The sequence below is a fragment of the Streptomyces sp. NPDC059788 genome (assembly GCF_042732265.1).
In the GTDB taxonomy this organism is placed as follows: Bacteria; Actinomycetota; Actinomycetes; order Streptomycetales; family Streptomycetaceae; genus Streptomyces.
Map to the genome: position 1 here is coordinate 56,432 of NZ_JBHWHY010000010.1, position 112,612 is coordinate 169,043.

Annotated in this window: 102 protein-coding genes, 5 tRNA genes and 7 pseudogenes (2 of these 114 cut by a window edge); 64 read left to right on the forward strand and 50 right to left on the reverse strand. The window is 72.2% G+C overall.

The genetic code is table 11. The features are described 5' to 3' along the window. The 10 genes from ACFV57_RS11195 to ACFV57_RS11240 form a co-directional block, all read left to right on the forward strand. A protein-coding gene (locus tag ACFV57_RS11195) for a hypothetical protein (protein WP_385228703.1) crosses the window boundary here: on the forward strand, window positions 1-649 show its 3' portion. It extends 164 nt beyond the left edge of the window; 649 of the gene's 813 nt are visible here — the last part of the coding sequence; the start codon falls outside the window, past its left edge; its stop codon occupies window positions 647-649. 55 nt (window positions 650-704) lie between these two features. Beyond that, window positions 705-2,075 carry a hypothetical protein gene (locus ACFV57_RS11200; protein ID WP_385228705.1) on the forward strand — a complete coding sequence of 457 codons (1,371 nt, stop codon included), beginning with the start codon at window positions 705-707 and terminating at the stop codon, window positions 2,073-2,075. A gap of 165 nt (window positions 2,076-2,240) precedes the next feature. Continuing rightward, complete coding sequence (rpmF, locus tag ACFV57_RS11205; protein WP_030018017.1) at window positions 2,241-2,411, forward strand: 50S ribosomal protein L32; 171 nt, start codon at window positions 2,241-2,243, stop codon at window positions 2,409-2,411. 6 nt (window positions 2,412-2,417) lie between these two features. Beyond that, window positions 2,418-3,665 carry a GTP-binding protein gene (locus ACFV57_RS11210; protein WP_385228707.1) on the forward strand — a complete coding sequence of 416 codons (1,248 nt, stop codon included), beginning with the start codon at window positions 2,418-2,420 and terminating at the stop codon, window positions 3,663-3,665. After that, a complete protein-coding gene (locus ACFV57_RS11215) occupies window positions 3,650-4,045 on the forward strand; it encodes a Fur family transcriptional regulator (protein ID WP_385228709.1) in 396 nt (131 codons plus the stop codon). Before ACFV57_RS11210 ends, ACFV57_RS11215 begins: the two co-directional genes overlap by 16 nt. A gap of 175 nt (window positions 4,046-4,220) precedes the next feature. Further along, entirely contained in the window at window positions 4,221-4,757 is a 537-nt protein-coding gene (locus tag ACFV57_RS11220; RefSeq protein ID WP_385228711.1) for an LPXTG cell wall anchor domain-containing protein, read from the forward strand. A 39-nt stretch (window positions 4,758-4,796) separates the two neighbouring features. Then, window positions 4,797-5,513 carry an RNA polymerase sigma factor gene (locus ACFV57_RS11225; RefSeq protein ID WP_385228714.1) on the forward strand — a complete coding sequence of 239 codons (717 nt, stop codon included), beginning with the start codon at window positions 4,797-4,799 and terminating at the stop codon, window positions 5,511-5,513. Next, window positions 5,510-6,178, forward strand: coding sequence for a hypothetical protein (locus ACFV57_RS11230; RefSeq protein WP_385228717.1), 669 nt, complete (start codon window positions 5,510-5,512; stop codon window positions 6,176-6,178). Before ACFV57_RS11225 ends, ACFV57_RS11230 begins: the two co-directional genes overlap by 4 nt. Window positions 6,179-6,624: 446 nt before the next feature. After that, entirely contained in the window at window positions 6,625-6,921 is a 297-nt protein-coding gene (locus ACFV57_RS11235; protein ID WP_003986294.1) for a type II toxin-antitoxin system VapB family antitoxin, read from the forward strand. A 133-nt stretch (window positions 6,922-7,054) separates the two neighbouring features. Continuing rightward, window positions 7,055-7,711 (forward strand): LytR C-terminal domain-containing protein, encoded by a 657-nt coding sequence (locus ACFV57_RS11240; protein WP_385228721.1) that lies wholly within the window; start codon window positions 7,055-7,057, stop codon window positions 7,709-7,711. Window positions 7,712-7,816: 105 nt separating this feature from the next. Here ACFV57_RS11240 and upp read toward each other — a convergent pair whose 3' ends face one another. Next, window positions 7,817-8,452, reverse strand: a complete 636-nt coding sequence (gene upp / locus ACFV57_RS11245) for a uracil phosphoribosyltransferase (protein ID WP_385228724.1) — start codon at window positions 8,450-8,452, stop codon at window positions 7,817-7,819. Between the two features lie 810 nt (window positions 8,453-9,262). Here upp and ACFV57_RS11250 point away from each other — a divergent pair. The 3 genes from ACFV57_RS11250 to ACFV57_RS11260 all read left to right on the forward strand — a co-directional run bounded on the left by ACFV57_RS11250 (window position 9,263) and on the right by ACFV57_RS11260 (window position 10,580). Further along, a complete protein-coding gene (locus ACFV57_RS11250; RefSeq protein WP_385229053.1) occupies window positions 9,263-9,805 on the forward strand; it encodes a hypothetical protein in 543 nt (180 codons plus the stop codon). Window positions 9,806-9,829: 24 nt separating this feature from the next. Continuing rightward, window positions 9,830-10,426, forward strand: coding sequence for a nucleoside deaminase (locus tag ACFV57_RS11255; RefSeq protein ID WP_385228727.1), 597 nt, complete (start codon window positions 9,830-9,832; stop codon window positions 10,424-10,426). 67 nt (window positions 10,427-10,493) lie between these two features. Continuing rightward, a tRNA-Ser gene (locus tag ACFV57_RS11260) sits at window positions 10,494-10,580 on the forward strand. A 477-nt stretch (window positions 10,581-11,057) separates the two neighbouring features. Here ACFV57_RS11260 and ACFV57_RS11265 read toward each other — a convergent pair. Both ACFV57_RS11265 and ACFV57_RS11270 read right to left on the reverse strand, forming a co-directional pair. Then, a complete protein-coding gene (locus ACFV57_RS11265) occupies window positions 11,058-11,753 on the reverse strand; it encodes a TMEM175 family protein (protein ID WP_385228730.1) in 696 nt (231 codons plus the stop codon). A 165-nt stretch (window positions 11,754-11,918) separates the two neighbouring features. Further along, on the reverse strand, window positions 11,919-12,425 hold the full coding sequence (locus ACFV57_RS11270; RefSeq protein ID WP_385228733.1) for a hypothetical protein: 507 nt from the start codon (window positions 12,423-12,425) through the stop codon (window positions 11,919-11,921). A gap of 184 nt (window positions 12,426-12,609) precedes the next feature. Between ACFV57_RS11270 and ACFV57_RS11275 the strand changes: the two genes are divergently transcribed. Continuing rightward, the gene (locus tag ACFV57_RS11275; protein WP_385228736.1) at window positions 12,610-13,842 is read left to right on the forward strand and encodes a sensor histidine kinase; all 1,233 of its coding nucleotides are present in this window, start codon (window positions 12,610-12,612) and stop codon (window positions 13,840-13,842) included. Beyond that, window positions 13,839-14,534, forward strand: a complete 696-nt coding sequence (locus tag ACFV57_RS11280) for a response regulator (RefSeq protein ID WP_385228739.1) — start codon at window positions 13,839-13,841, stop codon at window positions 14,532-14,534. Before ACFV57_RS11275 ends, ACFV57_RS11280 begins: the two co-directional genes overlap by 4 nt. Before the next feature lie 239 nt (window positions 14,535-14,773). On the opposite strand, the gene ACFV57_RS11285 is transcribed toward ACFV57_RS11280, so the two are convergent. Then, on the reverse strand, window positions 14,774-15,139 hold the full coding sequence (locus tag ACFV57_RS11285) for a hypothetical protein (RefSeq protein WP_385228742.1): 366 nt from the start codon (window positions 15,137-15,139) through the stop codon (window positions 14,774-14,776). Between ACFV57_RS11285 and ACFV57_RS11290 the strand changes: the two genes are divergently transcribed. Together ACFV57_RS11290 and ACFV57_RS11295 are read left to right on the forward strand one after the other, a co-directional pair. Continuing rightward, on the forward strand, window positions 15,138-15,281 hold the full coding sequence (locus ACFV57_RS11290; protein ID WP_385228745.1) for a hypothetical protein: 144 nt from the start codon (window positions 15,138-15,140) through the stop codon (window positions 15,279-15,281). The genes ACFV57_RS11285 and ACFV57_RS11290 overlap by 2 nt on opposite strands. Continuing rightward, the gene (locus ACFV57_RS11295; protein WP_385228748.1) at window positions 15,278-15,415 is read left to right on the forward strand and encodes a hypothetical protein; all 138 of its coding nucleotides are present in this window, start codon (window positions 15,278-15,280) and stop codon (window positions 15,413-15,415) included. Before ACFV57_RS11290 ends, ACFV57_RS11295 begins: the two co-directional genes overlap by 4 nt. Before the next feature lie 196 nt (window positions 15,416-15,611). Here the strand turns inward: ACFV57_RS11295 and ACFV57_RS11300 are convergent, their stop codons facing one another. Continuing rightward, complete coding sequence (locus ACFV57_RS11300; RefSeq protein WP_385228751.1) at window positions 15,612-16,463, reverse strand: DUF4231 domain-containing protein; 852 nt, start codon at window positions 16,461-16,463, stop codon at window positions 15,612-15,614. 158 nt (window positions 16,464-16,621) lie between these two features. On the opposite strand from ACFV57_RS11300, the gene ACFV57_RS11305 reads away from it, so the two are divergent. Further along, on the forward strand, window positions 16,622-18,004 hold the full coding sequence (locus ACFV57_RS11305; protein WP_385228754.1) for a hypothetical protein: 1,383 nt from the start codon (window positions 16,622-16,624) through the stop codon (window positions 18,002-18,004). Window positions 18,005-18,099: 95 nt separating this feature from the next. On the opposite strand, the pseudogene ACFV57_RS11310 reads toward ACFV57_RS11305, so the two are convergent. Next, a pseudogene (locus ACFV57_RS11310) lies at window positions 18,100-18,324 on the reverse strand (hypothetical protein); the annotation flags it as partial. Between the two features lie 151 nt (window positions 18,325-18,475). Between ACFV57_RS11310 and ACFV57_RS11315 the strand changes: the two are divergent. Next, window positions 18,476-20,005, forward strand: a complete 1,530-nt coding sequence (locus tag ACFV57_RS11315; RefSeq protein WP_385228757.1) for a GMC family oxidoreductase — start codon at window positions 18,476-18,478, stop codon at window positions 20,003-20,005. Window positions 20,006-20,234: 229 nt separating this feature from the next. On the opposite strand, the pseudogene ACFV57_RS11320 reads toward ACFV57_RS11315, so the two are convergent. From ACFV57_RS11320 to ACFV57_RS11350, 7 genes and pseudogenes are all read right to left on the reverse strand, one after another. Next, window positions 20,235-20,456: pseudogene (locus ACFV57_RS11320) on the reverse strand (transposase); the annotation flags it as partial. A gap of 281 nt (window positions 20,457-20,737) precedes the next feature. Further along, window positions 20,738-22,228, reverse strand: a complete 1,491-nt coding sequence (locus tag ACFV57_RS11325; protein ID WP_385228760.1) for an MFS transporter — start codon at window positions 22,226-22,228, stop codon at window positions 20,738-20,740. Beyond that, a complete protein-coding gene (locus ACFV57_RS11330; protein WP_385228763.1) occupies window positions 22,215-22,859 on the reverse strand; it encodes a TetR/AcrR family transcriptional regulator in 645 nt (214 codons plus the stop codon). The genes ACFV57_RS11325 and ACFV57_RS11330 overlap by 14 nt, the downstream gene beginning before the upstream one ends. 64 nt (window positions 22,860-22,923) lie before the next feature. Continuing rightward, the gene (locus tag ACFV57_RS11335; protein ID WP_385228766.1) at window positions 22,924-23,841 is read right to left on the reverse strand and encodes a cupin domain-containing protein; all 918 of its coding nucleotides are present in this window, start codon (window positions 23,839-23,841) and stop codon (window positions 22,924-22,926) included. 40 nt (window positions 23,842-23,881) lie between these two features. After that, on the reverse strand, window positions 23,882-24,790 hold the full coding sequence (locus ACFV57_RS11340) for a zinc-binding dehydrogenase (RefSeq protein ID WP_385228769.1): 909 nt from the start codon (window positions 24,788-24,790) through the stop codon (window positions 23,882-23,884). Between the two features lie 232 nt (window positions 24,791-25,022). After that, window positions 25,023-25,448: a hypothetical protein gene (locus ACFV57_RS11345; RefSeq protein WP_385228771.1), complete on the reverse strand. Its 426-nt coding sequence runs from the start codon at window positions 25,446-25,448 to the stop codon at window positions 25,023-25,025. A 107-nt stretch (window positions 25,449-25,555) separates the two neighbouring features. Next, complete coding sequence (locus ACFV57_RS11350) at window positions 25,556-26,308, reverse strand: DUF4232 domain-containing protein (protein ID WP_385228774.1); 753 nt, start codon at window positions 26,306-26,308, stop codon at window positions 25,556-25,558. An 843-nt stretch (window positions 26,309-27,151) separates the two neighbouring features. Here ACFV57_RS11350 and ACFV57_RS11355 point away from each other — a divergent pair. Together ACFV57_RS11355 and ACFV57_RS11360 are read left to right on the forward strand one after the other, a co-directional pair. After that, a complete protein-coding gene (locus tag ACFV57_RS11355) occupies window positions 27,152-28,690 on the forward strand; it encodes an FG-GAP-like repeat-containing protein (protein ID WP_385228777.1) in 1,539 nt (512 codons plus the stop codon). 211 nt (window positions 28,691-28,901) lie between these two features. Then, entirely contained in the window at window positions 28,902-29,900 is a 999-nt protein-coding gene (locus ACFV57_RS11360; protein WP_385228780.1) for a pirin family protein, read from the forward strand. 49 nt (window positions 29,901-29,949) lie between these two features. Here ACFV57_RS11360 and ACFV57_RS11365 read toward each other — a convergent pair whose 3' ends face one another. Together ACFV57_RS11365 and tatA are read right to left on the reverse strand one after the other, a co-directional pair. Next, complete coding sequence (locus ACFV57_RS11365) at window positions 29,950-30,396, reverse strand: hypothetical protein (protein ID WP_385228783.1); 447 nt, start codon at window positions 30,394-30,396, stop codon at window positions 29,950-29,952. Between the two features lie 193 nt (window positions 30,397-30,589). Then, on the reverse strand, window positions 30,590-30,826 hold the full coding sequence (gene tatA, locus ACFV57_RS11370; RefSeq protein ID WP_385228785.1) for a Sec-independent protein translocase subunit TatA: 237 nt from the start codon (window positions 30,824-30,826) through the stop codon (window positions 30,590-30,592). 188 nt (window positions 30,827-31,014) lie between these two features. On the opposite strand from tatA, the gene ACFV57_RS11375 reads away from it, so the two are divergent. Then, window positions 31,015-32,580, forward strand: a complete 1,566-nt coding sequence (locus ACFV57_RS11375) for an LCP family protein (RefSeq protein WP_385228788.1) — start codon at window positions 31,015-31,017, stop codon at window positions 32,578-32,580. Here ACFV57_RS11375 and mgtA read toward each other — a convergent pair. Together mgtA and ACFV57_RS11385 are read right to left on the reverse strand one after the other, a co-directional pair. After that, window positions 32,571-35,603 carry a magnesium-translocating P-type ATPase gene (mgtA, locus tag ACFV57_RS11380; protein ID WP_385228791.1) on the reverse strand — a complete coding sequence of 1,011 codons (3,033 nt, stop codon included), beginning with the start codon at window positions 35,601-35,603 and terminating at the stop codon, window positions 32,571-32,573. The two genes, ACFV57_RS11375 and mgtA, sit on opposite strands and share 10 nt — an antisense overlap. Continuing rightward, window positions 35,587-35,955, reverse strand: a complete 369-nt coding sequence (locus ACFV57_RS11385) for an ArsR/SmtB family transcription factor (RefSeq protein ID WP_385228794.1) — start codon at window positions 35,953-35,955, stop codon at window positions 35,587-35,589. The genes mgtA and ACFV57_RS11385 overlap by 17 nt, the downstream gene beginning before the upstream one ends. Window positions 35,956-36,545: 590 nt before the next feature. Here ACFV57_RS11385 and ACFV57_RS11390 point away from each other — a divergent pair. The 8 genes from ACFV57_RS11390 (at window position 36,546) to ACFV57_RS11425 (ending at window position 43,317) form a co-directional block, all read left to right on the forward strand. Then, window positions 36,546-36,710 carry a hypothetical protein gene (locus ACFV57_RS11390; RefSeq protein ID WP_385228797.1) on the forward strand — a complete coding sequence of 55 codons (165 nt, stop codon included), beginning with the start codon at window positions 36,546-36,548 and terminating at the stop codon, window positions 36,708-36,710. Window positions 36,711-36,942: 232 nt separating this feature from the next. Further along, window positions 36,943-37,236, forward strand: coding sequence for a Dabb family protein (locus ACFV57_RS11395; RefSeq protein ID WP_385228800.1), 294 nt, complete (start codon window positions 36,943-36,945; stop codon window positions 37,234-37,236). 297 nt (window positions 37,237-37,533) lie between these two features. Beyond that, complete coding sequence (locus ACFV57_RS11400; RefSeq protein ID WP_073765078.1) at window positions 37,534-38,343, forward strand: RNA polymerase sigma factor SigF; 810 nt, start codon at window positions 37,534-37,536, stop codon at window positions 38,341-38,343. Between the two features lie 190 nt (window positions 38,344-38,533). Beyond that, window positions 38,534-39,367, forward strand: a complete 834-nt coding sequence (locus ACFV57_RS11405) for an RNA polymerase sigma factor SigF (protein ID WP_385228803.1) — start codon at window positions 38,534-38,536, stop codon at window positions 39,365-39,367. A 151-nt stretch (window positions 39,368-39,518) separates the two neighbouring features. After that, on the forward strand, window positions 39,519-40,355 hold the full coding sequence (locus ACFV57_RS11410; protein WP_385228806.1) for a hypothetical protein: 837 nt from the start codon (window positions 39,519-39,521) through the stop codon (window positions 40,353-40,355). Window positions 40,356-40,505: 150 nt separating this feature from the next. After that, window positions 40,506-41,660: a methyltransferase domain-containing protein gene (locus tag ACFV57_RS11415; RefSeq protein WP_385228809.1), complete on the forward strand. Its 1,155-nt coding sequence runs from the start codon at window positions 40,506-40,508 to the stop codon at window positions 41,658-41,660. 323 nt (window positions 41,661-41,983) lie between these two features. Continuing rightward, window positions 41,984-42,889 (forward strand): S1 family peptidase, encoded by a 906-nt coding sequence (locus ACFV57_RS11420; RefSeq protein ID WP_385228812.1) that lies wholly within the window; start codon window positions 41,984-41,986, stop codon window positions 42,887-42,889. Beyond that, entirely contained in the window at window positions 42,886-43,317 is a 432-nt protein-coding gene (locus ACFV57_RS11425; protein WP_385228815.1) for an ankyrin repeat domain-containing protein, read from the forward strand. Before ACFV57_RS11420 ends, ACFV57_RS11425 begins: the two co-directional genes overlap by 4 nt. A 5-nt stretch (window positions 43,318-43,322) precedes the next feature. Here the strand turns inward: ACFV57_RS11425 and ACFV57_RS11430 are convergent, their stop codons facing one another. After that, complete coding sequence (locus ACFV57_RS11430) at window positions 43,323-43,973, reverse strand: CatB-related O-acetyltransferase (RefSeq protein ID WP_385228818.1); 651 nt, start codon at window positions 43,971-43,973, stop codon at window positions 43,323-43,325. Between the two features lie 140 nt (window positions 43,974-44,113). Here ACFV57_RS11430 and ACFV57_RS11435 point away from each other — a divergent pair, with 140 nt between their 5' ends. Continuing rightward, window positions 44,114-44,260, forward strand: a complete 147-nt coding sequence (locus tag ACFV57_RS11435) for a hypothetical protein (protein ID WP_385228821.1) — start codon at window positions 44,114-44,116, stop codon at window positions 44,258-44,260. A 160-nt stretch (window positions 44,261-44,420) separates the two neighbouring features. On the opposite strand, the gene ACFV57_RS11440 is transcribed toward ACFV57_RS11435, so the two are convergent. After that, the gene (locus ACFV57_RS11440) at window positions 44,421-44,792 is read right to left on the reverse strand and encodes a winged helix-turn-helix transcriptional regulator (RefSeq protein WP_385228824.1); all 372 of its coding nucleotides are present in this window, start codon (window positions 44,790-44,792) and stop codon (window positions 44,421-44,423) included. 91 nt (window positions 44,793-44,883) lie between these two features. Here ACFV57_RS11440 and ACFV57_RS11445 point away from each other — a divergent pair, with 91 nt between their 5' ends. Together ACFV57_RS11445 and ACFV57_RS11450 are read left to right on the forward strand one after the other, a co-directional pair. Next, window positions 44,884-45,723, forward strand: a complete 840-nt coding sequence (locus ACFV57_RS11445) for an SDR family oxidoreductase (protein WP_385228827.1) — start codon at window positions 44,884-44,886, stop codon at window positions 45,721-45,723. Window positions 45,724-45,935: 212 nt separating this feature from the next. Then, complete coding sequence (locus tag ACFV57_RS11450) at window positions 45,936-46,493, forward strand: Uma2 family endonuclease (protein ID WP_385228830.1); 558 nt, start codon at window positions 45,936-45,938, stop codon at window positions 46,491-46,493. Between the two features lie 34 nt (window positions 46,494-46,527). Here the strand turns inward: ACFV57_RS11450 and ACFV57_RS11455 are convergent, their stop codons facing one another. Further along, window positions 46,528-46,782 (reverse strand): GntR family transcriptional regulator, encoded by a 255-nt coding sequence (locus tag ACFV57_RS11455; RefSeq protein WP_385228833.1) that lies wholly within the window; start codon window positions 46,780-46,782, stop codon window positions 46,528-46,530. A gap of 287 nt (window positions 46,783-47,069) precedes the next feature. On the opposite strand from ACFV57_RS11455, the gene ACFV57_RS11460 reads away from it, so the two are divergent. Continuing rightward, window positions 47,070-47,216, forward strand: a complete 147-nt coding sequence (locus ACFV57_RS11460; protein WP_385228836.1) for a hypothetical protein — start codon at window positions 47,070-47,072, stop codon at window positions 47,214-47,216. After that, the gene (locus ACFV57_RS11465; RefSeq protein ID WP_385228839.1) at window positions 47,213-47,566 is read left to right on the forward strand and encodes a hypothetical protein; all 354 of its coding nucleotides are present in this window, start codon (window positions 47,213-47,215) and stop codon (window positions 47,564-47,566) included. Before ACFV57_RS11460 ends, ACFV57_RS11465 begins: the two co-directional genes overlap by 4 nt. Before the next feature lie 36 nt (window positions 47,567-47,602). Here ACFV57_RS11465 and ACFV57_RS11470 read toward each other — a convergent pair whose 3' ends face one another. Together ACFV57_RS11470 and ACFV57_RS11475 are read right to left on the reverse strand one after the other, a co-directional pair. Next, a complete protein-coding gene (locus ACFV57_RS11470) occupies window positions 47,603-47,821 on the reverse strand; it encodes a hypothetical protein (protein WP_385228842.1) in 219 nt (72 codons plus the stop codon). Window positions 47,822-47,947: 126 nt separating this feature from the next. Then, window positions 47,948-49,462, reverse strand: coding sequence for a monooxygenase (locus tag ACFV57_RS11475; protein WP_385228845.1), 1,515 nt, complete (start codon window positions 49,460-49,462; stop codon window positions 47,948-47,950). A 64-nt stretch (window positions 49,463-49,526) separates the two neighbouring features. Between ACFV57_RS11475 and ACFV57_RS11480 the strand changes: the two genes are divergently transcribed. Then, the gene (locus ACFV57_RS11480) at window positions 49,527-50,219 is read left to right on the forward strand and encodes a TetR/AcrR family transcriptional regulator (protein WP_385228848.1); all 693 of its coding nucleotides are present in this window, start codon (window positions 49,527-49,529) and stop codon (window positions 50,217-50,219) included. Window positions 50,220-50,236: 17 nt separating this feature from the next. On the opposite strand, the gene tgmC (ACFV57_RS11485) is transcribed toward ACFV57_RS11480, so the two are convergent. Next, window positions 50,237-51,367, reverse strand: a complete 1,131-nt coding sequence (tgmC, locus tag ACFV57_RS11485; protein WP_385228851.1) for an ATP-grasp peptide maturase system methyltransferase — start codon at window positions 51,365-51,367, stop codon at window positions 50,237-50,239. Next, a pseudogene (locus tag ACFV57_RS11490) lies at window positions 51,364-51,837 on the reverse strand (ATP-grasp ribosomal peptide maturase); the annotation flags it as partial. The pseudogene ACFV57_RS11490 and the gene tgmC (ACFV57_RS11485), both read right to left, overlap by 4 nt. Before the next feature lie 214 nt (window positions 51,838-52,051). On the opposite strand from ACFV57_RS11490, the gene ACFV57_RS11495 reads away from it, so the two are divergent. The 3 genes from ACFV57_RS11495 to ACFV57_RS11505 all read left to right on the forward strand — a co-directional run bounded on the left by ACFV57_RS11495 (window position 52,052) and on the right by ACFV57_RS11505 (window position 56,179). Then, window positions 52,052-52,525, forward strand: a complete 474-nt coding sequence (locus tag ACFV57_RS11495) for a MarR family winged helix-turn-helix transcriptional regulator (protein ID WP_385228854.1) — start codon at window positions 52,052-52,054, stop codon at window positions 52,523-52,525. Between the two features lie 11 nt (window positions 52,526-52,536). Next, complete coding sequence (locus ACFV57_RS11500; protein WP_385228857.1) at window positions 52,537-55,110, forward strand: MFS transporter; 2,574 nt, start codon at window positions 52,537-52,539, stop codon at window positions 55,108-55,110. A 211-nt stretch (window positions 55,111-55,321) separates the two neighbouring features. Next, window positions 55,322-56,179 carry a YceI family protein gene (locus tag ACFV57_RS11505; protein ID WP_385228860.1) on the forward strand — a complete coding sequence of 286 codons (858 nt, stop codon included), beginning with the start codon at window positions 55,322-55,324 and terminating at the stop codon, window positions 56,177-56,179. A 93-nt stretch (window positions 56,180-56,272) separates the two neighbouring features. Here the strand turns inward: ACFV57_RS11505 and ACFV57_RS11510 are convergent, their stop codons facing one another. From ACFV57_RS11510 to ACFV57_RS11540, 7 genes are all read right to left on the reverse strand, one after another. Next, window positions 56,273-56,509, reverse strand: coding sequence for a chaplin (locus tag ACFV57_RS11510; protein ID WP_385228863.1), 237 nt, complete (start codon window positions 56,507-56,509; stop codon window positions 56,273-56,275). A gap of 166 nt (window positions 56,510-56,675) precedes the next feature. Further along, window positions 56,676-57,560, reverse strand: coding sequence for a TetR/AcrR family transcriptional regulator (locus tag ACFV57_RS11515; RefSeq protein ID WP_385228866.1), 885 nt, complete (start codon window positions 57,558-57,560; stop codon window positions 56,676-56,678). A gap of 43 nt (window positions 57,561-57,603) precedes the next feature. Then, window positions 57,604-59,229, reverse strand: coding sequence for an MFS transporter (locus tag ACFV57_RS11520; RefSeq protein WP_385228869.1), 1,626 nt, complete (start codon window positions 59,227-59,229; stop codon window positions 57,604-57,606). A gap of 142 nt (window positions 59,230-59,371) precedes the next feature. Continuing rightward, the gene (locus tag ACFV57_RS11525; RefSeq protein WP_385228872.1) at window positions 59,372-61,537 is read right to left on the reverse strand and encodes a glycosyltransferase family 39 protein; all 2,166 of its coding nucleotides are present in this window, start codon (window positions 61,535-61,537) and stop codon (window positions 59,372-59,374) included. After that, window positions 61,534-62,964, reverse strand: a complete 1,431-nt coding sequence (locus ACFV57_RS11530) for a glycosyltransferase (RefSeq protein ID WP_385228875.1) — start codon at window positions 62,962-62,964, stop codon at window positions 61,534-61,536. The genes ACFV57_RS11525 and ACFV57_RS11530 overlap by 4 nt, the downstream gene beginning before the upstream one ends. 26 nt (window positions 62,965-62,990) lie before the next feature. Beyond that, window positions 62,991-64,565, reverse strand: coding sequence for a sensor histidine kinase (locus ACFV57_RS11535; protein ID WP_385228878.1), 1,575 nt, complete (start codon window positions 64,563-64,565; stop codon window positions 62,991-62,993). 437 nt (window positions 64,566-65,002) lie between these two features. After that, on the reverse strand, window positions 65,003-65,752 hold the full coding sequence (locus ACFV57_RS11540) for a response regulator transcription factor (RefSeq protein ID WP_385228881.1): 750 nt from the start codon (window positions 65,750-65,752) through the stop codon (window positions 65,003-65,005). A 281-nt stretch (window positions 65,753-66,033) separates the two neighbouring features. On the opposite strand from ACFV57_RS11540, the gene ACFV57_RS11545 reads away from it, so the two are divergent. Then, entirely contained in the window at window positions 66,034-66,573 is a 540-nt protein-coding gene (locus ACFV57_RS11545) for an NADPH-dependent FMN reductase (protein ID WP_385228884.1), read from the forward strand. A 75-nt stretch (window positions 66,574-66,648) separates the two neighbouring features. Here ACFV57_RS11545 and ACFV57_RS11550 read toward each other — a convergent pair. The 3 genes and pseudogenes from ACFV57_RS11550 to ACFV57_RS11560 all read right to left on the reverse strand — a co-directional run. Further along, window positions 66,649-67,098, reverse strand: a pseudogene (locus ACFV57_RS11550) (amidohydrolase family protein); the annotation flags it as partial. Window positions 67,099-67,101: 3 nt separating this feature from the next. Then, on the reverse strand, window positions 67,102-68,082 hold the full coding sequence (locus tag ACFV57_RS11555; RefSeq protein ID WP_385228887.1) for a DUF2797 domain-containing protein: 981 nt from the start codon (window positions 68,080-68,082) through the stop codon (window positions 67,102-67,104). Next, window positions 68,079-69,146 carry a GlxA family transcriptional regulator gene (locus ACFV57_RS11560; protein ID WP_385228890.1) on the reverse strand — a complete coding sequence of 356 codons (1,068 nt, stop codon included), beginning with the start codon at window positions 69,144-69,146 and terminating at the stop codon, window positions 68,079-68,081. The genes ACFV57_RS11555 and ACFV57_RS11560 overlap by 4 nt, the downstream gene beginning before the upstream one ends. A 94-nt stretch (window positions 69,147-69,240) precedes the next feature. Between ACFV57_RS11560 and ACFV57_RS11565 the strand changes: the two genes are divergently transcribed. Continuing rightward, the gene (locus ACFV57_RS11565; protein ID WP_385229056.1) at window positions 69,241-70,020 is read left to right on the forward strand and encodes an NAD(P)H-dependent oxidoreductase; all 780 of its coding nucleotides are present in this window, start codon (window positions 69,241-69,243) and stop codon (window positions 70,018-70,020) included. Between the two features lie 68 nt (window positions 70,021-70,088). Here ACFV57_RS11565 and ACFV57_RS11570 read toward each other — a convergent pair. The 4 genes from ACFV57_RS11570 to ACFV57_RS11585 form a co-directional block, all read right to left on the reverse strand. Then, window positions 70,089-70,162 (reverse strand) — tRNA-Met (locus ACFV57_RS11570). A 139-nt stretch (window positions 70,163-70,301) separates the two neighbouring features. Then, a tRNA-Arg gene (locus tag ACFV57_RS11575) sits at window positions 70,302-70,374 on the reverse strand. A 133-nt stretch (window positions 70,375-70,507) separates the two neighbouring features. After that, window positions 70,508-71,134 carry an HD domain-containing protein gene (locus ACFV57_RS11580; RefSeq protein ID WP_385229059.1) on the reverse strand — a complete coding sequence of 209 codons (627 nt, stop codon included), beginning with the start codon at window positions 71,132-71,134 and terminating at the stop codon, window positions 70,508-70,510. Window positions 71,135-71,555: 421 nt separating this feature from the next. Then, window positions 71,556-71,646: transfer RNA gene (locus ACFV57_RS11585), tRNA-Ser, on the reverse strand. A 450-nt stretch (window positions 71,647-72,096) separates the two neighbouring features. Between ACFV57_RS11585 and ACFV57_RS11590 the strand changes: the two genes are divergently transcribed. The 3 genes from ACFV57_RS11590 to ACFV57_RS11600 all read left to right on the forward strand — a co-directional run bounded on the left by ACFV57_RS11590 (window position 72,097) and on the right by ACFV57_RS11600 (window position 78,057). Further along, on the forward strand, window positions 72,097-72,579 hold the full coding sequence (locus tag ACFV57_RS11590) for an SSI family serine proteinase inhibitor (RefSeq protein WP_385228893.1): 483 nt from the start codon (window positions 72,097-72,099) through the stop codon (window positions 72,577-72,579). A gap of 193 nt (window positions 72,580-72,772) precedes the next feature. After that, entirely contained in the window at window positions 72,773-77,260 is a 4,488-nt protein-coding gene (locus ACFV57_RS11595) for a PAS domain-containing protein (protein ID WP_385228897.1), read from the forward strand. Between the two features lie 197 nt (window positions 77,261-77,457). Continuing rightward, entirely contained in the window at window positions 77,458-78,057 is a 600-nt protein-coding gene (locus tag ACFV57_RS11600; protein ID WP_385228900.1) for a DUF6886 family protein, read from the forward strand. 16 nt (window positions 78,058-78,073) lie between these two features. Here ACFV57_RS11600 and ACFV57_RS11605 read toward each other — a convergent pair whose 3' ends face one another. Continuing rightward, on the reverse strand, window positions 78,074-79,726 hold the full coding sequence (locus ACFV57_RS11605; RefSeq protein WP_385228903.1) for a long-chain fatty acid--CoA ligase: 1,653 nt from the start codon (window positions 79,724-79,726) through the stop codon (window positions 78,074-78,076). Window positions 79,727-80,160: 434 nt separating this feature from the next. On the opposite strand from ACFV57_RS11605, the gene tgmA (ACFV57_RS11610) reads away from it, so the two are divergent. The 7 genes and pseudogenes from tgmA (ACFV57_RS11610) to ACFV57_RS11640 all read left to right on the forward strand — a co-directional run bounded on the left by tgmA (ACFV57_RS11610) (window position 80,161) and on the right by ACFV57_RS11640 (window position 84,736). Continuing rightward, window positions 80,161-80,463: a putative ATP-grasp-modified RiPP gene (gene tgmA / locus ACFV57_RS11610; RefSeq protein ID WP_385228906.1), complete on the forward strand. Its 303-nt coding sequence runs from the start codon at window positions 80,161-80,163 to the stop codon at window positions 80,461-80,463. Beyond that, window positions 80,460-81,422 carry an ATP-grasp ribosomal peptide maturase gene (gene tgmB / locus ACFV57_RS11615; protein WP_385228909.1) on the forward strand — a complete coding sequence of 321 codons (963 nt, stop codon included), beginning with the start codon at window positions 80,460-80,462 and terminating at the stop codon, window positions 81,420-81,422. Before tgmA (ACFV57_RS11610) ends, tgmB begins: the two co-directional genes overlap by 4 nt. Continuing rightward, window positions 81,412-82,623 carry an ATP-grasp peptide maturase system methyltransferase gene (gene tgmC, locus ACFV57_RS11620; RefSeq protein ID WP_385228912.1) on the forward strand — a complete coding sequence of 404 codons (1,212 nt, stop codon included), beginning with the start codon at window positions 81,412-81,414 and terminating at the stop codon, window positions 82,621-82,623. Before tgmB ends, tgmC (ACFV57_RS11620) begins: the two co-directional genes overlap by 11 nt. Window positions 82,624-83,093: 470 nt before the next feature. After that, window positions 83,094-83,228: a lasso RiPP family leader peptide-containing protein gene (locus tag ACFV57_RS11625; RefSeq protein ID WP_385228915.1), complete on the forward strand. Its 135-nt coding sequence runs from the start codon at window positions 83,094-83,096 to the stop codon at window positions 83,226-83,228. A gap of 160 nt (window positions 83,229-83,388) precedes the next feature. Further along, window positions 83,389-83,607: pseudogene (locus tag ACFV57_RS11630) on the forward strand (IS30 family transposase); the annotation flags it as partial. Window positions 83,608-83,687: 80 nt separating this feature from the next. Then, window positions 83,688-84,287 carry an IS30 family transposase gene (locus tag ACFV57_RS11635; protein ID WP_385228918.1) on the forward strand — a complete coding sequence of 200 codons (600 nt, stop codon included), beginning with the start codon at window positions 83,688-83,690 and terminating at the stop codon, window positions 84,285-84,287. 53 nt (window positions 84,288-84,340) lie between these two features. Further along, window positions 84,341-84,736, forward strand: a complete 396-nt coding sequence (locus ACFV57_RS11640; protein ID WP_385228921.1) for a DUF6188 family protein — start codon at window positions 84,341-84,343, stop codon at window positions 84,734-84,736. A gap of 154 nt (window positions 84,737-84,890) precedes the next feature. Here ACFV57_RS11640 and ACFV57_RS11645 read toward each other — a convergent pair whose 3' ends face one another. Next, on the reverse strand, window positions 84,891-85,244 hold the full coding sequence (locus ACFV57_RS11645; protein ID WP_385228923.1) for an ATP-binding protein: 354 nt from the start codon (window positions 85,242-85,244) through the stop codon (window positions 84,891-84,893). Window positions 85,245-85,597: 353 nt separating this feature from the next. Between ACFV57_RS11645 and ACFV57_RS11650 the strand changes: the two genes are divergently transcribed. The 6 genes from ACFV57_RS11650 (at window position 85,598) to ACFV57_RS11675 (ending at window position 90,582) form a co-directional block, all read left to right on the forward strand. After that, a complete protein-coding gene (locus ACFV57_RS11650) occupies window positions 85,598-86,452 on the forward strand; it encodes a helix-turn-helix domain-containing protein (protein ID WP_385228926.1) in 855 nt (284 codons plus the stop codon). Window positions 86,453-86,463: 11 nt separating this feature from the next. Continuing rightward, window positions 86,464-86,670 carry a DUF397 domain-containing protein gene (locus tag ACFV57_RS11655; RefSeq protein ID WP_385228929.1) on the forward strand — a complete coding sequence of 69 codons (207 nt, stop codon included), beginning with the start codon at window positions 86,464-86,466 and terminating at the stop codon, window positions 86,668-86,670. 522 nt (window positions 86,671-87,192) lie between these two features. Then, window positions 87,193-87,477, forward strand: coding sequence for a putative ATP-grasp-modified RiPP (gene tgmA, locus ACFV57_RS11660; protein WP_385228932.1), 285 nt, complete (start codon window positions 87,193-87,195; stop codon window positions 87,475-87,477). A gap of 6 nt (window positions 87,478-87,483) precedes the next feature. Beyond that, on the forward strand, window positions 87,484-88,494 hold the full coding sequence (locus ACFV57_RS11665; RefSeq protein WP_385228935.1) for an MvdC/MvdD family ATP grasp protein: 1,011 nt from the start codon (window positions 87,484-87,486) through the stop codon (window positions 88,492-88,494). Next, window positions 88,491-89,600 (forward strand): methyltransferase domain-containing protein, encoded by a 1,110-nt coding sequence (locus ACFV57_RS11670; protein ID WP_385228938.1) that lies wholly within the window; start codon window positions 88,491-88,493, stop codon window positions 89,598-89,600. The genes ACFV57_RS11665 and ACFV57_RS11670 overlap by 4 nt, the downstream gene beginning before the upstream one ends. Window positions 89,601-89,742: 142 nt before the next feature. Next, a complete protein-coding gene (locus ACFV57_RS11675) occupies window positions 89,743-90,582 on the forward strand; it encodes an MOSC domain-containing protein (RefSeq protein ID WP_385228941.1) in 840 nt (279 codons plus the stop codon). 97 nt (window positions 90,583-90,679) lie between these two features. On the opposite strand, the gene ACFV57_RS11680 is transcribed toward ACFV57_RS11675, so the two are convergent. The 5 genes and pseudogenes from ACFV57_RS11680 to ACFV57_RS11700 all read right to left on the reverse strand — a co-directional run bounded on the left by ACFV57_RS11680 (window position 90,680) and on the right by ACFV57_RS11700 (window position 95,955). Continuing rightward, window positions 90,680-91,213 (reverse strand): SigE family RNA polymerase sigma factor, encoded by a 534-nt coding sequence (locus ACFV57_RS11680; protein WP_385228944.1) that lies wholly within the window; start codon window positions 91,211-91,213, stop codon window positions 90,680-90,682. Between the two features lie 207 nt (window positions 91,214-91,420). Then, a complete protein-coding gene (locus tag ACFV57_RS11685; protein WP_385228947.1) occupies window positions 91,421-92,281 on the reverse strand; it encodes a DUF1906 domain-containing protein in 861 nt (286 codons plus the stop codon). 324 nt (window positions 92,282-92,605) lie between these two features. Next, complete coding sequence (locus tag ACFV57_RS11690; protein WP_385228950.1) at window positions 92,606-93,772, reverse strand: lipid-transfer protein; 1,167 nt, start codon at window positions 93,770-93,772, stop codon at window positions 92,606-92,608. A 467-nt stretch (window positions 93,773-94,239) separates the two neighbouring features. Beyond that, window positions 94,240-95,205: pseudogene (locus ACFV57_RS11695) on the reverse strand (bifunctional MaoC family dehydratase N-terminal/OB-fold nucleic acid binding domain-containing protein); the annotation flags it as partial. 444 nt (window positions 95,206-95,649) lie between these two features. After that, the gene (locus ACFV57_RS11700) at window positions 95,650-95,955 is read right to left on the reverse strand and encodes a hypothetical protein (RefSeq protein ID WP_385228952.1); all 306 of its coding nucleotides are present in this window, start codon (window positions 95,953-95,955) and stop codon (window positions 95,650-95,652) included. 679 nt (window positions 95,956-96,634) lie between these two features. On the opposite strand from ACFV57_RS11700, the gene ACFV57_RS11705 reads away from it, so the two are divergent. Continuing rightward, entirely contained in the window at window positions 96,635-97,522 is an 888-nt protein-coding gene (locus tag ACFV57_RS11705) for a bifunctional DNA primase/polymerase (protein WP_385228955.1), read from the forward strand. 116 nt (window positions 97,523-97,638) lie between these two features. On the opposite strand, the gene ACFV57_RS11710 is transcribed toward ACFV57_RS11705, so the two are convergent. Then, a complete protein-coding gene (locus ACFV57_RS11710; RefSeq protein ID WP_385228958.1) occupies window positions 97,639-99,888 on the reverse strand; it encodes a D-alanyl-D-alanine carboxypeptidase family protein in 2,250 nt (749 codons plus the stop codon). 185 nt (window positions 99,889-100,073) lie between these two features. On the opposite strand from ACFV57_RS11710, the gene ACFV57_RS11715 reads away from it, so the two are divergent. Then, window positions 100,074-100,889, forward strand: coding sequence for a hypothetical protein (locus ACFV57_RS11715; RefSeq protein WP_385228961.1), 816 nt, complete (start codon window positions 100,074-100,076; stop codon window positions 100,887-100,889). A 188-nt stretch (window positions 100,890-101,077) separates the two neighbouring features. Here the strand turns inward: ACFV57_RS11715 and ACFV57_RS11720 are convergent. Both ACFV57_RS11720 and ACFV57_RS11725 read right to left on the reverse strand, forming a co-directional pair. Then, a tRNA-Ser gene (locus ACFV57_RS11720) sits at window positions 101,078-101,165 on the reverse strand. A 42-nt stretch (window positions 101,166-101,207) separates the two neighbouring features. Further along, a complete protein-coding gene (locus tag ACFV57_RS11725; protein WP_385228964.1) occupies window positions 101,208-102,887 on the reverse strand; it encodes a trypsin-like peptidase domain-containing protein in 1,680 nt (559 codons plus the stop codon). A gap of 288 nt (window positions 102,888-103,175) precedes the next feature. Here ACFV57_RS11725 and ACFV57_RS11730 point away from each other — a divergent pair, with 288 nt between their 5' ends. The 3 genes and pseudogenes from ACFV57_RS11730 (at window position 103,176) to ACFV57_RS11740 (ending at window position 106,447) form a co-directional block, all read left to right on the forward strand. Continuing rightward, window positions 103,176-104,018: a glycerophosphodiester phosphodiesterase gene (locus ACFV57_RS11730; protein WP_385228967.1), complete on the forward strand. Its 843-nt coding sequence runs from the start codon at window positions 103,176-103,178 to the stop codon at window positions 104,016-104,018. A gap of 53 nt (window positions 104,019-104,071) precedes the next feature. After that, window positions 104,072-104,662 (forward strand): annotated as a pseudogene (locus ACFV57_RS11735) (ATP-binding protein); the annotation flags it as partial. A gap of 816 nt (window positions 104,663-105,478) precedes the next feature. Further along, entirely contained in the window at window positions 105,479-106,447 is a 969-nt protein-coding gene (locus ACFV57_RS11740; RefSeq protein WP_385228970.1) for a DUF5926 family protein, read from the forward strand. A 510-nt stretch (window positions 106,448-106,957) separates the two neighbouring features. Here the strand turns inward: ACFV57_RS11740 and ACFV57_RS11745 are convergent. Together ACFV57_RS11745 and ACFV57_RS11750 are read right to left on the reverse strand one after the other, a co-directional pair. Then, a complete protein-coding gene (locus tag ACFV57_RS11745) occupies window positions 106,958-107,293 on the reverse strand; it encodes a hypothetical protein (RefSeq protein WP_385228973.1) in 336 nt (111 codons plus the stop codon). Window positions 107,294-107,933: 640 nt separating this feature from the next. Next, window positions 107,934-108,656: a bifunctional DNA primase/polymerase gene (locus ACFV57_RS11750; RefSeq protein ID WP_385228976.1), complete on the reverse strand. Its 723-nt coding sequence runs from the start codon at window positions 108,654-108,656 to the stop codon at window positions 107,934-107,936. Window positions 108,657-109,338: 682 nt separating this feature from the next. Here ACFV57_RS11750 and ACFV57_RS11755 point away from each other — a divergent pair. Both ACFV57_RS11755 and ACFV57_RS11760 read left to right on the forward strand, forming a co-directional pair. Next, window positions 109,339-111,114 carry a SpoIIE family protein phosphatase gene (locus ACFV57_RS11755; RefSeq protein WP_385228979.1) on the forward strand — a complete coding sequence of 592 codons (1,776 nt, stop codon included), beginning with the start codon at window positions 109,339-109,341 and terminating at the stop codon, window positions 111,112-111,114. A gap of 286 nt (window positions 111,115-111,400) precedes the next feature. Beyond that, window positions 111,401-112,612: the 5' portion of an aminopeptidase P family protein gene (locus ACFV57_RS11760; protein ID WP_385228982.1), read on the forward strand. Its footprint extends 261 nt past the window's final position; the window shows 1,212 of its 1,473 coding nt (coding positions 1-1,212); it begins with the start codon at window positions 111,401-111,403; its stop codon lies off the right edge, out of view.

Sequence of the window (112,612 nt, forward strand, 5' to 3'; positions counted from 1 at the left end):
CTGCGCCGCCGCGGCGTCCGAGTACGAGGCGTACGCACGGCTGCGCACCGACGACGACACCCACCCCGGCACCGGCAGCGACGCCGACGCGGACGCCCGTACGGCCACCGGCTCCGGCGGCGGCCTGCTCCCCGCCCTCGCCGTACTCGTACCGAGCCTGGGAGCGGTGGCCGCGGTCCTCTTCCTCGCGATCGGCTTCGGGATGCGACTCGTCGGCATCCACCGGCAGTTCGCCGACGAACTGGTGTACGCGGGCTGGATCGCCGCGGGCGTCGCGGCGGCGGCGACCGCGGCCGGCCTGGTCTGGCTGCTGGTGACGGCGGCCCGCAACCGCTCGGCGACGCCCGCCCACGGCGACGCGGCCCCGGGCGGCGACTGCGCCGGCCAGGAATCCGAGGCCGCGCGGGCCCGCGCGGCCTGGCAGGTGGCACTGCTGGAGCGCGGCATCCTGCCGTTCCTGCTGCGCCGCATCGACGAGGAGCGGGCGCGCGCCGGCACGGCGGCAGCCCCGGCGCCCCGCTCCCGCCCCGGCTACTCCGCCCCCGAATACGGCAGCCCGGAGTACGGCAGCCCCGAGTACGCCAGTCCCGGCTACGCGGGGCCCGCGTACGGGAGCCCTGCGTACGAAAGCCCCGACCGTCAGGGGTGACCCGGCTTATCCACAGGGCTGGCTGTGAGCCACGCCACACGGGCACTATGGGCGCATGGGGAGGGGCACCAGCTCTGCGCCGACGGGCCCGCCGCAGCCGTCGCCGCGGCGGCGCAACGCCGTGCTCCGGCTGTACGACGCCCCCCTGCACCGGGACTGGGCGTTCTGGCTCACCGTCGGCCTGGCCGCCCTGGAGACCGCCGCCGTCAGCGCGTATCCCGGGCCGTCGAGCGGCCTGCCCCGCTGGCTGGACACGCTGCTCGCGGTGCTCGTCTTCACCCTGCTCTTCGGAGTGCTGCCCGCCTGGCTCCGGCTGGCCGCCCGCAGCTGGCGATGGCGCGGACAGCAGCCCCCGCCGAAGCCGCCACCACCCGACGCCGCACCCCGGCACACCGCCCCACCCCAGGAGGACACCCCGCCCCGCGAGTCCGCCCCGCCCCCGCAACCCGCCCCGCCTCGCGAGTCCGCCCCGATCCGGCAGCCGGCCCCACCACACCGGCCCTCCTCGTTCCGGCAGCCCGCCCGCCCCGAATCCGCATACCCGCCGTCCCCCGACCCCCTGGCCACCGCCCGCCGCGCCCTCCCCCACCCCGTCGCCCGCACCGTCCACGAGATGCAGCGGGCGCACAGCCACAAGGACCGCCACGAGGCGCTGCTCGAAGCCGCCGAGACGCTCGCCGCCACCGTCGCCGTCACCGCGGCGGGGCTGCTGCTGCACGCGGGAACCGGCGCCCGCAACCTCGCGGAGCTGCGCGCCGCCCTCGCCTCCGGCGGCGGCACCACCTTCGGCACCTGGACGGCATGGCTGCACCACCTGTGCCGGGTCGCACAGGACCGTACGGACGTGGTGCCCGGCCTGGCCGAGGCCCTGCGGGACGGGGCCGGCACGACCGCCGGGCCGAGCGGCCCCGGTCTCGCCCGGCTCCTCGACCGCCTCAAGGGTGAGCGCAACCGCACCTCGCACGGCGACAAACCGCGGACCCAGGAAGAGGCCGCGCTGCGCATCGCCGAGCACCAGCTCACCTTCGAACGGGCGCTGGAGCGCGCCCAGTTCCTGGGCGGCCTGCCCTGGCTGCTCACCGTGTCGTGCGCCTACCAGCGCCGCACCGGGACGTTCGAGGTCGTGGCGCACCACCTGATGGGCGACCACCCGGACTTCGACCGGCTGACCTTCCCCTGCCCGGCACCGGTCTCCGACGACACGGTGTACGTGCTCAGCCCGGCGGGCCCGGTCGCCCTGTCGCCGTTCGTCGCCAGCCTGTACTGCGCGCAGTGCGGCCGCCGCGAGCTGTGCCACGCCCACCGCGCGGGCCACCGCAGCCGGCCCGCCGCCTACAAGAGCTTCGGCCGCGGGCACGTCATCCCGCACCCCGGGCTCGACGACGAGTTCGCCGCACTCCCCGGCCCGCGCCCGCCCCACCCGTGACGCCCCCCGAACCTCCGCTGCTCCCGGCCCCCGCCACCCCTAGTTAGAAATGGGACCCATTTTCATATAGCCTCGTCCCGCACCACCGCCACGTGCCCGCGGCACGCCCGTACGGCTCCCGCGCGCCCGTCGGCGCCCCGCGTCCCAGGAGAGGTTTGTCGGACCATGGCCGTTCCCAAGCGGAAGATGTCCCGCAGCAACACCCGCCACCGCCGCGCCCAGTGGAAGGCCCGCACGCCCGCCCTGGTCCCGGTGACCGTCGACGGCTCCGTCTACCAGGTCCCGCGCCGCCTGGTGAAGGCGTACCGGCTCGGCCTGCTGCGCCCGGAGGACTGACCGCCCATGGATCGGCCGACGCACGCCCCGGCGCCCCGAACGGAGCCCGGCCCGCCGCCCGGTGGCCCGCTGCCCGTCACCGTGCTCTCCGGATTCCTCGGCGCCGGCAAGACCACCCTGCTCAACCACGTCCTGCACAACCGGGCGGGCCTGCGCGTCGCGGTGATCGTCAACGACATGAGCGAGGTCAACATCGACGCCGCGCTCGTCCGCGGCGGTGAGGCCGCCCTGTCGCGCACCGAGGAACGGCTGGTCGAGATGACCAACGGATGCATCTGCTGCACCCTGCGCGACGACCTGCTGGAGGAGGTCGCCCGGCTGGCGGGCGAGGGCCGCTTCGACCACCTGCTCATCGAGTCCAGCGGCATTTCCGAGCCGATGCCGGTGGCCGCGACGTTCGCGTTCCCGCGCGACGACGGCGCGACGCTCGGCGACCTGGCCCGGCTGGACACCATGGTCACGGTGGTCGACGCCGCCCGCTTCCACGCCGAACTGGCGGGCGGCGACGGCCTCGCCGAGCGCGGCCTCGCCCCGTACGAGGACGACGAGCGCACCGTCAGCGACCTGCTGATCGACCAGGTCGAGTTCGCCGACGTCCTCGTCGTCAACAAGCTCGACCTGGTGGACGACGAGCAGGCCGCACACCTGCGGGCCGCCCTCGCCCGGCTCAACCCGGCGGCCCGGATCGTCCCCGCCCGGCACGGCCGCGTGGCAGCCTCCGAGGTCATCGGCACCGGCCGCTTCGACCTGGAGCGCGCCCAGCAGGCACCCGGGTGGGTCAGGGAGCTGAACGGCGAACACGTACCGGAGACCGAGGAGTACGGGATCTCCAGCACCGTGTTCCGCGCGGCGCGCCCCTTCCACCCCGGGCGGCTCTGGGAGTTCGTCACGGAGGGCATGGACAGCGGGCGGTACGGGGACATCCTGCGGTCCAAGGGGTTCTTCCGCCTCGCCGGCCGGCCGCGCGTGACCGGCCTGTGGTCGCAGGCGGGCCCGGTCGCCCGCTTCGAGCCGTCGGGGTTCCACGACGCGAGCGGCGTGGACGCCCAGGAACTGGTCTTCATCGGCACCCGGCTGCGCGCCGAAGCCCTGCACACCGCCCTCGGCGGCTGTCTCGTCACGGACGCCGAGGCGTTCGGCGCGGACTACGGCACCGACCCGTTCCCGGCCTGGGACACCTACGGGGCGGACGCCACCTGCGAGCACGAGGACGGGCACGAGGACGAGGACGAACCGGCATGGGCGGCCGGCTGACCCGGCAGCGCGCCTCCGTCCTGCGCGTGCTGGCCGCGTGCCAGGACTTCGTCTCGGCGCAGGAGTTGCACTTACGCCTGGAGACCGCCGACGACCCCGTAGGGCTGTCCACCGTCTACCGCACCCTGCGCGAACTGGAGCGGTCCGGGCAGGTCGACGTCGTACGGGACGAGGCGGGCGAGCGCCTCTACCGGCCGCGGCCCGCCGACGGTCACCGCCACTACCTGATCTGCCGCCGCTGCGGCCGCAGCCGCCCGCTGGACGCCGACGAGGTGGAGCGCTGGGCGGAGCGGGTCGGCGCGGAGAGCGGCTACAGCGCCGTCGAACACACCGTGGAACTGAGCGGCATCTGCGCCGGGTGCACCGGACCGCGCACGTAGCCGGGCCGCACGCAGGATGTACGTACGGGCTGTGCGGGCTTTACGTCCCCGGGCCTGCCCTCGGACTCCACGCGTCGAGAAAATCCCGCCCCATCGGCAACCCCGGCCGCTCCCGCACGTCGTGAGGGGTGAGGGCGCCATCCGGCGCCGTCCCGCCGATCATGGAGCAGCCACCGTGAACGACACTCGCACCGCCGCCTCGTCCCCCGCGCCCGCCGCCTCGTACGCGCCCTCCCGCGACGCCGGGCGCGGGGCCCGCAACCGGGTACGGAGCGCCGTGACCGCCGGGCTGCTGGTGGCCTTCGCCCTGCCGGCGATCGGCCTGGCCGGTACGGCACACGCCGAGGAGCCGGCCGTGAAGGCGCAGTCCCCCAGCGCCGCGCCGAAGGAGCCGGGCGCCCCCGCCACCGACCGCAAGCCGGCCCCGGCGCCCACCAACCCGTCCTCGCACTCGCGGCAGAGCGCCGAGCCCAGCGCCGCCCCCAGCGCCGCACCGAGTTCCGCGCCCGGCCGGGACGGCGCCGCCAAGCCCGCGCCCGCGCACGGCCGGGAAGACGCCGCCAAGCCCGCACCCGCGCCTGCCAAGGACGAACTGGCCAAGACCGGCGCCTCCACGACCACCAACGTGGCGATGGGCGCCGGGGCCGTGCTCCTGATCGCCGGGGGCGGCGGCGCCATGTACGCTGCCCGCCGCCGCAACAGCGCCGGCTGAGCGCCCCCGCCCCTGGACACCCCGACGGCCTAGGAACCGATGGAGTTCACCGCCGCCGCGCCCCTCGCCCCGGTACGCCCCGCCGCGCCGGGGCCTTGGCGCGCCCTGGGCCGGCGCCTGCTCCGGCGCGGCGCCCGCCCCGCTGCCGACACCGCCGCCGAAGCGGGTGCCCGCCGCGCCACGCCGCCGGGGGCCGCCTACGGCCCGCCGCCCGCTTCCCGGGCCGCCCCCACGCACCACGGGGACCGCACCTCCCACACCCCCGGCTCCGGCCTCACCATCACCGACCTCTACCACTCCCACCGGCTGTCCATGGTGCGGCTGGCGGTGCTGCTGGTGGACGACCGGGCCACGGCCGAGGACGTCGTCCAGGACGCGTTCGCGGCCCTCTACAAGCGCCACGGCGAACGGCTCGACGAGGTCGACAACGCCCTCGCGTACCTGCGCACCGCCGTCGTCAACGCGGCCCGCTCGGTACTGCGGCGCCGCCGCACCGCGCGCGACTACACACCCCCGTACGAAGCGGATGCGCCCTCCGCCGAGGAACGCGTCGTCCTGGACGAAGAGCACCGCGAGGTCCTGGCCGCCCTCGGCCGCCTGACCGCCCGCCGCCGCGAGGTCCTCGTCCTGCGTTACTGGGGCGAGCTCAGCGAGGCGCAGATCGCGGCCACGCTCGGCATCAGCCGCGGCTCGGTGAAGTCGATCGCCAGCCGCGCGCTGGACTCCCTGGAAAAGATGCTGGAGGCGCGGTCATGACGAACCACGGCCCCGAGGGCGGGCCCGGCCCCTGGGACCGGCGTGGGGACGGGCGCGACGGACATGGCGGGTGCGACGGAACGGCCCCGGGCGACGCCCCCCATACGCGTCCGGTCGATACGCGTCCGGTCGAGGCACGGCTCCAGGCCGCCTTCGCGGCCCGCGCCGGGCAGATCGACCTGCGCGACCTGCGGCCCGCCGCACCGCCCGGTCCCCGCCCGCGCCGCCGCCCGTTCCTCGGACGGCGGCTGCGCCGCCTCGTCCTGCCCCTGGCAGCGGCGGCCACGGCGACCGCAGCCGCGGTGGGCTACCTGGCCCTCGCCCCCGGCGACCCCACCACGCCGCGCCCCGTACCCGCCGCCACGCCCAGCCCCGTACCGCCCCGCCCCACGCCCACCCCGACGCCCGCTCCGGCCACTCCCACCCCCTCTCAGCACTCCCCCGCCCCCGACCCCTCCGGCACCCCGCCCGGCCCCTCGGCCCGGCCCGGCATCCCTTCCCCGAGCACCCGTCCCAACGTCCCGCCCAAGAACGCCCGGCCGCCCACGGGCGCGCACCGCCGGACGTCCGCGCCGCCTCCGGAAGCCGCGAAGCGCACGGCGACGGCGGTACCCAGCCGGCCGACGTCGGACCGCCCGGCACTGCTCACGAGGACCGATCGCTGAGAGGGAGGATGCGCGCCTCGCGTGCGCACCTCCCCGGCTCCCCGTTTCCCTCGACTACCACCCGCCCCGCCCCGAAGCCGTCCGGCGCGACGGGCCGTACCTCGATCGTGTCGAATTCGCCCTCGCCACACGCTTCACGGACTTTGCGGAATTCGGCCCTCTTTGCCGCCTCGCCCACGTATCCGTCCCGACCGCCGAAACCCTTCGGACACTCATTTCCGGCCGTCCTCGGGAGCGCGTCGCGCCACATTTTTCCGGCCGCGGGCGCCTTTCCCTGGCCGTGGCGATCCTCTCCCCACCGTGGCCGCCGGGGACGCGCACCACCCTCCCCACCCGCCCCCGAAGCCGTCTTCCGCGCAGCACGCTCCGGAATTGCCACCCTTTGTCGTCTTCGCACTCCGACTGCATGGCTGCGCCCGGAGCCGCTGGCCCGGTAGGCTTTCCGTGTGATCTTCAAGCGCATCGGAAATGGGCGGCCGTACCCGGACCACGGCCGGGAAAGCACCCGCCAGTGGGCGGATGTTGCCCCTCGCCCGGTACGCCTTGACCAGTTGGTGACGACCAAGCAGCAGCTCGACCTGGAGACGCTGCTCGCCGAGGACTCCACCTTCTACGGCGACCTCTTCGCGCACGTCGTGAAGTGGCAGGGCGACCTCTACCTGGAAGACGGGCTGCACCGCGCCGTGCGCGCGGCCCTTCAGCAACGGCAGGTGCTCCACGCCCGCGTCCTGGAACTGGGCTGACGGCACCGCCACCCCGCCTGACGCGGCGTCAGTCACCCGGTCGGCGGATCGTATTGGCCCTTTCGGGTGGGGTCTCGCGCCACGCGTTGATCATTTAGTAGGCACGGGACCCGCCCCGCACTACGCTGCGAACATGAGTATGCTGACGCCCCCCGGCATGGGCGGTAAGAAGTACCGCATCACGGGCGACAGATATCCGCGGATGCGCCGCCCCCGGCACCGCCGGCGGATCGCCCTGGTGATCACCGCCGCCGTCTGCGCCCTCGCCCTGGCCGGCTGGGGCACGCTGCAGCTCATCGACGTCTTCGGCGGCAAGGGCGGTACGGCCCAGGCCGCGCAGGACAAGAAGAAGTGCCCCGACCAGGACGGCGCCAAGCAGGCCGGCGCCCTGTCCACCGGTACGGGCAAGCCGCTGCCCAAGCCCGCCGACGTCGCCGTGAACGTCTTCAACGCCACGGCGCGCGGCGGACTCGCCAAGACGACCGCCGACGAGCTGAAGAAGCGCGGCTTCAAGGTCGGCAAGGTGGGCAACGCGCCGCCCGCCTACGACAAGAAGGTCAAGGGCACGGGCGTACTCCTGGGAGCGCGTACGACGGCCGAGGGTGCCCAGAAGGTACTGGGCACACAGCTCGAAGGCGCCGAGCCGAAGACCGACGACACCCGCAAGACGGGCGACGTCGATCTGATCATCGGCGACGCGTTCAAGGCCCTGGCGGAACCGGCCGCGGCCCAGAAGTCGCTCACCGCGCTGACGGCACCGCCGAAGAAGGACCCGCGCTGCCGGAAGTGACCCGGCCGGAGCCGGGACGGCGTACGGCCTGACCACAGCCGGGACAGGCCCGGCCCCCGGCTTCCCGGGGGGAAGTCCCGCCTCCCGGACCTCCGGCCTCTCGCCTCAGCCCGCCGTGCCGTACATCCGGTCGCCCGCGTCGCCCAGGCCGGGGACGATGTAGCGGTCGGGGTCCAGGCACTCGTCCACGGCCGCCGTGACGACCGTCACCGGCGCGCCCGCCAGCTCGCGCTCCATCACCTCGACGCCCTCGGGCGCCGCCAGCAGGCAGATCGCGGTGACGTCGTCCGCGCCCCGGTTGATCAGCTCCTGGATCGCCGCGACCAGCGTGCCGCCGGTGGCCAGCATCGGGTCGACCACGTACACCTGGCGGCCCGAGAGGTCGTCCGGCATCCGGGTGGCGTACGTGTGGGCCTCGTACGTCTCCTCGTTGCGGACCATGCCCATGAAGCCGACCTCGGCCGTGGGCAGCAGCCGGACCATGCCGTCCAGCATCCCCAGACCGGCGCGCAGGATCGGCACGACCAGCGGCCGGGGGTGGGACAGCCGCACTCCGGTGGTCGCCGTCACCGGGGTCTCGATGTCGACCTGCTCGGTCCGCACATCGCGGGTGGCCTCGTACGCGAGCAGGGTGACCAGCTCGTCGGCGAGACGCCGGAAGGTCGGGGAATCGGTGCGCTTGTCGCGCAGGGTAGTGAGTTTGTGCGCCACCAGCGGGTGGTCGACGACGTGGATCCGCATGACATCGACAGTAGCCGAGGTCAGGAGCACCGGCGCCCGCCCGTCGGCACCGGGCGGGCCGGCAGCGGATTCCGCCGCGCTGGCATCGAACCACCTGTCCGGGGGAAAGTGGGCACAAACGCCCGGTCTGTCGTACCGGCGCCGGGCATGGACCTCGTCCCAAGGCGGTGTACGGCGTGCCCGACGGGAATGGGAGCGGAAACGGAACCGGAACCGGCCGCGGCGCCGGACGCGGCGGAACCGGCAGCGGGAACGCGAGCCGGCGCCGGACCAGCAGGGGCGCCGGAAGCAGGCCCGTACGGCCGGGAGAGCAGGCGGCGGGCAAACGACCGGACCGGACACCGCCCGCGCCCACAGCCCCGGCCACACCCACGGCCCCGGCCGCGAAACCACCCCCGGCCCCCTCCACAAGCCCGCCCCCGCCTTCCTCCTCCCCCCTCCCCGACGAAGGCGCCACCGGAGGTGAGAACGACGCGGCGCGCCGACGCCGACGCGCCCAGTTCCTGCGTGACCTCAGCGAGGCCAAGGAGCTGCGCGACCGTGTGCAGCCGCGCCGCGCCCGGGCGGCACGGATGCGCCAGGCCATGAGAATGCGCACGTTCCGCTGGTAGCCGAACGCCACTCCAGCCCCATCAGAACCTCTCGTCCCGACGGACGTGAGCCACATCTCTCGTAACGGCCGCACGACGCAACGCCGAAGACCCCGCGCAATCGCGTTGTTTCTGCCACGATTCCGATGGGCGGGGACCTGCGGCGCCCCGGCGCCGCCCCGTCCGACCCGGCACGCCTATGACCAGTGGGAGAGTCACGGTGTACTTCGCCGCACTGCTCGCGCGCACCGAAGACGGGTGGGAAGCGAGCGACACGGAGCTCGACAATGTGGAGACCCTGACCGATCTGGCCGACCTGGCCCGTGAGGCCGCGGTCGACGACGACACGGTGGTGGCATACATCGAGCAGGAGGGCACGTGGTTCGGAGTCGTCCGCGTGGACGGCGAGGACGATCCGCGGATCTTCATCTCGAACGCCGCCGCCGCGGCCCGCAGCTCGTACGGTGCGATGCTCACCGACGAACTGCTCGGCCGTGACGAGGACGGCACGGACGACCTCGACAGCCTCGACCTCGACGGTACGGAGGACGGCGAGCCCGACCCGGCGGACAGCCAGGGCGAGGGCGTGGAGACGGCCACGGACACCGGCGCGCCCGCGCCGCCGTCCGGCCCGCTCGGCGACCCGGCCCTGCTGGCCGACCTGGGCATCGGCGCCAAGGACCTGCTCGCGCTCGACACCGACGCGCTGTCCGAGATCGCCGACGCCCTCGGCTGCACGGACGTCCTGGAGGCCGTGAGGTAACCCCCGTCACGGACACTGGGAGGCATGACCGCCCCCTTGCCCGACCCCCTCCACACACCGGCGCCCGACCCGCTGCGCGATCCCTGGACCGCGGCGATGCGACGGGCGCTGGACGAGGCTGCCCGCGCCCCCGGGACCGGAGACGTCCCGGTGGGCGCCGTCGTGCTGTCCCCGGACGGCACGGTGATCGGCACCGGCCGCAACGAGCGCGAGGCGACCGGCGACCCCACCGCACACGCGGAGGTCCTCGCCATCCGCGAGGCGGCCCGCACCTTGCGGGAGGGGCCGCCGCCCGCGGCTTTCGCCGGTGGCGGGCGACGGGCAGAGGAGGCATCGCGTAGCGGTTCCGCCTGGGGTGGTGGGAGACGGGCGGGAGAGTGGCGGCTGACCGGCTGCACGCTCGTCGTCACCCTGGAGCCGTGCACGATGTGCGCGGGCGCCATCGTGCTGTCCCGCCTCGACCGCGTCGTCTACGGGGCCGCAGACGAGAAGGCGGGCGCCGTCGGCTCCCTCTGGGACGTCGTACGCGACCGCCGCCTCAACCACCGCCCCGAGGTGATCACCGACGTCCTCGCCGCCCCCTGCGCCGACCTCCTGACCACCTTCTTCCGCTCCCGCTGACCCTCCGGCACCCCTCCCCCGGACACCGATTTCGGCGTACGGCACCTCGTGGGCTAGAGTTCCTCTCGGTAGCGTGTCCGAGCGGCCGAAGGAGCGCGCCTCGAAAGCGCGTGAGGGGGCAACTCCTCCGTGGGTTCAAATCCCACCGCTACCGCTCGCAAAGAACCGCCCCCGACCCGTGAAAACGGGTCGGGGGCGGTTTTGTGTTGCCGTCCCGTGCAACACATGTGCAACACGGGCACCTCGTAGGTGGTGCGTATGGCATCAATACGGACGCGACAGAGCGCGGGCGGCCGGGAGACGTTCAGGGTCATCTGGTGCGAGGGCGGCTCCCGTGAGGGCGCCTGGCAGGGCGAAAACTTCGACGACGAGACTTCGGCATACTCCAGCCGCGACAACCGCGCCTGCCTGCGCCGCCGGGCATCAAGGCGACCATCGCCGAGCCGGACGACCAGCGAACCCACCGCCGCAACCGTGGCCGGGCAGGCGGCCGTCCACCCGCTTTCGACAAGGCCCGGTATCGGCGGCGCCGGGCGTCGGTGTTCCCGACCTTCCGGGGAGCCTCCGCACGCGCGTCGACGTGATCGGCACCGGAACCGGCCCGAACGCGATCGTCCCCCTTGACTGCGGGTCAGCGGGCGCGCCGGCCCCGAAGGAACGCCCGCCTGGGCAGGACGAGCAGCAGCAGGCTGTAGTACTGCAGCACGGGTACGGCGAGGGCAAGGACAAGAGCCAGGACCAGAAGGAGGACGTTGAGATAGCTCTCGGTATACAAATCGTTGATCCTCCGCCGGTCCTCTTCACCGTCCCCCTCGACCAGTCCCGGGGTGGTTTTCAGGATTCTCAGCATCGCCAGCCGGCACACCATGCTCGCCAAGAGAACCGTGTAATAGAACGCCGCCGCGAACCGGTTGCGGCCGAAGGCGCCGATCATCTCCGTCGGCAGGGGAAGCACGACGACGGACAGCAGCCATCCCATGTTCCACACCGTCAAAGAGCGGGTGACCCGCGCGACCGACGAGAAGGTCCGGTGGTGCTCCCGCCAGATGTTTGCGATGACCGCGAAGCTGAGCAGGAAGCTCCAGATCTGGTCGAGGTGACCGGTGAACACCTCGCTGGCCTGGTGGTGGGCGGACACGGCCTCCGGAACGAGATCGATCAGCGGCAGGATCAGCAAAGTGATCGAGATCGCGGTCACCGCGTCGGTGAACAACACCAGCCGTTCACCCGAGGCACCCCCTTCGCTCCTGCCCGGCGCGGGGACCGGCGGCTGAGCCGGGTCGTATCCTCCCGTGCCGATGTGGTCGACGGCGTCGCTGGCACCCATGCGTGTTGCACCTTTCTTCTGTCCGGTCCATCGGGCCGGGGTCTGCCGGCTGCGGCGGCTCCCACGACCAGGGCGAACCCCAATGTCTGGCTGTACAAGGGCTGTTGGGTAAACGGATTCGAGTTCGAGTACGAAGCAGCCGCTGCCCACGGGGCAGGCCGGGGCTCAGGGCTGCCCGGAGGCGCGCACCTTCAGCGCTGCCGAGCGGGTGAGCAGCGCGGCGATCGCCATGAACACCAGCCCGTTGGTGACGATCGAGGCGATGTCCTGAGGCGGGGCGCCGTGCCGGAAGAAGAAGCGGCCCAGCTCGGGCTCGTACCAGTAGGTGGCGCCGATGGAGAACACCGAGCGGGCGACGATCAGGCCGATCCAAAGCGCCGCGTAGCTGCGGCCGGCCCGGGCGACGACCTGGCCGTCCGGCTCCCGGAAAACCTGGACCTGGCTGACGGCGACCAGCCCGAACAGCACGCCGGCCGCGAGGCCGCAGATCTCGATGGCCAGGCCGATCCCGTTGTCGAAGAAGGTGTGGACGAACACGGGGACGATGATCACCGCGACGATCAGCGGGCGGAGCAGGCGTCCGCGGCTCACCGCCTTGGTGCCGAGGTCGGCGTGCAGGGTCGTGAGCAGCACGACGACGTTGATGAGGAGAGCGCTCTGCAAGGTGGACATGGTTTCCGCCGGTAGGTGAAGGGGGTTGCTGTCCACACAGCGTCGGACCTGTGCCGCGGCCCGGGCGTCGGCCGAGGAGCCGAGGAGGGTGGAGCGCGGATACCTCCACCCTTCTCCACCCACCTCCACCTGCCGGCGGGCCCCGGCCCGGCTGCGGGGCACAGGTGCGTGCCAAGCTGAAACCATGGTCATCACCACCGAAGGCAAGCCGTCGTCGGGGCACCCCGTGCCACCGCGACCGCTCCTGCCGCGTGCCGACCTCTGGCAGCATGGGCTGCCCCGGGTGCTCGGGTTGGCTCTGGTGCTGGTCGGCCTGCCGTTCTCGGACGGGCTTGTCTGGTCCGCCACCACCTGGGCGCTGGTGGTGCTGATGAGCGGCGCCTGGGCTCTGTGGTGCGCGGCCGGCTTCCGTGCGGGATCTCCGGTGCCCGAGGCGTTGGCAGCGCCGATCCTGGGCGTCGCAATGATCAGCGGGAACCTCCTGGTCACCCTCGAACCCGAGGCCATGCTGGCCACGGCAATCGTCGGCATGGCGGCGGTGTCGTCCGGAGCGATCCTGTCCACGCTGGTCAGCGCGGCCGTGCTGGCGGCCGGCGTCCTGGCGCTGGCGATCGGCGGGATCGTGGCCGGCTTCCCCGGGCAGGCATGGGCGCGCGTCGCCGCCTGGATCGCCGCCCTGCTGGCTTGCCAGCTCGCCGGCGCGACCCGGCGCAGCATCGGGACTCAGCACGCGCAGGCGGAGGAACTGCTGCTGCAGACCCGGCGTGTGCACGAGGAGGAGCAGCGGGCCGCGGCGCTGGCCGAGCGGACCCGGGTCGCCCGGGAGATCCACGACGTCCTGGCGCAGTCGCTGGGTGCCCTGGCGGTGCAGTTGGACGTGACCGACTCGCTGCTCACCGCGGATCCGCCGCGCACCGAAGAGGCGGTGGAGCGGGTCCGCAACGCCCGCCGGATCGCCGTCGACGGACTGACCGAGACCCGCCGCGCGATCGCGGTCCTGCGTGCGGACACCCCACCCCTGCCGGAGGCCCTCACCGCGCTGGTCCACGACCACCGCACCGCCTCCGGCGCGCCCGCGACCTTCACACCGGTCGGCCCCCCGCGCGCTCTCGAACCGGACGTCGGGCTAGCGTTGCTGAGAGTCGCCCAGGAGTCCCTGGCGAACGCCGCCAAGCACGCCCGCGGACAGGAGCTGACCGCCACTTTGGACTACGAAGAGGACCAGGTGAGGCTGACCGTGCTGTCCGGGCCCGCCGGCTCCGGTGGCGGCGAGGCCGGCCCACGGCCCCGAGTAGCGGGGATGGACGGCGGCTACGGTCTGGCCGGCATGCGCGAGCGGTTGCTGCTGGTCGGCGGCGACCTGACGGCCGGCCCCACCCCGCAGGGGTGGCGCGTGCAGGCGGAGGTGCCCGCATGAGTACCCGGGTCGTGGTCGTCGACGATCAGCAGGTGGTCCGCGAAGGCCTGATGACCCTGCTGGACATGATGGACGGCATCGACGTCGTCGCCGGGGGCGCGAACGGCGAGGAGGCCGTCGCCCAGGTCGCCGAAACGCACCCGGACGCGGTGCTGATGGACCTGAGCATGCCGGGGATGGGCGGCGTGGAAGCCACCCGCCGGATCGTGACGGCGCACCCGGACGTGGCCGTCGTGGTGCTGACGACCATGGCGGACGATCAGCTGATTCTCGACGCCCTGCAGGCCGGCGCCCGCGCCTACCTGACCAAGGACGCCGGCAAGACCGAGATCGTCCGCGCGATCGAGGCCGCGCTCGCCCGGCACACCACCTTGGACCCGATCGCCCAGGAGCGGCTGCTGGCCGCCGCCATGCGCGGCACCGACCATACGACCGAACGGCGGCGGGCCAAACCGTCGCAGGACCTGCTGACCCCGCGCGAGTCCGACGTACTGCGGCTGCTCGCCCAAGGGTTGTCCAACGGCGCGATCGGCCGGCGCCTGCTGGTGGGGGAGGCCACCGTCAAGACCCACATCAACCACCTGTTCGCCAAGCTCCAGGTCCGCACCCGCGCGGAGGCCGTCGCCTGGGCCCATGCCCACGGTTTCGGACCCGGTGCGGACGGCGTGCGCTCTGGCCGGCCCGCCGGGTGAGCGGCGCGCCGGGCACGTAGCTGAGCACGGCCACCCGGCCGGAGAGGGTGTGCAGCCGCTGAAGGCCTGGCGAGGCATCGCGACTCGCTGTGACAAGACACCCGAGAGCTATCTCGCAGGCCTCCACCTCCGCGCCTCGATGATCTGGATCAACGATCTCCTGAAGGCACCCGGCTGATCACAACCTCACACAGGCCCTGGATGAGTGCTTCCGATTTCCGGTCAGTGGTCGTAGGCGATCAGTGACCTGGTGACGGGGCTGTGGTGGTGCGGTGGTGCCAGATGGCTGTGGTCAGGGCGAGGATGCGCTGGGCGATGCGGACACCGACGCCTTCGACGGTGCGGCCGCCGTGCTGCTCCAGGCCGAGCCGGCCCTTGAGGGTGTCGTTGACCGACTCGATCAGTTGCCGGACGGCCTTGAGTAGGACTTCTCCCGGTCGTGGGGTGACATTGCGGTAGGAGGGCCGCAGCAGCCGCACTCCGCGGGCGGCCGGGAAGCGGTCCGGTTCGGCTGAGACGTAGCCCTTGTCCGCCACGATCAGCAGGCCGGGTCGGGCGGTGATCAGGTCCGTGTCGGTGTCCACCAGGGCGGTGACCGCCGTCATGGCCACCCTCATCTTCGGCGATGCCCTGACGGCGTTGATGGGTGTGGGGATCGCCCCGGTCATCGCCGGTGTGCTGTGCGTGGAACTCGGCTCCCAGGCCGCCCACGCCCGCCAAGCCCTCGGGGAAGGGGCGAAGGCATGACCTGGCTGCTCCTGATCGGTTCGATCCTGTCCAAAACCGCCGCCACCCTGTCACTGCGCACCAAAGTCATGGGGACAGGCATCGGCCTGATCATCGTCGGGGTCCTGTTCATCGAACTCGGCGCAGCGCACTGACCGGACGCCGACCGGTGACCAGCTCCGTTGAATGTCAGAAGTACCGCCCAGGCCGAGCGGCAGCTCGACCGGTTGCCGCTGTACGGGCGAGACGTCGGCGCGGGCCGGAACCCGGCTCACCCCCGCCCAGCACCACGCCGGGGAGAGCTGCAACCGTGCCACTGACGGCATTCCGGGCAGTGGCCTCCGCAAGGGCCTATTCGCTGAGCCACTTCGCCATCCACCCCTCGTTCTGTGCGGAGATGACCCGTTCGCACTGCTCGACGAAGGCATCGTCGGTGGCGGCGTCGGCTTCCTCGGTGCGGCGGGCCGTCAGGCTTTCCAGTTCCATGGCGGTACGGGAGAATTCGACCTCCTGGTAGGCGTATCGGGAGGCCGCGGCGTGCGCGGTGACCGCGGCGACCACGGTGGTGACCGTCGCGACCCACGCGGTGGCCCAGTCCGACCCGTAGGCGCCGGATACCCCGCCCAGTACCGCGGCGGTGGCGGCCAATACCAGTTCCGCCCGTCGAACCTGGGCGGACCGTCGGCTCATTTGCGCGGCCCGGGGCCGGTAGTACTCCTCAATCTGGCTGGCGATCCGCAGCTCCAGGTAGGACCCGACATCGGTGACGGCGGGCAGCGCGCGCGGGCGCGGGGCGAAGGGGAGGGTGCGGGGGACCAGGTCGGAGGTATCCGTGATGACCCGCTCGGTGCGGTCCAGGAGTACCTGGGGGTTCGCGTCCCGGTAGGGGGCGACGTGGGCGAGGTAGGTATAGATCTCGCTCTTGAGCTCCTCGCTGAGGGAGCGCAGCCTGGTCCAGTCGCGGACCTGTTGGGGGCCCGCCCTCTTGGTGGCCAGCGGCACGAGCCCCACTGTGACGGCCGCGAGGAACGCCAGGGCCTTCCCTGCCTCGTCGCTCCACGCCATGACCTGCGCGGCAGCGGTGCCGGCACATGCCCCCGTCACGCCCAGCACGAGGGCGACCGTCCTGGCCCGCTTGATCGCGCGCTTGGCCTGGTCGGCCGCCTGCGACCAGACGCTTTGGCGGTCCCATATCCGCTGCACGGTTGATTCCCCTGAAGCCCCCACGGGCGAATCTTCTCAGCACTACCGTGGTAAGGACAGCGCGCACCGACCGATCCGTATGGAGCGAGATGCCGGAATTACGCCGCACCGAGGGTGCGACGCTGTCCCGATCGAGCCGTCCGCCTCGTAAGGCGGCCGTGATCGAGCAAACTCCGCTACAGGGGCGCCGGTTGAGCGCCCTGGGCTGGGTCGCGCTGACCCTGGGCAGTGGGTGCCTGGGAATCCGCTACGGGAGCGCAACGGCCTGGGGAAGCTGGGGCCTGCTGGCGGCCGGTGTGATCCTGGTGGTAGCCGGGGTGTGGGCGGTACTGCGGGGACGACAGCATCTGACGCCCGTCCTGACCAGCCTCCAGGGCCTCCCCGCGGACGAGCGGGTCGTGTTGTTCCTCCGAGCGTTCTCCGACGACCCCGGGTTTTCTCGGGTGGCCGCACTGCGGTGGTTCCGCCTGCTGTTCACGTCACTACTTCCCACGCCCGCCCACCTGCGCACCGAAGAGGACCAAGTCGGCCGCGCAGTCGCGCCGTTCGGACGGATGGTCGCGCTCGGGCGCCCGTCCGACCGGCTGCCGCGGCTCGGCGCCGAGCGCAGTTACGCCTCGGACGAGACCTGGCGCACCGAGGTGCTCGCCGCGCTCGACCGCGCCGCGCTCGTCCTGCTGGTCGCCGGGGCGGGGCGGAGCCTGGCCTGGGAGGTCGATCAGGTGGTGGGACGCGACGCCCCCACCCGCCTGGTCCTCGTCGTCAGCCGCGACCGGGACCAATACGGTCGGTTCCGGGAGTCGCTGGGGGACCGCTTCCCCAACGGGCTGCCGGACTATCCGCCGGCCCGAATGCGTCACCGCCTCCTGCGGGGACGCTACGTCCGTGCCGCGATCTGGTTCGACGGTGACTGGACGCCGCACTGGGAGATGCTGGACGGCAGGTTCCCGCTGATCGGACTCGCGCGTCGCACGCAGAGAGCGCTGCCACGCGCACTGCGGACGGTCTACCAGCGGGCCGACGTGCCGGCACGGCTCACACCCACGACGCCGCGCCCGTGGGCGGTGAAGCTGAGCGTCCCGCTGATCGCCGCGTTCTGGCTGATCCCCCTGGCGTTGCCCGTCCTCGCCGTCATCCTCGCCGATGCCGTCAACGCCGCCGTCAACGCTGCCCTCAGCGGCCCTTCCGGTGCTCCCGCGGGTACCGGCACGGGCGCTTCCGGCGACTCGTTCACCATCGGCCACAACAACGTCCTCGACCTCCTGTCCACGGCCTGGCCGATGTGGTTGTGGATGGCCGTGGTGGCCGCGTGCGGGTACCGGGTGTGGCGCGGCGGACCCTACGTCATCATGATGGCCCGCATCCAAGGCGTCTTCGTCCCCGTCTACTTGCTGGCATTCATTCTGGCGACACTTCCCGCCTACGCCAGGCTGGCGTTCGTCACCTTGGGCCTGCTGGTGCTGGTCGTCCTGAGCATGCCCGTAGCCGCCATGCTGCTCATCCGCCGAGACGTGCGCGATTGGGTCGACTCGCGCCTGTAGCAGGAGAACCGCAAAGTCGCCCAGCCGCCCGTGGTAGGGCGCGGTACCGCAGCACCTCGCGCACCAAGGCCACCGATGCGGTCGACGTGGCCCACCAGCGGACTCGCTGTCGTCCGACGGCGTATGGAGCAGCGGGCGGTGGAAGTAGTGCGCAGGTTCGGGATCGGTCCGGCGCGCAGGAGCGAGGACTCACCGCTGCCAGACGGGCCGGCCAGCACCGGCAAGGGCCTCTCGCGCACCATGACCATCAGCTGCTGGATGAGGTCGTCTCGGCCGAAGAAGCGGACTTGGTCACCTGTTTCGTAGCGCGCCAGCCCCACATACGGCGCCTGGTCGGCGGTGTTTTCGGACCATCACGGTGACGGAATCAAAGGGCGCGTAATCTTCCCGCCGTGCGGCCGTGATGCTTCGATACTTGATGGCGGCTGGGCGAAGCCGTGCAGGAGTGTCGACGCTCCGAAGGAGGACCGCGTGGCGGGATTCGACTTCGTCATCGTGGGCGCGGGGACGGCCGGCTGTGTGCTGGCGGCGAGGCTGTCGCAGGACGTGGACACTCATGTCCTGCTGATCGAGGCGGGTGGCTCAGAGGTGCTGCCCGCGCAGACCTCGCCTCCCGCATGGCCGACCCTGCTCCAGACCCCTGCGAACTGGGGAGACTTCACCGTCGAGCAGTCGGCCACCGGCACATCCATACGACTGCCGCGAGGGCGCGGGCTCGGCGGATCCTCGGCGATCAACGGCATGGTCTTCGCCCGCGGCCACCACTGCGGCTACGACCGGTGGCCCGGCCAGGGCGCCAAGGGCTGGGGCTTCGACGATCTGCTGCCGTACTTCCGGCGCAGTGAGACCACGGTGGGCCGCGATCCGGCACTGCGCGGGATCGACGGCCCCCTGACCGTGGGACCCGGTGACCCGCCGCATCCGGTCATCGAAGCGTGCCTGGAAGCGGCCGCGGAGACGGGGTATGCCAGGGCCGCCGACATCAGCGGCGGCCTGGAGGAGGGCTTCGGACTGACGGACCTCAACATCGTCGATGGCAGGCGGCAGAGCGCCGCCGACGCCTATCTCGCGCCGGCCCTGGAGCGGCCCAACCTGAGCGTCGTGACCAACGCCCTGGTGCGGCGGCTGCGCATCAGCCGCGGGCGCTGTGTCGGCGTGGAGTACCGCACCGGTACCGACGAGGTGACCGTCGACTGCGCGGGTGAAGTCGTCCTGACTGCCGGTGCCATCGGCTCCGCGCAGCTGCTGCTCCTGTCGGGGGTCGGCCCGCAGGCCCATCTGGCCGACGTGGGTGTCCGGGCCGTCCTGGACCTGCCGGGCGTCGGCGCCCGGCTCCACGACCATCCGATCGTCAGCGTCATGTCGAGCGCGGCCCGCCCGCTGCCGCCACGGCGCAACAACCACGGCGAAGCCATCGGTCTCATACGCAGCGATCCCGCTGTCGAAGAGCCGGACCTCCAGGTCGTCTTCGTCGACCTGCCTTCCCATCCGGCCTCGGCCAAGAACCCCGAGGACGGCTACACCATCGCTGTCTCCGCGATCCGCCCGTACAGCCGCGGCACGCTGCGGCTGGCAAGCGACGATCCCGGTGCGGCGCCGGTGCTCGATCCGGGTTTCTACACCGACGAGCGTGACCTGGCGGCGGTCGTCGCCGGTGTGCGGCTCGTCCGGGAGATCGGCTACGCCCCGGCGCTCGCGCCATGGCGTGGTCGGGAGGTGGTTCCCGGGCCGGACGCGGACGACGACGATGCCGTGCGCGGGTTCGTGCGCCGCACCCTCACCTCGTACTGCCATCCGGTGGGCACCTGCCGGATGGGGGCCGATCCCCTCACTGTCACCGGGCCCGACCTGCGGGTCCACGGCATCGACGGACTCCGGGTCGCCGACGCCTCGGTGTTCCCGTCCATTCCGTCGGCGAATACGGTCGCCACGGTGTACGCCGTGGCCGAACGAGCCGCGGACCTGCTGCGCGGCACCGACTCCAGGAGGGCATCGTCATAAGCCTGCTGTCCACCCGGCTGACGGAGCGGTTCGCTGCCCCCCACCCGCACGAGCTGTCGCCGCACCGCCTGCCCGCCGCCGGATACCTTTCCAGGGGAGTCCGGGCCTTCGAGTGAGGCTGCGGAGCCAGCTGATCGCGCCGCGGGGGTGGAGTGCTGCGAGGTAGCTCTCGGGGGTTTTGTCGTAGCGGGTGGCGATACCGCGCCACGCTTTGCGCTTGTTGCGGGAGGAGTATGACGCTTATCAGGGCCTGGAACCCCCCGGCGTCGCGCCACTGACGAAACCGGCCGTAGATCGTGGACCAGGCTCCGAACTCCTCTGGAACCTCCCGCCACTGGCTCCCGGTACGGAACCGCCGGACCACGTCCTCAAGCTGGTCCCGCAGCCGGTACGGATACGGCCCGTACTCGCCTATCGGCAGCAACGGCTCCACCAACGCGGCTGCCGCCAGAAACGCAGCACAGCACCGCGAGCGCGCTGCCGACGGCAGGCGCGGTCTCGGCGAAGGGGCGCAGCCCCATAGTTCGCGAAGCCTCCAGACGTGGGCCGTGGCGTGTGTGCTGCACGTGCAGCACACACCCCAGCCGAGGCGGGTTGAACCGGATCCAGCGGAATCCAAACGACCCACTTTGTCCGGCTCTCGGGAAAAACCGCAGGCGAGAAGCGTCATCTTGGCGGGTTCAAATCCCACCGCTACCGCTTGTAACACCCCTCTGATCTGCGGAAACGCGGTCAGGGGGGTGTTTTGCGTGCTGCCTGCGCAGCACGTGGGTGCTGCGCAGGTGCCGTCCGGTGGGATTCCGGCCGTCCGGGGATGGTGATGTTGCGCATGAGGAGGAGGGCCGCGAGGGCGAGCAGGCCGGCGACGGCGCCGCTCCAGGCGATGGTGGATCCGATCGCGGTCGCGGGGGTGGCGTGATGGCTCATCAGGGACTGGCCGCAGGCCAGTCCGAATGCGCCGCCGATCTGCTTGGTGAGGGCGGAGCCTGCGGTGGCGGTGCCCATGTCGGCGTGCGGGACGCAGTTCTGGGTCGCGATGGTGATGCCGCCCATGGCCGGTCCGGTGCCCAGTCCGGTGATGAGCAGCCATACGCATGTCCAGGCCGGCGGTGTCGCGGTGTCCAGGGTGAAGAAGGCGGCGGTGCCGAGGGTGAGCAGCCCGGCGCCGGCCAGGAGGGCGGGCTTCGCGTGTCCGCTGCGCAGGACGGCGGTGGCGGTGAGCCGGTTGCCCAGCGTCATGCCGATGAGCAGGGGCAGGAGCAGGAGGCCGGAGACGGTGGCCGAGTGACCGCGGACGTACTGGAAGTACAGCGGCAGGAAGACCCCGACCGGCAGCGCGGCGACCTGGAAGAAGAAGCCGGCGGCCAGCAGGGCGCTGTAGGTGCGGTGTTGGAACAGCCGCATGGGCAGTACGGGTACGGCCGCGCGCCGCTCGACGGGAACGAGCAGGGCGAGCAGTGCCAGGCCGCCGAGCAGGCAGCCCGCGACGGCAGGGTCGGTCCAGGACGGAGGGTGTCCGTCGGCGGTGTTGCCTTTGAGGCTGAGGCCGGTCAGCGCCAGGGAGAGACCGGCGGCGAGCAGCGCGATCCCCGTCCCGTCGAGGCGGCCGGACGGCGCTGTGGCGGGGCGGTGGTCGGGCAGGAACCGGGCCAGGACGGCCGAGGCGGCGAGGCCGATGGGGAGGTTGAGCCAGAATGCCCAGCGCCAGCCGGCGTGGTCGGCCAGCAGGCCGCCGATGATCGGTCCGCCCACCATGCCGAGCACCATCATCGTCGCCAGGACCGTCTGCATCCGGATCAGGCCCTGCGCCCGGGAAGGCGGATGGAGGTCGCGGATCAGGGCCATGCCGAGGGTGAGCAGGGCTCCGGCGCCCAGCCCCTGCACGGCGCGGGCGGCGATCAGCGCCGTCATGGACCCGGCCAGCCCGCAGGCGAGCGAGGCGGCCAGGAAGACGGTGAGTCCGCCGAGCAGTAACCGGCGGCGGCCGTACAGGTCGGAGAAGCGGCCGTAGACCGGGACGCTGACCGAGGAGGTGAGCAGGTAGGCGGTGACCAGCCAGACGTACCAGGAACCGTCACCGCCGATCTGCCCGACGATGCGCGGCAGGGCGGTGCCGACCACGGTTGCGTCCAGCATGGCCAGGAAGGCGCAGCCCAGCAGGGCGAAGGTGATCGCCGTCCGGCGCCGGGGCGCGAGTGCGTCGTACGCGTCAATCGTGGTCACCGGACCTCCCCGGGTCCGTGAGCGCGCCGTTGAGGAAGAGGTCCACCAGTTCTCCGGTGGTCAGCGGGTCCGGGGCGCCGGGCCGGCCGGCGGCCATGAGCATGAGCTGGAAGGCGTCCGCGAGCCGTTCCGGGGCCAGCCGCAGGGAGTCCCGGTCGGGGCCGAACAGGGCGGCCAGGGCCGCGCGGGGCGCCGCGAGGCCCGCTTCGCGATCCGGGGAACGGCCGTCCCCGGCGGAACCGGCAGGTGCGGAGCGCTCCAGTCGCCCGGCCGACGCGAGGGCGCCGACGACGGCGCCCATGCGCGCCATGTAGCCGCGCATCACCTCGGCCGCTTCGGCGAGCCGGGCCGCCAGTGGCTGGTCCAGTTCGATCGATTCCAGGTGGGCGAGGGTGTCGTCGGGACGTACCGCCTCGGCCATGCAGGCCGCGAGCAGGGCGTCCTTGTCGGCGAAGGCCCGGAAGACCGTGCCCTCCCCGATGCCTGCGGCGCGCGCGATCTTCGCCGTGGACACCGAGGCGCCGTACTCGATGACAAGGGGAAGGGCCGCGGCGACGATCATCGCGCGGCGCTGGTCGGGTTCCATGGGCGCGGCACGGCGCCGGGAGGGCGTGGGAGAGGTCTCTGCCATACCGTCAACCGTACGGAGTGAGTACTCACTCCGTCAATGGTGCTTCCGGCCGGCGGACCCGCGATCACTTGCGAAGCCGAGAGCGGTACTCGCCCGGGGGCATGCCCCGGGCACGTCGGAAGGCACGGCTGAACGCGTGCGGCGAGGCGTAGCCGACCGCGCCGGAGATCGACTCGACCGGCTCGTCGGTGTCGCGGAGCCGGACGGACGCCAGGTCCATGCGCCACTGCGTCACGTACGCGCCCGGCGTCTGTCCGAGCGCGGACCGGAAGTGCCTGGACAGCGTCGCCCGGGAGACCGCCGTCGCGGCCGCCAGGGACTCGGTGGTCCAGGGGTGTTCCGGCCGGGCGTGGACACATGCCAGGGCGTCGCGCACGACCGGATCACGCATCGCGCCCAGCCATGAGCCGGACCGCTCCTCGGGGTGGCGGGCCAGCCAGACGCGTACGAACTGGATGAGCAGAAGGTCGACGATGCTGTTGACGGCGGCGGTGGTGCCGATCTGCGGCTGTGCGAGCTCCGCCGTGAGAAGCTCGACGGTCTTTGTGAGCTGGGCGTTCTCCCGGCTCGTGACGTGCATCGGCCGGACGAGGGAGGTGAGCACCGGCGTGCTCACCTCCGGGTCCTGCTCATAGCGCAGGACGAGCACTTCCGTCTGCGCCGGCGTCGAGCCCAGGTGCAGGGCGCTGCCGTCGGTGAGGGCCTGGTCCGTCGCCTTCCGGTCACAGGGACCCATCGCCGTACGGGACCCGTCGGCTATCCCGTGTGCGGTGCCCGGCGGCAGCAGGACGGCGTCTCCCGCCCGCACCTCCAGGGGTTTCCGGCCCGGGACGTGGAGCCACATCGCGCCGCGGGACACCACGTGCAGTGCCGCCGCCGGATAGGAGTCCAGCCACAGGCCCCAGGCACCTCCGGCCTTCAGTACGACCCCGAGCGCCCCTCGCGCACCCGATACGCGCAAGGCCTCCGCGAATACGTCCATCGTTCCATCCTCGTCGACGGGCGGCAGACGACGACGGGCGTCAGACCACGTCAAGGACGATCTTTCCGTGCACCTTCCGCTCGAACAGTGCCCGGACGGCGTCGTGCACGTCCTGCCAGTTGCCTCGCAGTCCGACCGGTGCCGAGAGCCTCCCGGCGGCCATGAGGCCCATCAGGTCCGTCAGCTCCCCGCTGGTCGGCGTCATGTCGCCGTAGGTGGCGATGGTGCGAGGTTCGCCGAAGCCGAACAAGACCCCTGACGGGAACGTGGTGTCCTGCCCCGAGGAGTAACCGACCACGTGGATGGTGCCGCCCTCGGCGAGGAAACTCCACGCCTGGGCCACCAGCGGCCCGCCGACCGTGTCCAGGACGAGGTCGAACCGGCACTCGGCCCCGGCCAGGTCGGTCAGGACCGTGTCGGCCCCGAGTTCGCGGAGCCCGGCGGCCCGGTCCGGCGAGCCCACGAGCGCCGTCACCCGGGCGCCCGCCAGCGCCGCCAACTGGACGGCGAAGTGCCCCACGCCCCCGCTGGCGCCGGTGACCAGCACGTCGCGCGCCAGCAGGGAACGCTTGCGCAGCACCCGCAGCGCGGTGACTCCCGCGATCCCCAGCGCGGCGGCGTCGGCCAGGTCCACGCCCTCGGGGACGGTGCCGAGCGAGGCGGTGCTGACGGCCACCCGCTCCGCCCACGCGTGGGCGGACATCCCCAGCGCGACGCGCGTACCTTCGGGCGGCCCCGAGCCGTCGGACGCGGCGCGCACCACGACACCGGCCGCGTCGTGACCGTGCACAGCGCCGGCCGGCCACTGGTGTACGTAATTCAGCTCGCCGAAGTTGAGGCCTATGTGCCGTATCTCGACCAATGCCTCGTCGCCGGACGGCACGGGCTCATCGACATCGGCGAAGCGGACGGGTCCGGCCTCGCCGTGATCGACCACAAGGGCGCGCATGGGTGGGTTTCCTTCTCTCGTGGATGCGCCTGAACACGCGGCGCGGCAGGGGGCGGAGTGCGCGGATGCCGCACTGCCGCCTCCTGGAAAACCCTACGCACGGCCCGCACAGCCACCAGTCCCGTGAGAGTCGATCAGTTGACGATCTGTGTCAGTGCGGCTCGCGCGCGGCGTCGAACCCTGCGCGCGTCCGGTGGCTGACGCCCCCGACATGAGAGAGGGCTCCCCCCGCTCAGCGGACGTTCACCGTCACCGGGGCAGTGGTCCGCTGGCGTACGGGGTGGCGGTCGCCGGGGCTGAGCAGGCCGTAGACCACGGCGCGGTACTGCTGGGTGCCGCGGTGTGCGGCCTTGACGCGGGCGGCGGCCTTGGCCTCGGTGCCCCGTTCGGCCACGGCGCCGCAGGTCACCTGGTGCCACGCCTTACCGCCGCTCCGGTTCTCCAGGCATATCCGCAGGTAGCTGGAGGCGTCGTCGTCCCCGTGCGCCGAGACCGTGAAGGTCTTGCCGGCCTGCGCCGAGTGCGGCGCCGTGATCTTTGCGCCGCCCTTGGCGAACGCCGGGGCGGCGGCCAGCGCCACCGAGGCCAGCCCCAGCGCGCCGATCACGGCCACCCGGCCGCCCCGCGCCCGCACCCCGGTCTTCTTCGTCCTGGTCATGGACTTCCCTCACTTCTGTGTCCGTCTTGCGTGGTCTTCAGGTGAGCCGGTACCGCTTCGCACCCGGTACCGGCTCGGGGATGCTCTCGGCCGGCCGATCGGCTTCGTCAGCCGATGGGGTTGACGAAGGTGGCGGGGTGGGTGGCGCCGTCCTGGTGGACGAGGGGGCCCCAGGGCCACTTCAGGGTCAGCGAGGTCGTCTCGTTGGGCGGGGTGACGACCGCGTGGGCGGGCTGGTAGGAGCCCTCGTCGTCCTTGGCCATGCCGAGGTTGACCGTGAAGTCGGTGCTGTCCCCGGGGCCCAGGGTGATCGAGCCGTGCTTGGCCGAGGAGCGGGTCAGCGACCAGCGCTGACCGCCGTTCTCGGAGGTCAGGTCCACACCGGCGAAACCGCCGATCTTGCAGGTACGGCTGCTCTTGTTGGTCAGCACGATGCTGGTGGTCGTGGAACCGCCCGCGTCGGGGTCCGGAGTGGCGTCCTCACCCGTCGCGAAGGCCGCCGTCAGGTTGGAGGTGTGGCAGCGCTCGACACCCGAACCCGCCTTGCCGCCCCGGCCGCCGCTGGAACTGCCGGACTGCTTGCCCGGGGCCCCCGCCTTGGCCTCGGCCTTCGCACCGGAGCCAGTCCGGGCCTCGGAGCCCGCCTCGGGCTCGGAGCCCTGCGCCGCGGCGGAGGAGCCCGCGCCCTCGGAGCCCGCGGCGGCCGACCCCGCGTCCATGTGGGCCGCGGCCTTCGTGCCGGAGGCGCCGTCCGAGCCGGAGCAGGCCGTCAGGGTCAGACCGGCGACCGCGGTCAGGGCCGCGGCGGCGACGCGCAGGGTACGGCGGCGGACGGTGCGGGTGGTGGCGCTGGAGCTCATTTCGGGTTCCCCCCGGGGCAGTTGGTGACGTTGTCTCCTCGGTACGACACCGATCCTGTCCGGCTCCCTTAGCGAGAAGCTGCCACTCCGCTAACACCCGGCTAACGCCCCCAACAGCAGTCCGGCGCAGGCGCCGTGAGGGCTTTTGCCGCCCGCCTTTCCCGTTCTGCGTGGGGCGGGCGAGGCCTGCGTGCGCGGCCGGCGCGGCACGGCCGGCGCGGCACGGCCGGCGCGGCACGGCCGGCGCGGCACGGCCGGCGCGGCACGGCCCTTGGGAAGAGCACGGTTGCCATCAGCGAGAAGGCCGTAAAGAGATGAGATAAAGCACAAAGTCCCTTTGTGGCGCTCTGTCACCAGATGCCAGGTCAATTACCTGGCGTCGGATGCGTACCCATGTTTGAATGCGGCGTCTCCGCGGCCGATCAGCCCCTTGCGCCCCAGCACCTCGCCCCGGGCAGGGAGCCGTGCGGCCCGCTTCCACCTGCCTTTTTGCGAGGGTCTTCACATGCGCGGAAGAACAACAACAAGATTCGCTTCCGCGTCAGCGGCACCTCCGGCCACCTCTCCCTGGAGCTCCCGGCCGTGTTCGCGGTCGCGGGCTCGGCGGACCGGCCCGCAGGAGCGCGAATTCGACCTCGTCGAGATCCGTACGGGCACGTAAGCAGGGCCGCGGACCCCCGGCAGTCGCGCATCTGCCGACCTGCCCAAGTTGTCGCGCATCTGCGGCCGGCATCACCGCGGAGCGTCACAACCGTCCCGGCCCTCCCCCAGGGCCGGCCGGCGCGCACCGGCCCCACGGGGCCCGGCGACACCCCCTCCACCTCGAAACCATGAAGGATCGTCATGTCCAGTAAGCGTTCACGTGCCGCATGGGCCGCGGGCCTCCTCGCGGCCACCACGGCCGCGACCGGTCTGGTCGCCGCGTCGCCGGCCACCGCCCTTGAGGGAACCGACGTCAAGGACCCCGCGTACGCGTTCACCGCGAAGATCAACATCGCGGACCACCAGGCGTGCTCCGGCGTGCTGGTGGACCCGCAGTGGGTGCTCGGCGCGGCCGACTGCTTCGCGGACGCCGGAAAGCCCGCCCAGGCCGGCAAGCCCGCACGCAAGACCACCGTCACGGTGGGCCGTACGGATCTCACGCAGTCCGGCGGGAAGGTGCTGGACGCGGTCGAGCTCGTCCCGCACGCCGACCGCGGCGTGGTGCTGGTCAAGCTCGCCCGCCGGGCCCTCGGCGTCACTCCGGTCAAGCTCGCCACCCGCGGACCGGCCGCGGGCGAGCAGCTGACGGTGGCGGGCTTCGGCCGCACCCGGACCGAATGGGTGCCCGACAGGCTGCACTCCGGCACCTTCACCGTCGCCTCCGTGAACGGCGGCGACGTCGGCCTCGACAGCACCGGCCGGTCGGTGGTCTGCCAGGGCGACGCCGGCGGCCCCGCCCTGCGCGTCGACAACGGCGTGCCGGAGCTCGTGGCCGTCAACAACCGCTCGTGGCAGGGCGGCTGCCTGGGCGCGGACCCGAACGAGACCCGTACGGGCGCTGTCGACAAGCGCGTCGACGACCTCGCGGACTGGATACGCAAGACCACCTTCCGGGCCCAGGACGACCTCACCGCGGACGGCATCGCCGACCTCGCCGCCATCTGGGACGACGGTTCCCTGCACGTCTACCCGGGCGACGCGGCCAAGGGGCTGAGCGGCCGGACCATCGACCAGGCCGGCGGCACCACCTGGAAGACCGTGCGGCAGGCCGCCAAGGGCGACTTCACCAACGACGGCGTCGCCGACCTGATGGTGATCGACACCTACGGCAGCATGCGTCTCTACAAGGGCGACGGCAAGGGCAAGTTCGGCGGCCCGGTCCCGGTCACCGAGGGCGGCGAGACCTGGCGCACGGTCAAGCAGCTGACCGCGGGCGACTTCGACGGCGACGGGGTGTCCGACGTGATGGCGGTCGACACCTACGGCTACCTGCACCTGTACAAGGGCAAGGGCGACGGGCAGATCGAGCCGAAGGTCGACGTCAAGACGGGCGGCGACACCTGGGGCACGGTGAAGCTGCTGGCCGGCGGCGACTTCAACGGTGACGGCATCGCCGACCTGATGGCGGTGTGGAGCGACGGCACCCTGCACTTCTACCCCGGTGACGGCACCGGTCAGCTCGGCAGCCAGGTCCCGGTGGCGTTCGGCGGCAACACCTGGGCCACGGTCCGCCAGCTGACCGCCGGCGACTACACCGGGGACGGCATCGCCGACCTGATGGCGGTCGACACCGACGGCAATCTGCGCTTCTACAAGGGCGACGGCAAGGGCGGGGTCAACCCCGGCACGACCGTTCCCTTCGGTGGGACCACCTGGAAGACCATGCGGCAGTTCGCCTGATCCACCCCGCCGGGGCGCTTTTGCCCCGGCCTCCGGGCCCGGCAGTACGCACGTGCCGGGCCCGGTACGGGCACCTGCGCCCAGGCGCCCGGGTTCGCCTGGGCACCCGGGCGCTTTTTCGGTCGTGCGGCCGCGCCGGTCCGGGGCCGTACGCCCCGCCACGATGTATGTTGAATACGCAACCACTCGTCACGAGAAGGCGACGCCGCACGTGAGCAACGTCGAACCGAACCCCACCGACTCGCGCCACACATCGGGAGACGGCAGCCGGGTGCCGGAGGTCGAGGTGCACTCCCCGCGCGATGTGCCCCTGGGCGGGCCGCGGGCCATGACCGTACGCCGTACGCTGCCGCAGCGCTCCCGGTCGCTGATCGGCGCCTGGTGCTTCGCCGATCACTACGGGCCCGACGATGTCGCCCGGACCGGCGGCATGGACGTCGCGCCGCATCCGCACACCGGCCTCCAGACGGTGAGCTGGCTGTTCAGCGGGGAGATCGAGCACCGCGACAGCCTGGGGACGCACGCGTACGTGCGGCCGGGCGAGCTGAATCTGATGACGAGCGGGTACGGGATCAGCCACTCGGAGGTCTCGACCGCGCGGACCACCGTCCTGCACGGCGTACAGCTGTGGGTGGCGCTCCCCGAGGAGCACCGGCACACGGCGCCGGACTTCCGGCATCACGTGCCCGGCACCGTACGGGTCGGCGGGGCCGGGGTCAGCGTCTTCCTGGGCACGCTCGCCGGGGTCACCTCCCCGGTGCCCACGTTCAGCCCGCTGCTCGGCGCCGAGATCGTCCTCGAACCGGGGGCGACGGCCGTCCTCGCCGTGGACCCCGCCTTCGAACACGGCCTGCTCGTCGACCACGGGAGCGTCCGGATGGCGGGCACGCCGCTGCGTCCCGCCGAACTGGGCTACCTCGCCCCCGGGAGCGACCGCCTGACGCTGACGAACGAGTCCGGCGACACCGCGCGGACGGTCCTGCTCGGCGGCACTCCGTTCGAGGAGGAGATCGTCATGTGGTGGAACTTCGTGGGCCGTTCGCAGCAGGACATCGAGGAGGCCCGCGCGGACTGGACGGCGGGCTCGCGGTTCGGCGAGGTGCGCGGCTACGACGGCGACCGGCTGCCCGCACCCGGCCTTCCGACCGTGGGGCTCAGGCCGCGCGGACGGGTACGCCGGGCCGGGGAAGGCGACAGCCCCCGCCGCTGAGCTGCTGCTCGCGGCGGGGGCTGGGCGGCCGAGGGGCGCTCGTGGTGCCTCAGCTGTTGCGGCGGCGGAACGCCTTGCGTACGAAGTGCACGATCAGCCAGATCACCGCGATGATGACGACGAGGAAGATGACCAGAAGCACGATGAGGAAGATACCGAGCTTCTTGAAGAAGCCCTTCTTCTTCTTTTCCTTCTTCTCCGACTTGTCCTTGGAGGCGAAGGCGGCCTTCGCGTGGTGGTGGAAGGAGGCCGGAGCGGCCTCGGCCGGTGCGGCAGGCGCGCCGGCGGTCTGCTGCTGAACGCTGTGGGCGACCGCCGGGGCCGCGGGTGCCGCGGCCGCCGCCGAGCCCGCGGCTCCCATCAGGCCGAGCAGCAGGGCCACGACAACTGCGGTGATCTGCCCGCCCCTTGCCCGTACGGCACGTCCGGTACGCCCGGCGTATCCGGTGCCCCCGGCGCGTACGGCATGTTCGGAAGGCTTGCGCTCGGTGCTCATCCGGTCCCGTTTCCCCTCGTGGTTGGTACTGGACGCGCCACGCTGATCGCGGCGCGCGTCAACCATTATGAGCGGCGGCCACCCCCGCGCCGGGGCGCGCCGGACAGCGCCGACGCGCTACAGGGCCGCGTCGGCACGCCAAGGGGCCGCGTCGGTGCGCTACAGGGCCGCGTCGGCGCGCGCCCCGACCACGTCAGCGCGCGCCCGGACCGCGGTCGGCCGCCGGTTCCCCGGGCCGTACGACGTCGCCGGACGCCGGGGCCTTCTCGTCTCCGGCCTCGTCCTTCATCGCCTTGGTCTCGCTCTTGAGAATCCGCAGCGACTTGCCCAGGGCCCGCGCCGTGTCCGGCAGCTTCTTCGAGCCGAACAGCAGGATCACCACGAGCGCCACGATCAGCAGGTGCCAGGGCTCCAGTCCGTTCCGCAGCATCGCCGTCCCGCCTTCCTCCACCGTGCCACCGCGCCCCGCCGGGCCCCGCGGAGCCCCGTCAGGGGCCGCCGGCCCGTACCGGCTCAGCAGCTTGTCCGCTTTATAACTTGCTACATTGCGCAACTGTACAACCAACGGGCCGGATCTTCCGTCTTCTTCGGCACAAGCCACGCGGGTGAGGTGCGCACATGACAGCAAGCAGCCACAAGGCGGTGGCCGACAGCGCCGGACGGAGCAGGAGGAGGGGCCGCAGCGGTACGGGCGGCCGGGACGGCCGCGGGCGGCGCCGCCCGCTGCGCACGGCCGGGATCGTCGCCGTCTCGCTGCTCGTACTGATCACCGCGGGCGCGGGCTGGTTCTACTTCAAGCTCAACGGCAACATCACCACCTTCGGCGCGGACGGCGTCAGCCCGCAGCGTCCCGCGGAGGGTGCCGGCGGTCAGAACGTCCTGGTCATCGGCTCCGACTCGCGGTCCGGCGACAACAGCTCGCTGGGCGGCGGCGAGGGCGACGTGGGCCGCTCGGACACCGCCTTCCTGCTGCACATATACGGCGACAGCAAGCACGCGGTCGCGGTCTCCATCCCCCGGGACACCCTGGTGGAGATACCCCCGTGCCGGCTGCCGAGCGGCAAGTGGACCGCGCCGCAGCACAACGCCATGTTCAACGCGGCGTTCTCGGTCGGCGAGAGCCCCCAGGGCAACCCCGCCTGCACCCAGAACACGGTGGAGAAACTGGCCGGCGTACGCGTCGACCACACCGTCGTCGTCGACTTCGCGGGCTTCTCGGCGATGACCTCGGCGGTCGGCGGCGTACCGGTCTGCCTGCCCAAGAACATCTACGAGGGCGACCTGAACCCGAACCGCCACTCGCGTGGCAAGCAGATCTTCGCCAAGGGCAAGCAGACCGTGTCGGGACAGCAGGCGCTCGACTACGTACGCATCCGGCACGGCATCGGCGACAACTCCGACATCGGCCGCATCCAGCGCCAGCAGGCGTTCGTCGGCTCGCTCATCAAGAAGATCAAGGACCAGGGCTTCAATCCGGGCACCCTGCTGCCGCTCGCCAACGCCGCCACCAAGTCCATGACCGTCGACCCGGGCCTGGACTCGGCCGACAAGCTGCTCTCCTTCGCGATGTCCCTGCGCGACATCGACCTGCACAACACCAAGTTCGTCACCGTGCCCTGGCGCTACCAGGGCGAGCGGGTCGCGATCGTGCACCCGGCGGCGGACACGCTGTGGGCGGACATCAAGGCGGACCGCACCCTGGACGGCAAGGACGCCGGCGGCCCCGGCTCGTCCGACAAGGCCGCGTCCCCGACACCGGACGCCTCCGCCTCCGCCGGGACCGCCACGGGTGCGGGCATCAGCGTCACCGTCTACAACGGCACCACCTCCGCCGGCCTCGCCGCCCGCGCCGCCGACCAGCTGAAGTCCGCGGGTTTCACCGTCACCGGCACCGCGACCGCGCGGACCCAGGACCACACGACCACCGACGTCGAGTACGGCGCGGGCAAGGAGGCCGAGGCCAGGACCGTCGCCGCCCGCTTCGGCGGCGCCCGGCTGGTGCCGACGGCCACCTCGGGCGTCAACGTCGTCCTGGGCTCCGCCTACGCGGCCGACCCGACCGTGCAGGCCTCCGGGGACACCCCCGGGCCGGGTCCGTCCGCCCCCTCGGACACGTCGTCGGCCATCGCCGACAAGGCACGCTCCGCCGACGACAGCATCTGCTCGGACCTGTCCTACGGCTGAGACACCGGGCCGGGGGCCGGGTCAGGGCCCGGATCAGGGGCGGTCCCGCCCGCCTTCCGGTCGTACCGCTCCTTGGCCCACGCCAGCCCGGCCCCGTACAGCACCAGCACCGCCGCGAGCAGCCCGTAGTAGAGGGGAGGCAGCGCCGCCATCCCCAGCAGCGGGCCCAGCGGGGACGGCGGCAGCAGCAGCCCGATCACGGCCAGCGCGCACACCGCGACCCGGATCGGGCCCGGGGCCCGTCCTTCCGCGGAGCGGCGCCCGGTGCGCAGCAGGTACATCACCAGCGCCTGCGTCAGCAGGTTCTCCGTGAACCACCCGGCGTGGAACGCGTCCTGGCCGCCGGGGAGGCCGGAGCCGTGCACCGCGAGCACCAGCACGCCGAACGTCGCCAGGTCGGCGGCCGCGTTGAGCAGGCCGAAGCCGGTGATGTAGCGGAGCAGGTCGGCGGGGCGCAGCACCGCGGGCCGGCGCAGCGCGGCGGGGCCCGGCCGGTCGAAGGCGAAGGCGAGCTGGACCGCGTCGAAGCACAGGTTCTGCACCAGGACCTGCGCCGGAAGCATCGGCAGGAAGGGCAGCAGCAGCCCGGCGCCGAGCATCGCGATGACGTTGCCGAGGTTGGAGGACAGGGTGATGCGCAGATACGTGGCGATGTTGGCGGTGCTGCGGCGGCCCGCGACGATCGCGCCGTCGATGGCGCTCAGGTCCTTCGAGGCGAGGACCACGTCGGCCGCCTCGCGCGTCACGTCGACGGCGTCGCGCGGGGCGATGCCCACGTCGCAGGCGTGCAGCGCGGGGAGGTCGTTGACGCCGTCGCCGAGGAAGCCGACGGTGCGGGGGGCGGCGGCCGGTCCGCCGTCCGTACGTCCCGCCCACTTCGTACGACCCGTACGCCCCGAATCGTCCCCCTTCCGCAGCGCCTCCACGATCCGCGCCTTGTGCTCCGGGGTGCAGCGCGCGAACGCCGTCGTACGGGCGGCGAGCCGGGCGAGTTCCGGGCCCGTGAGGCCGTCGATCCGGTCGGCGGTGATCACCGTGCCGGGGCCGGTGTCGAGCCCGAGTTCGCGGCAGACGTGGGTGACGGTGCCCGGGTGGTCGCCGGTGAGGACCTTGACGGCGACGCCGCGCCGCGCGAGGCCCGCGCAGGCCTCGGCTGCGGTCGGGGCGAGCGCGTCGCGCAGGCCGACGAAGCCGACGAGGGTCAGGCCGCGCTCGTCCGCCGGCGTGTACCGGCGGCCGGGCCTGGCGGGCCGCTCGGCGACCGCGACGGCCAGCAGCCGCAGCCCGTCCGCCGTACGGTCCGCGGTGAGCCGGGCCAGGCGCGCGCGGGCCGCGTCGTCCAGGCCGGTGTCCTCTCCCCCCGTACGGACGCGGGCACAGCGCTCCAGTACGGCTTCGGGCGCGCCCTTGACGACGAGCGTGTGCGCGCCGAGCCGGGGGCCGGCCGCCGCGGCAGCATCCGTACGGACCACCGCGCACGACATCCGGCGCACCGGGTCGAACGGCAGCGCCTCGATGCCCTCGTACGCGAGCAGTTCGTCGAAGTCGTCCTCTGCGGCCTCCAGGACCGCTTCGTCGAGGGCGTCGGGCGTGGGCAGCTCGGCGAGCTGGAGTGTCCACAGGCTGTTGACGGCGGCCCAGTGCAGCGGCTCGGGCGCGGGCCGCCCGTCGGGGTCGAGGGAGCAGTCCAGGACCGGCCGGTCCTGGGTGAGGGTGCCGGTCTTGTCCGTGCACAGCACGTCGATGGCGCCGAGGTCGTGCAGCGCGGGCAGCCGCTTGACGATCACCTCGCCGCCGCGGGCGAGCAGCGCCGCGCCCCGGGCGAGCGCGGTGGTGACGATGACCGGCAGCATCTCGGGCGTCAGCCCGACCGCCACCGCGACGGCGAACGGCAGCGTCTCCAGGCCGCGGCCGCGCAGCGCGGCGTTGGCCATCAGGACCAGCGGCGGGGTGAGCAGCATGAAGCGGATGAGCGTCCAGGAAATGCCGTTCACCGAGCGGTCGAAGGCGCTCGTACGGCGCGTACCGCGGGTGCCGCGCGCGGCGGCGCCGGTGCCCGTCCCCGCCGTACCGGACGACCGCCGATACGTTCCTGCGAACAGGGTGTCCTCGCCGGTCGCCAGCACCACCGCGGTCGCACTGCCGGACGCGACGCTGCTGCCCTGGAGGCACAGCTCAGGCCGTTCGAAGAGGCCCGCGCCGGGGAAAGCCGTGCCGGGCGCGGCCGCGCCGGGGGAAGCCACGCCGGGCGCCGTGGCCTCACCGGGCGCCGCGGCCCCCTCCGGCGCCTCCACCGGATACTTCGCCACCGGCGCCGACTCCCCCGTCAGCGCGGCCTGGCGCACCGTCAGCCCGCTCGCGCGCAGCAGCCGCAGGTCCGCGGGCACCAGGTCCCCGGGGCCGAGGCGGATCACATCGCCCGGCACCAGCTGGTCGACCGGGATCTCCCGGGCGGCTGCCTCCCTGGAAGCCCCCGGGAGCCTCGCCGGGGCCCTCCCCTGGGCTTTCCCCGCACGGACGGCACGGCCGACGGCGCCCGCCGCCGTTCTGCGGTGCACCGTCGCCGTGGTGGCGATCAGCTCGCGCAGTGCCGCCGTGGACCGCTCGGCCCGGTACTCGCCGCTGGACCGCAGCACCGCGCTGACCACCACCAGGACCGCGATCACACACGCCGTCCCCCAGGAGGCGACGGCGGCCGAGACCAGCGCCAGACACAGCAGGACGGTCGTGAAGGGGTCGCGCAGGCTGCGCACGAAACGCCAGGGCCGGCCTGCCGGACGCCGCTCGGGCACCGCGTTGTCGCCGTACCGCAGCAGCCGCTCCTCGGCCTGCGCCTCGGTCAGGCCGCGCGGCCCGCTCTCCAGGAGCCGCAGCGTTTCGAGCGCCGTCAGCCCGGGGGCGTCCCGCAGCCCGGCGCCGCCGTCCGCGCGTACGCCCGGTGGTTCGAGGTGTGTGCCCGGCTCCGCCTCCCCTTCCGTACGAGCTGCCGCGGAGCCGACGACCCGCTCAGGCGCCCAGGCCACGGACGCGTCCCGGAACCGCCGGGCCGTCGGCGCGGCCCGCCCGGTCGGTCAGCTGCCCCACCAGCCACCGCACCATCGACACCACGTCGGGGTCGTCCACCAGATACACCACGCGGCGCCCCTCGCGCCGCGAGCGCACCAGCCCCGCCAGCTTCAGCTTCGCCAGGTGCTGGCTCACCGCGGGCAGCGCTCCGCCCACCCGCTCCGCCAGCCCGCTGACGTCGCACTCGCCGCCCGCCAGCACCCAGACGATGTGCAGACGCGCGGGCGACGCCAGCAGCCCGAACGTCGCCGCGGCCTCCGTCAGCACCTCGGCCGACGGATCCGCCACGTCCTCGACGCCACTCGTCACAGCCGCTCTCCATCCGCCCAGGGCCGCCCCGGGACGGGCCCGTGCCCCCGAAAGGTCCCAGTCTAGGCGCCGGGCACCGGGCACTCCCGTAGGAAAGCGGCCGGTCCCCGCGCCATTACGGCGAAAGCCCCGGCTCCTGGCCCGGGGCCAGGAGCCGGGGCTCCGTGGTGCGGTCGGGGGAAACGGCATCGGGGGGACCGCCGCTTCCCCCGATGGTGGGCCGGGCCTCAAAGTCCGCGCCGCCGTCAGGGGGGAAGTCGGCCGCGTGGACCCCGCAGTGAGGCTCGGGTCCCGTGCCCGGCCGAATTCCTGCCAGATTCGCCGGGCACATCACCATCCTGCTGTGCGCGCCCGGCGCGGGACGCAGGCAAAGGGCCTGCCCTCAGGGGCCTTTGGTCCTTAAAGTCCCGGTGAGTGTTTACCGGGGCCCGATGGGCACCGGCGCCCCCGGCGTCTCGCCGCCCCTGGTCACCGGCTCGTCACCGGCCCGGCTTCCGGCTCCACCCCTGATGCGGAAGTGGTTAAACTCAGCCCGGTCTGCACGGGGAAGGGCGGGCGGGAGCCGCCGAAGGGGAGACGGGGACAGTCGGATGGCGCAAGCGAAGAAGATCGCGTTGTACGTGGTCGCCGTCTTCGTCCTGTACACGATCATCACGTCCCCGGCACGCGCCGCCGATCTCGTGCAGATAGGGTTCGAGGGCATCTCGTCGGCCGCCCACGGCGTCGGCGAGTTCATGACCCAGCTGATCACGTAGCACGTAGGATGCCCCGGCCGGACCGGGACATTCCGGAGCGGAACGGACCGGACGGCACACCGGCCGGCCGTACGGAGCGGACCGGCGCCCTGCCGCCGGGCATCCGGCCGACGGGCCTCCCGCCCCTCCGGCGGCCCCCGGGTCCACACCTGCCACTCCGACGGCCGCCCGGCCCACGGAACGCCGGCGCCCGCCCGGCCACGCGCACGACGAACGCACGGAGGACCGCCCAGTGATACGCCACCTGGTTCTTTTCAAGCTCAACGACGGCGTCGAGCGCGACGAGCCGCGGGTCGTGGCCGGCGCCAAGGCGTTCCGGGAGCTGGCCGACCAGATCCCCGAGCTGGAGTTCTGGGAGTGCGCCTGGAACATCACGGACCGCCCGATCGCGTACGACTTCGCCGTCAACTCGGCCGTGGCCGACGCCGACGCCCTCAAGCGCTATATCGAACACCCGGCCCATCAGGCCGCCGCCGGGCAGTGGCGCGAGTTCGCCACCTGGGTGATCGCCGACTACGAGTTCTGAGCGGCGGCCCCGGCCGCGCGCACGCCCCTCGTCCCGCCTGGCGGGCGAGGGGCTTTTTCGTACCGGTTCGGGCCGGGCCGCCACCACCGGACCGGGCCCGCCCGGTCGGCCCCACCACGGGCCGTCCGGCGCGTCCGTCCGTCGGCCGTCCGCGCGATCGGCTCGCCGGCCGGCCCGGCGGCCGGCCAGGTGATCAACTCTGCGATCAACACGGCGTTATGCGGTGCTTGCACACAGTGCACATGTCTTGTGATGCTATGACCGCTTTTGCCGGATGAATGCACTGAGAAGGGTGGCGTGCCCGTGACGGCCCGAACTGCGCCCAAGGCGCCATCCCGCGAGAGCAGGAGCGCGGACACGCGGGCACTCACGCAGGTGCTGTTCGCCGAGCTGACGAGCCTGGAGCCGGGCACGCCCGAGCACACCCGGGTGCGCGCCGCACTGATCGAGGCCAACCTGCCGCTGGTGCGCTACGCGGCGGCACGTTTCCGCAGCCGCAACGAGCCGATGGAGGACGTCGTCCAGGTCGGCACGATCGGCCTGATCAACGCCATCGACCGCTTCGACCCCGGCCGCGGCGTCCAGTTCCCCACCTTCGCGATGCCGACCGTGGTCGGCGAGATCAAGCGCTACTTCCGGGACAACGTGCGCACCGTCCACGTACCGCGCCGCCTCCACGAGCTGTGGGTGCAGGTCAACGGCGCCACGGAGGACCTGACCGTGCTGCACGGCCGCTCGCCGACGACCGCGGAGATCGCCGAACGGCTCAAGATCGGCGAGGACGAGGTGCTGGCCTGCCTGGAGGCGGGCCGCTCGTACCACGCGACCTCACTGGAGGCCGCGCAGGAGGGCGACGGCCTGCCGGGCCTCCTGGACCGCCTCGGCTACGAGGACCCGGAGCTGGCCGGGGTCGAGCACCGCGACCTCGTACGGCATCTGCTCGTCCAGCTCCCCGAGCGCGAGCAGCGCATCCTGCTCCTCCGTTACTACAGCAACTTGACGCAATCCCAGATCAGTGCCGAGCTGGGGGTGTCGCAGATGCACGTGTCGCGGCTACTGTCGCGGAGCTTCGCACGACTGCGGTCCGCAAACAGGATCGAAGCCTAACCGGGACGGGCGACCCGCTCCTGCACGGATATGTCGACTTGGCGCTACAGCGTGTTGCCGACATGTGACATTCTGCAGGAACCGCGTTTGCCGTGGCGTCGCCTCCGGTATTCAGGTGGAGGCATAAGTTCTCGGTTCACTGCGGGCCGAGGGCGCCGCAGCGACCCGACCGCGACCTCAAGGGGGTGGCATGTCCGTAGAACTGGGCAGCTCGAAGGTGCTTCCCGCGATTCCCGCGCCGGCACCACATGTGCACGACGACGCACTCAACACCCGTACGCTCTCCCGCTCCCTCTTCCTGCGGCTGGCCACGCTCGACAAGGACAGCGTGGAGCGGACGTACGTACGCGACACCCTCATCGAACTGAATCTCCCGCTCGTGCGCTACGCGGCGGCACGTTTCCGCAGTCGCAACGAGCCGATGGAGGACATCGTCCAGGTCGGCACGATCGGTCTGATCAAGGCCATCGACCGTTTCGATTGCGAACGCGGCGTGGAATTCCCCACGTTCGCGATGCCAACCGTCGTTGGCGAGATCAAGCGGTTCTTCCGCGACACGTCGTGGTCGGTGCGGGTCCCGCGCCGCCTCCAGGAACTGCGCCTGGCCCTCACCAAGGCCAGCGACGAACTGGCCCAGAAGCTCGACCGCTCCCCGACCGTCACCGAACTGGCCCAGTGCCTCGGCGTATCCGAGGAGGACGTCGTCGACGGCCTGGCGGTGGGCAACGCCTACACCGCCTCCTCCCTCGACTCCCCCTCCCCCGAGGACGACGGCGGCGAGGGCTCCCTCGCGGACCGCCTCGGCTACGAGGACAGCGCGCTGGAAGGCGTCGAGTACCGCGAGTCCCTCAAGCCGCTGCTGGCCAAACTCCCGCCCCGCGAGCGGCAGATCATCATGCTCCGCTTCTTCGCCAACATGACACAGTCCCAGATCGGCGAAGAGGTCGGCATCTCCCAGATGCACGTCTCGCGCCTGCTGACGCGCACCCTGGCGACGCTGCGCGAGGGCCTGATCTCGGACTGACCCGGACCGGCCGCGACTCCGCTCCGGCCCCCGGCCGACCGCCGTACCGGGCGGCCGATCGGCAACGGCCGGACGCCCACGTCCCCGTACGGGCCGACGACCTGCCGTACCGGGCCTATGCAACTGACGTGCCGTCAGTAACACTGGCCCGATGCGACGGACGACCCGCGCCCCACGTACCGCTCGTGCTCCCCGTACCCCACGCGCCCTCCTCCCCGCCACCGCCCTGTGTCTGGCCGCGCTGCTCTGCGCCTGCGGCGACGGCGGCGGCCGTGGTCACGCCGCGGTGGGCGCCGCCGGCCCGGCGGACGGCCGGACCCCGACGCGACCGGTACCGCCCCGGGACGGCATCACCCTCACACCCCTGGACGGCGACGGCTCCCCCGTGACGGACAACGGGCCGGGCCCGCACGCCTCCTCGTCGGCCGCCTCTCCGCCGACCGCCTCCCCGCCGACCGCCTCCCCGCCGACCGCCTCTCCGCCGTCGACGGGCCGCGACACGGCCAACTCGTCCGACTCCGGTGCCGATGGAGGTCACCGCGGTGGCCACGACACCACCGCCCCACCCGGCTCCCCCACCGGACGCCCCTCCGAAGGCGCCCCGCAACGGCCCCCCGAAACACCCCCAGACCGCGGGTCCGGCCCCGGCCCCACCCCGAAGCCCAGCCCCGAACCCAGCACCCCACCCCACCTCACCACCGGCCCCCTCAAACGCGCCGACACCGACGTCCGCTGGTGCGAAAACGTATCTCTCGCCCTGCGCAACACCGGCGACCGTCCGGTGACTTCGGGCACCGTCACCTTCGGTACGCACATCATCGGCGCCCTCGGCATCGACTGGGCCACCAGAACCTCCACCCATCCCCTCCCCACCCCCATCGCCGGCGGCGCCCGCCGCACGGCCACCTGGCGCGTCTGCGTGGCCGCCTGGCGCGTACCGCCGGGCATGCACATCGACACCGAGGACGTACGCCTCAACTGGCGCTGACCGGGCCGGGCCGAGCCCGGCCGGACCGCCCCGCACGCCCCGGGCTCCCCGCTGAATGCTCCCGTGCGCCCCACTCACCACCCCCCTCGGCGGGAATGATCAGCAGACGCCGCGAACGCACAGGAGCCGAAGCACTGGGGGACCGCACCCGTGACGACCGACCTGGAGCACCACCACGCCCGCTCCACCCGCCTGTTCGACGCCCAGGGCGCCTTCGAGCTCCCCTGGATGCGCGCGGCGTTCCTCGCGGTTCCCCGGCACGCCTTCGTACCCGGCACCGTCTGGGTGTGGCGGGCCCAGGACGACCGCTACCACCCGGTCGCCCGCGCCGACGACGAGCAGCGGTGGGCGGCGATGGTGCACCACCCCACCGAGCCCGTCGTCACCCAGGTGGACGGCGGGCGGCCGGTGCGCGCGGACGGCACGGGTGAGCTGCCCACCAGTTCGATCAGCGCCCCGGACGCCGTCCTGACCACCCTCGCCGCCACCGACCCGGACCCCGGCAGCCGGGTGCTGCACATCGGTACGGGTACGGGCTACGACGCGGCGCTGCTGTGCGAGCGGGTCGGCGAAGCCCGCCTCACCACCGTCGAAATCCAGCGGCCCCTGGCCGACGCCGCCCGCGAACGGCTGCACCGCCTCGGCCACCGCCCCCACGTGATCTGCGCGGACGGCGAGTTCGGCTGGCCGCGGCACGCACCGTACGACCGGGTGCTCTGTACGGCGTCACTGTCCCGCGTCCCGTTCGCCTGGATCGCCCAGTGCGCGCCCGGCGCCCGCATCGTCGCCCCGTGGAAGTCCACGCTCCAGCCCGCCGGCCTGGCCGTCCTGACCGTCGACGCCGACCGCAGCGGCGCCTGCGGCCGCTTCGGCGTCCCGCTGACCTTCATGGACCTGCGCGGACAGCGCCGCCCGGACAACCCGCTCCCGCGCGTCTACACGCCGCACCACTGGGAGGACAGCCGGTACGGCACCACCACCCTCCCCCCGGACTTCCTCGACGACTTCCACGCCCGCTTCGCCCTCGGCCTCCAGCTGCCCGGCGTCCACGCCGTCCGCACGCCGCCCACGGACGCCGTCCCCGCCTGGTGGCTGTCCACGGGCGCGGCCTGGGCCTACATCAGCGCCGGTGAGACGTACCAGTGGGGCGACCGCCAGCTGGCGGCGGAGGCCGAACAGGCCTACGACTGGTGGCTGGAGGCGGGCAAGCCGGAGGTCTTCGACTTCGGCATGACGGTGGACGGCGGCGGCCACCGGACGTGGTTCGGCAGTCCGGGCGGGCCGAGTTGGCCGGTGGCCCCGTAAGAGCGCCGACGTTCCTCACGGGTGCAGGGCGGTTTTCGCCTCGCCTGTCGTCGGTCATGAACGGGTCCCCGCCCCTCGACTGTCGGCATTACACACCACAACACACGGAACAAAACCCTCCATAACGCCCACCACGAGCACCCGAACGCCACCGCCTTCTTCATCCGAGCCGGAGGCGCGAGCCCCCGAGACCGCCTCAGGGTCGTCATCCCGCAGGCCGACCGCCGACGCGACCGAGGGCTGATTACTCCCGTCCGTCCACGCACTACCTTCAACTCCTGTCACAGCGAACGGCTATCGGGAACAAGGAACGGGAACGGGACGTGGCAGTGAGACAGCGGTGGGGTGCACGTGCGGGAGCGGTGCTCGGGTCGGTCGTCATGACCGCCGTGGGGACCATGGGCGCGACCTTGGGCATCGCCGGACCGGCGCAAGCCATGTCCGGGGGCACGGAGTCACCCCGGCCCGGCGCCGCGCCCTGGCTCGCCACGCTGGCGGTCAAGGGTGACGGCCCGCTGCTGAAGCGGGCGTCGTGCGGGGGCGTGCTCGTCGCACCCGACCGGGTGCTCACGGCGGCCCACTGCCTGGACGGCGTCGACGTGGCCCGCATCGAAGTGCACCTCGGTTCCTCGGTGCTCTCCGAGGACCCGGGCACGGTACGCAACGTACGCGGCGCGGCCCTGCACCCCCGCTACCGGCTCCTGCCGTCCCCCGCCGCCCCCGACCGGCCGGAACTGTCCTCCGCGGCCTACGACCTGGCGGAGATCCGGCTCAGCGACCCGGTACGCGGGGTCAAGCCGCTCCCCGTCGCGAAGCACCGGCCACGCCCCGGCACACCCGTATCGATCTTCAGCCACGGCACCACGGCCGCGCCGGACCCGTCCGAGCCCGGCAAGGACATACGCGGCGACGTACTGCGCCGCGGCGACCTCGCCGTACGGAGCCACGAGCAGTGCGCCGCCCAGACCCCGGCGGTGGTGGACCGGGCGTCGGTCTTCTGCGCCCGGTCTCCCCGCGCCGACCGCACCCCAACGACCATGTGCCCGGGAGACAGCGGGAGCCCGCTGCTGGCATGGGGCCGCGGCGGCCCCGAGCTGACCGGCGTCTTCAGCTTCGCCGGTGAGACGGCCGGTAAGGCCTGCGGCCGGCCGGCGGACGCGGCGTTCGCGGACGTGCCGGCGCTGCTGCCGGAGCTGCGCGCCGCCTCCGAGGGCGGGGTACGGGCATGAACCGGCGACGGCAGAAGAAGCTGGCGAAGCGGCTGGTGTCGGCGGCGATGTCCGCCGGGCCCGCCGAGGTGGCCGCGCTGCTGCGGGCCGGTGCGCAGCCGGACACCGCCGATGCGGACGGCACCACGCCGCTGTACGCCGCCTCCGTACACGGCGACGCGGCGAGCGCCCGCCTGCTCCTGGCCGCCGGCGCCGCGTCGGACAGGGAGAGCGGCCACGGCACGGAAGGCACGCCGCTGTGCGCGGCCGCCGCGTGGGGCCACCTCGACGTCGTACGCGAACTCCTCACCCACGGCGCCGATCCCAACGCCCGCGAGGACGGCGGCACCGGCCACTCCCCCCTCGACTGGGCCACCAAGGACTTCCAGCCGCATCCGGAGACGGCGGCACTGCTGCGGGCGGCGGGTGCGCGCCCCCGGGATTCCTGACCCTCCTACGGCTTCGCCTCCGGCGCCACCGCCGCCAGCTCCGCCACCGTGCCGGACATGATGGTCCGTACGTGCTCGGTGATGTGCTCGACCGGCCAGTCCCACCAGGCCAGTTCGAGCAGGCGCGCGGTGTCCGCCTCGTCGTAGCGGCGACGGATCAGCTTGGCCGGGTTGCCGCCGACGATGCCGTAATCGGGTACGTCGTCCACGACCACGGCCCCGGAGGCGATGACCGCGCCGTGCCCGATCCGCACCCCCGGCATGACCATCGACCCGTACCCGAACCACACGTCGTTTCCGACCACGGTGTCGCCCTTGCCCGGCAGCCCGCTGATCAGGTCGAAGTGGTCGGCCCAGGACCCGCCCATGATCGGGAACGGGAACGTCGAGGGCCCGTCCATCCGGTGGTTGGCACCGTTCATGATGAACCGCACCCCCTCGCCCAGCGCGCAGTACTTCCCGATGACGAGCTTCTCGGGCCCGTAGTGGTACAGCACGTTGCGCGTCTCGAACGCGGTCGGGTCATCCGGGTCGTCGTAGTACGAGAAGTCGCCGACCTCGATCAGCGGCGAGGTGACGAGGGGCTTCAGCAGCACCACCCGCGGCTGGCCGGGCATCGGGTGCAGGACGTTCGGGTCGGCGGGGACAAGTGGCATCGGGCATCGCCCTCTCGTAAGGGTGCGGGTGGGGTACGGGTGGGGCCGTACCGTGCTCCCGGCCCGCACGCCATGATCCCAACCACCACCACCGCGGACGACCGATTAACCGGTGACCGGCGGCCCGTGACCGGTGACCGGTGAACCCCGGGCTCCGCCCCTGCATCCTGTCCGAGCTGGACGAGGAGTTCCTGAAGGCCGCGGGGCAGGACCAGCAGGCGGCCCTGGACGCTGCCTGCGAGCGCGCGCTGTCCCAGGGCGGCCCGTTCCCCTTCCGGCCGGAGTAGCCCGAGCCCACGGCTCAGGCCTGCGCCGTACGAACACGGCCGGGTGACGGCGCTGAATGGGCGCGAGGCCGACCGTCGTTCCCCGTGAAGATGTGCGCACGAGCATCAAGTCGGCGTACTACGGCGACGAGGCCGCCCCGGCGCCCCGGCCGCTACCGCACTATCCCGGACCGAGCGGCGACAGCCGCTGTGTGATCCGGTCGAACAAGTCCGTCAGCGGCTCGCTGACGTCCTGGCCGAATTCGGACAGCCCGTAGGTGACCTGGGGCGGCGTCGTCGGCTCCACCTCCCGCCGGACCAGGCCGTCCTGGACCAGCGCACGCAGGGTCTGAGTGAGCATCTTCTCGCTGATGCCCTGGATGCTGTTGCGCAGCTCGAAGAACCGGAGGTCGTTGCTCCGCAAGGAGATCAGCACCCAGATGCCCCATCTGCTGGTCACGTGGTCGACCATGTCACGCGCGGGGCAGTCGGTGTGAAACACCTCATACTGCTTGCCCGCCTCGGCCTGCCTGAGCTGAGCGCCTTCCCTCATGACTGGAGCTTACCTTTAGGTACGTTCTTACGAAAAGTAAGCCGGTCTCCTAGCGTCGATCGCGTAGTGCACGACCGACCAGGAGCTGAACATGATTGTGGTGACCGGGGCTACCGGGAATGTGGGCCGACCTCTGACGCGAGCCTTGGCCGAGGCGGGCGAGCAGGTGACGGCGGTGTCGCGGCACGCGGTGGCGATGCCGGACGGAGTCCGGCACGTGGCGGCCGACCTGGCCGAGCCGACAAGCCTCACCCCCGCGTTGGACGGGGCGAAGGCGCTGTTCCTGCTGCTGTCCGGCGACCTGCACGCCCCCGACGCCAGGCCGGCCGACATCATCGCCCTGGCCGCGGCCAGTGGGGTCCGCCGAATCGTCCTGCTGTCCTCGCAGGGCGTGGCGACCAGGCCGCTCGGCCCGACGCGGGTCGCGATGCGCGCGCTGGAGGACGCCTTGCGGGAGTCCGGCCTGGCCTGGTCCGTCCTGCGACCGGGCGGCTTCGCCTCCAACGCCTTGTCCTGGGCGGAGTCCGTCCGCACGCAAGGGACGGTCGCCGCGCCCTTCGGCGACGTAGGGGTGCCGGTCATCGACCCGGCAGACATCGCCGAGGTCGCGGCGGCCTGCCTGCTGGACGACCGGCACACCGGCGGGGTGTACGAACTGAACGGCCCAGAGGCGATCACGCCGCGTCAGCAGACGGAGGCGATCGCCGCAGCACTCGGCTCGCCGGTACGGTTCCACGAACTCACCCGCGACGAGGCCAAGGCCATGATGACGCAGTCCGTGCCGGAGGAACTCGCCGACGACACCCTCGACATCATCTCCGCCCCGAACCCGGCCGAACTGCGGATCAGCCCGGACGTGGAACGGGTCCTCGGCCGCGCCCCGCACCCCTTCGGCGACTGGGTCGCCCGCCACATCGCCGCCTTCCGCTGAGGCACAACTCAACTGAGTAACACCTGCGGCCTCGTGCGGCTCCGGCCGCACGAGGCGCCCACCTCCGTAGACCGGCCTTGGCAGGAACATCGGTTCCGGCCGGTGCCGTACTTACACGGTCGGGTGACGGCACACCGTCCAGGTGCCGTGATGACGGGTAGTGGCATTGAACGGGCCCACGGCCACCCGTCGTTCTCCGGGAGGATGTGCACATGAGCATCGGGTCGGCCGACTACAGCGACGGCACCAACCCGGAGCACGCCCTGAAGTACGCGGTCCAGCGTGTTCGCGGCGGCCGGGCCCAACTCATCGAGGGTGTCATCGAGCCACTGTCCCTGTCCTGGGCCCACGAAACCGTCGCCGACAGCCTCCGCCATCAGCTCGGCACCCGCGCCTCCGACCTCCACTGCGTCATCGGCTCCGGCAACCTCGACCTGCCCGGCTCACCCAACTGGTACGTACCCGACCTCACCGTCGCCCCAGCCGCCGTAGCCAAGAATGCCGGTTCCCTCCGCCCCGACCAGACGCTGCTGGTCGTGGAGGTCACGTCGGAGTCCAACGCCGACACCGACCGCATCGTCAAACGCCGCCGCTACGCCGAGTACGGAGCGCCGCTGTACTTGCTCGTAGACCGGCAGCAGCGCGCACTCACCCTGTTCGCCGAGCCCGGCCGACTCGGCCACACCCGGATCACCGGCCCACTGCCGTACGGGACGCCGCTGCACCTACCGAGCCCGTTCGACCTGGACCTGGACACCAGCGGCTTGTGACCGGCGGCCGGGGCACCGTCGCGGGCGCAGCCGGTCAGGCTTCGCCGGAATCGTGCAGCAAGTCTTTGGAAACGAAGGACCCCATGCCCGGCTCGGTGTAGATCAAGCCGTCCGCCCGGAGCCCTCGGTGCACCTTCTGGGCGGTCGCCGTGGCGATACCGAATTCTCCCTGGAGCTTGAGCACCGACGGAATCTGTGTTCCAGGAGGGTACGTGCCATCGGCAATGCGCTCGCGGATGACGTCGGCAACCTGGCGCCAGCGGGGTCGGTCAGGAGCAAATTCGATCACCTGAGCCAGGCTAGGCCTGGTATCCCTACCTAGGCGAGCGATGATGCGCCCTAGCACGGTATGCCGCACTCGGAGTAAGGTAACGACCACACAGAGCCCCGGCGACCGCTGCAACGGTCCCGGGGCGTGGCCAACGCTGCCTACAGAAAAAGAGCGCCGACATGCGCCACCGTATCCGCCGCGCTGCGGCCTGGCTGAGGAATCGCCTCTCGCCGCCAGTGACTGCCCCCCTCACCACCCTCCGCGCGCCTGTGCGCCCCTCCCCCGCCGCCAGGCGGCCGCGCCCCGTGCCCAGCCCGCTCGACACCCCCCTCGACGGCGACGCGTCCGCCCTCGTACGGCCGTACCTGGTCACCTACGAAGTGCGCGCACAGGAGCAGCAAGCCCGCCGCTTCGCGCGTATCCGCACGCTGCATGGGGACTTCGCCGCATGAGCGCGGACGAGGGGGCAGAGGGCCCCGTGCCGGGCATGCGGCTGTTGCCCTGGTCGCAGGAGGGCGGTAAGCAGTGCCTGCTGTCGACCGACGGCGACGGCTACGTGGCGCGGTTCGCGGACGACATGGAGGCGGCGCAGCTCGACATGGGTACGGAGCTGCTCGATCACGCCGGGGTGATGCTGGGCGAACCCGACGCATCGGCCAGTGAACTGCGCTTTCTCGCCAATCGATTGGTCGAGGCGCTGCACGACGCGTTGCGGGTCGCCGACAGCCGAGGCCGGCGGGTTCCCGGCCTGGGCGGTGCGAGCGGAAAGGGGGGCGTCGGCCGCTTGGCCGCGGCCGAGTGAGGGGACGTCAGGCCGACGTGGCCGGGGACGGGCCGGTCAGCTCAGGGCGAGCCAGGCGGCGCCGACGACGACCGCGATCGCGACGATCACGCCGACGATGACGCCGATGCGGGGGCCGCCGGACGACTGCTGCTGGGCCGCTGCCCGGCGGCCGCCGGGCTCGGGGGCGCCCTCGTCCACGAAGGCGCGGAACATCTGCGTGTTGCCGGCCGGGTCGGGCTGGCCGTTGGCCGGGTTCTGCTGGTAGTTCGCCATAGGCCAGGACCCTAGCGAACCCGGCATGTACGGCACACCCCTGGGCCTCGTGCGTCACAGCACAGTTGTTCCCGGAACCGCGCCCGCGGCCACGCCCTCGCCGGGACGGCTCCGCCCGGCCGCGGTTCAGGAAGGCGCCCCGGCCCAGGCCTTCAGCGCCTCCTGCCGTTCGGCGCGGCGGGTCCGGAGGTCGGTGGTACGGGTGGCCCAGGCCACGTGGCCGTCGGGGCGTACGAGGATCTCGGTCACGCCGTCCAGGTCCGGGTGAGCGTCCCGCGTGGTGACGGTGACGGGAGTGACGCGTGCGCCCCAGCCCTGGGTGACGGTTGCCCCGAGGTCCGGGACGTCGCCCGTGAGGTCGAGGTGGACGAAGCGGCCTGCGGGGAGCAACTCGTACACCCGTGTCGCCTCCGAACCGGCGGCGGTCAGGCCGATGTCCGGCATCCGGTGCCCCACCAGCGGGTCGGCACCGGGGGTGGTCGCCGGGTAGACCGTGCCGAGGGCGGAGACCCTGGCGGCGAGGGTGCGGTTGACCTGCGGCATGTTGAGGAGTTCGTCGAAGAGGGCGCGCAGGGCCGTGGCGGGGCGCTGATACTGCGGTACGAGGGTCAGTTCGGCCAGCAGGGTCTGGATCTCGGTGTTCTCGGTGACGGACTGGCCGACGGGGCGGCGTTCCGCGTCGTAGCTGTCCAGGAGGCCGGGCGGGGCCCAGCCGTTGACCTCGGCGGCCAGCTTCCAGCCGAGGTTCATCGCGTCCTGGAGGCCGGTGTTGAGGCCTTGGCCCGCCGCGGGGAAGTGGATGTGGGCGGCGTCGCCGGCCAGGAGGACGCGTCCGGCGCGGTAGCTCTCGGCGAGCCGGGTGGCGTTGCCGAAGCGGGAGAGCCAACGCGGTTCGGCGATGCCGCAGTCGGTGCCGCAGAGCCGGGTCAGGGACTCGCGGAACTCCTCCAGGGTCACGGGTTCGCCGGACGGCACCCGGATGCGCTCCGGGTCCAGGTAGACGAGCCGGATGACGCCGTCCTCCATGGGGGCCACCAGTACGCCCCGCGCGCGGGCGGCGTCGAGGCCGGCGGGGTCGGTGACCGCGAAGTCGCCGAGTACGCCGGTGAAGGTTTCGTCCGTACCCGGGAAGGCGATGCCGGCGGACTGCCGTACGACGCTGCGTCCGCCGTCGCACCCGACGATGTAACGGGACCGTATCGTCGCAACGCTCCCGTCCCCGCCCCGCGCCTCGACCTCGGCCCCGTCGCCGTCCTGGCTCAGCCCGGCGACCTCGTACCCGCGCTCGATCTCGACGCCCAGCTCCCGGGCGCGCTCCGCCAGCAGCGCCTCGGTGTGGGCCTGGGCGAGGAACAGCGTGTAGCCGTGCCGGGAGTCCAGCGCGGAGAAGTCCAGGTGGGTGGGGAGCTGGGCGAAGTGCCAGCCGGGCACGGGGCGGCCGAGCGGCAGGAAGCGGTCGAGCAGCCCCCGCTGGTCGATCACCTCCACGCTGCGCGGGTGCAGGCTCAGCGCGCGGGAGTCGCGCTGCGGTTCGGTACGGCGCTCGAAGACGCGGGTACGTACGCCGGCCAGTGCCAGTTCGCAGGCGAGCAGCAGGCCGGTGGGGCCCGCGCCCACCACGGTCACATCGACGTCGTTCATCGGAGTGGTCCCCCCTGTTTAATGAGCAGTGTTCACGTGAACGCTGTTCACTATAGTGAGATCCATGAGTTCTCCGTCAAGCCCGGCCCCCGCCCGCCCGGCCCGCGGCCGCCCCGCCCGACTCGACCGCGCACGCACCCTGCAAACGGCGCTCGACCTGCTGGATCAGTCGGGCCTCGACGCGCTGACGATGCGACGGCTCGCCGACGCGATGGACGTACAGGCCGGCGCCTTGTACCGCTATTTCGCGACCAAGCAGGATCTGCTCACCGCCATGGCGGAGCGGATGATGGAGGGCGTCACGGAAGCGGCCGCAACGGACGGCGGCGACTGGAGCGAGCGGCTGACCGCCCTCGCCCGCGCCGAACGCGACGCCCTGCTCGCCCACCGCGACGGCGCCCGCGTCTTCGCGGGCACGCACGCGACGGGAGCCAGCGTCCTCGGCTTCGCCGACGCGTTCGTGGGCGTACTGCGCGAGGCGGGCTTCGCCGACGACGCGGCGGCCCGCGCGCTCTACACGGTGGTCAACTACACCGTGGGCCACACCCTGGAAGAACAGGCGGCGCTCCAGCCGGGCGAGGGGAGCGCCGAGGGCGCGGGGGCCCTGCGCAACGCCGTAACGGCAGGGACATACCCCCACCTCAGCGCCACCCTCCCCACCCTCGCCAGCACAGACTTCACCGGACTCTTCGAATTCGGCCTCGACCTGCTCATCGAGGGCTTGCGGACGCGGCACGCGCCGCCGACGGGGAAATGATCACGCAGGCCGGCCGCTCACCTCGTCGTCGGCCAGGTGATGCGCTGACCGCCCGGCCCGACGGTGATACTGAACCGCTCCAGGGGCGGGGAACCGTCGGCCCGCCAGCGCCGTACGTGCTCTTCCACGGCGTCCCACAACCGCGCCGGGCCTCCCTGACGTACCAGCGAACGGCCCCCGTCCTGGCGGAGGGCCACCCATGCCCCGTCCGCGACATCCAGCAGAACCTGCTCGTCGCTGCCGTCCTCACCCTTCAGGGTGAAGTGCTGCGCGCGGGGCACCGCAAGCTGGGCGACGAACCGCGCGGTCCAATCGTCCAGCACCTCGCGTGCGGTCAGACGGGCAGGTTTCTCGTCGGCGCTCCGCATGTCGGGCAGACAGCCGAGCGGGGGCGGCTGATGGGGACGGGCGAGCATGAAGGAGATCCGGCCGCCGAGGAAGCAGCCGCGGGCGACGCCCTCGCCGACGGTGAGACAGGCCAGTTCGGAGGCGTACAGCCAGCCGGACACGGTGGCCAGGATCCGGCCGCCCGGACGGGTCTGCTCGATCCAGTCGCCGGACACCTCCAGGATTCCGCAGGCGGCGATCGTCCGGTCGTACGGCGCCGAGGGAGCGTACCCGGCCAGGCCGTCCCCGACGACGAGTTCGGGAGCGTAACCGCACGCGCCCAGAGCGACCCGGGCCCGGGTCACCACATCCGGATCGACGTCGACCGAGGTGACGCGGTCGGCACCGAGCCGGTGGCACAGCAGCGCGGTGGAGTAGCCGGTGCCGGTGCCGACCTCCAGCACCCGGTGGCCGTCGGCGACCTGAAGTTCTTCGAGCATGCGCAGCACCAGACCCGGCATGGTGCTGGAGGACGTGGGGGCCCGGCAGATCTCGCCCCGGACATCGGCCGGGACGATGGTGCCGGCCACCTGCGTGACCAGGGAATCGTCGCGGTAGCAGCGCTCCAGCCAGGTGTCGTCGTCCGGCAGCACGGGCCGCCACCAGGTCGGGCCGGGGCCGGGAACCCGCTCGAAGAAGCCGCTGCGCAGGAACTTGTGCCTCGGCACCGCTTCGGCCGCCGCCCGCCATCGGTCCGTACGCAGCTGCCCGGCCTCCGTGAGCCGATGGACCAGGCCCGCCCGCAGCTCGTCGTCCTTCACGCCTCGGCTCTCCTTTGCAGCAGGTCGGCCATGGCCGCCACCATGGGCAGACCGGTCTCCTGCTCCAGCCACGCCCACTGCCCGGACGGGTTGCACTCCAGGAACCACCATCGCCCCTGCCGGTCCACGGCGAAGTCGAATGCTCCGAAGTTCAGCCTGAAGTGATCGAGGTAGGCGGACAGGGATCGCCGGGCGCCTGGCGTCGGACGTACGACGGTGTAGGTGAGCTTGCCGTAGTCGGTGCGCCAGTCCAGCAGGCCGGAGTCGATACGGACGCAGAAGACGTGCCGACCGATCACGGTCACCCGGACGTCCGCCGCCTTCTCGACCCGGTGCTGGAACAGGTGCGCCGTGCCTGCCACCGCGTCGTCGATCTCCTCCACGGCGACTTCGCCGACGGCCACCGTGCACGAGACGCCGTCGACGCGGTACAGCGGCGCCGACAGGGGCTTGTAGATCACCGGGCCGTGTTCCCACTTCACCCCACCTCGCACACACCACCCTCCACTCGCCCCAACCGCCTACCTGACCTGCACCTTTACACCCCCACCCCACCCCCTTGACCGTTGATCTTGCCAACCTTTTATTTCCCTTTACCTCCCTCACCCCAGAATCGTTTGCCTTCAGCAACCAAGTGGTTCTACGGTTGCTCAAGGCAACAAAAGAAGAAGTGCGGAGGTGCCCATGGCCGCTCAGAGTCAGTACGAGGAGCTGGCCCGGCAGCTCAGTGCCATCGGCGCCGTCAAGCGTGAGATGGGGCGGATTCTGCCGCCCGACTGCCCGCCCGCCTCGGCCGGCGTGCTCACCCTGCTCGACCGGTACGGCGAGATGCGGATGAGCAAGCTGGCGGAACTGCTCGCGATCGACATGTCGGTCACCAGCCGGCACGTGGCCCACGTCGCCGAGCGCGGCTGGATCGAGCGGGAGCCCGACCCGCAGGACAAGCGGTCGCGGCTGCTGAGGCTGACGCCGAGCGGCAGGCTGCTCCTCGCGGAGCTCTCCGAGCGCTACACGGCTTCCCTCGCCCGGTATCTGGACGACTGGTCCGACAGCGACGTCGGCCGGCTCAACGAGCTGCTCGCCAGGCTCCGTACGAGCTTCGGCGACTGCCGCACCCGGGCGCATCACGAATCCACCACCCGCACACCCGCGGAATGAAAAGGAACCACATGGCTACGACCACACCATCCGGTGTGCGGGGCGGCCACGCCAAGCACGGGGGCCACCCGGCTCCCGACGGGGCGCCCATGACGCACCGTCAGATCATGGAGGCGATATCCGGGCTGCTGCTCGGCATGTTCGTCGCCATCCTGTCCTCGACGATCGTCTCCAACGCGCTGCCCGAGATCATCCACGACCTCAAGGGCGGCCAGAGCGCGTACACCTGGGTCGTCACCGCGTCGCTGCTGGCGATGACCGCGACCACCCCCCTGTGGGGCAAGCTGTCCGACCTGTTCAGCAAGAAGCTGCTGGTCCAGATCGCGCTGGTGATCTACGTGGCGGGCTCGGTGGTGGCCGGTCTGTCGCAGAACTCCGGCATGCTGATCGCGTGCCGCGTGGTGCAGGGCATCGGCGTGGGCGGCCTGTCGGCGCTGGCCCAGATCGTCATGGCCGCGATGATCTCCCCGCGCGAGCGCGGCCGCTACAGCGGCTACATCGGCGCCACCTTCGCAGTCGCCACCGTCGGCGGCCCGCTGCTCGGAGGCGTCATCACCGACACCAGCTGGATGGGCTGGCGCTGGTGCTTCTACGTCGGCGTGCCGTTCGCGGTGATCGCCTTGATCGTCCTCCAGAAGACCCTGAAGCTGCCCGTGGTCAAGCGGGACGTGAAGGTCGACTGGGCAGGCGCGTTCTTCATCAGCGCGGCGGTCTCGCTGCTGCTGGTGTGGGTGACGCTGGCCGGTGACAAGTACGACTGGATCTCGGGCCAGACCTTCGCCATGGTCGGCGGCGCGATCGTGCTCGGCGCGATCTTCGTGTTCGTCGAGTCCAGGGCGAGCGAGCCGATCATCCCGCTGCGGCTGTTCCGCAACAAGACGATCACTCTCGCCTCGCTGGCCTCGCTGTTCGTCGGTATCGCGATGTTCACCGGCACCGTCTTCTTCAGCCAGTACTTCCAGCTGGCACGCGGTGAGTCGCCGACGATGTCCGGGATCATGACGATCCCGATGATCGGTGGTCTGTTCATCTCCTCGACCGTCTCCGGTCAGGTCATCACCAAGACCGGTCGCTGGAAGGCCTGGCTGGTCTCCGGTGGCGCGCTGCTGACCGCGGGCCTCGGCCTGCTGGGCACCATCCGGTACGACACCGAGTACTGGCACATGGCGATCTTCATGGCGCTGATGGGCCTCGGCATCGGCATGATGATGCAGAACCTGGTGCTGTGCACGCAGAACCAGGTCGACCCGAAGGACCTCGGCTCCGCCTCCTCCGTCGTGACCTTCTTCCGCTCCCTCGGCGGCGCGGTGGGCGTCTCGGCGCTCGGCGCGGTGCTCGCCAACCGCGTCACCCACTACGTGAAGGACGGCGTCCAGGAACTCGGCCCGCAGGCCGCGGCGAAGTTCGCCCAGAACGGCACCGGCGGCGGTGGCGGCATCCCGGACCTCGACGCCCTCCCGGCGCCGTTCCGGACCATCATGGAGAGCGCCTACGGGCACGGCGTCGGCGACGTCTTCCTGTACGCGGCTCCGTGCGCGCTGCTCGCCTTCCTGGTGACGCTGTTCATCAAGGAGGTCGCGCTGAAGACCCAGGGCGGTCTGTCGCAGTCCGCCGCGCCGGCGGCGGCACCGGCCGCCACCGGGGCCGCCGCCGTGGCACCGCAGCCGCAGCCGGAGCCCGCCCTCGTGGGCGCCGGTGCCCCGGTGGGCCAGGACGACGACGGCCGGGCGCCCTCCTGGGCGCAGCAGCCGGCGGCGACGACCGCCACGCAGCCCCTGGCGGCCTACGCCTCGGCGGGCGGCGGCGACGAGATCCCGGCTGGCCCGGCGATCCACGGCTCGGTCCGCAACGCGGAGGGCCACCCGGTCGCGAACTCCGCGGTCACGCTGATCTCGCTCAACGGGCGCCAGCTCGGCCGCTCGGTGGCCCAGGCCAACGGCTCGTACGTGCTGAACGCCCCCGGCGCCGGTTCGTACGTGCTGATCGCGGCGGCCGACGGCCACCAGCCGCAGGCGTCCACGGTCGTCGTCGGCGAGGACGCCCTCGGCTACGACATCCTGCTCAGCGGCACCAGCGGCCTGGGCGGCCAGGTCCGCAGCGCGGTCACCGGCGAGCCGGTGGCGGACGCGATGGTCGTGGTCACCGATGTCCGCGGCGAGGTGCTGGCCACCGGCAAGACCGGCGAGGAGGGCTACTTCGCCTTCGACGAGCTGGCCCCCGGCACCTTCACCATCGCGGTCAACGCGCCCGACTTCCGGCCGACGGCGCTGCCGGTCGAGGTCGGCGGGCAGGGCACGACCCGGATGGAGATCGAGCTGCTGTCCGGCGCCCGGGTGCAGGGCGTCGTACGGGCGGGAGCCGAGCGGCGGCCGCTGCCGGACGCGCGGGTCACGCTCGTGGACGCGGCGGGCAACGTCGTGGCGACCTCCACCACCGGCGAGGACGGCGCGTACGCCTTCACCGACCTGGACGCGGGCGACTACACGGTCATCGCGAGCGGCTACCCGCCGGTCGCCAACGGCCTGACGGTCGACGCGCGCGGAGTCGACGGCTACGACGTCGAGCTCGCCCACCCCGGCGAGTGATCCCGGGCCCGGGGGCCGGCCGTACGGCGGCGGGCCCCCGGGAACCCCGGCACGGCCGGGGGACGAGACCCCGGACCGCGGCGGCCTTCTGAGCGGAGAGGCGGCGCGGACCGGACCCCAGGGCTCCGGCGGCGGTACGCGCACAGGCAGGGGACGGCCTGCGTGCCGCCGCCCGGAGCCCGACATGTGAGAGGCAAGAACGGGAGTGGGAATGACTTCGACGGGCGCGGCAGCGGGAGCGGCCAACGGCGCGGGCGTACGCGCACAGGTCCGTACACGGGACGGCTGGGCGGTCCAGCACGCGGTGCTGACCGTCACCGACATGACCGGCACCCAGGTGCTGCGCGCGGCGGCCGACCAGGACGGCGTCGTACGGGACGCGCAGCCGCTGGCCCCCGGCCCGTACACGGTGATCGTGACGGCCGTCGGCTACGCGCCGGTCGCCTCCAGCGCGATCGTCACGGCGAGCGGCCGGATGGACGTCGGCAACGTGGTGCTGGCGCGGCAGGGCGGGGCCGAGCTGCCGCCGCCCGGCGCGTGGACCATCGACCCGATGCACTCGACGGTCGCGGCGACCGCCCAGCACCTGGGCATCACCAGCGTGCACGGCCGCTTCCTGGACTTCGCGGGCCGTATCGAGATCGCCGAGGACCTGGACAAGTCGTCGGTCCAGGCGGTCATCAGGACGGCGTCGATCGACACCGGCAACGGCATGCGCGACGGGCACCTGCGGACCGGGGACTTCCTCGACGTCGAGCAGTACCCGGAGATGACCTACGTCAGCACCGGCCTGGAGCCGGCCGGCCCGGACCGCTGGACCGTGCACGGCGAGCTGTCGCTGCGCGGCGTGGTCCGTCCGGTGGACCTGGACCTGAGCTACCTCGGCACGGGCCCCGACCCGTGGGGCGGCGTGCGGGCGGCCTTCAACGCCACCGCGGAGCTGCGCCGTGAGGACTTCAAGATGAACTACAACCAGGTCGTCGCCGCCGGTATCGCGGCGATCGGCACGACCCTGCGGGTCGAACTGGACATCCAGGCCGTACAGGGCGAGAACCTGCCCACGGCCTGACGACCCGGCCCCCACCCCCGACCGGGGCCGTACGCGACGGTGCCCCGCCCTTTGCGCTGCAAGGGGCGGGGCACCGTCGTGCGGGGCGATCCGTCAGTTGGTCTTGCACTTGTTCCCCGTGGCAGGGTTCAGCAGCCCGATGACGTCGATGCTGTTGCCGCAGAGGTTCAGACCGAGGTCGATCGGGACCTGGATGGCGTTGCCCGACAGGATGCCGGGCGAGTTGGCGACCTTGGCCCCCGCACCGGCGTCGGCGACGGCGGTGCCTACGCTGCCGAGGACGGCGGCGACGGCCAGGACACCCGCGCTGATGGTGGTACGAACGCGCATGTGGAGCTCCTTACGCTGCGCTGAGAAATGATCAGATAAGAGGTAGACGCGGCACGGTTTCCGGAAACCGCCGCGCCCGCCGATGCCCCCGTTCGGCGGGGCCTCTTCACACGTCCGGACGCGCGCGGCGCCCGTTCAGCGGCAGGTAGTGGTAGAGCCGCCCCGGTTAGCTCGGGGCACTCGGGGCACTCGGAGCACTCGGAGCACTCGGAGCACCCGGGGCGTTCGGGGCGTTCGGGGAGTCCTGGCGGCCGGAGCCGGAGACTTCCGCGGCGGCCGCCGCCGAGCGCTCCCGCTCCCGCATCGTCTCGATCCCCGCGATCTGGAGCTCCAGGGCGAAGGCGAAGTCGTCGTCCAGCATCCGTTCCGCGGACATGTCCTCGCGCGCGTACGTGGCGTTGACGGACAGCTCCATCGTCTCGGCGAACCGCGGGCGGCCCTGCACCGCTTCCACGACCTGGTGGAAGTACTCGTCCAGGGTGGTGCCCTCGGCCCGGCAGCGGGCGCGGTGCTGGCCCTGGATGCTGCAGAAGCCGTAGACGAACTGATAGACCGCCGCCAGCGCGCCCGACGTCGACTTCTTCGACAGGCCGCTGCGCGCCATCACCCGCAGCGTCGCGTTGGAGAACGCCACCGAGCGCGGCCCCAAGTTGAGGTACTCCCCCAGGAGCCTCGGCAGCCACGTGTGGGCGAGCAGCAGTTTGCGGTATTCGGTGGCGAGATGGCGCAGCTGGTCGCGCCAGTCGGCCCGCTCGTCGGACTCGTCGGGCAGGTCGAGTTCGCCGGCCACCGCGTCCATGGCCAGTTCCAGCAGGTCGTCCTTGGTGTCGACGTACCAGTAGACGGACATGGCGGTGACGCCCAGTTCGGCGGCCAGGCGGCGCATGGAGAACTTCGCCAGACCCTCGGCGTCCAGCAGCCGGACCGTGGCCGCGACGATCTTGTCGAGGTCCAGTCCGGCCGGCTGGTCCGCCTTCCGTTTCACCGGAGGGCGCTCGGTCAGCCACACGCTGCTCGGCTGTTTCTTGGCGCGGCTCGATGTCGCGGCCATCTCGCGCCCTCCCTTTCCTTCACACAGTGTTACGCGGTCGATGCTATTCCGGCCGGGCGGCGGCCGGTCCCGGACGTACGGGGCCGTCGGCCGGGCCGTCCGTCCCGAGCGCGGCGGCCGGTTCCGTACCGTCCGCGGGTACGTCGTCGGGCCGCACCCCGGCGCCCGGCGCCGGCAGGCCGCGCTCCGCACGGCGCAGCAGGAACGCCGCGAGCAGACCGCCGAGGAAGACCGCGGCGGCGCCCACCAGTTGGCTGGTGCCGATGCCGGAGGCGAACGCGTCGTGGACGGCCGCCCGGTCCGCGTCCGTACGGGCCATGGCCAGCGCCGCGGGCAGCGAACCGGCCCCCAGGGCGACCGCGGGAAGCAGCGCGGCGAAGCGGGAGTTGAGGACCGCGCCGAGGACGGCGACGCCCAGGCCCTGGCCGAACTCCATCAGCGTGCCGTTCACGCCCGCGCCCACGCCCGCCTTCTCCACCGGGATCGAGGACATGATCGCGTTGGCCATGGTGGGCATCGCGAAGGCCACGCCGACACCCATCAGCAGCAGGCCGAACAGCATGCCGCCGTAGCTGTCGCTGCCGAGCGTGGCGATGGCGGTCAGACCGCCGGCGAGCAGGCTCATGCCCGACACGATCATGCCGGGGGTGCCCAGCTTGGGTAGCAGGCGGACGCCCAGACCGGTGAAGTTCAGCGCGACGACCATCAGGGCCAGCGGCGCCATCCGCAGGCCGGCCTCCAACGGACCGTAGCCGAGGACCAGTTGCAGATGCTGGGTGAGCAGGAACATCGACCCGCCCATGCCGAAGGCCACCAGGATGCCGCCGGACACCGCGCCGATGAACCGGCTGTTGCGGAAGAAGTGCATGTCCAGCATCGGGTTCGGTACGTGCAGCTCCCACATCGCGAAGACGGCCAGGCCCACGATGCCGACGGCGGCGGAGGTCAGCACCCGGCCGGAGAGCCAGCCGCTCTCGGGCCCGGAGATGATCGCGAAGACCACGCCCACCATGCCGATCATGGAGAGCAGCGCGCCTACCAGGTCGGGGCGGTCGCCGCTGGGGTTCTTCGACTCGGGGACGAGCCGCAGGACCGCGACGATGCCTATGCAGGCGACCGGGATGTTGATCAGGAACAGCGAGCCCCACCAGAAGTGCGCCAGCAGCGAGCCGCCGATCAGCGGACCGGCGGCGAAGCCCAGCGAGTTCACCGAGCTCCAGATGCCGATGGCCTTCGGGCGCTCGGCGTCGTCGAAGATCTGCATGACGACGGCGAGCGTGGTCGTCATCAGCAGCGCGCCGCCGACGCCCATCCCGGCGCGGGCCGCGATCAGCTGGCCGGGCGACTGGGCGAGGGCGGCGGCGAGCGAGGCGACGCCGAACAGCACCAGGCCGAGGGCGAGCATCTTCTTGCGGCCGTAGCGGTCGGCGGCGTTGCCGGCGGTGAGCAGCAGGCCGGACTGGACCAGGGAATAGGCGTTGAGCATCCACTGGACGTCGGCGGTGGTGGCGCCCATCTCCTCGGTGAGGGACGGGACGGCGACGTTCAGGACGGTGTTGTCGAGCAGGACGGTCAGCTGTGCGAGGCAGATGACGGCGAGGATGAGCCAGCGGGTCGGATTGCGGGCCGGACTCAAGGGTGGGGTGGCGCCAGAGGCCACGGAGGACATACAGGCTCCCTGTACGGAGTGATCGAGCGGATCGGCGAGACGTTCGGTCTACACCGTACAGGGGGCGCTATACGCCGTACAGTCAATTAAGGGCGGGCGGCCCCAAGACGCACCCGGGGCCGCCTTCGGCTTCTCGGTTACATCACGAGACGGGTCGGGTCAGATCGTAGAGCGTCGTCTTCCCGACCGTGACCTTCTTGAAGTTCTTCTCGACCCAGCTCGTGATGTCGGACGAGGTGGACTTCTCGGCACCCTTCGCGCCGAAGAAACCGCCGCCCATTCCGCCGCCGACGAAATAGTGGATCTTGCCCTGGCGTACGTACTCCTTGAACTGTTCGAGCGTCGGTGACGGGTCGCTGCCGTTGAAGCCGCCGATGGGCATGACCGGCAGCCGCGTGGCGAGCTGGTAACTGGCGGCGTTCTGGGAGCCGATGGCGGCGGCGGCCCAGGTGTAGTCGTCCGCGTTCTCGCTGAGGGTTGCCTTGGCCTTGGCGCTTACTTGCCGGCCGTTGAGGAGACCGCCCAGGGCGTTGTGACGGCCGCCGCGTTCGCCGGGGGCGGGGAAGGCGGGGCGGGTGGACTGGGGGGAGCCGGGGGGCTGGGGCTGGCCTTGGCCCTGGCCCTGGGCCGTGCCCTGGTTTCCGCCCTGGCCCGGGGGCTGGCCTTGACCTTGGCCCTGGCCCTGGCCGGGCGGCGGCCCGCCCTTGCCGCCCTTCCCGCCCGGCCCGGGACCGCCGATGACGATCATTCCGCCGTGCCGTCCCCCGGCGCCCGCGACCTCCGGACCCGCGGTGACGATCGAACCGGTGTGGGGAGTGCCGACCGTGTTGGCCGCGTACGCCACCGGCCCGCCCAGACCGGCGGCGACACCCAGCCCGGCCGCCACGACAGCCAGCCGCCGGCCCATCCGTACGGACAGCAGCAGCCCCAGCGCCGCCACGGCACCGGCGACCACCACCGACCAGCGCACCCACGGCAGCCACTGCGGCGAACGGGCCAGCAGGACGTACGCCCAGGCCGCCGTCACCGCGACCGTGCCCGCCAGCACCACCACCGCGGCGGTACGGTTCCGCCGCCGCCACAGCAGCGTCGCGCCCATGGCGACCAGCGCCGCGATGTACGGCGCCAGCGCGATGTTGTAGTACTGGTGGAAGATCCCGGACATGAAGCTGAACGTCGCGAACGTCATCAGCAGCGCCCCGCCCCACACCAGGAACGCCGCCCGCGCGGCATCGGTCCGCCCGGCCCGCCGCAGCACCACCAGCCCCGCGATCAGCAGCAGGAAGGCAGCGGGCAGCAGCCACGAGATCTGGCCGCCCATGTCGGAGGTGAAAAGCCGGGTGATGCCGGTGTCTCCCCAGGCGCCACCACCACCGCCGCCCCCGCCGGGACGGCCGCCGCCCACACTGCCGGCCTCGTTTCCGCTGATGCGGCCGAGGCCGTTGTAGCCGAAGGTCAGCTCCAGGAAGCTGTTGCTCTGCGAGCCGCCGATGTACGGGCGCGAATCCGCCGGCCACAGCTCGACGAGCGCGACCCACCAGCCTCCGGACACCACCATCGCCAGCCCGGCCAGCAGGAGTTGCCCGGACCGCCGACGCAGCCGCGTGGGCGCACAGACCGCGTACACGAGCGCCAGCGGCGGCAGGATCAGCCACGCCTGGAGCGTCTTGGTGAGGAAGGCGAGGCCGAAGCAGACGCCCGCCAGCACCAGCCACTTCGTACGGGCGTCCTCCAGGGCGCGCAGCACGCCGTAAACCGCGCAGACCATCAGCAGGCACAGCAGCGCGTCGGGGTTGTTGAAGCGGAACATCAGGGCGGCGACCGGCGTCAGCGCGAGCAGCGCGCCCGCGAACAGCCCGGCACCCGCGCCGAACCGGCGCCGCACGGCCGCGTACAGCACACCGACCGTGGCGACGCCCATCAGCGCCTCCGGCACCAGGATCGCCCACGAGCTGAGGCCGAAGAGCCGTACGGACAGGGCCATCGGCCACAGGGCGGCCGGGGGCTTGTCGACGGTGATGGAGTTGGCGGCGTCCGACGAACCGAAGAAGAACGCCTTCCAGCTCGCGGAACCGGCCTGCGCCGCCGCCGAGTAGAACTGGTTCGCGTAGCCGGACGCGCCCAGGTCCCAGAGGTAGAGCGCGGCGGTCGCCAGGAGCAGCACGAGGAGAGCGGGGCGGGACCAGCGGGGGGAGCCGGGGGGCGCGACGGTCGGCGCGGGGGGCTCCGCGGCCCGTACCGCTGCCGCTTCCGTCGGGTGCTCCGTGAGGCGGGGTTGGTGCGTGAGGCGGGGTTGGTGCGTGGTCATCGGGGGCTCCTGCCGGTGTTGCGCGGTACGACGGTGGGGCGCAGAACGACGGTCCCGTTCGGTGCGACGGTCCCGTTCGGTGCGACGGTCCCGTTCGGTACGACGGTCCCGTTCGGTGCGACGGTCCCGTTCGGTGCGGGGACGAGGTGGGGCCGGGAGCCCCGCTCCTGCCCGTCCCGCTCCCGCTCCGTGAACACCCACGCCCGGAAGAGCAGGAACCGCAGCAGCGTCGCCGCGAGGTTCGCGGCCACCAGCACCGCCATCTCGGTGCCGTGCGCGGGGTCGCCGGTCGCGGCGTCCAGCGCGGCCAGCGAGCCGCTGGTCAGAGCCAGGCCGATGCCGAAGACGACGAGGCCCTGGGCCTGGTGGCGTACGGCGCGCTCGCGGCCCCGTACGCCGAAGGTCAGCCGCCGGTTCGCCGCCGTGTTGCCGATCGCCGACAGCAGCAGCGCGGCTGCGTTGGCCGGCTGCGGCCCGACGCCGAGCCGGAAGAGCGAGTAGAGGCCCAGGTAGAGCAGCGTGCTCAGCGCGCCGACCACGCAGAAGCCCATGACCTGGCGCGCCAGCCCGCGCGGCACGCCGCTCAGGTCGCGGTCGCGCGGATCGTCGCCGAACGGCCGGGCGAGCCGGTCCAGCGGCAGCGCGCCGGTCGCCAGCGCCCGCCCCACGCGCCAGACGCCCTTGAGGTCCTCGGTGGCCGTCCGCACGATGTGCACGGTGCTGTCGGGGTCGTCCACCCAGTCCACCGGCACCTCGTGGATGCGCAGCCCGGCCCGTTCGGCGAGCACCAGCATCTCGGTGTCGAAGAACCAGCCGCTGTCCTCGACCATGGGCAGCAGCCGCTCGGCGACATCACCCCGTACGGCCTTGAAGCCGCACTGCGCGTCCGAGAAGCGGGCGGCCAGCGAGCCGCGCAGGATGAGGTTGTAGGAGCGGGAGATGAACTCCCGCTTCGGGCCGCGCACCACCCGGGAACTGCGCGCCAGCCGCGAGCCGATCGCCAGGTCCGAGTGGCCCGAGATCAGCGGCGCGACCAGCGGCAGCAGGGCGTTCAGGTCGGTGGACAGGTCGACGTCCATGTAGGCGAGCACGGGTGCGTCGGAGAGGGACCAGACGGTGCGCAGGGCCCGGCCGCGGCCCTTCTCCTCCAGGCGCACGGCCGTCACCTCGTCGATCGCCTCGTCCAGCGCCGCGGAGATCTCCGGGGTGCGGTCGGTGCTCGCGTTGTCCGCGACGGTGATCCGGAAGCCGTACGGGAAGGTGCGGGAGAGGTGGTCGTGGAGGCGGCGTACGCACGGCTCCAGGTCGGACTCCTCGTTGTAGACGGGGATCACGACATCGAGCACCGTGTCGATCTGCCCGAGACGCAGATGCTCACGAGGCGGCAGGGAGCCCAGGGGGGTATGGGCCGGCTGTGTCGTCGTCATGGCACCGACACTCGCCAAGCGCGCTGTCACCCTTGTGTGGTGCTGCTGTGCCCTGGCTGTGAATGGGCGTATTCAAGGGGCGCAGGGGATGGGTGAGGGGCGCGTGTGGCGTCGTGCGCCGGGCCGTCGGCGGGCAGCCGGACGCGGAAGACCGTCCGCCCGGGCACGCTCTCCACCCCGACCGTCCCGCCGTGCGCCGCGACCACGGCCTGCACGATCGCCAGCCCGAGCCCCGTACTGCCGCCGCCGCGCGAGCCCGTACCGCCCTCTGCGCGGGTCGCGTCGGACGTACGGGACCGGGAGGCGTCGCCGCGGGCGAAGCGCTCGAAGACGTGCGGCAGCAGCGCGGGCGGCACGCCGGGGCCGTCGTCCTGCACCTCCAGCCGGACGTGGTGCCCCGCCCCGGGCAGCGGCATCTCGCGCCGCAGACGGGCCACGACCGTGGTGCCTTCCGGCGTGTGCGTACGGGCGTTGGCCAGCAGGTTGACGAGGACCTGGTGCAGCCGGTCGGCGTCGGCCCGTACGGACACGGGGTCGTCCGGCAGCTCCAGGCGCCACTGGTGGCGGGGGCCGGCGGCGCGGGCGTCGCTGACGGCGTCCACGACCAGGGGCGCGAGGTCGGTGCACTCGTACGACAACGGGCGCCCGGAATCCAGTCTGGCGAGCAGCAGCAGGTCCTCCACCAGGCCGGTCATCCGCTCGGCCTCGGACTCGATGCGGCCCAGGGCGTGCCGGGTGGCCGGGCCCGGCTGCTCGCGGGCGCGCCGGGTCAGCTCGGCGTAGCCGCGTATCGAGGCCAGCGGCGTGCGCAGCTCGTGACTCGCGTCGGCGACGAACCGGCGGACCCGGGTCTCGCTCTCCTGCCGTGCGGCGAGCGCCGAACCCACGTGGCCGAGCATCCGGTTGAGCGCCGCGCCGACCTGGCCGACCTCCGTACGCGGGTCCGCCTCGGCCGCCGGGACCCGCTCGTACAGCGCCACCTCCCCGCGGTCCAGCGGGAGTTCGGACACCCGGGTGGCGGTGGCGGCGACCCGGCGCAGCGGCCACAGCGCCATCCGGACCGCGGCGGCACCCGCTATGCCCGCGGCCACCAGGCCCGCCGCGGTCACACAGACCTCGACCACGACCAGCCGCCCGACGACGTCCTGCACCTCGCCGGACGGCAGGCCGACCAGGGCGGAGTCGTCCGGCGCCGACTCGACGCGGTAGTCGCCCAGGTCGGGCAGGGTGACGGTGTGCGGGCGCCCGTCGCGCGGTACCTCGGCCAGCGTCCGGACCTGCCCGTCGGTCAGCGTGACCAGGTTCTGCGCGGGCAGCGGGTTGCGCGCGTCGATGCTGCGCGCAGCCGCGGTGATCTCACCCTCGTCGGAGATCCGCGCCCCGACCGTGCCGATGGGCCGGCCGGGCCCGGCGATGAACCCGAGGTCCCGGTGACCGGCGAAGTCGCCCGGCCGGACGACGGAGTGCCGGGCCGATTCGCGGAGCTTGCCGTCGAGTTGGTTCTGCAGGTAGGAGTGCAGCGCGATGGTGGTGACCGTGCCGATCACCGCGCAGACGACCGCGATCAGCACCACGGCCGAGACCACCAGCCGCGTACGCAAGGTCCAACGCCGCGGCCGCAACCGAACCCGCCGGGGGCGCCGGTGACGGTGGGCGGGGGGTGGGGGTGTCGGTGGGGCTGGGGGTGTGGTCGGGGCGGGGTGGCCGGGGGGCGTTCGACCGGGGGCCGTTGCGGTGGGGGCCTCGGAGGTGGGAGGGGCGGCGGTCGGCGCGGAGGCGGGAGACCCGGCAGGCGGCGCGGACGCGGGAGACGCGGAAGCGGGCATAGCGGCGGTAGGCGTGGCGGCGGTAGGCGCGGGCGCGCCGGGGCCCGCCGCCGGGTCGAGCGATTCCGGCGTACCCGGGCCCGCGGCCGGTGCGACCACACCCGGGACAGCCGCTCCCGGGCCCACGGTCACGGCGCCTGCCCCCGGCGCGCCGGGGCCCACCGGTGCGGCCCCGCTGTCCACCCCTGCGGCTCCGGTCACCCGCTGTCCGCCTATCCGCCCGGCTTGATCAGATACCCGGCCCCGCGACGCGTGTGGATCATCGGGCTGCGGCCCGCGTCGATCTTCCGCCGCAGGTACGAGATGTACAGCTCCACGACGTTGGCCTGACCGCCGAAGTCGTAGCTCCACACCCGGTCCAGGATCTGCGTCTTGCTCAGCACCCGCCGCGGATTGCGCATCAGATAACGCAGCAGCTCGAACTCGGTCGCCGTCAGGTGGATCTCCTGACCGCCCCGCCACACCTCGTGGCTCTCCTCGTCGAGCAGCAGGTCACCCACCGCGAGCAGCGACTCGCCGCGCCCCGCGGCCGCGCCCGCCCGGCGCAGCAGACCGCGCAGCCGTGCCACCACCTCCTCCAGGCTGAAGGGTTTGGTCACGTAGTCGTCCCCGCCCGCCGTCAGACCGGCGATCCGGTCCTCGACCGCGTCCTTCGCGGTCAGGAACAGCACCGGCACCTCGGGCAGTTCGAGGCGCAGCCGCCCCAGGACGGTCAGCCCGTCCATGTCCGGCAGCATCACGTCGAGCAGCACCGCGTCCGGCCGCCACTCCCGCGCGGCCCGCAGCGCCGCCGTACCGTCGCCTTCGGCGCGGATGTCCCAGCCCTCGTAACGCAGCGCCAAGGACAGCAGTTCGGCGAGCGACGCCTCGTCGTCGACGACCAGCACCCGCACCGGGCTCCCGTCGGGACGCAGCAGCTCGGCAGGCTTCTTGGCGGTGGATGTGGACGCTGTCACGGTCATGCCGTCGAGGCTGACCACCCCCTCTGAGAGCCGTCTTGCGCGTACCTGTGAATCTCCTGAGAAACATCCGTCACCGCAGCACATCTTCAGTGGAACCGGACTGGGCCGCCCCCCGCGCGGTCCAGCCGGTCACCACTGGAATCAGCATGGCACCCACCACTGACAATCGCCCTGACCTGCGGTTTCACCCTCCCGAGAGGCAACGGAACCGCCCCGTGCCAGCGCCCCGTGCCCGCCCGCGCCCTTGCCTTCACGCCGACGTCAATCCGTACCGTCACGGCATGCAGCTCCTCGCCCTCAACGGCAGCCTGCGCGCCCGTTCCTCCAACGGCGCCGTCCTGCGCTCCGCCCTCGCCCTCACCGACGCCACGTCCGCCGTCGCCGACCTCGGCGCGCTCCCCCACTTCAACCCCGACCTGGACACCGAGGACGCCGCCCCACCCGCCCCGGTGGCCGCCCTGCGCCGCGCCGTGGCGGAGGCGGACGCCGTACTGGTCGTCAGCCCCGAGTACGCGCACGGCGTCCCCGGCGTCCTCAAGAACGCCCTCGACTGGCTGGTGGGCAGCGCCGAATTCCTGGACAAGCCGACCGCGGTACTGACCGCCTCCCCCTCACCGGCAGGCGGCGAGTACGCGCACGCGCAACTCCGCGAAACCCTGCGCATGATGTCCGCCGACGTGATCGCGGACGCCTGCCGCAACCTCACGGCCATCGCCCCGAAGACCGACCCGGCCACCGGAACCGTCACCGACCCCGCCACCCTCCGGGACCTGCGCACGGCCCTGGCAGCCCTGCTCACCGCGGCGGCCACCCGTACCTAGCCCCGGGGGGCCGGCGCCCGCCCTGTCCCCCTTCAGCCCGCCGCCCCGGCCCGCCGAGGCCCCGCCCGCACCCGCTCACACCCCGAACAGCCGCGCCGCGTTGCCGTAACAGACCCCGCGCAGCCAGTCGTCCCCCAGCTCCAGCCGCGTCAGCGCCTCCAGGGCGTGCGCGTAGCCGTACGGGATGTTGGGGAAGTCGCTGCCGAACAGGACCCGCTCACCCAGGTCCGCGAGCCGCCCCCGCTCCGTACGGGGAAAGGGCGCGGCCTGCTCGGCGAAGTCCGTGAACGCCATGGTCGTGTCCAGGTGCACGCCCTCGTACCGCGCGGCCAGGTCCAGGAAGTCGGCGTACTCGGGCATCCCCATGTGCGCGACGACCAGCCGCAGCCGCGGATGCCTGGCCAGGAGCCGCGCGACCGGCTCGGGCCCGGTGTACGCGCCCGGCGCGGGCCCGGAACCGCAGTGCACGACGACCGGCGCCCCGGCGTCCGCGAGCGCGCCCCACACCCCGTCGAGCCGCTCGTCCCCCTAAAACAAACTCCCCTGCTCCTCCCCCGACTCGCCCTTCGGCGCCCGCACCACCACTCCCGCCGTCGTCACCCCACCCGTCGCACTCCGCAACACCCACCCCGACAGCAACCGCATATCCACCACGAACACCTCCGCTACTCCCACATCCCCCACCTCTCCCACCGCACCCACCACACCTTTCGCCCCCACATCTCCCACACCCGACGCCACCACACCCCGCACATACAGATCACCCCCGACCGCCGCCACCACGTCCCCCACGACCTCCCCGCCCGCAGCCGGCGCCGGGATCTCCCCGGCCCCCGCCGGAATCCGCGCCAGCCCGAACACGTCCGTGTGGTCCGTCCACGCGAACGCGGCCGGTTCCAGCGCCTCCGGCCAGCCCGCCAGCCCGCGCGCCGCCGCGTGCAGCGCGGACAGCGCCGCCACCCGCTCGGGCACCGGCGGCAGCGCGACCCGCGCCGCCCGCTTCTCCGCCTTCCCGAACCGGTCCCGTACGTCCAGCGCGCTGCCCAGCAGTGCCTCCGCCCGCCGCGCGGCCATCAGCGGCCCGTGCCCCAGCCACGCGTACGCGACCGCGCCCTGCTCCACCAGCCGCGCCGCCCCGCGCTCGGCCGCCGTGATCCCCACCTTCAGCAGTCCGGGCCCGAAATACGCCAGATAGACGCCGTACGTACGCGGATCGTCGGCCATCGTGTCGGCGGCCACCGACCGCGAACGGTCCAGCCGCGCGCAGTCCGCGCACTGGTCCCGCGCGCTCCCGCCGTCGATCACGGCCGCGTACGGGCAGGCCGTCCACCGCGCGCCCCTCCGCACCCCGAGGCACCGCCGCTCGCCCGTCACCGCGAACGCCAGCGCCTTGCCGGCGGGCAGCGCGCTGCGCCGCCGCGCGTCGCGCTCCGGGCAGTACCAGCCGAGCCCCGGCTCGTTCCCGGCCCAGCTCGGCCCCGTACACCACCAGGCGCCCGCCCCGCTCACCTCGCTGCCCCCGCCCCGACCGGGCCGGACGCCGCCGCGCCGACGTGGTCCCCGGCACCGGCACCCCTGAAGGTGCTGCGATACGCGCTGGGCGACACACCGAGCGCGGCCTGAAAGTGCTGCCGCAGCGAGGCCGCCGTACCGAACCCGGCGTCCGTCGCGATCCGGTCCACCGTCAGCTCCGTCTCCTCCAGCAACTGCCGCGCCCGTTCGACGCGTTGCTGCGTCAGCCACTGCAACGGCGACACTCCGGCCTCCTCCCGGAACCGCCGGGTGAAGGTACGTACGCTCATCGCCTCGCACGACGCCAGCTCCCGCAGCGTCACCTGCCGGTCCAGGTGCTCCAGGGCCCAGGCCCGCGCCGAGGCCGTCGACGAGCACCGCGGCTCGGGCACCGGGCGCCGGATGAACTGGGCCTGCCCGCCCTCCCGGTGCGGCGGTACGACCGTCCGCCGGGCCACCTCGTTGGCCACCGCCGTACCGTGATCACACCTGATCATGTGCAGGCACAGGTCGATCCCCGAGGCGACACCCGCGGCCGTCAGCACCCCGGCCTCATCCGTGTACAGCACGTTCGCGTCCAGTTCCACCGCCGGAAACAGCCGCCGGAACTGCTCCGCCGACTTCCAGTGCGTCGTCGCCCGCCGCCCCTCCAGCAGCCCGGCCGCCGCCAGCACGAACGACCCCGTGCAGATCGACGCGACCCGGGTGCCGGGGCGGATCGCCGCCATCGCCCGCGCCATCTCCGCGCTCAGGCACCCGTCGTCCGTCCCGTAGTCCTGCAGCGAGGCCGGCACCACGACGGTGTCCGCCTCCGCCAGCGCCTCGGGCCCGTACCGCACGTTGATCGTGAAATCCACGTCCGTACGGGTCTCCCCCGGCTCCGGCGCGCACGTCAGCACCTCGTACAACCGCTGCCCGCCGGCCGTCTCGGCCTGCCCGAACACCCGGTGCACGATCCCCAGCTCCATCGGCAGCAGCCCGTGCCGCACCAGTACGGCGACCCGGTGCCGCCCGTCCTCCGCGAAGACACCCATGGCCCGATCCTTGCACATGCTGACCATCCGGCCACTCGTCCCGCCCCCACTCCCCACCCGAGGATCGACGCATCACGCAACCCCCACCCCCTTTGCCTCCCTGGAGTTCCCCATGAAGAACATGAAGGTCCTGTGGGTCGCGGCCCACCCCGATGAGCGCTCCCTGAACCACTCCCTCAAGGACGAGGGACTGCGCGCCCTGCGCGACCACGGCCACGAGGTCCAGGTGTCGGACCTCTACGCCATGAAATGGAACCCGGTCGTCGACGCGGACGACTTCGACCACTCCCCGGCGGACCGCCTCCAGATCAACGACGCCGCCGAACGCGCCTACGCCAGCGGCTCCTTGAGCCCCGACATCCGCGCCGAACAGGAGAAGGTCACCTGGGCCGACACCCTCGTCGTACAGTTCCCCCTCTGGTGGCACGGGATGCCCGCCATCCTCAAGGGCTGGTTCGACCGCGTCTTCGTCAAGGGCTTCGCCTACGGCATCGACGACCCGGAGACCGGCCGGACGCTCCGCTACGGCGACGGCCCGCTGGCCGACAAGCGCGCCATGACCGTCGTCACCGCCGGCGCCCGCCCCGCCTCCATAGGCCCCCGCGGCGTCAACGGCGACCTCGACGACCTGCTCTTCCCCCTCCACCACGGCACGTACTGGTACACGGGCATGAGCGTGGCCCCGCCGTTCGTCGTCCCGTCCGCGAACCTGATGACCCCGGCCGGCTTCGAGGACACCGCCGCCCGGCTGCGCACCCGCCTCCTGGACCTGCCCTCGACCCCGCCCCTGCCCTTCCGCCGCCAGAACTCCGCCGACTACGACCCGGAGTCCCTCACCCTGCGCCCGGACCTCGCCCCCCACACCACCGGCCCGGCCATGCACTACACGGACGCCCGCTGAACCACACGCTCCGCCAACGCAAAAAAGACCGGCCCGGCACGTCTTCCGTGCCGGACCGGTCTTCGCAGTAGCGGGGACAGGATTTGAACCTGCGACCTCTGGGTTATGAGCCCAGCGAGCTACCGAGCTGCTCCACCCCGCGTCGGTTCCTCAGACTCTACGCCACCCCACCCCCAAAGGGAAATCGCCCCCACGGCCGCCGCACTCCCCACCGACAACCACACCCACAACCCACGACAAAGCCCCCGCCCGGATGACCCGGCGGGGGCTTTGACCTGCTGTGCGCTCGGCAGGATTCGAACCTGCAACCTTCTGATCCGTAGTCAGATGCTCTATCCGTTAAGCTACGAGCGCTTGGCTTTCCGGCGGTTTTTCTTGCCGGTCGGCGTTGCAGAAAGAACATTACACGAACCGCGCCGTGAGGCGAAATCCGTTCGCCACACCCCCTCTGAGCTGGGAAAACGTCGTTGGCGCGGAGGGCGGGGAGCTACTCGGGCCAGGCGGAGTCCTCGATGAGCCGTACGAAGTCCGGACGGATGCGCTCCGGATCGAAGCGGGCCAGGACGTCGGCCTCGACGGTGCCGAAGGCGGTTTCCGGGCGATGGGCGATGCCCCCGTGGAAGGCGCGGAGGATGCGGCGCTTGAAATCGGGGCGGGGATGGGCCGCGAGGATCTCGTCGCGGGTTTCCGGCGGGAGGGTGTCGTAGCCGATGCCGAGGATGTCGAGTTCGACGCCGGCCGCCAGGAGGGCGATCTCCGGGGCCATGCGGTGGGGGATCTCCGGCGTGGTGTGCAGGGCGATGGCCTCCCAGGCCAGCCGGGCGCGGTCGGCGGGAACGCCGTGGCCGGCCAGGAAGCGGCGGACCGCGTCGGCGCCGTCCAGTTCGAAGCGCTGCCGGGAGGCGCGGTAGCGGGCGGTCAGGCCGACGGCGTGGAAGAGGGCACCGACGTAGAGGAGCTCCGCGTCGAAGGCCAGGCCCCGCTCGCGGCCGTGCCGGGCGCCGAAGAGGTAGACCCGGCGGGAGTGGTGGTAGATCAGCTCGTCGGTGGTGTCCCTGATCAGCTCGGTGGCCTCCCTGGCCGGCTTGGTGTCGGGGAGGGGGATGCCGGCGATGTGGGTGTGGGTGGTGTGAGCCGTGTGACCGGCGCGGCGGGTGGCGTGGGCGTCAGAGGCTCGATCGGGGGCGGGATCGGTGGCGGGATCGGCGGCGCGATGGGTGACGCGATCGGTGGCGGCCGGGTCCGGCACCCGATTCTGGCTCTGGTCCCGGTTCTGGTCCTGGTTCTGGTCCTGGTCCCGGTTCTCGTTCTGGTCCCGGTTGGTTGTCATGGGGACAGGGTCGCGCTGTGGAGGGAGCGGCGCCCGGAGCGTTCCGGTCAGGTGTGGCCGGAGGCGAGGGGGAAGGGCGGGGCCGTGAGGACGCGGGGGCGCCAGGCCGAGGGGGGCGGCGCCGTACGGCGGGTTCCGGGCGCGGCCGGAGGCCGGAAAGCGTTCAGGCCCCGGTCGTGACGACCGGGGCCTGAACGGAAAGGAGCGGAGGCGGAGGGATTTGAACCCTCGATGGGCTTTAAAACCCAAACCGCATTAGCAGTGCGGCGCCATAGACCGGACTAGGCGACGCCTCCACACACCTCGACCGCGCGCAAGCGCGATGTGGCGTGTCCTGATGATGGCACAGCTCGGCGGGCTGTCACCAATCGCCTCCCACGGTACTCGGCGGACGGTCGGCCGGGCAAAGCTCTTTCCGGGGTGGTTCGCGCACGTTCCACCCCGTATGGCGGTGTCCCGTGGCGGGTGGTGGACGCGGTGGCGGGGGCGGGAGGGCAGTGGCCGGTGCCCCGTATCGACGCTCCGTACGGGGCACCGGCACCTGCGCACCGAATCGAACAGGGTTCAAACATCGCGGCGGGCGGGGGGCCGCGCGCAACGTCGGGCCCGGCGGCGCGTTAGACGCTGCGGGCGTGCGGAACGCGCGGAACGCGCGGGTCCCGGCGGGAACGCCGTACCGCGTCTCCCCCGTATGCGCTCCCGTACCGCCCCGGTCCCGTCCTCCCCACACCCCCCAGGAGTCCGCGATGCCGATCCGCCGGCTGTCCCGCTTCGCCACGGCTGCCACCGCCGCCACCGCCGCCCTCGCCCTGGCGGCCCCGGCCGCCACTTCCGCTCCCGCCGACGTCCAGGTCGGCGCCCCGTCCGAGGCAGCGCCCCTGCCGCTCCTCAGCCGCTCCTCCGACCACCTGACGATCACCGTCAGCGACTCCGGCAAGGCGGCCACGAACGGCACCCACGAGCTGTACTGCCACCCGGCACGGGGCACCCACGTCGACGCGCGCGGCGCCTGCGACAAGCTCGACGGCATGACCCGGTGGGGCAAGGATCTGTTCGCGGGCGTGCCCAAGGACAGCAAGTGCACGATGCAGTACGGCGGGCCCGCCACCGCCCGGATCACCGGAACCTGGGCAGGACGCACGGTCAACGCGCAGTTCAAGCGCACCAACGGATGTGAGATCGGCCGCTGGGACCGGTTCGTGCCGGTGCTGCCCCGGGTCGCTTCATGACCTGGAAGTAGGCCAGTTCAGGACGCGGGGCACATGTCGGGCGTGCGGTGAGTCGCACGATCCCGTGGCACTACCTCCTCGTCATCCGTCTCCGCGTCCACATCCGGTGCCCGTAGACTCCCTTCCAGTGACCCGCCACGGACGTGACGGCGGGCTCGGCAAGGTGCGGTAACTGCAGGGAGGAAGCGTCGTCGTGAGCAGCAGGCCATCCCGGGGCGCTGCTCGCCTCGCAGCCATACTCGACGCACTGCCCGACGCGTTGCTGCTGGTCAACTGCAACGGCACGGTCGTCAACGCGAACGCCATCGCCCTGGAGACGTTCGAGGCCCCGGGCACCGCCCTGGTGGGCCGGGGGCTGCTCGACCTGCTGCCGTCCTTCGACTCCAAGCGCATCCCCGGCTCCATGCGGCGGCGCGACGAGGAGGAACAGGGGCCGCGCACGAAGCCCACGCGGATGGTGGCCCGCCGTACCGACGGCAGGGAGCTGCTGGTCGAGGTGACCAGCGCAAACCTGGAGGACGGCCGTACCCCGTACGAGTCCGCCTTCGAGGCCGCGTACGCCGACCACCGCAACGGCTACACCGGCGACGAGCTGCTGATGCTCGTCGTACGGGACCTGACCGGGACGCTCGACACCGAGACCGAGCTGGCCCGCCAGCAGCGGCAGACCGAGATGATCCTGCGCGCGGCGGCCGAGGGCGTCGTCGGCGTCGACTCCGAGGGCAAGGTCGTCCTCGTCAACCCGTCCGCGGCGCAGATCCTCGGCTACCGGGCGAGCGAGCTGGGCGGCAAGGAACTGCACCCGCTCATCCACCACTCGCGGGCGGACGGCACGCCGCTGCCGTGGGAGGAGACGCCGCTCGCCGACTCCCTGCGGTCCGGGCGCAAGCACCGGGTCCGGGGGCAGGCGCTGTGGGCCAAGGACGGCCGGTCGGTTCCCGTCGACCTGACGACCGCGCCGGTGCGCGACGGCGACCAGCTCGTCGGCGCGGTGATGACGTTCACCGACCGGCGCCCGTACGACGCGCTGGCGGCGCGCCACACGCAGCTGCTGGCCGTACTGGACCAGTCGCTGCGCGGCCCGCTGGACGAGCTGAAGGCGGAGCTGGGCACGCTGGCGTCCGACCCGGCCGGCCAGCTGTGGCCGGAGGCCAACCAGATCCTGCACCACCTCGCCGCCGGGTACGCGCGGATGACGACGCTGGTCGACAACGTCCTGAGCTACCAGCGGCTGGACGCGGGCGGCGAGCGGCTGAGGCGGGCCAAGGTCTCCCTCGACGCGGTCGTGGCGGCCGGTGTCGAGGGCGCGATCGAGCTGATCGGGCCCGGCCGCGCCCAGTTCGCGGTGCACGCGCCGCCAATCGACGCCGAGGTGGACGCGCCGCGGCTCGCGCAGGCGCTGTCCCATCTGATCGCGGATGTCGCGGGCGTCGACGCCACGGGCAAGACGCCCGGCGGCGCGGCCGAGGCCGCCTCCGGGGACTCGACGATCGTGGTGGCCGCCGCGCAGCGCGGTGAGGTCGTACGGATCGAGGTGCGCGGCCCGTACGGCGGCGGCAACCCGGTCCACGCGCCGATCGTGCGCGGCATCGTGCGGCAGCACGGCGGAGTGCTGCAGACGCACGAGGTGCCGGGCGCGGGCGGCAGCGCGTACGTGCTCGAAGTGCCGGTGACGGCCGGTGGCGGGCCGGTGTCCGGCGCCGCGGGCGCGGACCGGGCGCAGGAGGCGACGGGCAACGAGACGACCGTGATGCCGGTGCCCGCGGAGCGTGCGCGGGGGACTCAGGGACAGGAACAGGGGCAGGGGCAGGGGCGGACAGCGAAGGCGCCGGGGGCTCAGAGGGCTCCCGGAGCGTCGGGAGCGCCGGGAGCGCCGGGAGCGCCGGGAGCATCGGCGCAGGGTGTTGAAGGAGTGGCCGGGGCGGCTGGTCCTGGTGGGGCCGGTGGGGCTTCCGGTGGCCGGAGGGCCGGTGGTCGTGAAGCCGGTGGCCGTGGGGCTGCCGAAGGGTTGCGTCCGGTGAGTGGTCCGGGCAGCCCCGGTGCGACGGGCGGTCCCGGTGGTTCGGGTGCGCCCGCTGGTGCGAATGCTTCTGGCGCTGCTGCGGGTGCGGGCGGAGGTGCGGCCCGTACGGATGGTGGTGCCGAGGACACGCCGACCGGGCGTCGGCGGGCGCGGCGCGGTGACGTACCGGAGCAGCAGCCGGGCGGCGGCGCCGCGGCGGCCGGAACCGGTGTCGGCCAGGTGCCCCGGGCCCGCGGCGAGGCGAACGCCGCCGGACCGCAGGGCCCGGTGCGCGGCACGGCCGGTCCCGGAGCACCGGGTACGGACCAGGGTGGCGACGGACCCCCGGAGTCGGGCATGCCCGGCGCCCCCGGGATGCCGCAGGGCATGGCCGGGGCCCAGGTCGTACCGCCCGGTGGCCGTCGCCAGTCCCAGGACGCCCCGGAAGGCGCCGCGCGGACCGCGCTCCCGGCCATCGCGAGCGGCCCGCAGGGGCCGGAACAGGGCCACGCCGCCCACCCCCACGCCCAGGCCGTGCAGGAGCAGGGACAGGCGTCCGGGCGGCGGGCGCGCAGGGCGCTGGCCGACACGGCCGAACGTCCGATCCCGAACCAGCCGCAGGGCCCTGCCCGTACGCCGAACTCGGCCTTCGCGCTGCCGCCCGCAGCCGCCGACCAGCTTCCGCAGTCCCCCCTGCCCGCGCTGCCGGTCCTGCCCGGCCAGCCGGGCCCGCAGAACGGTACGGACGCGGGCGCCAATACGGGCACGGGCCGCCGCCGCGCACGCCCCGGTACGGCGGACGCCGCCGGTGACCCGGCCGGGCCGGTGCCCGGCCCGGGTGCGCCCGAGGGTGAGTGGGGCCCCGAGCCGACCGGACGGCGGCGCGCGCGCCGGGCCGCCGCCGAGGAGCGGGCCGCCGCGGCGATGGCCGATTCGGAGTCGACGGGTACCTTCGTCGCCGGTCCGGAGGGGCTCGTCGCGCACCCCACCGAGGACGGGCCGACGGCCGGTCCCATGGCCGCGCCGGCCGCCGGGGAGACCCCGCCCGCGCCCACCGGGCGGCGGCGTGGCCGCCCCAGCCCGGTGGAGGCCGAGCAGGGCCCTCAGGGCGCGCAGCTCCAGAACCCGAACCAGAACCCGGCCCAGCCGGTCCCGCCGCAGCCCCAGGCCGGACAGGCCGGTCAGGCAGGGCAGCCCGGACAGGCAGGCCAGGCCGCACCGTCCGGACAGGCCGCGCAGTCCGGCCGGCCGGGCCGCCCCGGCGCGCCCGCACAGGCCGACCCTGCCGGTACGCCCCACAGCGCCACCGACCACCCCGGCGCCCCCCAGCCCCCCGTACCGGACCCGGCCGCCCCGGCCGACGCCTCCGCCCCCCGGCAGCCGATGCCCGCGCCCGCTTCCCCGGAAGCGGCGGAGGGCGACGACGCGGCGGGCGGGCACTCCCACGGGCGTGCGTTCAGCGTGCGGACGCTCGGGCAGGGCGTGCCGTTCTCGCAGCAGCTCACCGAGCAGCAGCGCCCGGGAGCGGCGCCCCAGGGTTCCGCGCCAGGAGCGCCAGGAGCGCCGGGAGCCCCCGGAGCGCCCGCCGCGCCCGGCACATCCGCCGCGCCTGCCGCGGGGTCGGGCCGCCGCCGCAAGCTGGCCCAGCCGCCGCAGGAGGGGGAGCGTACGGCCGCGTCCGACGCCTCCGCCGCCGAGGCCCGGCCGCACCCGCAGCACGGCACACACGGGCCGGGCACACCGGGAGTACCGGGCCAGGACCGGCCGCACCCTGCGCCGCAGGCCCAGCCGCAGCAGCAACAGCCTCCGCAGCAGCACCTGCTGAACTCCTCCGAGGGCCGCGCCTTCGCCGTCTCCGCGCCCGACGAGGGCAGCGAGGGCCCGGAGCCGCTGGACGGCCCGAACGGTGCCGTCGAGGTGACCGAGCACCAACCGCAGCCGATGGACGACGAGTTGCCGCCGGAGCCGCTGGACAACCCGCGCCGGCTGCTGGTCTGGCCCGCGCCGGACGTCTCGACGCAGCAGGCGCTGAGCGACCGCGGCTACCGCCCGGTCATCGTCAACTCCCGCGAGGAGGTGGACGCGCAGATCGCCGCGTATCCGGCGGCGCTGTTCGTCGACCCGCTGACCGGGCCGATCACCCGTACCGCCCTGCAGTCGCTGCGTACGGCGGCGGTGGCGGCCGAGGTGCCGGTCCTGGTGACGGCCGGTCTCGGACAGGCGACGCGGGAGGCCGCGTACGGCGCCGACCCGGCCGTACTCCTCAAGGCGCTCGCCCCGCGCGACAGCGAACAGCACCCGCCGCGGGTCCTGCTGACCGAGGAGAACGACGCCGTCGCCGGAGCGCTGACCGCGTCGCTGGAGCGGCGCGGAATGCAGGTCGCGCGGGCCGCGACGGACGCGGACGCGGTGACCCTGGCGGCCCAGATGCGGCCGAACCTGGTCGTGATGGACCTGATGCAGGTGCGCCGCCGCCGGGCCGGGATCGTCGACTGGCTGCGTTCGAACGGGCTGCTCAACCGCACCCCGCTGGTCGTCTACACCTCGGCGGACCTCGACCCGGCCCAGCTCCCGCGGCTCGCGGCCGGCGAGACCGTCCTCTTCCTGGCGGAACGCTCGACGAGCACGGAGGTGCAGGCCCGCATCGTCGACCTGCTCGCCAAGATCGGCACGAACTGAGCGGTACGAACCGGGCGGTACGAACCGGGCGGTACGGGCCGAGCAGTCCGAGCCGGGCGGTACGGGCCGAGCAGTCCGAGCCGGGCGGTACGGGACGGTCGGTACGGAACGGTTTGGCCCGCACCGAGCGGCGGCGCGCCACCACGTCATCGGAAATTCCGTGGCGGTGCCCCGCCCCGCTCCACTAGAAACGCCGCATGCGCCCCGCCCCCGGTGAAGTCCTGCACTTCTCCGAAGACCCCACGATCACGCGGTTCGTACCGCACGTCGCCCGGACCGCGCGGCAGTCCGAGGCGTACGTCTGGGCCGTGGACAGCGGCCGGGCGCCGGACTACTGGTTTCCGCGCCAGTGCCCGCGGGCCATGGCCTGGACGGTGCCGGGCACGAGCGCGGCGGACCGCGCCCGCGTCCTCGGGCCGGGTGGCGGCGAGCGGGTACACGCGATCGAGTACGACTGGCTGGACCGCCTGCGCACCACCGAGCTGTTCGCCTACCGGCTCCCGGCCGGGGCCTTCCGCCCGTTCGGCGAGCCGGTGCCGAGCGCGGTCGTGGCGACCGGGCCCGTCGTACCGCTCGGACCGCCCGAGCCGGTGGGAGACCTGCTGAAGCTGCACCGGGACGCCGGAATCCAACTGCGGGTGCTCGACAATCTGTGGGGCTTCTGGGACGAGGTGATCACCAGCACACTGGGCTTCAGCGGCATCCGGCTCCGCAACGCGAAGCCGGCGCGCGAACCGGCGCGCGAACCGGCGCAAGCCCCTCCCGTACGCCGCCGCCTCACCCCGCCGCCCGCGTGACCACCAGCTCCTCCTCTCACCCCACCCGCGTAACCGTCAACTCCCCGTCCGCGTACTGCTTGCGCAGCACCTTCTTGTCGAACTTGCCGACGCTCGTCTTCGGTACGGACGGCACCACCGTCCACCGCTCCGGCAGCTGCCAGCGCGCCACCCGCTCGCCGAGGAAGGCCCGCAGCTCCTCGAAGGCCGCGCTCGCGCCCTCCCGGAGCACCACGGCGGCCAGCGGGCGCTCGCCCCACTTCTCGTCCGGTACGGCCACCACCGCGGCCTCCGCGACCTCCGGGTGGGCCATCAGGTGGTTCTCCAGCTCGACGGACGAGATCCACTCGCCGCCGGATTTGATCACGTCCTTGGCCCGGTCGGTCAGCGTCAGATAGCCGTCCGGCGTGATCGTGCCGACGTCGCCGGTGCGCAGCCAGCCGTCGGGGCTGAACTTGTCCTCGGGGCGCAGGTCGGCGCCGTCCGCGCCGCCGTAGTACGCACCCGCGATCCACGGCCCGCGCACCTCCAGCTCGCCCGCCGACTCCCCGTCCCACGGCAGCCGCTCGCCGCCGGGGCCGATGAGGCGGGCCTCCACCGAGGCGGGGAAGCGGCCCTGCATCCCGCGGTAGGCCCACTCCTCGGCGCCGCTCACGCCGGCCGGCGGGTGCGAGACCGTGCCGAGCGGCGAGGTCTCGGTCATGCCCCAGGCGTGTACGACGCGCAGCCCGTGCCGCTCCTCGAAGGCCCGCATCAGCGACGGGGGACACGCGGAACCGCCGATGACGACGTTGCGCAGCGAGGTCACGTCCCGCTTGGTGGCGTCCAGCTCGCCGAGCAGGCCCTGCCAGATGGTGGGCACGGCGGCGGCGATGGTCGGCCGTACCGTCTCGATCATCTCGGCCAGCGGCGCCGGCTGGAGGAAACGGTCCGGCATCAGCAGTGAGGCACCGGCCATGAAGGAGGCGTGCGGCAGGCCCCAGGCGTTGACGTGGAACATCGGGACCACCGGCAGCGCGATGTCCTTGCCGCCCAGCGCGAACGCCTCGGCGTTGTTGACCTGCATGGAGTGCAGGTAGAGGGAACGGTGGCTGTAGGCCACGCCCTTGGGGTCGCCGGTCGTGCCGGAGGTGTAGCAGAGCGCGGCGGCCTGCCGCTCGTCCAGCTCCGGCCAGTCGTAGACCTGCGCGCGGCCGGCGATCAGCTCCTCGTACTCGTGGACACGCGGCCGTACGCCCTCCAGTACGGAGCGGTCGCCGACGCCGGACACGACGACGTGCTCGACCGTCGGCAGGTGCGGCAGCAACGGCGCCAACAGGGGCAGCAGGGTGCCGTTGACGAGTACGACCCGGTCCGCGGCGTGGTTGACGATCCACACCAGCTGCTCTACGGGCAGCCGCAGGTTGAGCGTGTGGAGCACGGCGCCCATGGAGGGGATGGCGAGGTACGCCTCCAGGTGCTCGGCGTTGTTCCACATGAGGGTGGCCACCCGCTCGTCGCCCCGGACGCCCAGTTCGTCGTGGAGCGCGTGGGCGAGCTGGGCTGCGCGGATGCCGATCTCCGCGTAACTGCGGCGCTGCGGCGCGCCCTCACCGGTCCAGGTGATCGCCTCGGCCCTTCCGTGGATCGTCGCGCCGTGCGTCAGAATCCTCGAAACGGTCAGGGGTACGTCTTGCATCGTGCTCTGCACCGGGAGCCTCCCCATAGGGTGCGCCTGTTACGCGCGGGTAAGTTCCTGGCGATTGTCCTGGTGTTCCTCGCGGTATGTCACTACCCGGCCTGTGCGGATTCGGCCGTCGGCACGGCTTGCGGCGACTGCGCGGCACCGTCGGGGAGCGGTACGGCGAGGCAGCCGCGCCCCCGGGGAGCGGTCCTCGATCGGGCCATCTTCGCCATGTTCTCCGGTACGGGTCACCGCCGTTCGCCGGCTCGCGCCCGAGCCGCCGGGCGTGATCGCGGCTCACACCTCGGCAGGCCGCCGCGCCCGCGTACACCCCACCCACACCTTCGCCCCCTTCCCTTTTTCCCTGGCAGGTCGGGGGGAGGGGCCCACGCTTGAGAAGGGAATACTGCCTCGCGTCCCTACCGCACAGCCCAATCCGTCTTCGAATGGAAAGGCTCGCGATGTTCAGTTACGCCGACCGGTTCCCCACCGGAACACCACTCCCGCAAGGACACCCGACCCCGGCCCCCTGGGCTCTGCGCCGCATCGCCCCGTACCCGCCCTTCGACGGGCACCAGTACGCACGCGTCGAACTGGACGCCACCACACAGACCGCCCGCTACCTCGACGCCGTCGGCGCCGTCGTGATGGCCCCGGGCCACGGCACGTCATCCGGCACCAACCCGCCCACCGGCACGACCGGCCAGGGCGACCGCAACGACGATGCGCCCGACAGCGACACGGGGAACGACACCGACCAGTGACCGCCCCCCGCCCGGTCGCGGTCGTCACCAACCTCGACGACCCGACCGCCGATCTGGTGATTGCCGAACTGCACGACCGGGGCATCCCGATCGTGCGGTTCGACTCCGGTGACTTCCCCGCCACCCTCACGTGCTCCGCCTTCATCGGCGACGACGCGAAGCAGTGGCGCGGAAGCGTGCAGACCCCGACCCGCACCGCCGAACTGGGCTCCATCCGGTCCCTGTACTACCGGCGCCCCTCCGGGTTCGCCTTCCCCCACCTCGACCTCCAGGACGCCCGGTTCGCCGCCGCACAAGCCCGCTACGGCCTCGGCGGCATCCTCACCTCGTTGCCCGACTGCCTGTACGTCAACCACCCCCACCGCATCGGCGACGCCGAGTACAAACCCGCCGGCCTCGCCGCCGCAGCAGCGTGCGGCTTCACCGTTCCGCCCACGCTGATCACCAACCGGCCCGACGACGCCCGCACCTTCATCAAGCACCACGGGCCCGTCATCTTCAAACCCCTCTCCGTACCGCTCTACCGCATCGGCGGCCAGGCGCAGACCGTGCCCGTCGAGCCGGTCACCGCCGACGAGATCGACGACTCCCTCGCCGGCACCATGCACCTCTTCCAAGCACAGGTGGACAAGGCCGCAGACGCCCGCGTGACCGTGATCGGGAACCGCACATTCGCCGTACGCATCGACTCCGGGCTCCTCGACTGGCGCACCGACTACAGCACTCACACGTACACCCCCGTCACCGCGCCGCCGGACGTAGAGCGCGCGATCTTCGCCTACCTCCGGCACTTCGGACTCGTCTTCGGCGCATTCGACTTCGCCCTCGCCCCCTCCGGCGAGTGGACGTTCATCGAATGCAACCCCTCCGGCCAATGGGCCTGGCTGGAACCCCCCACGGGCCTACCCATGACCGCCACCCTCGCTGACCTCCTAGAACGAGGCACCCATGCAACCTGACGTCGCCACCATCGCAACCAAGCTGCGGCACCAGCTCTCAGCCCACCTCGCCGACGAGGGCTGGCTGCACAGTCCGGCATGGCGCGCCGCCCTCGAAGCCGTCCCCCGGCACGAGTTCGTACCGTGCTTCTACCGCGAGATCGACGCCCCCGGCCTGACGACGTGGACGCCGGTCACGGCCGATCTGCTCGGCGTCGAGGAATGGCTGCGGCAGGCATACGCCGACAACACCCTCATCACGCAATTCGACGGCCAGGAAACCGACTGGACCGACCCCAAGCCCATCGTCGGCGCGCACCCGACCTCATCCTCGACCCTGCCGGCCCTCGTCGTGCACATGCTGGAAGAACTCCAGCTCGACGACGGAATGACCGTGATGGAGATCGGCACCGGCACCGGCTACTCGACCGCCCTCATGTGCCACCGCCTCAGCCCCGACCGAATCACCTCCATCGAGACCGACCCCGACGTTGCCGTACGCGCCCGCGACGCCCTCACCCGCTGTGGATACACCCCGCGCCTGGTCATCGGCGACGGCCTCGCCGGAGACCCCGACGGAGCCCCCTACGACCGTACGATCGCCACCTGCGGCGTCCGCCACATCCCCTACACATGGGTCCGGCAGACCCGCCCCGGTGGGCTCATCCTCGCCACCCTTCGCGGGTGGATGCGCTCCCTCGGCCTGGTCCGCCTCACCATCGACCACGACGGCCACGCCGAGGGCCGGTTCATCGACAGCAATCCGAGTTTCATGATCGCCCGGCAACAGGACGCGCCCGCAAGCCTCGGCATGATCCCCTCACCAGGCGACGGCGCCTCGCGCAGCACCCCCTACGGACCCGACGTGCTGACCGCGGCCCGCTACGGATTCGTTGCACAGCTCGCCATGCCCGGCGCCCGCTTCTTCTCCATGCCGGCCGACGACGGCACGATGTGCACGTACGTGCTCGACGGTACGAACGAGTCCTTCGCCGTCCTCACTCCCAAGAGCGGCGACGCGTGGAACGTCCGCCAAGGCGGACCGATCGCCCTATGGGATGTGCTGGAAAACTCGCTCGACACCTGGCGCAAGGCTGGCGCCCCGAAGCCAACAGAGTTCGGCGTCACTGTCACGGAGGCGAGCCAGCGGGTATGGCTCGGCGCACCGGACGGGCCAAGCTGGCGTCTGCCGACCCCGGCGGACACAAACGGCTTGGCATAGCGCTGGCAGCAGTAACCCAACGGCCGCGGTACTCCGCTGAGTACCGGGGCTGCTATTGCCTGGGCTTGAGGCTCCGAACTTGCTCCCCAGCGTCATAGCGCCCCAGGTCAGATGCTGAATTTTTACGCACGTTGTTCCACACGAGGGTAGCCACCCGCTCGTCGCCCCGGACGCCCGGTTCGTCGTGGAACGCGTGGGTGAGCTGGGCGGAGAGCCGTACGGCGAGGGAGCTGCACCCCCGGGGAGCGGTCCTCGATCGGGCCATCTTCGCCATGTTCTCCGGTACGGGTCACCGCCGTTCGCCGGCTCGCGCCCGAGCCGCCGGGCGTGATCGCGGCTCACACCTCGGCAGGCCGCCGCGCCCGCGTACACCCCACCCACACCTTCGGGGCACCCCCGCACAGCGACATCACTGGCAGTGTTGAAAAGAACACGCAAAGTGGCGTGACGAGTGGAAGGGCTGTCTTCTCATGCTGATCACGGATGAAGAGTTCGAGTACGAGGCTCCCGAGCTGGTGACCGTAGGCGAATTCGGCGAGTTGACGCTCGGCGCCATCGGCTCGTACACCGACATGGTCGGCGGGCAATTGGCCGACGGCTGGTAAGCCCTTTCGCCGAACTGAAGTCCCCCCGCCCCGGGCCCTTGGGCTCCAGCGATCATCGCAACACCCGACCTTCGGGGACGCGATGGCCTTCGAGATCCGAAAGATCCGAACACCGCAGGGGAAGAAGCCGGCCCGTGAGCGGGAGGAATACTTCCGGCTCATGGAGCAGGGGGCAAGCAGCCGGGAGGCGTGCCGGATCGTCGGCATCAACCGGCGTACCGGCAAACGATGGCGCAACGGCACCGATCCAACGGAGAACAGACCCGCTCAGCCCGCACACAGAGTGCGGGCTGAGCGGGCCGTTTCGCCGTCTCGGCACCTGGCGCAGGAGGAACGGCTCTACATCGCCGACCGGGTGTGGGAGAAGGCATCGGTGCGGAGGATCGCAGCTGAGCCGGAGCGGAGTCCGTCGACCATCAGCCGGGAGATCCGTCGCACCCGGCATCCCGGCAACGGCCAGTGCCGGCCCTGCGCCGCTCAGTCCCGCGCCGAGTCCCGGCTGCCCCGGCCCAAGCCCAGCAAGATCACTCAGACCTCAGAGCTACGGAAGTTCGTCCAAGGCCACCTGGACAAGAGGTGGAGGATCGGGCGGTCCCCGGCCGCTGGGAGGGCGACCTCATCATCGGCAAGGACGGCGCCTCCGCGATCGGCACGCTCATCGAGCGGAGTACCCGCTACGTGATGCTCCTGCACCTGCCGAACGGGCGTGGAACCGAGGTGGTCCGCGACGCCTTGACGGAGGCCGTCACGACGCTGCCGGCCCGCTTGAAGCGGGCCCTGACCTGGGACCAGGACACCGAAATGGGACGCCACCACGACTTCACCGTCGCCACCGATACCCCGGTCTGCTTCTGCGACCCCGCCAGCCCCTGGCAGCGCGGCTCGAACGAGAACACGAACGGTCTGCTGCGGCAGTACTTCCCGAAGGGCACCGGCCTGTCCGTCCACAGCCGCGGACACCTGAACGCCGTCGCCGCTGAACTGAACGGCAGGCCCCGCAAGACGCTCGACTGGGAAACGCCGGCCGAGCGCCTGTCTACACTGCTCAAGGCCTCATAGAGCCGGTCGTCGGCTTTCCGTCGGCACCCGGCAGAAGCGCGGCAGGGGGAGCGGTGAAAGTACCCACGGAGTTGGTCGGCACCCGTGTCACGCGCACGGCCTTCGACCATCAGGTCCGGATCAGCTTCACCGATCACGCCCCGGACGGCCGCATCCGCGTGGATGGCGAGCTCGTCATCGAGACACCATTCACCCTCACAGACGCCTCGGGCCACCAGGCTCTTCTGGCGCCAGCCACCGGACCGTCCTTGGCACCGCTACTCGGCCTGTTCACCAAGGCCGTCACCGAAACCGAGGTCACCGGGCCAGGCACCCTGTCCCTCGGCTTCGATGACGGCACTCGGCTCAGCGTCGAGCCGGACTCCGACTACGAGTCGTGGAGCCTCACCGGCTCAGGAATCGATCCCGTCCTGGTAGGCCCAGGCGGCGAAACCGACTGGCAACACTGACCACCGCCGCAACCGACACCGCTGCGGCACTCAACCTGTGGTGCAACGACCGTTGGAATCCGCCCCATACGCCGAGGCGGGGGCGTCTTCGTCGTCCCCGGACATGCAGCGGGCCCGCCGGCTTGCGGCCGGCGAACCCGCCCGGGGGGTCACCTCACCGGCACACCTGGCCGGCCACCTCTCCGCCCCGGTCGAGCGCGAACCACACGCCCTTACGGGTGCGCCACTCGACGTTGGGCCGGTAGACGCCCCAGCGCGACGCGAGCGCCTCGACGAGCAGCAGGCCGCGGCCCGACCCGTCATCGACCAGAGCGGGCAGGCTGAGGAGTCGGCTACGAGGAGCGTCGTCCCACACGGCGACGCGTACGGATGTGGGGTGCACGGCTACGTCCAGGCGTACGACGGTTGTCGACGTGTGCAAGTGGACGTTCGTGACCAGCTCACTGACCAATACACGTACGTCCCGGACGAGTTCGTCGATGCCGAGCAGGATCAGCACGTCACCCACGACGGTCCGGGCGATCCTCGGCGCGGCGCTTCCGCACGGCAGATCGAACCGGAACGAGCGGTGTCGGGCTTCGGGGGGTGCGGGGGGTGGTGCTGGGGGTGCGAGAGTCATGGCTAGGTCTCCCAACGCGGTCTTACGCGCTACGCGCCACCTTGGCCCTGCCGCTCCCCAGGGGCCCGCCCGAAGGCGTGCGCGAGCGACTGCACTGCGGCTTTACCGGCACACTGCGCGGTGCTGCCAGGACCATAGGGTGCAACGCTGTACCGGTACAACCCTGTACCGCAAATTGCCTCCGTAGGTGGACCGGTGACGCCGCACCCGGCAGACTCAGGGAGGACAAGGGGAAGGGACACATGCCACCGAGGGACAATCCGAGCGCCCGGCAGATCCGACTCGGCGCCGAGCTTCGGAAGCTGCGGGAACGCGCCGGCAGAACGGCACGCGAGTCCGGTGGCCTGCTGTCCACCGATGCGGCGCGCATCAGCAACATCGAGGCCGGCCGACTCGGGATCAGCGCGGAACGCATCCGCCGCCTGGCCACCTTCTACCAGTGCGATGACGAGCCGCTCATCACCGCCCTGTGCGAGATCGCCGCCGAGCGCAGGGGGACGCACTGGTTCGACGACTACCGAGGCGTCCTCACGCCCGGATGGCTGGACATCGCCGAACTGGAGCTGCACGCAACGGCGATCCGCACATCGCAGTCCACCACCATGCCCGGCCCGTTCCAGACCGAGACCTACTCCCGAACCCTGTTCGAGGGAGTGACGCCGGCGCTCCCGGCGAATGAGGTCGACACCCGCGTCGAGCACCGACTGAAGAGGCGAGCGGCCTTCGAGGGACCGACATCGACTCCGTATGCGGCGATCGTGCACGAGGCCGCACTACGGATGCGCTTCGGCGGGCGCAAGGTCACGCGGGAGCAGCTTGAATACCTCGTCGAGGTCTCACACCTGCCCAACGTGTCCGTACGAGTGATCCCGTTCACGAACGAAAGGTTCATCGAGGTCACTCAGCCAGTGATGTACGCACACGGAACGGTGCCACAGCTGGACACCGTGCAGATCGATTCGGCTTCCGGCGGGCGGTTCCTTGACGCAGAGGCCGACTTGAAGAAGTACAACGGCCTGCTGGACATCGCCGAAGAAGCATCTCTCGACGAAGCCGAGTCGCGACAATTCATCCACAACATCGCACAGGAAACGTGAGACCAAAGGGAATGAGCGCAATCGACCCGATCAACTGGCAGAAGTCTTCTTTCTCCGGAGGTGAAGGGGAAAACTGTGTCGAGGTCGCGCTGCATGAGGGCAACATCGTGATGCGCGAGAGCGATGAGCCCAGCAGCACGATAACGACAACTCGCGCCAAGATGGCCGCGTTCGTCAAAGGCGTGAAAAACGGAGAATTCGACCACTCCGTCAACTAGTCCAGTTTTCCGCACGTTTGTGCGCCGCGAGCGCGGCCCCCGTCCCACCTGGGCGGGGGCTTTTTGCATATGCCAGTCTGCATGGTTGTACCGGTCCACCCTTGCACCCCCACCCTTCGCGGCACTACGGTCACAGAGCGTCGCCGTTCCGAGACCGCATTCCGCAAATGCCTGGTTCGGCGTGCGCCTCTCATCGCTGTTCGGCGTGAGGGAAACCGTGAATCTCCCTCCTCGTGGTTTTGTCCCTAGCAGGTTGCGACGGGGAGGGGGTCACCTCCTTGGGAAGCATTTCTTCTCGCACCCGCAAAGGGTGGGCGACTTCCCCACATCGACGATTCCCCACTGATCCGAATACCCGTCCGCGCATTCTCCGCTCGCCCACGTCCCGGACGCCACCGCGGAGGGCAGGTACGGACTTCCCAACCGGCCGTTCACATTCCTGGCAACCCGGCCGGACGGGCGCACCACCGTACGTCGGTGCAGGGAAAACCCCGCACCTAAGCACCAGTTCGAGGAGAACCTGTGTCCGTACTCGCTGATCGACTCCCGACTCGGAACCGCGCGATCAACCCCGAACCGGCCGGCCCTCTCGCAACCCGGCCGTTCGGGCTCGACGCACTGACCAACGTGGCACCCGCGGGAACCCCCTCCCACACCTTCACCGTCGATCCCGACTCGCAGCTCTCCGTCATCGACGGCGAGGTCTGCATCAACACCCCGGCCCACATGGCGAACACGATCTGCAACACGGAGTCCGACGGAAGCGACGCCATCGGCGGCGTGGACGAGGACGAGAACGACGACTGACGGCCCATGACCCCACCACCCGGTGAGGGCACGCGCGGCCAGGCGCCGCGCGTGCTCGTCGTCACCTTCGCCCTGGACCCGACCGCCGACTACGTGCTGCGCGAACTCAACGCACATGGCGTGCCGTTCTGGCGTACCGACCTCGCCGACTTCCCCTCCCGCTCCACGCTGTCCGCCGTCCTGGGCGCCGACGGCCGGTGGTGCGGCGCAATGCAGGGCTCTGGCTCTGCTGCTCGCGGAGTGGACCTCTCGCAAGTCCGCGCCGTCTGGTGGCGCAAGCCCACACCGTTCGCCTTCCCCGAGACCATGAGCGGCCCCGAGCAGGCGTTCGCCGCATCGCAGGCCAAACGCGCCGTGAGCGGCGTGCTCGGTTCCCTCCCCGGGGTCCTGTGGGTCAACCGACCGGAGCGGAACGCGGACTGCACCAAGCCCCGGCAACTCGCTGCCGCGGCCGAGGCCGGTCTGTGCGTACCCGAGACCCTGATCACGAACAACCCCGCCGACGTCCCGCCCTTCGCCGAGCGATGCGGCGGCCACATCATCACCAAGGTCCTCGGCGGCATCGTCCACACGGAGAACAACACCCGCGGGCAGCTCTACACGCACCGGGTGCAGCCCGAGCGGTGGACCGACCCCCGGATCGCCCTGACCGCCCACCTGTTCCAGCGCGAGATCACCGACAAGGCGTACGAGATCCGGGTCACCGTCGTCAACGGCCAGTCCTTCCCCGTCGCCATCCACGCCCCGGCCGGCCCCGCCCCTCTCGACTGGCGCCGCGACTCCCGCGGCCTCCACTACGGCACCGCCCTGCTGCCCCCGGACGTTCAACGGGGAATCGAAACCCTGCTGCGACGACTCGAACTCGTCTACGCCGCGCTCGACTTCATCGTCGACAGCAACGGCACTCACTACCTCGTGGACGTCAATCCTGGTGGGCAATGGGCATGGATCGACCGGACCCGCGGCGCCATCACACACGCCCTCGCCGACCTTCTGGAGAAAGGCAGCACGACGTGAGCACCGAGACCGATCTCGAACGGGAAGCAGCGCGGCTACGCGCCAAGCTCGCGCAGTCCCTCGTCGATGCCGGGGCCCTGGCCGACCCTGCGTGGCGGGCCGCTTTCGAGAACGTGCCCCGCCACAAGTGCGTGCCCTACTTCTATGACCACGCGGGCCGCAGAATCGCCGCGGACGATCCCGAGACCTGTGATCAGTGGCTGAGCACCGTTCACGAGAACCGGCAACTCGTCACGCACCGCACCGACGGCAGCGCCACGTCGAGCAGCTCGATGCCCTCACTCATGGCGACCATGCTCGAAGCGTTGCAGGTCACCGACGGAATGCGCGTCCTCGAAGTGGGGGCCGGCACCGGGTACAACGCCGCCTTGCTCGCGCACCGGCTGGGGGCGGAGAACGTGGTGACCATCGACGTCTCACCCGACATCACCGGCCCGGCCCGCGAGCGCCTCGCCGCCACCGGGCAGCGCCCGCTCGTCGTCACCGGCGACGGCGCGTTCGGATGGCCGGACAGGGCCCCCTACGACCGCATCGTGGTCACCTGCCGACTGAGGGCCGTGCCCACCGATCTCCTCCGGCAACTCTCCGAGGACGGCTTCGTCCTCGCCCCCCTCGGCAACGCCCTCGCCCGCATCCGCCGCACCGGAGACCACACCGCCGAGGGTGCCTTCCTCCCCGGTGGCGCCTTCTTCATGCCGCTGCGCCACGGTGCCGACGATGGGAAACCGGCCCGTCGGCCCGCCCTTCCCGAGACAGTCGGCCGCGCTACCCGCCTGCCGGCCGCCGCCATCGCCGGCAACGACTTCCGCTTTCTCGTGAGCATCGCCGTACCCGGCCTCACGTGGCAGTACGACCTCGACGGCGAAAGGAGGCCCACGGGCACCCGCGTCTGGGCTCCCGACGGCTCCATTGCCGACCTCAAGGCCGATGGCACCGTGACCGAGACCGGCCCCCGGGGCCTCTGGAGCCTGCTCGAAGGGCTGTACGACACGTTCCTCGGCGCGGACACGCCCGGACCCGAACGCTACGGCGTCACGATCAACGGGGACGCGCAGCGCGTTTGGCTGGACAGCCCGGGTGGGGAGGGCTGGCTCCTCACGCGGTGAGCTGGGCGCCGGGGCCCCTGAAGGCCCGGGGTACGCGCGTGGAGGGGTTGCGTGCCGCTCCCGCCTCCGTACCACCTGGTACGTCATGCTCGCACCAAGAAATCAGGAGTCTCGGACACGACGGTCGTGGCAGCCTGGGGGTATGGGGACGATGGTGGGAACGGTGACCAGGCTGTGGCGTTATCCGGTGAAATCGCTGCTGGGCGAGGAGGTTCCGGATGCCGCCGCGGACGCCCGCGGACTCGCGGGGGACCGCGCGCTGGCGCTGGTCCACCGGACCTCCGGCCAGGTCGCCAGCGCCAAGAACCCCCGATTGTGGCGCGACTTGCTGAAGTTGCGGGCCGAGATCATCGACGGGGCCGTACGGATCACGCTCCCCTCCGGCCGGACCGTACGGTCCACCGACCCCCACGTCGACCGGACGCTCTCCGCCCACCTCGGGCAGCCCGTCACCCTGGCCGACGCCCCGCCCGAGAAGGCCACCCTGGAACGCTCCCACCCCGACGAGGTCCTGGAGGCCGGGGCGGCGGCCGAGGTGGGGCAGGAAACGATGGAGATCGCGGGCCAGTCACCGCCCGGCACCTTCTTCGACTACGCGCCGCTGCACCTGATCACCCGCGCCACGCTCGACCGGATCACCGAACTCGGCCCGCGGGCCACCACCGTCGAGGCCGAGCGCTACCGCCCCAACGTCGTGATCCGCACCGAGGCGGCCGGCTTCGTCGAGAACGACTGGCCCGGCCGCGAACTGCACATCGGCGACGAACTCGCCCTGCGGATCGTGGCCCGGACGCCGCGGTGCGCCGTACCGACGCTGGAACACGGCAGGCTGCCGCGCGACCCGGACGCGCTGCGGGTACCCGCGCGCCACAACCGGGTGGTGCCGATGGAGGGCGTGGGGCCGCAGCCCTGCGCGGGGGTGTACGCGCAGATCCTGCGGCCGGGCCGCATCCGGCAGGGGGACGCGGTGCGCGTGGTGTGAAGGCGTACGTAACGGAAGGGGCGTATGGGGGCGGCTTACGGGGGAGGGGCTTCCCCGCCTGCCTACGGAAGGGACGCACCGGCGTACGGACCGGTCCCTACGCCGCGACGGACAGTTCCGGGTCCTCGCGCAGCTTCGCCAGGGCCCGGGAGACCGCGCTCTTGACCGTGCCGACGGAGACCCCGAGCACCTCCGCGGTCTGCGCCTCGCTCAGGTCCTCGTAATACCGCAGCACGACCATGGCCCGCTGCCGCGCCGGGAGCCGCAGCACCGCCCGCCACATCGCGTCCCGCAGCACCTGGGCCTCGGCCGGGTCGGGCGCCGGCACCGGATCGGGCTCCGGTATCTCCTCGCAGGCGAACTCGTCGACCTTGCGCTTGCGCCACTGCGAGGTACGGGTGTTCAGCAGGGCGCGGCGGACGTAGCCGTCGAGCGCCCGGTGGTCCTCGATCCGCTCCCACGCCACGAACGTCTTCGTCAGCGCGGTCTGCAGCAGGTCCTCGGCATCGCTCGGGTTGGCGGTGAGCGAGCGGGCGGTCCGCAGCAGCACCGGCCCGCGGGCCCGTACGTACGACGAGAACGACGGGAACACAGCGGCGCTGGAAGCGCTGGTGCACACTGGCGTGGTCATGGTCCAACGCTAGAAGCGTGAGGCGCCATGACGGATCGCCCCCAGGTGCCGAAGACCCCTCCCTCTCAAGTTGTACGAGGGGTGCCGGCCCCACCTCCTAAAGGCGGACAGCCACTCGACTCCCGTCAGGGTCGCGGGCCGACTTTGGTCGGACCCCGGCCCTCAGGTGCCGGGGCCCCGCCGACGGCCCGCGCGTCGCAGCCGCAGCTACCTGATCACGGCTACCGGTGCGTCCACCTGGTTGCGGTCGATGATCATCCTGCGCCCGCCGTGCGTCTCGGCGACGTTGCCCGCGTACTGGTGGATACGGCCGTGCGGGCGCCACGCCTTGCCGTTCAGCTCGGGCTCGCCGTACAGGTTCGGCTTGGAGTGCCAGCGCGCGAACCACATCACCGACGGCAGGTCCCGGGTGCCGGCCTGCCGCGCCCGCTCCATGTGCCGTACGCCGGAGTCGGCGCTGCTGTAGAAGCCGGGCACATAGCCCTGGCGGGTGGTCTCCCGGTTCCAGGCCCGGATGTAGCTCAGCGCCCTGCCGGTGCAGGACGCGTCGCGCAGGCTGTACGCCTCCATGTCCAGATACAGCGCGCTGCCGGGCACGATGCCCAGCGCCTTGGCCCGGCGCACCGCGTCCTGCCCCTCGCCCGTACCGGCCCGTACCGGGTCGCCGCCGATGGTGACCTTGCGCTTGTTCTGGTTGACGACGCAGGGCGCCTGCGAGCCGACGTACAGCGGCAGCAGCCGCCAGCCCGCGCGGTGGGCGGCGCGCACCCAGTCGGGGGTGAGGTTCGGCTGGCTGGGGCAGGCCCGGCCGCGCCCGCCGAAGTAGATGCCGATGCCGCGGTACTTCGAGGCCTTCCAGGCCCGCAAGGTGCTCGACGAGGGCGCCTTGCACGTGTCGAACGCCCAGCCCTGGAACACGTTCGGGCCGCGCGGACCGGCCCGGTCGGGCTCCGCCCCGGCGGCCGGGGCGAGCAGCGTGGCCAGCAGACCGAGCAGGCCTGTCAGGGCGGTGAGCAGGATGGAGGGGCGCAGCGCTCTCCGTCGGATGATCTTCTTTGTGAATCCCATACCGGGAGTCAAAGTGCGGCTACGGTGCGTGGCCGGCCGGACACGCCCGCGGGCGCGCGCATTCAGCCATCTGGGGGCTCTGTCGGGGAGGTGTTCGAGGGGTGGGGATGGGGGTGGGGTGGGGTGGGGATGGGGATGGGGATGGGGATGGGGTGGGGATTGGGGTGAGGTGAGGATGGGGGTGGAGTGAGGTGTGTTTCAGGCCGTACGTGTGGGGTGTGGAGGGGGCGTGTGCGGCTTGTGCCGCGGGCGGCCGTCCCCAGCCGTACGCCTCAGTCGTACGCCCCAGCCGTACGCCTCAGTCGTACCGTTCAGTCGTACGCCTCAGTCGTCCGTCCCCAGCACCAGCCCCGACGTCGGTACGCCCGTACCCGCCGTGACCAGCACGCGGGCGGCTCCCGGCGTCTGGTTGACGGAGGTTCCGCGGAGCTGCCGCACCGCCTCCGCGATGCCGTTCATGCCGTGCAGGTACGCCTCGCCCAGCTGCCCGCCGTGCGTGTTGAGCGGCAGCCCGCCCGCGGCGACGAAGTCCGCCGCCTCGCCCGGCCCGCAGAACCCGAACTCCTCCAGCTGCATCAGCACGAACGGGGTGAAGTGGTCGTAGAGAATCCCCACGTCGATGTCCGCCGGGCGCAGCCCGCTCGTGCGCCACAGCTGGCGCGCGACGACGGCCGACTCCGGCAGGCCGGTCAGGCCGTCCCGGTAGAAGCTGGTCATCTGCTCCTGGGCCCGGCCCGCGCCCTGGGCCGCCGCCCGGATCACGGCGGGCGGCCGCCGCAGGTCACGGGCCCGTTCGACCGAGGTGACGACGACGGCCTGGCCGCCGTCCGTCTCCTGGCAGCAGTCCAGCAGCCGCAACGGCTCGACGATCCAGCGGGACGCGGCGTGCTCGGCGAGGGTGATCGGCCTGCCGTAGAAGTACGCGGCCGGGTTGCGCGCGGCGTGCCGCCGGCCGACGACCGCGACCTGCCCGAACGCCTCCGGGGTGAGCCCGTACGCGTACAGGTACCGCTGAGCCGCCATCGCGACCCAGGACGCGGGCGTCAGCAGTCCGGAGGGCAGGTTCCAGCCGAGCGCCGCGCCCTCGGCGGACGGCTCGCGCCGCTGTACGCCGGCGCCGAAGCGGCGGCCCGAGCGCTCGTTGAACGCGCGGTAGCAGACGACGACTTCGGCGATTCCGGCGGCGACGGCGAGGGCCGCCTGCTGCACCGTGGCGCAGGCCGCGCCGCCCCCGTAGTGGACGCGCGAGAAGAAGGACAGCTCGCCGATGCCCGCCGCCTGGGCGACGGTGATCTCGGGGCTGGTGTCCATCGTGAAGGTGACCATGCCGTCGACGTCGCCGGGGCCGAGACCGGCGTCGTCCAGGGCGGCCCGTACCGCTTCGACGGCCAGCTTCAGCTCACTGCGGCCGGAGTCCTTGGAGAACTCGGTGGCGCCGATACCGGCGATGGCGGCCCGGCCGCCGAGGGTGTCCGCGCGGCGCAGGCTCATGGGGCGGCCTCCGGGGAGGGGGAGGGTGCGGAGGGGGACGAGGGGACGGTGACGGTCACCGTGCCGGTGACGTGGTGGCCCAGGCGGTTGGCGCCCACGACGCGCACCTCCGCGGTGTCCCCGTCCACGGCGAGCACCTCGCCACGGAACACCAGGACGTCTCCCGGGTAGTTGGGTACGCCGAGCCGGATCGCGACCTTTCGGAGCACGGCGTGCGGGCCGAAACGGTCGGTGATGTAGCGGCCCACGAGGCCGTTCGTGGTCAGGATGTTCATGAAGATGTCGGGCGATCCCTTGGCCCTGGCCGCCTCTGCGTCGTGGTGCACGTCCTGGTAGTCACGGGAGGCGATCGCTCCCGCGACGATCAGGGTGCGGGTCACGGGGACGGCCAGCGGGGGGAGTTCGTCACCAGGCCGCAGGCCCGCCTCCCTCGCGGTCCGCAGGCCCGCCTCCCTCCGGGCGCCGCTGAAGACGGGGAGTACCAACTCCTCGTCCACAGAGCGGAACTCCAGCTGTACGGGCATCCCGATACGGACCTTTTCGGGCGGCACTCCGACCACATCGGCCACCACCCGTACACCTTCGGCCAGTTCGACCAGCCCGACCGCGTATGGCGGGTCGAAGGCCGGGAAGGGCGGGTGATGCATCACGACGTACGAGAACACGGTGCCGGAACCGGCGGCCTCTACGGTGTCCCAGTCCGCGCCGCCGCAGTGGCTGCACCCCGGCAGCCAGGGGAAACGCAGCGTCGCACAGTCCGTGCAGCGCTGGATGAGCAGTTGGCGGCGGGCCACTCCGGCCCAGAAACCGGCGTTGTCGCGGTTGATCACGGGGCGGGGGCGGGTGGGGGTGGTCTTGGTTGTGGTCGTGTTCGTGGCAGTTGTGGTTGTGGCAGTTGTGGTCGTGTTCGCGTGCGCGTTCGTGCTCGTATCTCTGTTGTTCGTGGCGTCCGGCCGTCGAGGTGCGGACGCGGGTGCGTATTTGAGAATCCGGAAGCGGTGCGTACCGGCCGGTTCGCCGCCCGCCCGTATGTCCATCCGCGTCGTCACGAAGTACCCCGTGCCCAGCTTCGTCGTCTTGCGCGGGGACACCGACTCGATGACGGCGTCGAAGGTGACGTGGTCGCCCGGGCGCAGCGGGCGCAGATACTCCTGCTCGCAGTCGGTCGCGACGACGGAGGTGCACCCGGCCCCGTCGAGCAGGGCGAAGAGCACGTCGTACGCCGTCGAGCGGCCCGCGTGCCCGGAGAGGCCGCCCATCGTCCACGCCTGGAGCATGGTGGGCGGGGCGACGGCATCGGGGCCCTGGTACGCGGGGCCGGTGTCGCCCATGGCCTCGCACCAGTGGCGGATCATCGGTTCGTTGACGGGGTCCTTGCCCTCGCCCGCGGTCACAGCGGGCCGGCCTTCGAAGGCCTTCAGCCGTACGTACAGGTCGTCGTGGGGGGACGGGCCGCCGTCCGGGCCGGTTTCCGGGGCATCAGCCGGGTCGCCGTCCGGGCCGGTTTCCGGGCCACCGTTCGGGCCACCATGCGGCCCGGCTTCCGTCCGCCCGGCTTCCGTCCGCCCGGATTCCGCCCGCCCGGATTCCGCCCGCCCGGCGCCTGCCCGTCCGGCCGCGTCCACGCCTTCGGCCACACCGTTCACACTGTCGGCCACCTCGTCGGCCCGCCTTCCGCCCGGCCTCCACCCTGATTTCCGCTCTGACTTCCGTCCGCGGGTTCTGCGCCCAGCCCCTGCGCCTGGCTGCTGCGCCCGGCTTCTGCACAACGAACGGAAGGTTCCTGACTGTCCGTCAGGAACCTTCCGAAGTCAAGAGCGTCCCGGCACCGGCCGGCCGGCGTCACCGGTTACGGCGGTCGGCCGGTGCCCGGCGGATCACCAGAGGTTGGCGAAGTTCACCGTGGCGTTGGTCTGGTCGATGTGGGTCAGACCATGACCGTTCACGCTCGCGGTGTTGTTCTGGTTGGCCGCGCCGGGACCGTTCGCGACCTGCTGGGTGGTGGTGGAGTTGCCGTTGTTGTTGTGACCGACACCGGTGCCGGTCTGGCTCGTCGCCGCCGCGCTCGACCCGTTGCCCGCCAGCCCGCCGTTGTCGGCGTGGGCCACACCGGCGAGGAGGGCCGCCGCGAAGGGCAGGGCGGCGAGGGTGGCGAGGGCGCGGGCGGTACGGACGTTTGCCATGACGTTTCTCCTCTTACGGGACGCACCCGGACGGCCCAGGACGGGACCGAGGGGCGCGGCACACTTGCTTCGGGACCACGGCACCCGGCGACCGGAAGGCAGACGTACGCACACCCGCCTCCGCATCACCGAACTGCCGCACCCAGCAGGGCAGTTACCGACCGCCCTGCAAGGTTGACGACGTCGCGGTGATCAGACTTGCCCAACCCACCCCCCATGAACCAGACCGGAACGGCCACTTCCCTCTCAAGCATGAAGAACCCCGGATAAACCTCCCCCGCGCCCCGAGGGCCACCGGCGCACGCTCCGGCGCCCACCACTCCCCGTCCCCCACCTGCGAAGAATCGTTCCCGCACCTTTCCGGCCTTTCCCGGCCGACCCCGCTACCCCCCTTCCAAAATTCGAACGCACATACGAAACTGAGGCCATGGCCTCTCCCCACTCCACCGCCCCCGGAAGCCATCCCTCCCACCCCGCCGACCGGCCCGCCCAACCGGTCCGATCCACTCAGCCGCCCCGATCCGCCCGGCCCACCGGAACCGCCGGGGCCACTGGGCCCACCGGTACCTCCCATGCCACTAGCACCTCCGGTCCCACCAGCACCTCCGGCCCCGCCCACCAACCTCCCCGGCCGCCGCACCGCCGCGACGACCACGCCACCGCCCTCACCCACGCCCTCGTGGCGGCCGGCCGCGGCTACTCCGTCATCCCGCTGACCCGCGCCAAACTCCCCGCCGTACGCTCCCCCCACCACGCCGACCAGTCCCCCACCCCCTGCCGCGGCGCCTGCGGCCGCCCGGGGCACGGCATCCACGACGCGACCTCCGACCCGCTCGCCGTCCGCCGCCTCTTCGCCGCCGCGCCCTGGGCCACCGCGTACGGCATCGCCTGCGGCGTGCCCCCGCACCACCTCATCGGCATCGACCTGGACACCAAGCACGGCGCGGACGGTCTCACCGCCCTCCGGCTCCTGGCCGGTGAACACCACTTCACCCTGCCGCCCACCGTCACGGTCCGCAGCCCGTCCGGCGGCCGGCACCTCTACTTCTCCGGCCCTCCGGCCCCGCCCGTACCCAACTCCGCCGGCCGTCTGGCCCCCGGCATCGACATCCGCGGCACCGGCGGCTACCTGGTCGGCCCCGGTTCCCGCACCTCCCGCGGCGAATACCACCTCGTACCCGGCAGCCCACGTATCCCCGCCCCGGCCCCCACTCCCTTACTCACCCTCCTCCAAGCCCAGGCCCAAGCCCCAACTCACCCCCAGCCCCCCTCACATCCCCACCACTCCCACCACTCCCACCACTCTCACCACTCCCACCCTCCCTTCGACCCTCCCCACATCTCCTCCCTCACGCCCCCTCCCCCGCACCCCGCCCCCGCCCTGCTCCGCTTCGTCCGCACCTCCCCCGACGGCCAGCGCAACGCCCGCCTCTTCTGGGCCGCCTGCCGCGCCTACGAGTCGGGCCTGGGCCAGGAGATGGCCACCGCCCTCACCACCGCCGCCCTCCACACCGGCCTCACCGAACGCGAGGCCCGCGCCACGATCGCCTCCGCGGCCCGCCACTGACACAACGCCCCAGCCCTTCGCGACAGCAACCTTCCCCCCAACGCGCAGAGCCCTGACAACACCACCGCCACCGCGGTCGCGCTGCCAGGGCTCGGACACCGCCGATGCCGGGGCTGTCAGGAGATACGCGTCAGCCTGGCGCCGAAGGACGGCTCGGCCATGTCCTTCTGCAGCGCAATCGGAACCGTCGCCCTGCCCGCCCCACTCCCGATGGTCAGCCGCCCGACAACCGTGCCGGCCTTCGCCTCCCCCGGTACGGAGGTGCGGTCACCCGACCGGCCCGCTTCACCGCCCCCGATCGAGAACTCCGCCCGCATACCGGGCCACCCGACAGCCCGCAGGCTCCCGGTGGCGACCACGGGCGTCCGCCCGCCGAGGCCGTCGTCCACGTACCCGACCACATCCCCCTTCTTGACCACGACGGCCGAGGTCAGGGCGTCCTGCACCGCCCTGATCATGGTGTAACTCCGGTCCAGCACCAGCTTCAGGCTGTTCTCCGCGTTGGGGTCCGCCCCCTTGAAGTGCTGGTCCAACGTCACGCCGACGATGGTCCGCGGCGTGCCGTCGACGGTCCGCCGGGCCGCCCACATCAGCGCGCCACCGGCCGGGCTGCTCGACCCCGTCTTCACCCCGAGCACGCCGGCGCCCTTGATCAGCAACGGACTGTTGTTGTTCTCCAGCCGCTCCCGGAGGCCGGGCACCGTGGCGTTCGGCATGGCGACGATCTTGCGGACCACCCCGTTGCCCATGACCGCCTCGGCCAGCTTGAGCTGGTCGACCGCGGTGCTCCTGGTGCTGTCCTTGAACCCGCTGGGGTCGGTGTACGTGGTGTCCGTCATGCCGAGCGCCTTGGCCTCGGCGTTCATCTTGCCGATGAAGGCCTCCTCGGTCTCCGCGTCCCAACGGGCGAGCAGCCGCGCGATGTTGTTGCCCGAGGGTATGAGCACCATCTGCAACATCTGGAACTCGCTGAACGACTGCCCCTTCTGGACATCGACCCGCGACTCGTTCTCCGCTCCCGCCTCCTTGGCGGCCTGCGCGTCCACCGTGATCTTCGGGCCCTGCTCGCCGGCCTTCAGCGGGTGTTCCTTGAGGATCAGGTACGCCGTCATCACCTTGGCGACACTGGCCGTCGGCACGGGCTTCTGCTGCCCGTACACCCCCACGTCCCCCGCACCGACGACCCGCGCGGCGGCCTGCCCCTCATCCGGCCACGGCATCCGGAACTTCTCGCCAGCAAAGGTGTACGACGATCTCTCCCCCAGCACCAGCACCGGATCGGGCAACGGCCGCACCTGCTGGACCACCCCGAGGACGATCACCAACAGAACCACCAACGGCACCCAGATCTTGACCCGCCGCACCACGGTACGCAGCGGGGTCTCGGGCGGCGGCGGACTGTTCGTCAGCTGCGCCAGCAAGTCCATCGCAGGCACAGGAGGCAGCGGCTGCTGCTTGGTCCGCTCGGAGTGGGGGAGGGGGGTGGTGGGGGTGGGGGTGGGTTTGGCGGCTGCGGGTTTGGCCGCCGGGGGTTCGGCGACGGTGGGTTCGGCGGCCGCGGGTTTGGCGACGGCGGATCCGGCGGCCGCGGGTTCGGCCGTGTCAGATTTGGCAGTGGCGGTCGCCGTGGCGGCAGTCACTTCAGGGACGGACGCCTTAGGGACTGGCGCCTTGGGGGCGGGCACTTTTGGTGTGGGCACCTTGGGGGCGGGCGCCTTAGGTGCGGGCGCCTCAGTGGCGGGCGCTCCAGGGCCGATCGCCTTGACGCTGGTCGCCTTGACGACCGTCGTCTTGGCTACGGGCACCACGACATCGGTACCCGCACCGGCCTTCACATCTGCCCCATCCGCCCCGGCCGCCTTGCCTACCCCCGTCTTGCCCTCTGCGTCCCTACTCGCCCCGGCCTCAGCCTTACTCGCCCCGGCCTTGCCCTCCTCACCCTCCTCGCTCTTGCTCTCCTTGCCCTTGCCCTTGCTCTCCGTGCCCTTCTCGCTCTCCTCAGTCTCCGCACCCGCTTCCGCGCCCACAGCCCGCCCACTGCCCTCGGAACCCTCGGCGGTCGCGTCAGCGGACGACTCGGCGGACGACTCGGCTGTCGCCTCCGCGGACGTCCCCTCAACGGCTAACCGTGACGGTCCCGCGATCACCACCCGCGGATCGCGTTCGCCCGGCGACTTCGCCCCTGCCCCTTCTTCCTGCTTCTTCGACGTGTCAGGGGTCGCGCCCGCCACCGATGTCTCCTCCGCGTAGATCCAGTTGTCCGAAGATCTAGATGAGAACGACAATCCGCCGGTTCCCCGCCCGAACCCGCCCAACGCCCCACCCGCCGCGAACGGGGCCCGGCGCACAGCGGTCCGCGCTGCCATGACGCACTTCGCTGCTCGGCCCACCCACCGCAGGAGCTCATTCCACTGATGAAGGTGTGCTCCGTCACGTAGAGTGCCTCGGTCACTTCGATTGACCTTGGAGCTGGCTGCCTCCGTTACCGCCCTTCGCCCCCGCGTTGCCGTATCGGAACTGGTCAGCGCAGGGGCTACGTGGAGGTATCGCGATGAGCACTCCTCGCAGCTTTCCTGATGCCGCGGACAAGAGGGCCATACGTGCCTGGCTGGCTGCCAGAAGAGCCGAATCGGCCGGCAAACAGCACCCGAAGACGTTGTCCCAGTTGCGTTCGACTCAGCTGAAGCGCCTGGCCAAATCAGTGGAGCGCGAAGCGGGGCCCGTACCAAAGGACGTGCAGCGCGCGACAAAGCTGTTCTCCGGGCCGGTCTTCGCCTCGTCCTACGGAATGGTTCTGGAAGGGGCGGACGAGCACGGACCAGCGCAGTTGCCCGGTACAGGCAACGACACGCTTCTGGATCTGGCAATCAACAGGATCTTCGATGTCGCCGATCAGGCAAGCTCTGCCGAGGGGGCTGAAGACGCCGTTCTGGATTCCGCTCTGCCGCTGGGGCGACGAGTGATCAGTCACCTGTTGGAGCTTTCGGATGTGCTCGCCTCTTCCGACACAGGAGTCACGCTGTCCTGGGAGTCGAAATCGACCGCGCGTCGCACGTCCGCCATCAGCGCGGAAAGCGCTGAGCGTTGCCGAAAGGCTCTCCGAGCAGCGGACGTGGACGAGCAGGATGACCGCCTGATCGGCACGGTGGTCGGAGGCAGCAAGCTACGCGGCTGTATCGAGCTTGATGTCGCAGGAACGGGTGTGGTCCTCGTACGCACATCCAAAGATGACGTGCCGGGCTTGCTGGCCACGTATGCAGATCGAGAGGTGGCCGCTGCCGTCCACGTTCTCACCGCGCGTTCAGCAGGCGGGCGGGTGCACCACAGCTACATTCTGCTGGATATGAATCCGCATGAAGCCGTATGAAGCCGGGGAGTGAGGCGGCCCGCGGCAGGCTCGTCGCCAGCTCCAGGCCGTACGGAAGCGGCGAGAGCCCGGCCTGACGCGTCGGGGCGGCCGGAAGGTGCGGCGGGCCGGGTGAGGCTCGGCCAACGCAGAAGGGACGCCCGTTTTCCTCGGGCGCCCCTTCTGACCAGCCACTTCGCTGACCTGGGCGGAGGCTGTGGGATTTGAACCCACGGTGAGGGGTTACCTCACGACAGTTTTCAAGACTGTTCCCTTAGGCCGCTCGGGCAAGCCTCCCCGCGCACCGTCGGACGGTGGCGCGGGGATCAGACTAGCGCGTCACTTGTCGCCCATGCGTTGGCCCAGGGTTACCTGGGCGGTCTGCTCCTTGCCGCCGCGCTTGAAGGTGAGGGTCACCTTGTCGCCCGGCTTGTGCTGGTAGATGGTGCTGATCAGGGTGGGGCCGCTGTCGATGACGGTGTTGTCCAGCTTGGTGATCGTGTCGCCGGGCTTCAGGCCGGCCTTGTCGGCGGGGCCGTTCGGGGTGATCGCGGCGGAGCCGTCGTTGCCGCCGTTCTGGGGGATGGTCGCGCCGTCGCCGGTGTCGCGCATCAGGACCTGCGCGCCGATCTGCGGGTAGACCGGCTGGCCCTTCTTGATCAGGTCGCCCGCGACCCGCTTGGCCTGGTCGATCGGGATGGCGAAGCCGAGGCCGATGCTGCCGGACTGCTGGCTCTCGCCGCCGAAACCGCCGCCGCCGTTGCCCGCGGACTGGATGGCCGAGTTGATGCCGATGACGCTGCCGGTGGCGTCCATCAGGGGGCCGCCGGAGTTGCCCGGGTTGATCGAGGCGTCCGTCTGGAGGGCGCTCATGTACGAGGGGGTGGTGCCGCCGCCGTCGCTGGAGGCCACCGGGCGGTTCTTGGCGCTGATGATGCCGGTGGTGACCGTGCCGGAGAGGCCGAAGGGCGCGCCGATGGCGATCGTCGCGTCGCCCACCTGGACGTTCGCGGACTTGCCGAGCGGGAGCGGCACGAGGTCGGCGTCGGAGGGGTTCTTCAGCTTGATCACGGCGACGTCGTAGCCCTGGGCCCGGCCGATGACCTCGGCGTCGTACTTCTTGCCGTTGGAGAACGTGGCGGTGAGCTTGCCGCCCTGGGCTGCGCTGGCGACGACGTGGTTGTTGGTGAGGATGTGGCCCTGCTTGTCGTAGACGAAGCCGGTGCCGGTGCCGCCCTCGCCGGTCGCGCCCTGCGCCTCGATCGTCACGACGCTGGGCAGCGCCTTCTGCGCTATCCCGGAGACGGAGGTGGGCTTGCGGTTGAGCGCCTCGGGGTCGCCGGAGGCGGAGACCGTCGTGGAGTTCGCGTCGTCGCGGCCCGCTGCCCAGAAGCCGATGCCGCCGCCGATGCCGCCCGCCACCAGCGCGGCGACGAGCACGGCGGCGATCAGGCCGCCGTTGCGGCGCTTCTTGGGCGCGGGCGCGCCCGGGACGCCCCACACGTCACCCGGGCCGCCCGCGCCGCCGCCTCCGTAACCGGGGGGCGGGGGGCTGCCCCAGCCGCCCGAGGAGGCGCCGTGTGCCGCCGTCGCGTACGAAGGCGGCGTGGTCTGATGAGGGGCGCCCTCGGCGCCCGGGTGGTGCTGTGCGCCGGCGTACGCGCCGCCCGCCTGGGGGTGGTCCTGCGGCTCGGACGGCTTGGCGAACTGCTGCGTACGGTCCGGGGCGCCGTCCGCCGGGCCCGCCTGGCCGGCCGTCGGGGCGAACTCCGGCGGCGGGGGCGCGGACGGCGGGGTGGCCGCCGGCGCGCCCTGTGTCCCCGCTGCGCCGCCCGGCGCGCCCTGGGACCCTGTCGCGCCGTCCGGCGCGCTCTGCGCTCCCGGCGCGCCCGCCGCGTCCCGGGCACCTGCGCCGTCCGAAGGGCGCGCACCGGACTCGGGTGCGCTGTCCGACGCCTGGGGCGCCGACGGCGGCTGGGCCTCCGGCGGGACGGCGGCGCCCTCGTTCTCGGTGCTCACGGCTCTCTCCTCAGCTTCGCGACGGTGCCGGGTCACGACCCGGCCTCTCCTTCAGGATGCGGTGCGGTGTCCAGAATGCGGCGTAACACCCTGGCGTACGGACGACGGGCAGGCGGTACCGGCGACTGTCACGGGTGCAAGCCTTTCCCACCACGCGTCAGGGCGCCGTAAGCCGAGGCTGTGACTCTCTCCCCATCCTTTATCCCGGACATAACCGACGCATCTGATGTTATGCGGATCAGGTAGTGCACAAGGCGGCCCTTCCGCGAGCGATGGCACGATAACCCGGTGACCACCGCGTACCCGCTCCGGGACCGCACCCCGGGCCCTTCCCCCATTTCCGTCGTAGCCCATCGTGGCGCGTCAGAGGACGCGCCGGAACACACCCTGGCCGCCTACCGCCGGGCGATCGAGGACGGCGCCGACGCGCTGGAGTGCGATGTGCGGCTCACCGCCGACGGCCACCTCGTCTGCGTGCACGACCGCCGGGTCAACCGGACCTCCAACGGGCGCGGCGCGGTCTCCGCGCTGGAGCTGGCCGATCTGACCTCCCTGGACTTCGGCTCCTGGAAGGGGGACGAGGATGCCCCCTGGGAGGCGCCGGACCGCCAGCACGAGGACCCGGAACGCACGTCCGTACTGACCCTGGAGCGGCTCCTCGAACTCGTCGCCGACGCCGGCCGCCGCGTCGAGCTGGCCATCGAGACCAAGCACCCCACCCGATGGGCCGGTCAGGTGGAGGAGCGGCTGGTCGCCCTGCTGGAGAGATTCGGCCACACCAAGGCGTCGGCCGAGGGCCCGCCCCCCGTCCGCGTCATGAGCTTCTCGGCCCGGTCGCTGCACCGGGTACGGGCCGCGGCCCCGGACATCCCCGGTGTGTACCTGATGCAGTTCCTGACGCCGCGCCACCGCGACGGGCGGCTGCCACCCGGTGTGGGCATCGCCGGGCCCGGTGTCCGGATTCTGCGCGCGCACCCCGAGTACGTGTCCAAGGCGCACCGCGCGGGCCATCAGGTGCATGTCTGGACCGTGAACGACGAGGCGGATGTCGAGCTGTGTGAACGCCTGGGAGTAGACGCAATCATCACCAACCGCCCCAAACAGGTACGAGCCCAACTGGGCCTGGCGTAGCCGCCGTCACGGGGAGTGCACCGGCGCACTCGACCCGTGTTCGACCGGGTCGAGTGCGTCGCCGCAGGGGGACTGGCCGGTTTCCGGCCCAGGCCATTGGGGCATTCATCCCGTGGCGTGGGGCGAAGGAGGTCTCGGGGGTGGCGTTGATGGTGGCACAAGAGGTGCCGACGGCGTCTGTCATGGCCGTACCTCACGGTCCATCGGGGGTCGGTTCGGCCAGGCGACGGATGCGTGAGGAGCTTCTGACAAGTGGCGTTCAGGACACAGTCGTCGACGACGCGGTACTGATCCTTTCCGAACTGTTGAGCAATTCGTGCCGGTATGCACGTCCGATATGCGTACAGGAGGCGCCGGGTCCCGTACGGGGCTCCGCCCGCGACGCGGCGCCGGACGCGATACGGGCGGCGTGGCGCATCGACGCGCACGGCCAGTTGACCATCTCGGTCACCGACGGCGGCGGTCCGACCCGGCCGCAGCCGGCCACTCCGTCGGTCACCGCCAAGGGCGGCCGCGGGCTCACCATCATCCGGTCCCTCGCCAAGGAATGGGGCGTGGAGTACACGGAGGGTGAGGTCACGGTCTGGGCCCTGCTCGCCCTGCACGGGCTGCGCAGCGCGTTCGCTACGCGCGTTGACCTGCCGGTGGAGCTGTCCACCGACTTCTCCGGCGGGACGCGCGGCGGACGCCCGAGCACGAACGGCGTGGCGCCCGGACGCGCCGGCCTGCCACTGGCCGACCGCACACCGGAACCGGCCGGCGAGCCCGGCACCCGCTTCGGCGGCCCGGTCCCCGTACCGGAACCGGCGTCCGCCGGCGGGCGGGAAGCGGCCACGGGGCCGGTGCCGGAGCTGACCCTGGTGGAGTTCGACCACTCGGCCGGCTGAGGCGGCGCGGGGCAAGCGGAGGGCCGGGGCGGCCACGTCAGACGGCTGATGCCAGGGGCGGCCTCGGCCGATTGCCCATGATCGATGGCCGGTAGCTGGTAGCCCGAGGCGCCTCCAGCCGGTGGCCGGTTCGCGCCGTCCGCGGGCCGGGGGCCGCCCTTTTCGGTGGCCGGTTCGCGAGCCGGTCCGCGCCGTCCGCGGGCCGAGCCGACCCCCTGGCACCCCGTCGCCGGAACCGCCCGCTCCGTACGGGCCCGCCACGACGGCACACCCGCGTCCGCCCCGGATACGCGCCCGGCAGACGGCCCGTACACAGGAGCCGTACCGTCCCCGGCCGCCACGGCGACCCGGCCGTACGACGGCGAGCGGTCGCGCGGGACCAATTCCGGTCACCCACGCGCCCACGGGCGGTGGACGGGCCCCCGAGGAGACCGGACGCAACGCCGTGCCGTCCCCCTACCGGGCAGCACACGGCCGACGGCCGCAGCGCGCGGCGCAGGGCGCAGCCCAGTCGTCTAGGCTCGCGCCGGAACGCGTCCGTACGCCCAGGAACGACCAGGAGAATGCCTCGCCATGGCCAAGAAGCGCCGTCCCCAGACCAAGGCCGCAGCACCGCAGATCAAGGACGGCGAGGTGCCCGTCGTCGGGGCGCGTGAGCCCTGCCCATGTGGCTCGGGCCGCCGCTACAAGGCGTGTCACGGCCGGACCGCGGCGCACGCCGCGACCGAACTGGTGCAGCGCCCCTTCGAGGGCCTCAAGGGCGAGTGCGACTGGGTGGCGCTGCGCGAGCTGGTGCCCGCCGCCACGGTCGAGTTGACGCTCAAGGACGGACTGCCCGAGGGCGTGCCGTCGGTGACCCTGGCGACCGTCCTGCCCATGGCCTGGCCGGCACTGCGCCGCGACAACGGCGCCGTCCTGCTCGGCCTGCAGAACGACACCGCTTCGGGCGACCTCAGCCGCGACCTCGCCGACACGCTGCGCCGCGCGCTGGCCGCCGAGCCGGGCACGCCGGTCGCGGCCGAGCGCGCCCCGGCGGACGGCCCGCGCCTGCAGGACCTGCTGGACCCGGCCGCCCCCTTCGAGCCGCAGGTGCACAGCGGCTTCGAGTTCTGGGTGGAGGACGCCGAGAACGCGACGGGCGAGGTCGCCGCCTCCCTGGAGCGGGCGAACGCCGCCGCCATCCCGACCGAGCGGCTGGCCGGCCTGGAGGGCGCGTACTGGTGCGAGACGCCCGAGAAGAACCACCTGCGCTGGGTGATGGCCCACCCGGAGGAGCAGCTGCTGGACGCGCTGGCCCGGCTGCACGCCGCCGGTACGTCCTCGCTCGGCGAAGACACCCGTCTGGTCGGGTCGTTCCGCGCGCACGGCCTGGTCGTGCCGGTCTGGGACCTGCCCTCCGGGATGGGCGCCGAGGACGTGGCCAAGCCGGCCGCCGCCTTCGCGGAGCGGCTCACCGCGGCGCTCGCCTCGGAGGCCCCGCTGACGCCGGAGGAGCGCCGCGCCCGCGGCGGCCTCACCAACCGTCAGGTGACGCTGAGCTGAATGGGGTCAGCGGGGCGCGAATCGGGCCGATGGGCGTGACTCCGGTCACAACTCGCGGTACCGACCGGTAAATACGCGTCCGGAATTCCACGATCGAATTTGCGAACCGCGGATCTCTTGTTACCGTTCTAGGAGCCCGGTCGCTGGTGCATCCCCCGTCGCCAGCGACCGGGCGCTTCCATGCCCGGATTCGGACGGCCGCCCCCGCACCGCGAGGACATCGCGCGGGCGTCGCGAGAACGCCGCAGGACAGCGTCCCGCCGCGACCGGCCCGCCGCACCCCCTGTGAGCCCGCCTCCGGCCGCGCCCGGCCCGCACCGCGCTCCCGTCACCCCACCCGTCGCCACGGCCGCCACGCCCCCGTAACGGCCCTCGTACCCGACACCCGCGACACCCTCGGCGGCCCGGCCCCATGCGCGTCCCCACGCCCGCTCTCGCGCCGCGCACTCGCCACACCCGTACCGTCACCGGTCCGCACCACCCCGGCCCGGACCAGCGCGGTCCGCGCCGTCACCGGTCCGGACGGGCCGGAGCGGCCCCGCCCGAACCACCCCGGTCCGGCGCCGCGTTGCTGCCCGAGCGCAGCAGCTTCCGCTCGCCCCGCGCGTCGGCGACCTCCGCCACCGCGGTGTACGGCACCAGGTCGCCGCCGGCCGGCGCCTCACGCGGGGTTTCGCAGGTCCCGGGGTCGTCACCGGCCGGTACGTCGCAGTGCGCCTGTACGGTCCGGCCGTCCGGCCGCATCAGGGTCAGGACGGCGTGCAGGGGCTTGCCGGAGATGTTGCGGAAGTACGTGCGCCCCCAGGCCCGGCCGTCCTCGGCGAGAACACACGTCTGGGCTTCCACCCCTTCGGGTGATGCCAGTTCGGGCCCGCAGCGAGCCGCACGACGCCCGTCCTGCGCATCCTCCGGACGCGGACCCCTCGGCCCCGTATGCGCGACGCGGGACAGGCCCGGCGCGGCGGACGGGCCCGGACGGACCGGAACATGGGCATCCGGATGTGCAGCAATTGCGGAGCCGTCGGGTGCCGACCGTTCAGATTCGGCCGGACCAGCGGTCGCGGCGGCCAGCGGCAGCGCGACGGCGAGCGCGACCGTGCTCGCCAGTGCGATCATGCGGAGATTCGGCGCACGCTCCATGGGACCACCTGGGATTCTCAGGGCGACGGATTGACCGCCGGATTGACGGTGCGCCGAACATATCGGCCCGGAACGGGCACATACCGGGCTCGTACCCCCGAATCCCGCCAACACCGGGCAGCTCACACCCGTACGAGTGAACCGCCCGCGCGTTCTTTCTTCGCGCCGAGCGGTGTACGGGGGCCGGGGCCCTGATGTGGGGTGAAGCGGACCCTTATGCGGGGTGAGCGGCAGAGAACGGCAATGCCGGGCGGGGCGCCACAGTGGGCGCCCCCGGCCGGGCGGTGCCGTACGCGAACAGGTGGGTTCGCGCGCGAACCGGTGGTTCAGTAAGCGAACCGGTGGTTCAGTAAGCGAGCCGGCTGCCGCCGTCCGGCGCGCTGGTGCTCGCGGTGACCAGGGCGTCCACGATGGTCTCCACCTGCGGCAGCCAGGGCGCGGCGGTGCCGGTGCCCGGCGACCGCTCCCAGCGCACCTTGCCCGCGCCGATCTGCGAGGGCGGCAGGACCACGTAACCGCCGTCGCCGTGAAAGCGCAGTGAGCTCGGCACCCACTCCCGGGAGTGCAGCAACTCGCCCAGTTCCGCGAGGGAGTACGGGGCGACCAGCAACGACCAGCGGGTGGGGGTGGCGACGACCGGGCCGATCCGGACGCCGAAGTGGTCCAGGGCGGTCAGCGCCCGCGCCCCGGCGACGGCCGGCAGGCTCAGCGCGCACGGCGCGCGGCCGCCGGTGGCCAGGAGGACGGGCGCGGTCGGCCGGTTCGTCCACCACCAACGCACCATGCGGCCATCGGTGGTGGCCGCGAACAGGCCGGGGTCGAAGGGGTGCGCGCCGGGAACCACACAGTCCGGGTCCGGGCAGCTGCACGGGCGCGTCCCGCGCTCGGCCCGTGCCTGCCGCCCGCCGGGCGGTTTGCCGCCCGACTGTTTCCCGCCGGTCCGCAGCCCGACACCCGGGAGTACGGGCCACTGCCACTCGGTGGCGCAGTGGAGCGCCGCACCGAGCAGCGCCGACCTTCCACCGCGCCGGAGCTGGAGCTTGCGTCGCCTTCCGAGGATCTCGCGCATGAGCGCTCGTTCCTTTCCGTTAACGCCGAGGGCTATGTCCATCGCACTACATGCCGGTTCATGCCGCTGCGTGGCGCTCATCGGAGGCTCCTGCGAACCCCTGACGCCACGTGGATCTCTGGTCACTTCGTGTACAGAGCAGCGCATCACGCCATACGCCGAGCGTGGAACGTGGCGGAGGGTGGCGCGCGCATGGCGCTTGCTGTCCCGTGAAGCAGTTCCGCCACTTGGGGGTGCGGTGCGGCGCGGTCGTCGCCGTGTTAGACGCCCGTGCCGGTCGGAGAGTTCCGGCGCGGCTCCAACTGACCCCGCGCCTTTCCGAGTACGTACCCGCCATGGTGGTGATGACGCACTGTCGAACGTCGTCAGTCGACCTCAAATTGACGTTCGGGGGGATATTTTCCGGCCAACTTCCCGCCCACTTCCTCGCCCCGCTGACACCACAAACCCCATGGGGACAATGCTGGACATCGTGTCACCGGGGCGTGTACATGTGGAGGCATTGATAGCGGAGCAACATGACATGGGGGTTTGCGATGCTATTGAGGAAATTGAGCAGTTCCACACACTACTCAACAACTCTCAACAAGATGCCGCAATCCACCCCAACAAGTGGTCTGACCTGGGATTTCATCCGGCACTACGTAAGCCGCCGGTCATGACCGCCCCCCACGTTCCGAAAGTGGCTGGAATCGAACCAGCACTTCCCGCCCCCACGCACACTGCCGAATCCGCAACCGCAGCCGCCCCCGCGGACACTCCACCCGAGGTCCGCCTCGCGGCCGTCCAGGACCGTCTCGCCGGCTGGGTCTCCGACCTCACCACGCTGCACGACCTCACCGAGCAGCTGGCCCGTACGCGGAACCTCGAAGCCGCCCTCCAGGAGCTGCTGCGCGCAGGCGCCTCCCTGGTGGGCGCCCGACGTGGGCTGGTCGTCCTCGAACCGCGCGACGGGCAGGGCCCGGACACCACCATCGGCCTGGGACTCGGCCGGGCGGACATCGGGCACATCGAGACCGTGCCGCGCAGCGCCCTGTCCTTCGGGCGCATCCTCGACGGCCTCCCCGTCACGGACGGCCCCGAGCGCGACCGGGCAGCGGGCGGCGGAGCCGCGCCGGAGAGACCCGACGGCGAGCGGACCGGCACGACCGCGGACAGCGGGCGCGCCGACGGCCCGGCCGTCCCGGACGGCCCTGGCCGCCCTGTCAACCGGGTCGGCCCGGACAACCTGCCCGGCCCGGCCAATCCGCTCGGCCCGGACGGCTCCGGCTGCGTCGCATGCGGGCAGGGCCACATCGCCCAGCCCGACATCCCCGGCGAGCCCGGACTCGACCCCCGCCTGCGCGAGGTCGCCGCCCGCCTCGGCTACGCGGCCAGCTACGCCGTGCCGCTGGAGGCCGGTTCCACCGGCAGGTTCGGAGCCGCGGTCTGGCTCTACGACGAACCCGCCGAGCCCGCCGAGCGGCAGCGCCACCTCGTCGGCCGCTACCTCGCCTACGCCACCGAACACCTCGCCCGCCTCCTCGAACTGCACCGCCAGCGGCAGACCGTGGCGACGCTGCGCGAGGAGCTGCTGCCCAGCCGGCTGCCCCGCGTCCCCGGCGTACGGCTCGCAGTACGGCATACCGCCGGACCGCTCGGCGGCGGCGACTGGTACGACGCGCTGCCGCTGCCGGACGGCGCGCTGGGCCTGGCGGTCGGCAGCGTCACCGGCTCCGGGCCGGGCGCGGTGGCCGCCATGGGGCGGCTGCGCGCCTCGCTGCGGGCGTACGCGGTGATGGAGGGCGAGGACCCGGTCGCGGTCCTCTCAGACCTCGAACTGCTGCTGCGGCTGACAGAGCCCGCGCGCAGCGCGACGGCGCTGTTCGCCTTCGCGGAGGCGCCGCCGGGCGGCCCAGGGGCGGGTGCGGGACCGCGAGCCGCCACGGGGCCGGGGGCGGGCCCGGCCGGGCTGCCGGGAGCGGGCGGACTACCCGCCGGCGCGGGCGGGCTCCCGGGCCACGGCGGACTGCCGGGTACGGGAGCCGGTGCGTACGGAACGGCCGGCGGGGCGCCCGGCGAACGCGCCGGCGGCGGGACGGGCGCGCGCCGGATCGTGCTGGCCGGGGCGGGCCACTGTCCGCCGTTGATCATCGGGGACCGGCGCACCGAGTACGTGGAGACCACGCTGTCCGCGCCGCTGGGCATGCTGGCCTGCTGGGAAGCGCCGAGCGTCGAGCTGGAACCGGTGCCTGGAGAAACCCTTCTGCTGTACAGCGACGGGCTGCTGCGCCGCACCGGCGAGCCGATGGACCGCGCCTTCGCCCGGCTGCACTCCGCCGCCGCGGGCATCCCCCGGGCCGTACGCCACGATCCCGAAGCCCTGATGGACCACCTGCTGCACACGCTGCTTCCGGACGGGCTCGACGACCCGGAGTCCCCGGAGGACGTGGTGCTGCTTGCGGCGTACTTCGAGTAGCGGGCGGAGGTGGAGGTGGCAACGGAGGTGGGCACGCGCCCGTACGGCCCGCTCTCCGCCTACGTCCCCGTACGGCCCGCACCGCGCCACCGCGCCCGTACGGCCCGCACCGCGCCACCGCGCCCGTACGGCCCGCACCGTGCGCCGCGCCCCTACGGGGGCACTCGTATGCCCGCCCCCGTACACTCCCGCCCGAACTGTCTGATACCTCACCGCTTCCGGCCCCTGGACCCCGTTCCCTGCGCACTTACGATGGAATGCGGTGCAGTCTTACAAGGAGGCCATAGTGACCGACGAGCTCACGCCGGAGACCCCGGACGAGGACGAGCAGCCGATCAAGCAGCGCAAGAACGGCCTTTACCCGGGCGTGTCGGACGAGCTCGCCGAGAACATGAAGTCCGGCTGGGCCGATACCGAGCAGCGCGATCTGGCGCCCATCGAGCAGGCGCCGAACGCGGCCCGGCGGCGCGAGGCGCTGTCCCGCCGTTTCCCCGGTGAGCGCCTGGTGATCCCGGCGGGCAATCTGAAGACCCGCTCCAACGACACCGAGTACGACTTCCGCGCCTCGACGGAGTTCGTCCACCTCACCGGCGACCAGACCGAGGACAGCGTGCTCGTCCTGGAGCCCCGGGAGAACGGCGAGGGCCACGACGCGACCGTCTACCGGCTGCCCCGCTCCAACCGTGAGAACGGCGAGTTCTGGCTGCACGGCATGGGCGAGCTGTGGGTCGGCCGCCGCAACAGCCTGACCGAGGCCGCGGCGCTGCTCGGCGTCCCCTGCGCGGACGTGCGCGAGCTGACCGGCAGGCTGCGCGAGGCGACCGGCCCGGTGCGCGTGGTGCGCGGCCACGACGCCGGTGTCGAGGAGGCGCTGGCCGACAAGGTCACCGCCGAGCGCGACGAAGAGCTGCGGGTGTACCTCTCCGAGGCGCGCCTGGTGAAGGACGACTTCGAGATCGGCGAGCTGCAGAAGGCGGTCGACTCGACCGTGCGCGGCTTCGAGGATGTCGTGAAGGTCCTCGACAAGGCCGAGGCGACCAGCGAGCGCTACATCGAAGGAACGTTCTTCCTGCGCGCCCGCGTCGAGGGCAACGACGTCGGCTACGGCTCGATCTGCGCCGCCGGACCGCACGCGACCACGCTGCACTGGGTCCGCAACAACGGCGAGGTCCACTCCGGCGACCTGCTCCTGCTGGACGCGGGCGTGGAGACCACCACCCTCTACACCGCCGACGTCACCCGTACGCTGCCGATCAACGGCACGTACAACGACCTCCAGCGCAAGATCTACGACGCGGTCTACGAGGCCCAGGAGGCGGGCATCGCGGCGGTCAAGCCGGGTGCCGCGTTCCGCGACTTCCACGACGCCTCGCAGCGCGTGCTCGCCGAGAAGCTCGTCGAGTGGGGCCTGGTCGAGGGCCCGGTGGACCGGGTCCTGGAGCTGGGGCTGCAGCGCCGCTGGACGCTGCACGGCACCGGCCACATGCTCGGCCTGGAC

What these genes read in the sequence shown, in the direction of transcription:
- rpmF (WP_030018017.1), top strand. Translation starts at nt 2,241, where the DNA reads ATGGCCGTTCCCAAGCGGAAGATGTCCCGCAGCAACACCCGCCACCGC.
- ACFV57_RS11560 (WP_385228890.1), bottom strand. Translation starts at nt 69,146, where the DNA reads ATGGTCAGCATGTGCAAGGATCGGGCCATGGGTGTCTTCGCGGAGGAC.
- ACFV57_RS11690 (WP_385228950.1), bottom strand. Translation starts at nt 93,772, where the DNA reads ATGAGCCTGCGCCGCGCGGACACCCTCGGCGGCCGGGCCGCCATCGCC.
- ACFV57_RS11480 (WP_385228848.1), top strand. Translation starts at nt 49,527, where the DNA reads ATGAGTTCTCCGTCAAGCCCGGCCCCCGCCCGCCCGGCCCGCGGCCGC.
- ACFV57_RS11290 (WP_385228745.1), top strand. Translation starts at nt 15,138, where the DNA reads ATGGCCACCCTCATCTTCGGCGATGCCCTGACGGCGTTGATGGGTGTG.
- ACFV57_RS11650 (WP_385228926.1), top strand. Translation starts at nt 85,598, where the DNA reads ATGCCACCGAGGGACAATCCGAGCGCCCGGCAGATCCGACTCGGCGCC.
- ACFV57_RS11200 (WP_385228705.1), top strand. Translation starts at nt 705, where the DNA reads ATGGGGAGGGGCACCAGCTCTGCGCCGACGGGCCCGCCGCAGCCGTCG.
- ACFV57_RS11540 (WP_385228881.1), bottom strand. Translation starts at nt 65,752, where the DNA reads ATGACCGTGACAGCGTCCACATCCACCGCCAAGAAGCCTGCCGAGCTG.
- ACFV57_RS11350 (WP_385228774.1), bottom strand. Translation starts at nt 26,308, where the DNA reads ATGAGCTCCAGCGCCACCACCCGCACCGTCCGCCGCCGTACCCTGCGC.
- ACFV57_RS11230 (WP_385228717.1), top strand. Translation starts at nt 5,510, where the DNA reads ATGACGAACCACGGCCCCGAGGGCGGGCCCGGCCCCTGGGACCGGCGT.
- ACFV57_RS11405 (WP_385228803.1), top strand. Translation starts at nt 38,534, where the DNA reads ATGTCCGTAGAACTGGGCAGCTCGAAGGTGCTTCCCGCGATTCCCGCG.
- ACFV57_RS11330 (WP_385228763.1), bottom strand. Translation starts at nt 22,859, where the DNA reads ATGGCAGAGACCTCTCCCACGCCCTCCCGGCGCCGTGCCGCGCCCATG.
- ACFV57_RS11685 (WP_385228947.1), bottom strand. Translation starts at nt 92,281, where the DNA reads ATGGGATTCACAAAGAAGATCATCCGACGGAGAGCGCTGCGCCCCTCC.
- ACFV57_RS11450 (WP_385228830.1), top strand. Translation starts at nt 45,936, where the DNA reads ATGAGCATCGGGTCGGCCGACTACAGCGACGGCACCAACCCGGAGCAC.
- ACFV57_RS11390 (WP_385228797.1), top strand. Translation starts at nt 36,546, where the DNA reads ATGGCGCAAGCGAAGAAGATCGCGTTGTACGTGGTCGCCGTCTTCGTC.
- ACFV57_RS11545 (WP_385228884.1), top strand. Translation starts at nt 66,034, where the DNA reads ATGCAGCTCCTCGCCCTCAACGGCAGCCTGCGCGCCCGTTCCTCCAAC.
- ACFV57_RS11375 (WP_385228788.1), top strand. Translation starts at nt 31,015, where the DNA reads ATGACAGCAAGCAGCCACAAGGCGGTGGCCGACAGCGCCGGACGGAGC.
- ACFV57_RS11520 (WP_385228869.1), bottom strand. Translation starts at nt 59,229, where the DNA reads ATGTCCTCCGTGGCCTCTGGCGCCACCCCACCCTTGAGTCCGGCCCGC.
- ACFV57_RS11715 (WP_385228961.1), top strand. Translation starts at nt 100,074, where the DNA reads ATGAGCACTCCTCGCAGCTTTCCTGATGCCGCGGACAAGAGGGCCATA.
- ACFV57_RS11680 (WP_385228944.1), bottom strand. Translation starts at nt 91,213, where the DNA reads ATGACCACGCCAGTGTGCACCAGCGCTTCCAGCGCCGCTGTGTTCCCG.
- ACFV57_RS11280 (WP_385228739.1), top strand. Translation starts at nt 13,839, where the DNA reads ATGAGTACCCGGGTCGTGGTCGTCGACGATCAGCAGGTGGTCCGCGAA.
- ACFV57_RS11215 (WP_385228709.1), top strand. Translation starts at nt 3,650, where the DNA reads ATGGGCGGCCGGCTGACCCGGCAGCGCGCCTCCGTCCTGCGCGTGCTG.
- ACFV57_RS11240 (WP_385228721.1), top strand. Translation starts at nt 7,055, where the DNA reads ATGAGTATGCTGACGCCCCCCGGCATGGGCGGTAAGAAGTACCGCATC.
- ACFV57_RS11530 (WP_385228875.1), bottom strand. Translation starts at nt 62,964, where the DNA reads ATGACGACGACACAGCCGGCCCATACCCCCCTGGGCTCCCTGCCGCCT.
- tatA (WP_385228785.1), bottom strand. Translation starts at nt 30,826, where the DNA reads ATGCTGCGGAACGGACTGGAGCCCTGGCACCTGCTGATCGTGGCGCTC.
- ACFV57_RS11565 (WP_385229056.1), top strand. Translation starts at nt 69,241, where the DNA reads ATGAAGGTCCTGTGGGTCGCGGCCCACCCCGATGAGCGCTCCCTGAAC.
- ACFV57_RS11510 (WP_385228863.1), bottom strand. Translation starts at nt 56,509, where the DNA reads ATGCGCGTTCGTACCACCATCAGCGCGGGTGTCCTGGCCGTCGCCGCC.
- ACFV57_RS11270 (WP_385228733.1), bottom strand. Translation starts at nt 12,425, where the DNA reads ATGTCCACCTTGCAGAGCGCTCTCCTCATCAACGTCGTCGTGCTGCTC.
- ACFV57_RS11750 (WP_385228976.1), bottom strand. Translation starts at nt 108,656, where the DNA reads ATGCGCGAGATCCTCGGAAGGCGACGCAAGCTCCAGCTCCGGCGCGGT.
- ACFV57_RS11655 (WP_385228929.1), top strand. Translation starts at nt 86,464, where the DNA reads ATGAGCGCAATCGACCCGATCAACTGGCAGAAGTCTTCTTTCTCCGGA.
- ACFV57_RS11710 (WP_385228958.1), bottom strand. Translation starts at nt 99,888, where the DNA reads ATGGCAGCGCGGACCGCTGTGCGCCGGGCCCCGTTCGCGGCGGGTGGG.
- ACFV57_RS11410 (WP_385228806.1), top strand. Translation starts at nt 39,519, where the DNA reads ATGCGACGGACGACCCGCGCCCCACGTACCGCTCGTGCTCCCCGTACC.
- ACFV57_RS11465 (WP_385228839.1), top strand. Translation starts at nt 47,213, where the DNA reads ATGAGCGCGGACGAGGGGGCAGAGGGCCCCGTGCCGGGCATGCGGCTG.
- tgmA (WP_385228906.1), top strand. Translation starts at nt 80,161, where the DNA reads ATGTTCAGTTACGCCGACCGGTTCCCCACCGGAACACCACTCCCGCAA.
- ACFV57_RS11600 (WP_385228900.1), top strand. Translation starts at nt 77,458, where the DNA reads ATGCGCCCCGCCCCCGGTGAAGTCCTGCACTTCTCCGAAGACCCCACG.
- ACFV57_RS11345 (WP_385228771.1), bottom strand. Translation starts at nt 25,448, where the DNA reads ATGACCAGGACGAAGAAGACCGGGGTGCGGGCGCGGGGCGGCCGGGTG.
- upp (WP_385228724.1), bottom strand. Translation starts at nt 8,452, where the DNA reads ATGCGGATCCACGTCGTCGACCACCCGCTGGTGGCGCACAAACTCACT.
- ACFV57_RS11335 (WP_385228766.1), bottom strand. Translation starts at nt 23,841, where the DNA reads ATGGACGTATTCGCGGAGGCCTTGCGCGTATCGGGTGCGCGAGGGGCG.
- ACFV57_RS11210 (WP_385228707.1), top strand. Translation starts at nt 2,418, where the DNA reads ATGGATCGGCCGACGCACGCCCCGGCGCCCCGAACGGAGCCCGGCCCG.
- ACFV57_RS11265 (WP_385228730.1), bottom strand. Translation starts at nt 11,753, where the DNA reads ATGGGTGCCAGCGACGCCGTCGACCACATCGGCACGGGAGGATACGAC.
- ACFV57_RS11355 (WP_385228777.1), top strand. Translation starts at nt 27,152, where the DNA reads ATGTCCAGTAAGCGTTCACGTGCCGCATGGGCCGCGGGCCTCCTCGCG.
- ACFV57_RS11285 (WP_385228742.1), bottom strand. Translation starts at nt 15,139, where the DNA reads ATGACGGCGGTCACCGCCCTGGTGGACACCGACACGGACCTGATCACC.
- ACFV57_RS11505 (WP_385228860.1), top strand. Translation starts at nt 55,322, where the DNA reads ATGACTTCGACGGGCGCGGCAGCGGGAGCGGCCAACGGCGCGGGCGTA.
- ACFV57_RS11340 (WP_385228769.1), bottom strand. Translation starts at nt 24,790, where the DNA reads ATGCGCGCCCTTGTGGTCGATCACGGCGAGGCCGGACCCGTCCGCTTC.
- ACFV57_RS11525 (WP_385228872.1), bottom strand. Translation starts at nt 61,537, where the DNA reads ATGACCACGCACCAACCCCGCCTCACGCACCAACCCCGCCTCACGGAG.
- ACFV57_RS11295 (WP_385228748.1), top strand. Translation starts at nt 15,278, where the DNA reads ATGACCTGGCTGCTCCTGATCGGTTCGATCCTGTCCAAAACCGCCGCC.
- ACFV57_RS11665 (WP_385228935.1), top strand. Translation starts at nt 87,484, where the DNA reads ATGACCCCACCACCCGGTGAGGGCACGCGCGGCCAGGCGCCGCGCGTG.
- ACFV57_RS11495 (WP_385228854.1), top strand. Translation starts at nt 52,052, where the DNA reads ATGGCCGCTCAGAGTCAGTACGAGGAGCTGGCCCGGCAGCTCAGTGCC.
- ACFV57_RS11515 (WP_385228866.1), bottom strand. Translation starts at nt 57,560, where the DNA reads ATGGCCGCGACATCGAGCCGCGCCAAGAAACAGCCGAGCAGCGTGTGG.
- ACFV57_RS11740 (WP_385228970.1), top strand. Translation starts at nt 105,479, where the DNA reads ATGGCCAAGAAGCGCCGTCCCCAGACCAAGGCCGCAGCACCGCAGATC.
- ACFV57_RS11430 (WP_385228818.1), bottom strand. Translation starts at nt 43,973, where the DNA reads ATGCCACTTGTCCCCGCCGACCCGAACGTCCTGCACCCGATGCCCGGC.
- ACFV57_RS11625 (WP_385228915.1), top strand. Translation starts at nt 83,094, where the DNA reads ATGCTGATCACGGATGAAGAGTTCGAGTACGAGGCTCCCGAGCTGGTG.
- tgmC (WP_385228912.1), top strand. Translation starts at nt 81,412, where the DNA reads ATGCAACCTGACGTCGCCACCATCGCAACCAAGCTGCGGCACCAGCTC.
- ACFV57_RS11590 (WP_385228893.1), top strand. Translation starts at nt 72,097, where the DNA reads ATGCCGATCCGCCGGCTGTCCCGCTTCGCCACGGCTGCCACCGCCGCC.
- ACFV57_RS11675 (WP_385228941.1), top strand. Translation starts at nt 89,743, where the DNA reads ATGGGGACGATGGTGGGAACGGTGACCAGGCTGTGGCGTTATCCGGTG.
- ACFV57_RS11255 (WP_385228727.1), top strand. Translation starts at nt 9,830, where the DNA reads ATGACCGCCCCCTTGCCCGACCCCCTCCACACACCGGCGCCCGACCCG.
- ACFV57_RS11365 (WP_385228783.1), bottom strand. Translation starts at nt 30,396, where the DNA reads ATGAGCACCGAGCGCAAGCCTTCCGAACATGCCGTACGCGCCGGGGGC.
- ACFV57_RS11470 (WP_385228842.1), bottom strand. Translation starts at nt 47,821, where the DNA reads ATGGCGAACTACCAGCAGAACCCGGCCAACGGCCAGCCCGACCCGGCC.
- ACFV57_RS11425 (WP_385228815.1), top strand. Translation starts at nt 42,886, where the DNA reads ATGAACCGGCGACGGCAGAAGAAGCTGGCGAAGCGGCTGGTGTCGGCG.
- ACFV57_RS11440 (WP_385228824.1), bottom strand. Translation starts at nt 44,792, where the DNA reads ATGAGGGAAGGCGCTCAGCTCAGGCAGGCCGAGGCGGGCAAGCAGTAT.
- ACFV57_RS11445 (WP_385228827.1), top strand. Translation starts at nt 44,884, where the DNA reads ATGATTGTGGTGACCGGGGCTACCGGGAATGTGGGCCGACCTCTGACG.
- ACFV57_RS11275 (WP_385228736.1), top strand. Translation starts at nt 12,610, where the DNA reads ATGGTCATCACCACCGAAGGCAAGCCGTCGTCGGGGCACCCCGTGCCA.
- ACFV57_RS11475 (WP_385228845.1), bottom strand. Translation starts at nt 49,462, where the DNA reads ATGAACGACGTCGATGTGACCGTGGTGGGCGCGGGCCCCACCGGCCTG.
- ACFV57_RS11700 (WP_385228952.1), bottom strand. Translation starts at nt 95,955, where the DNA reads ATGGCAAACGTCCGTACCGCCCGCGCCCTCGCCACCCTCGCCGCCCTG.
- ACFV57_RS11225 (WP_385228714.1), top strand. Translation starts at nt 4,797, where the DNA reads ATGGAGTTCACCGCCGCCGCGCCCCTCGCCCCGGTACGCCCCGCCGCG.
- ACFV57_RS11500 (WP_385228857.1), top strand. Translation starts at nt 52,537, where the DNA reads ATGGCTACGACCACACCATCCGGTGTGCGGGGCGGCCACGCCAAGCAC.